General features: G+C 65.0%; 97 protein-coding genes, 1 tRNA gene and 1 riboswitch (2 of these 99 cut by a window edge). Of the genes, 41 read left to right on the top strand and 57 right to left on the bottom strand.

Annotation, left to right across the window (positions count from 1 at the left end):
• From SB764_RS11130 to SB764_RS11120, 3 genes are all read left to right on the top strand, one after another.
• On the top strand, nt 1-877 hold the 3' portion of the coding sequence (locus SB764_RS11130; RefSeq protein ID WP_410863564.1) for a sensor histidine kinase N-terminal domain-containing protein. It extends 776 nt beyond the left edge of the window; the window shows 877 of its 1,653 coding nt (coding positions 777-1,653); the start codon falls outside the window, past its left edge; its stop codon occupies nt 875-877.
• Between the two features lie 310 nt (nt 878-1,187).
• Entirely contained in the window at nt 1,188-2,846 is a 1,659-nt protein-coding gene (locus tag SB764_RS11125; RefSeq protein ID WP_065059320.1) for an MFS transporter, read from the top strand.
• 104 nt (nt 2,847-2,950) lie between these two features.
• Nucleotides 2,951-3,027, top strand: a tRNA-Met gene (locus SB764_RS11120).
• Nucleotides 3,028-3,145: 118 nt separating this feature from the next.
• Here SB764_RS11120 and SB764_RS11115 read toward each other — a convergent pair.
• Nucleotides 3,146-4,156, bottom strand: coding sequence for a sensor domain-containing diguanylate cyclase (locus tag SB764_RS11115; protein ID WP_074986757.1), 1,011 nt, complete (start codon nt 4,154-4,156; stop codon nt 3,146-3,148).
• A gap of 121 nt (nt 4,157-4,277) precedes the next feature.
• Nucleotides 4,278-4,985, bottom strand: coding sequence for a FadR/GntR family transcriptional regulator (locus SB764_RS11110; protein ID WP_410863702.1), 708 nt, complete (start codon nt 4,983-4,985; stop codon nt 4,278-4,280).
• Between the two features lie 138 nt (nt 4,986-5,123).
• On the opposite strand from SB764_RS11110, the gene dgoD reads away from it, so the two are divergent.
• Together dgoD and SB764_RS11100 are read left to right on the top strand one after the other, a co-directional pair.
• Entirely contained in the window at nt 5,124-6,272 is a 1,149-nt protein-coding gene (gene dgoD / locus SB764_RS11105) for a galactonate dehydratase (protein ID WP_065059323.1), read from the top strand.
• Between the two features lie 398 nt (nt 6,273-6,670).
• Nucleotides 6,671-6,970, top strand: a complete 300-nt coding sequence (locus SB764_RS11100) for a hypothetical protein (protein ID WP_065059324.1) — start codon at nt 6,671-6,673, stop codon at nt 6,968-6,970.
• Nucleotides 6,971-7,013: 43 nt separating this feature from the next.
• Here the strand turns inward: SB764_RS11100 and SB764_RS11095 are convergent, their stop codons facing one another.
• Complete coding sequence (locus SB764_RS11095; protein WP_410863562.1) at nt 7,014-7,940, bottom strand: CopD family protein; 927 nt, start codon at nt 7,938-7,940, stop codon at nt 7,014-7,016.
• Nucleotides 7,941-8,593: 653 nt separating this feature from the next.
• Between SB764_RS11095 and SB764_RS11090 the strand changes: the two genes are divergently transcribed.
• The 4 genes from SB764_RS11090 (at nt 8,594) to SB764_RS11075 (ending at nt 13,322) form a co-directional block, all read left to right on the top strand.
• Entirely contained in the window at nt 8,594-9,349 is a 756-nt protein-coding gene (locus SB764_RS11090) for a c-type cytochrome (RefSeq protein WP_065059326.1), read from the top strand.
• A 19-nt stretch (nt 9,350-9,368) separates the two neighbouring features.
• Nucleotides 9,369-10,664 carry a c-type cytochrome gene (locus tag SB764_RS11085; protein ID WP_074986759.1) on the top strand — a complete coding sequence of 432 codons (1,296 nt, stop codon included), beginning with the start codon at nt 9,369-9,371 and terminating at the stop codon, nt 10,662-10,664.
• Between the two features lie 215 nt (nt 10,665-10,879).
• Nucleotides 10,880-11,500: a PAQR family membrane homeostasis protein TrhA gene (trhA, locus tag SB764_RS11080; RefSeq protein ID WP_065059385.1), complete on the top strand. Its 621-nt coding sequence runs from the start codon at nt 10,880-10,882 to the stop codon at nt 11,498-11,500.
• Between the two features lie 226 nt (nt 11,501-11,726).
• Nucleotides 11,727-13,322 carry a DEAD/DEAH box helicase gene (locus tag SB764_RS11075; RefSeq protein ID WP_065059328.1) on the top strand — a complete coding sequence of 532 codons (1,596 nt, stop codon included), beginning with the start codon at nt 11,727-11,729 and terminating at the stop codon, nt 13,320-13,322.
• A 107-nt stretch (nt 13,323-13,429) separates the two neighbouring features.
• Here the strand turns inward: SB764_RS11075 and SB764_RS11070 are convergent, their stop codons facing one another.
• On the bottom strand, nt 13,430-14,263 hold the full coding sequence (locus SB764_RS11070) for a ferritin-like domain-containing protein (protein ID WP_065059329.1): 834 nt from the start codon (nt 14,261-14,263) through the stop codon (nt 13,430-13,432).
• 911 nt (nt 14,264-15,174) lie between these two features.
• Between SB764_RS11070 and SB764_RS11065 the strand changes: the two genes are divergently transcribed.
• Complete coding sequence (locus SB764_RS11065) at nt 15,175-15,372, top strand: hypothetical protein (RefSeq protein ID WP_065059386.1); 198 nt, start codon at nt 15,175-15,177, stop codon at nt 15,370-15,372.
• A gap of 375 nt (nt 15,373-15,747) precedes the next feature.
• On the opposite strand, the gene SB764_RS11060 is transcribed toward SB764_RS11065, so the two are convergent.
• On the bottom strand, nt 15,748-16,125 hold the full coding sequence (locus SB764_RS11060) for a hypothetical protein (RefSeq protein ID WP_065059330.1): 378 nt from the start codon (nt 16,123-16,125) through the stop codon (nt 15,748-15,750).
• 303 nt (nt 16,126-16,428) lie between these two features.
• On the opposite strand from SB764_RS11060, the gene SB764_RS11055 reads away from it, so the two are divergent.
• Nucleotides 16,429-17,115: an HAD family hydrolase gene (locus SB764_RS11055; RefSeq protein ID WP_065059331.1), complete on the top strand. Its 687-nt coding sequence runs from the start codon at nt 16,429-16,431 to the stop codon at nt 17,113-17,115.
• Nucleotides 17,116-17,247: 132 nt separating this feature from the next.
• Here SB764_RS11055 and ribB read toward each other — a convergent pair whose 3' ends face one another.
• From ribB to SB764_RS11035, 4 genes are all read right to left on the bottom strand, one after another.
• Nucleotides 17,248-17,964: a 3,4-dihydroxy-2-butanone-4-phosphate synthase gene (ribB, locus tag SB764_RS11050; protein WP_065059332.1), complete on the bottom strand. Its 717-nt coding sequence runs from the start codon at nt 17,962-17,964 to the stop codon at nt 17,248-17,250.
• A gap of 174 nt (nt 17,965-18,138) precedes the next feature.
• A riboswitch (FMN riboswitch) is annotated at nt 18,139-18,324 on the bottom strand.
• Nucleotides 18,325-18,428: 104 nt separating this feature from the next.
• Nucleotides 18,429-19,253, bottom strand: coding sequence for a helix-turn-helix domain-containing protein (locus tag SB764_RS11045; RefSeq protein WP_080180646.1), 825 nt, complete (start codon nt 19,251-19,253; stop codon nt 18,429-18,431).
• Between the two features lie 176 nt (nt 19,254-19,429).
• Entirely contained in the window at nt 19,430-20,620 is a 1,191-nt protein-coding gene (locus SB764_RS11040) for an MFS transporter (RefSeq protein WP_065059333.1), read from the bottom strand.
• Between the two features lie 89 nt (nt 20,621-20,709).
• Entirely contained in the window at nt 20,710-21,105 is a 396-nt protein-coding gene (locus tag SB764_RS11035) for an extradiol dioxygenase (protein ID WP_410863558.1), read from the bottom strand.
• Between the two features lie 136 nt (nt 21,106-21,241).
• Between SB764_RS11035 and SB764_RS11030 the strand changes: the two genes are divergently transcribed.
• The 12 genes from SB764_RS11030 (at nt 21,242) to SB764_RS10975 (ending at nt 35,384) form a co-directional block, all read left to right on the top strand.
• Nucleotides 21,242-22,294: a LysR family transcriptional regulator gene (locus SB764_RS11030; RefSeq protein WP_080180645.1), complete on the top strand. Its 1,053-nt coding sequence runs from the start codon at nt 21,242-21,244 to the stop codon at nt 22,292-22,294.
• Nucleotides 22,295-22,543: 249 nt separating this feature from the next.
• Nucleotides 22,544-23,917 carry a tRNA (N6-isopentenyl adenosine(37)-C2)-methylthiotransferase MiaB gene (gene miaB / locus SB764_RS11025; protein WP_074986763.1) on the top strand — a complete coding sequence of 458 codons (1,374 nt, stop codon included), beginning with the start codon at nt 22,544-22,546 and terminating at the stop codon, nt 23,915-23,917.
• 57 nt (nt 23,918-23,974) lie between these two features.
• The gene (locus tag SB764_RS11020) at nt 23,975-25,078 is read left to right on the top strand and encodes a PhoH family protein (RefSeq protein WP_065059336.1); all 1,104 of its coding nucleotides are present in this window, start codon (nt 23,975-23,977) and stop codon (nt 25,076-25,078) included.
• 29 nt (nt 25,079-25,107) lie between these two features.
• Entirely contained in the window at nt 25,108-25,569 is a 462-nt protein-coding gene (gene ybeY, locus SB764_RS11015; protein WP_065059337.1) for an rRNA maturation RNase YbeY, read from the top strand.
• Between the two features lie 43 nt (nt 25,570-25,612).
• Nucleotides 25,613-26,317, top strand: a complete 705-nt coding sequence (locus SB764_RS11010) for a gamma-glutamylcyclotransferase (protein ID WP_321858561.1) — start codon at nt 25,613-25,615, stop codon at nt 26,315-26,317.
• 165 nt (nt 26,318-26,482) lie between these two features.
• On the top strand, nt 26,483-27,373 hold the full coding sequence (locus SB764_RS11005; RefSeq protein WP_065059338.1) for an HlyC/CorC family transporter: 891 nt from the start codon (nt 26,483-26,485) through the stop codon (nt 27,371-27,373).
• A gap of 256 nt (nt 27,374-27,629) precedes the next feature.
• Nucleotides 27,630-29,369, top strand: a complete 1,740-nt coding sequence (lnt, locus tag SB764_RS11000) for an apolipoprotein N-acyltransferase (protein ID WP_410863555.1) — start codon at nt 27,630-27,632, stop codon at nt 29,367-29,369.
• 243 nt (nt 29,370-29,612) lie between these two features.
• Nucleotides 29,613-30,620: a glycine--tRNA ligase subunit alpha gene (glyQ, locus tag SB764_RS10995; protein WP_410863553.1), complete on the top strand. Its 1,008-nt coding sequence runs from the start codon at nt 29,613-29,615 to the stop codon at nt 30,618-30,620.
• A gap of 16 nt (nt 30,621-30,636) precedes the next feature.
• Nucleotides 30,637-32,736 carry a glycine--tRNA ligase subunit beta gene (glyS, locus tag SB764_RS10990; RefSeq protein WP_343666652.1) on the top strand — a complete coding sequence of 700 codons (2,100 nt, stop codon included), beginning with the start codon at nt 30,637-30,639 and terminating at the stop codon, nt 32,734-32,736.
• 43 nt (nt 32,737-32,779) lie between these two features.
• Nucleotides 32,780-33,343, top strand: a complete 564-nt coding sequence (gene gmhB, locus SB764_RS10985) for a D-glycero-beta-D-manno-heptose 1,7-bisphosphate 7-phosphatase (protein WP_065059341.1) — start codon at nt 32,780-32,782, stop codon at nt 33,341-33,343.
• Between the two features lie 147 nt (nt 33,344-33,490).
• Nucleotides 33,491-34,252, top strand: a complete 762-nt coding sequence (locus SB764_RS10980) for a lysophospholipid acyltransferase family protein (protein ID WP_065059342.1) — start codon at nt 33,491-33,493, stop codon at nt 34,250-34,252.
• Between the two features lie 235 nt (nt 34,253-34,487).
• Entirely contained in the window at nt 34,488-35,384 is an 897-nt protein-coding gene (locus SB764_RS10975; RefSeq protein WP_110328872.1) for a YgjP-like metallopeptidase domain-containing protein, read from the top strand.
• A 182-nt stretch (nt 35,385-35,566) separates the two neighbouring features.
• Here SB764_RS10975 and SB764_RS10970 read toward each other — a convergent pair whose 3' ends face one another.
• From SB764_RS10970 to gloA, 14 genes are all read right to left on the bottom strand, one after another.
• Nucleotides 35,567-36,259, bottom strand: a complete 693-nt coding sequence (locus tag SB764_RS10970) for a WecB/TagA/CpsF family glycosyltransferase (RefSeq protein ID WP_410863551.1) — start codon at nt 36,257-36,259, stop codon at nt 35,567-35,569.
• Between the two features lie 53 nt (nt 36,260-36,312).
• Nucleotides 36,313-37,518 (bottom strand): aspartate-semialdehyde dehydrogenase, encoded by a 1,206-nt coding sequence (locus tag SB764_RS10965; RefSeq protein WP_410863550.1) that lies wholly within the window; start codon nt 37,516-37,518, stop codon nt 36,313-36,315.
• A 4-nt stretch (nt 37,519-37,522) separates the two neighbouring features.
• Nucleotides 37,523-38,320 (bottom strand): heparin lyase I family protein, encoded by a 798-nt coding sequence (locus SB764_RS10960; RefSeq protein ID WP_321892703.1) that lies wholly within the window; start codon nt 38,318-38,320, stop codon nt 37,523-37,525.
• Nucleotides 38,321-38,349: 29 nt separating this feature from the next.
• Nucleotides 38,350-39,453, bottom strand: coding sequence for a glycosyltransferase family 4 protein (locus SB764_RS10955; RefSeq protein WP_321892704.1), 1,104 nt, complete (start codon nt 39,451-39,453; stop codon nt 38,350-38,352).
• 28 nt (nt 39,454-39,481) lie between these two features.
• A complete protein-coding gene (locus SB764_RS10950) occupies nt 39,482-40,780 on the bottom strand; it encodes an O-antigen ligase family protein (RefSeq protein ID WP_321870938.1) in 1,299 nt (432 codons plus the stop codon).
• Complete coding sequence (locus SB764_RS10945; RefSeq protein WP_321870939.1) at nt 40,777-41,589, bottom strand: glycosyltransferase family 25 protein; 813 nt, start codon at nt 41,587-41,589, stop codon at nt 40,777-40,779. The genes SB764_RS10950 and SB764_RS10945 overlap by 4 nt, the downstream gene beginning before the upstream one ends.
• A gap of 24 nt (nt 41,590-41,613) precedes the next feature.
• Complete coding sequence (locus SB764_RS10940; RefSeq protein ID WP_321892705.1) at nt 41,614-42,930, bottom strand: flippase; 1,317 nt, start codon at nt 42,928-42,930, stop codon at nt 41,614-41,616.
• 39 nt (nt 42,931-42,969) lie between these two features.
• The gene (gene wecC / locus SB764_RS10935) at nt 42,970-44,208 is read right to left on the bottom strand and encodes a UDP-N-acetyl-D-mannosamine dehydrogenase (protein WP_410863548.1); all 1,239 of its coding nucleotides are present in this window, start codon (nt 44,206-44,208) and stop codon (nt 42,970-42,972) included.
• A 29-nt stretch (nt 44,209-44,237) separates the two neighbouring features.
• Nucleotides 44,238-45,386 carry a non-hydrolyzing UDP-N-acetylglucosamine 2-epimerase gene (wecB, locus tag SB764_RS10930; protein ID WP_410863546.1) on the bottom strand — a complete coding sequence of 383 codons (1,149 nt, stop codon included), beginning with the start codon at nt 45,384-45,386 and terminating at the stop codon, nt 44,238-44,240.
• A gap of 34 nt (nt 45,387-45,420) precedes the next feature.
• Nucleotides 45,421-47,637, bottom strand: a complete 2,217-nt coding sequence (locus SB764_RS10925; protein WP_410863544.1) for a polysaccharide biosynthesis tyrosine autokinase — start codon at nt 47,635-47,637, stop codon at nt 45,421-45,423.
• A gap of 3 nt (nt 47,638-47,640) precedes the next feature.
• Nucleotides 47,641-48,081: a low molecular weight protein-tyrosine-phosphatase gene (locus tag SB764_RS10920; protein WP_065059347.1), complete on the bottom strand. Its 441-nt coding sequence runs from the start codon at nt 48,079-48,081 to the stop codon at nt 47,641-47,643.
• Nucleotides 48,078-49,370, bottom strand: a complete 1,293-nt coding sequence (locus tag SB764_RS10915; protein ID WP_336750849.1) for a polysaccharide biosynthesis/export family protein — start codon at nt 49,368-49,370, stop codon at nt 48,078-48,080. Before SB764_RS10915 ends, SB764_RS10920 begins: the two co-directional genes overlap by 4 nt.
• 17 nt (nt 49,371-49,387) lie before the next feature.
• A complete protein-coding gene (locus SB764_RS10910) occupies nt 49,388-50,797 on the bottom strand; it encodes an undecaprenyl-phosphate glucose phosphotransferase (RefSeq protein WP_410863541.1) in 1,410 nt (469 codons plus the stop codon).
• A 721-nt stretch (nt 50,798-51,518) separates the two neighbouring features.
• The gene (gloA, locus tag SB764_RS10905; protein ID WP_027817916.1) at nt 51,519-51,902 is read right to left on the bottom strand and encodes a lactoylglutathione lyase; all 384 of its coding nucleotides are present in this window, start codon (nt 51,900-51,902) and stop codon (nt 51,519-51,521) included.
• A gap of 218 nt (nt 51,903-52,120) precedes the next feature.
• Between gloA and panE the strand changes: the two genes are divergently transcribed.
• Nucleotides 52,121-53,071, top strand: coding sequence for a 2-dehydropantoate 2-reductase (gene panE, locus SB764_RS10900; RefSeq protein WP_074986776.1), 951 nt, complete (start codon nt 52,121-52,123; stop codon nt 53,069-53,071).
• A 118-nt stretch (nt 53,072-53,189) separates the two neighbouring features.
• Here panE and rsmA read toward each other — a convergent pair whose 3' ends face one another.
• The 4 genes from rsmA to SB764_RS10880 all read right to left on the bottom strand — a co-directional run bounded on the left by rsmA (nt 53,190) and on the right by SB764_RS10880 (nt 58,923).
• Nucleotides 53,190-54,014: a 16S rRNA (adenine(1518)-N(6)/adenine(1519)-N(6))-dimethyltransferase RsmA gene (gene rsmA, locus SB764_RS10895; RefSeq protein ID WP_065059350.1), complete on the bottom strand. Its 825-nt coding sequence runs from the start codon at nt 54,012-54,014 to the stop codon at nt 53,190-53,192.
• Between the two features lie 23 nt (nt 54,015-54,037).
• Nucleotides 54,038-55,060 carry a 4-hydroxythreonine-4-phosphate dehydrogenase PdxA gene (gene pdxA, locus SB764_RS10890; protein WP_110328830.1) on the bottom strand — a complete coding sequence of 341 codons (1,023 nt, stop codon included), beginning with the start codon at nt 55,058-55,060 and terminating at the stop codon, nt 54,038-54,040.
• 19 nt (nt 55,061-55,079) lie between these two features.
• Complete coding sequence (locus tag SB764_RS10885) at nt 55,080-56,450, bottom strand: peptidylprolyl isomerase (protein WP_065059352.1); 1,371 nt, start codon at nt 56,448-56,450, stop codon at nt 55,080-55,082.
• A gap of 85 nt (nt 56,451-56,535) precedes the next feature.
• Entirely contained in the window at nt 56,536-58,923 is a 2,388-nt protein-coding gene (locus SB764_RS10880; RefSeq protein ID WP_065059353.1) for an LPS-assembly protein LptD, read from the bottom strand.
• Nucleotides 58,924-59,196: 273 nt separating this feature from the next.
• Between SB764_RS10880 and SB764_RS10875 the strand changes: the two genes are divergently transcribed.
• On the top strand, nt 59,197-60,258 hold the full coding sequence (locus SB764_RS10875) for an aminoglycoside phosphotransferase family protein (protein WP_410863538.1): 1,062 nt from the start codon (nt 59,197-59,199) through the stop codon (nt 60,256-60,258).
• Nucleotides 60,259-60,330: 72 nt separating this feature from the next.
• Nucleotides 60,331-61,032, top strand: a complete 702-nt coding sequence (gene murU / locus SB764_RS10870; protein ID WP_410863700.1) for an N-acetylmuramate alpha-1-phosphate uridylyltransferase MurU — start codon at nt 60,331-60,333, stop codon at nt 61,030-61,032.
• A gap of 73 nt (nt 61,033-61,105) precedes the next feature.
• Here murU and SB764_RS10865 read toward each other — a convergent pair whose 3' ends face one another.
• Nucleotides 61,106-63,019, bottom strand: coding sequence for an ABCB family ABC transporter ATP-binding protein/permease (locus tag SB764_RS10865; RefSeq protein WP_065059356.1), 1,914 nt, complete (start codon nt 63,017-63,019; stop codon nt 61,106-61,108).
• A gap of 304 nt (nt 63,020-63,323) precedes the next feature.
• Here SB764_RS10865 and SB764_RS10860 point away from each other — a divergent pair, with 304 nt between their 5' ends.
• Complete coding sequence (locus tag SB764_RS10860) at nt 63,324-63,728, top strand: acyl-CoA thioesterase (protein ID WP_065059357.1); 405 nt, start codon at nt 63,324-63,326, stop codon at nt 63,726-63,728.
• A gap of 63 nt (nt 63,729-63,791) precedes the next feature.
• Here the strand turns inward: SB764_RS10860 and SB764_RS10855 are convergent, their stop codons facing one another.
• Together SB764_RS10855 and SB764_RS10850 are read right to left on the bottom strand one after the other, a co-directional pair.
• The gene (locus SB764_RS10855) at nt 63,792-66,881 is read right to left on the bottom strand and encodes an EAL domain-containing protein (protein WP_410863698.1); all 3,090 of its coding nucleotides are present in this window, start codon (nt 66,879-66,881) and stop codon (nt 63,792-63,794) included.
• Between the two features lie 1,006 nt (nt 66,882-67,887).
• Nucleotides 67,888-68,382, bottom strand: a complete 495-nt coding sequence (locus SB764_RS10850) for a nitrate reductase associated protein (RefSeq protein WP_065059358.1) — start codon at nt 68,380-68,382, stop codon at nt 67,888-67,890.
• A 388-nt stretch (nt 68,383-68,770) separates the two neighbouring features.
• Here SB764_RS10850 and fdhD point away from each other — a divergent pair, with 388 nt between their 5' ends.
• Nucleotides 68,771-69,577 carry a formate dehydrogenase accessory sulfurtransferase FdhD gene (gene fdhD / locus SB764_RS10845; protein WP_065059391.1) on the top strand — a complete coding sequence of 269 codons (807 nt, stop codon included), beginning with the start codon at nt 68,771-68,773 and terminating at the stop codon, nt 69,575-69,577.
• A 12-nt stretch (nt 69,578-69,589) separates the two neighbouring features.
• On the opposite strand, the gene SB764_RS10840 is transcribed toward fdhD, so the two are convergent.
• The 18 genes from SB764_RS10840 to SB764_RS10755 all read right to left on the bottom strand — a co-directional run bounded on the left by SB764_RS10840 (nt 69,590) and on the right by SB764_RS10755 (nt 92,403).
• Complete coding sequence (locus SB764_RS10840) at nt 69,590-70,360, bottom strand: enoyl-CoA hydratase (RefSeq protein WP_410863536.1); 771 nt, start codon at nt 70,358-70,360, stop codon at nt 69,590-69,592.
• Nucleotides 70,361-70,488: 128 nt separating this feature from the next.
• Nucleotides 70,489-71,688 (bottom strand): acetyl-CoA C-acyltransferase, encoded by a 1,200-nt coding sequence (locus tag SB764_RS10835; RefSeq protein WP_065059360.1) that lies wholly within the window; start codon nt 71,686-71,688, stop codon nt 70,489-70,491.
• A gap of 38 nt (nt 71,689-71,726) precedes the next feature.
• A complete protein-coding gene (locus tag SB764_RS10830) occupies nt 71,727-74,168 on the bottom strand; it encodes a 3-hydroxyacyl-CoA dehydrogenase/enoyl-CoA hydratase family protein (protein ID WP_321867629.1) in 2,442 nt (813 codons plus the stop codon).
• 165 nt (nt 74,169-74,333) lie between these two features.
• Nucleotides 74,334-76,121: an acyl-CoA dehydrogenase C-terminal domain-containing protein gene (locus SB764_RS10825; RefSeq protein ID WP_065059362.1), complete on the bottom strand. Its 1,788-nt coding sequence runs from the start codon at nt 76,119-76,121 to the stop codon at nt 74,334-74,336.
• A gap of 72 nt (nt 76,122-76,193) precedes the next feature.
• Nucleotides 76,194-76,793, bottom strand: a complete 600-nt coding sequence (locus SB764_RS10820; protein ID WP_065059363.1) for a TetR/AcrR family transcriptional regulator — start codon at nt 76,791-76,793, stop codon at nt 76,194-76,196.
• A 271-nt stretch (nt 76,794-77,064) separates the two neighbouring features.
• Nucleotides 77,065-78,432, bottom strand: coding sequence for a phospholipase D-like domain-containing protein (locus SB764_RS10815; protein WP_065059392.1), 1,368 nt, complete (start codon nt 78,430-78,432; stop codon nt 77,065-77,067).
• A 101-nt stretch (nt 78,433-78,533) separates the two neighbouring features.
• Nucleotides 78,534-79,010 carry a dihydroneopterin triphosphate diphosphatase gene (nudB, locus tag SB764_RS10810; RefSeq protein ID WP_410863534.1) on the bottom strand — a complete coding sequence of 159 codons (477 nt, stop codon included), beginning with the start codon at nt 79,008-79,010 and terminating at the stop codon, nt 78,534-78,536.
• A gap of 188 nt (nt 79,011-79,198) precedes the next feature.
• The gene (aspS, locus tag SB764_RS10805; protein ID WP_410863532.1) at nt 79,199-81,004 is read right to left on the bottom strand and encodes an aspartate--tRNA ligase; all 1,806 of its coding nucleotides are present in this window, start codon (nt 81,002-81,004) and stop codon (nt 79,199-79,201) included.
• A 74-nt stretch (nt 81,005-81,078) separates the two neighbouring features.
• Entirely contained in the window at nt 81,079-81,720 is a 642-nt protein-coding gene (locus SB764_RS10800) for a DUF502 domain-containing protein (RefSeq protein WP_065059393.1), read from the bottom strand.
• An 83-nt stretch (nt 81,721-81,803) separates the two neighbouring features.
• On the bottom strand, nt 81,804-82,172 hold the full coding sequence (locus SB764_RS10795; protein ID WP_410863530.1) for an FmdB family zinc ribbon protein: 369 nt from the start codon (nt 82,170-82,172) through the stop codon (nt 81,804-81,806).
• 230 nt (nt 82,173-82,402) lie between these two features.
• Complete coding sequence (locus SB764_RS10790; RefSeq protein WP_410863528.1) at nt 82,403-83,086, bottom strand: methyltransferase domain-containing protein; 684 nt, start codon at nt 83,084-83,086, stop codon at nt 82,403-82,405.
• A 26-nt stretch (nt 83,087-83,112) separates the two neighbouring features.
• Nucleotides 83,113-84,690 (bottom strand): ubiquinone biosynthesis regulatory protein kinase UbiB, encoded by a 1,578-nt coding sequence (ubiB, locus tag SB764_RS10785; protein WP_065059367.1) that lies wholly within the window; start codon nt 84,688-84,690, stop codon nt 83,113-83,115.
• Between the two features lie 3 nt (nt 84,691-84,693).
• The gene (locus SB764_RS10780) at nt 84,694-85,365 is read right to left on the bottom strand and encodes an SCP2 domain-containing protein (protein WP_065059368.1); all 672 of its coding nucleotides are present in this window, start codon (nt 85,363-85,365) and stop codon (nt 84,694-84,696) included.
• 172 nt (nt 85,366-85,537) lie between these two features.
• The gene (locus SB764_RS10775; RefSeq protein ID WP_065059369.1) at nt 85,538-86,551 is read right to left on the bottom strand and encodes a Tim44 domain-containing protein; all 1,014 of its coding nucleotides are present in this window, start codon (nt 86,549-86,551) and stop codon (nt 85,538-85,540) included.
• Nucleotides 86,552-86,587: 36 nt separating this feature from the next.
• The gene (ubiE, locus tag SB764_RS10770; RefSeq protein WP_065059370.1) at nt 86,588-87,319 is read right to left on the bottom strand and encodes a bifunctional demethylmenaquinone methyltransferase/2-methoxy-6-polyprenyl-1,4-benzoquinol methylase UbiE; all 732 of its coding nucleotides are present in this window, start codon (nt 87,317-87,319) and stop codon (nt 86,588-86,590) included.
• Between the two features lie 98 nt (nt 87,320-87,417).
• On the bottom strand, nt 87,418-87,831 hold the full coding sequence (locus tag SB764_RS10765) for a gamma-butyrobetaine hydroxylase-like domain-containing protein (RefSeq protein WP_065059371.1): 414 nt from the start codon (nt 87,829-87,831) through the stop codon (nt 87,418-87,420).
• Nucleotides 87,832-87,883: 52 nt separating this feature from the next.
• Complete coding sequence (locus SB764_RS10760) at nt 87,884-88,315, bottom strand: HIT family protein (RefSeq protein ID WP_065059372.1); 432 nt, start codon at nt 88,313-88,315, stop codon at nt 87,884-87,886.
• 41 nt (nt 88,316-88,356) lie between these two features.
• On the bottom strand, nt 88,357-92,403 hold the full coding sequence (locus SB764_RS10755; RefSeq protein ID WP_124262491.1) for a DUF3683 domain-containing protein: 4,047 nt from the start codon (nt 92,401-92,403) through the stop codon (nt 88,357-88,359).
• 639 nt (nt 92,404-93,042) lie between these two features.
• Here SB764_RS10755 and ilvA point away from each other — a divergent pair.
• Genes ilvA through queF form a run of 3 tightly spaced genes read left to right on the top strand, consistent with a single transcriptional unit; the run spans nt 93,043 to nt 96,371 of the window.
• Nucleotides 93,043-94,569, top strand: coding sequence for a threonine ammonia-lyase, biosynthetic (ilvA, locus tag SB764_RS10750; RefSeq protein WP_183038341.1), 1,527 nt, complete (start codon nt 93,043-93,045; stop codon nt 94,567-94,569).
• Between the two features lie 12 nt (nt 94,570-94,581).
• On the top strand, nt 94,582-95,550 hold the full coding sequence (locus SB764_RS10745) for a 5'-nucleotidase (protein WP_074987385.1): 969 nt from the start codon (nt 94,582-94,584) through the stop codon (nt 95,548-95,550).
• Nucleotides 95,547-96,371, top strand: a complete 825-nt coding sequence (gene queF / locus SB764_RS10740; RefSeq protein ID WP_065060382.1) for an NADPH-dependent 7-cyano-7-deazaguanine reductase QueF — start codon at nt 95,547-95,549, stop codon at nt 96,369-96,371. Before SB764_RS10745 ends, queF begins: the two co-directional genes overlap by 4 nt.
• A 110-nt stretch (nt 96,372-96,481) precedes the next feature.
• Here queF and mtgA read toward each other — a convergent pair whose 3' ends face one another.
• From mtgA to mpl, 5 genes are all read right to left on the bottom strand, one after another.
• Nucleotides 96,482-97,234 (bottom strand): monofunctional biosynthetic peptidoglycan transglycosylase, encoded by a 753-nt coding sequence (gene mtgA / locus SB764_RS10735; RefSeq protein ID WP_065060383.1) that lies wholly within the window; start codon nt 97,232-97,234, stop codon nt 96,482-96,484.
• A gap of 33 nt (nt 97,235-97,267) precedes the next feature.
• Nucleotides 97,268-98,164 (bottom strand): shikimate dehydrogenase, encoded by an 897-nt coding sequence (gene aroE, locus SB764_RS10730; protein WP_065060384.1) that lies wholly within the window; start codon nt 98,162-98,164, stop codon nt 97,268-97,270.
• Nucleotides 98,161-100,308, bottom strand: coding sequence for a ribonuclease catalytic domain-containing protein (locus SB764_RS10725; RefSeq protein WP_410863523.1), 2,148 nt, complete (start codon nt 100,306-100,308; stop codon nt 98,161-98,163). Before SB764_RS10725 ends, aroE begins: the two co-directional genes overlap by 4 nt.
• 103 nt (nt 100,309-100,411) lie before the next feature.
• Nucleotides 100,412-100,987, bottom strand: a complete 576-nt coding sequence (locus tag SB764_RS10720; protein ID WP_074987383.1) for a YqiA/YcfP family alpha/beta fold hydrolase — start codon at nt 100,985-100,987, stop codon at nt 100,412-100,414.
• Nucleotides 100,984-102,384: a UDP-N-acetylmuramate:L-alanyl-gamma-D-glutamyl-meso-diaminopimelate ligase gene (gene mpl, locus SB764_RS10715; protein ID WP_410863522.1), complete on the bottom strand. Its 1,401-nt coding sequence runs from the start codon at nt 102,382-102,384 to the stop codon at nt 100,984-100,986. The genes SB764_RS10720 and mpl overlap by 4 nt, the downstream gene beginning before the upstream one ends.
• Before the next feature lie 284 nt (nt 102,385-102,668).
• On the opposite strand from mpl, the gene SB764_RS10710 reads away from it, so the two are divergent.
• From SB764_RS10710 to SB764_RS10665, 10 genes are all read left to right on the top strand, one after another.
• Entirely contained in the window at nt 102,669-103,310 is a 642-nt protein-coding gene (locus SB764_RS10710; RefSeq protein WP_065060387.1) for a UDP-N-acetylmuramate--alanine ligase, read from the top strand.
• 24 nt (nt 103,311-103,334) lie between these two features.
• Nucleotides 103,335-103,886: a TlpA family protein disulfide reductase gene (locus SB764_RS10705; RefSeq protein ID WP_065060388.1), complete on the top strand. Its 552-nt coding sequence runs from the start codon at nt 103,335-103,337 to the stop codon at nt 103,884-103,886.
• Nucleotides 103,887-104,080: 194 nt separating this feature from the next.
• Nucleotides 104,081-104,533, top strand: a complete 453-nt coding sequence (gene aroQ, locus SB764_RS10700) for a type II 3-dehydroquinate dehydratase (RefSeq protein ID WP_065060389.1) — start codon at nt 104,081-104,083, stop codon at nt 104,531-104,533.
• A 103-nt stretch (nt 104,534-104,636) separates the two neighbouring features.
• Nucleotides 104,637-105,101: an acetyl-CoA carboxylase biotin carboxyl carrier protein gene (gene accB, locus SB764_RS10695; protein WP_065060390.1), complete on the top strand. Its 465-nt coding sequence runs from the start codon at nt 104,637-104,639 to the stop codon at nt 105,099-105,101.
• 215 nt (nt 105,102-105,316) lie between these two features.
• Complete coding sequence (accC, locus tag SB764_RS10690; RefSeq protein WP_065060391.1) at nt 105,317-106,684, top strand: acetyl-CoA carboxylase biotin carboxylase subunit; 1,368 nt, start codon at nt 105,317-105,319, stop codon at nt 106,682-106,684.
• A 3-nt stretch (nt 106,685-106,687) separates the two neighbouring features.
• Entirely contained in the window at nt 106,688-107,584 is an 897-nt protein-coding gene (gene prmA / locus SB764_RS10685) for a 50S ribosomal protein L11 methyltransferase (protein ID WP_065060392.1), read from the top strand.
• Nucleotides 107,585-107,714: 130 nt separating this feature from the next.
• Nucleotides 107,715-109,169: a DUF3426 domain-containing protein gene (locus tag SB764_RS10680; protein ID WP_074987380.1), complete on the top strand. Its 1,455-nt coding sequence runs from the start codon at nt 107,715-107,717 to the stop codon at nt 109,167-109,169.
• A gap of 102 nt (nt 109,170-109,271) precedes the next feature.
• Nucleotides 109,272-109,772, top strand: coding sequence for a thiol peroxidase (tpx, locus tag SB764_RS10675; protein WP_065060394.1), 501 nt, complete (start codon nt 109,272-109,274; stop codon nt 109,770-109,772).
• Nucleotides 109,773-109,997: 225 nt separating this feature from the next.
• Nucleotides 109,998-110,939 (top strand): carbohydrate kinase family protein, encoded by a 942-nt coding sequence (locus SB764_RS10670; protein ID WP_065060395.1) that lies wholly within the window; start codon nt 109,998-110,000, stop codon nt 110,937-110,939.
• Nucleotides 110,940-110,981: 42 nt separating this feature from the next.
• Nucleotides 110,982-111,458, top strand: coding sequence for a glycine zipper 2TM domain-containing protein (locus SB764_RS10665; RefSeq protein ID WP_065060396.1), 477 nt, complete (start codon nt 110,982-110,984; stop codon nt 111,456-111,458).
• Between the two features lie 343 nt (nt 111,459-111,801).
• Here the strand turns inward: SB764_RS10665 and SB764_RS10660 are convergent, their stop codons facing one another.
• From SB764_RS10660 to SB764_RS10645, 4 genes are all read right to left on the bottom strand, one after another.
• Complete coding sequence (locus SB764_RS10660; RefSeq protein ID WP_410863518.1) at nt 111,802-112,470, bottom strand: histone H1-like DNA-binding protein; 669 nt, start codon at nt 112,468-112,470, stop codon at nt 111,802-111,804.
• A gap of 28 nt (nt 112,471-112,498) precedes the next feature.
• A complete protein-coding gene (locus SB764_RS10655) occupies nt 112,499-112,816 on the bottom strand; it encodes a hypothetical protein (RefSeq protein WP_074987378.1) in 318 nt (105 codons plus the stop codon).
• Between the two features lie 92 nt (nt 112,817-112,908).
• Nucleotides 112,909-114,132, bottom strand: a complete 1,224-nt coding sequence (locus SB764_RS10650) for a ribonucleotide-diphosphate reductase subunit beta (protein WP_065060441.1) — start codon at nt 114,130-114,132, stop codon at nt 112,909-112,911.
• 656 nt (nt 114,133-114,788) lie between these two features.
• Nucleotides 114,789-115,343, bottom strand: the end of a protein-coding gene (locus SB764_RS10645) for a ribonucleoside-diphosphate reductase subunit alpha (RefSeq protein WP_110329529.1). 2,442 nt of this gene lie beyond the right edge of the window; 555 of the gene's 2,997 nt are visible here — the last part of the coding sequence; its start codon lies off the right edge, out of view — the gene reads right to left on this strand; the stop codon is at nt 114,789-114,791.

Genomic DNA, 115,343 nt, shown 5'->3' with positions numbered 1-115,343 from the left:
CCGTCCCGACGATCTTTCGCCGCTCGAAGCGCGCCGCGCGCCGCCCGAAATCGAGCCGCTCGTGACCTCGTTCAACGACCTGCTCACGCGCCTCGAACAGAACATGCAGCTGCAAAAGCGCTTTATCGCCGACGCCGCGCATCAGATGAAAACGCCGCTCGCGGGCCTGCGCACGCAAGCCGAACTCGCGCTGCGCCACGAGGCGCCCGCCGAGGTGCATCGCTCGCTCGAACAGATCGCGACGAGTTCGGAGCACGCCGCGCGGCTCGTCACGCAGTTGCTCGCGCTCGCGCGCGCCGAAAACCGCATGACGGGGCAGATTTTCCAGCCCGTCGATATCGCCGAGGCGGCGCGGCTCGCGGTGCGCGACTGGGTGCAGCCCGCGCTCGCCAAGCACATGGATCTGGGCTACGAAGGCCCCGACAATCCCGGCGCGGATGAGCGTGAAACGGACCCCGGCACACAGGACAGCGAAGCGGACATCGCCGCGGATCAAGCACCCGTGCTCGTCGACGGCAATCCGGTGATGCTGCGCGAAATGCTCTCGAACCTGATCGACAACGCGATCCGCTACACGCCCGCGGGCGGGCGCATCACCGTGCGCGTGCGGCCCGAACCGGCGGCGCGCGCCGTGCATCTGGAGGTGGAGGACACCGGCATCGGCATTCCGGCGGCCGAGCGCGAGCGCGTACTCGAGCGCTTCTATCGCATCCTCGGGCGCGACGGCGACGGCAGCGGCCTCGGCCTCGCGATCGTGCGTGAAATCGTGACGATGCACGGCGGCGCGCTCACTATCGGCGACAACGTCTATCAGGACTCGCCGCGCCTCGCGGGGACGCTCGTGCGTGTGACGCTCGCGATGCGCGGCGCGGCCTGAACGTCGATTACGACGCCGAAACTGACGGCATCAGGTGAAATCCTGGGCGTCAGGCTGGCTGGGACTTTCCCTTAGCGGCACGCGGCGAGAGCACGCATGGAAAATCGATTTGACGAATTTAGAGTTACGTTGAATAAAAATTGGACGATCTTGGGCGACGTTATCACACCACACCCACCAGATCAGCCCACTCGCGCAGCCCGCTCCCTCGTCAGAACCCCGTAAGTTTCCGTTCGAATAATGCATCGCAGGACCACCGCGCCCGCGTCTGCGGGGCGGCCCCACACGCATATCAATACTGGAGACATCTATGGCAACCGTTGGCGGACAAGTCTCGCACGCGCCGATGACCAAGGACGAAAAACGCGTGATCTTCGCGTCGTCCCTCGGCACCGTGTTCGAGTGGTACGACTTCTATCTGGCCGGCTCGCTCGCGGCCTTCATCAGCAAAAGCTTCTTCTCGGGCGTGAACCCCACGGCGGGCTTCATCTTCACGCTGCTCGGCTTCGCGGCGGGCTTCGCCGTGCGTCCGTTCGGCGCGATCGTGTTCGGGCGTCTGGGCGACCTCGTCGGCCGCAAGCACACGTTCCTCGTCACCATCGTCATCATGGGTCTGTCGACTTTCGTGGTCGGCTTCCTGCCAGGCTATGCGTCGATCGGCATTGCGGCGCCGGTGATCTTCATCCTCATGCGTCTGTTGCAGGGCCTCGCGCTCGGCGGCGAGTACGGCGGCGCGGCGACCTACGTCGCCGAACACGCGCCGCCCGGACGCCGCGGCTTCTACACTGCCTGGATCCAGACGACCGCCACGCTCGGCCTGTTCCTCTCGCTGCTCGTGATCCTCGGCGTGCGTACCGCCGTGGGCGAGGAAGCGTTCGGCGCCTGGGCCTGGCGCGTGCCGTTCGTCGCGTCGATCCTGCTGCTCGCGGTCTCGGTCTGGATCCGTCTGCAACTCGACGAATCGCCGGCGTTCAAGCGCATCAAGGCCGAAGGCAAGATCTCGAAGGCGCCGCTCTCGGAAGCGTTCGGCCAGTGGAAGAACCTCAAGGTCGTGATCCTCGCGCTGATCGGCGTGACGGCGGGCCAGGCCGTGGTCTGGTACACGGGCCAGTTCTACGCGCTGTTCTTCCTCACGCAGACGCTCAAGGTCGACGGCGCGAGCGCCAACATCCTGATCGCGCTGGCGCTGCTGATCGGCACGCCGTTCTTCCTGTTCTTCGGCTCGCTGTCGGACAAGATCGGCCGCAAGCCGATCATCATGGCCGGCTGCCTGATCGCCGCGCTGACCTACTTCCCGCTCTTCAAGGCGCTCACGCACTACGCGAATCCGGCGCTCGAAGCGGCCACGGCGCGCGCGCCGATCGTCGTGATCGCGAACCCCGACGAGTGCTCGTTCCAGTTCAACCCGGTCGGCACCTCGAAGTTCACGAGTTCGTGTGACATCGCCAAGAGCGCGCTCTCGAAGGCCGGCCTGAACTACTCGAACGTGGCCGCACCGGCGGGCACGCTCGCGCAGATCAAGGTGGGCGACACGACCATCGACACTTTCGACGGCAAGGCGCCTGGCGCGAAGGAGGCCGGCGCGGCGTTCGACAAGACGCTCTCGGGCGCATTGAAGAGTGCGGGCTATCCGCTCAAGGCCGACCCGGCGCAACTCAACTGGCCGATGAGCGTGGTGATCCTGACCATCCTCGTGATCTTCGTGACGATGGTGTACGGGCCGATTGCGGCGATGCTGGTGGAGATGTTCCCGACGCGCATCCGCTATACGTCGATGTCGCTGCCCTATCACATCGGCAATGGCTGGTTCGGCGGCTTCCTGCCCGCAACGGCGTTCGCGATCGTGGCGGCGCGAGGCGATATCTACTCGGGCCTCTGGTATCCGATCATCATCGCGCTGGCGACCTTCGTGATCGGCATGCTGTTCGTGAAGGAGACGAAGGACTCGGATATCTACTCGCAGGATTGATTCTGTGTCGATCCGGTCGATTTAGCCCCGGCCCGGCGGTCTCGAAAAAAGTTGAAGATAGCGCTTGACAGACCTCAGGGCCGCCCGCATAATCTTTCTTCTTAGGCGAATTAGCTCAGCCGGTTAGAGCGACGGAATCATAATCCGCAGGTCCGGGGTTCGAATCCCTGATTCGCCACCAAATGCGAAAGCCGCTGACCCACAAGGTCAGCGGCTTTTTCTATTTGCGCGCCGCGTTTATCTCGCCGCCGCTTTTACAGACTTCGCGCCGCAACTTCCTCAGCGCGAAGCCCAGTCCCTCACTCCGCGCCCTTCCCCCGCTTCGCCACGTACATCGCCTGATCCGCGCGATCGAGCAGCCGTGTCATTTCCACGCCGTCTTCCGGCAGCACCGCCACGCCCACGCTCACGCCCAGTTCGATCGTCTGCCCTTCGAATTCGAACGGCTCGCCGACCTTCTCGCGAATCCGCCGCGAATACACTTCCGCGTCGCTGCGGCCATCGATGCCCGGCAGAATCATCGCGAATTCGTCGCCACCCACGCGCGCGGCCGTATCCACGCGGCGGCTGTTGCTCGCGATGCGCGCCGCCGTTTCCCTGATCGCCGCGTCGCCCGCGCGATGGCCGTAGCGGTCGTTGATCGGCTTGAGGCCGTCCATGTCGAGATTGAGCACGCCCAGTCCGCCTTCCGAACGCACCGCGAGATCGACCGACTGACGCAGACGGTCGTAGAACAACGCGCGGTTCGGCAGGCCGGTGAGCGCGTCGTGCGTCGCACGCAGATAGAGTTCGCTCGTTTCGTGGCGCGCGGCGTGGAACATCGCGGCCGCGATCAGGCCGGACATCAGCGAGAGCGTTTCGATGTCGTCGTCGTCGAAGGCGCCGACTTCGGGCGCCACCACCTTCAGCACGCCCACGGTCGCATCGAGATGCTTGAGCGGCGTGACGATCATCGAGCGCAGGCCGACGCGGCGACACGCTTCGCGGTCCACGCGCGGATCGGCTTCGGAGTCGTCGCAGCGCAGGATTTCGCCGCTGCTCACGCACAGCCCGGAGAGGCTCGATTCGCGCGCGAGGCGCAAGCCGAGCATGCCGGCCACGCTGCCCGACGCCGCGCGATAGACCATCTCGCCGCCTTCGGCGAGTTCGACGGCCGCGCCCTGCGCGCCGGTCAGATGTTCGGTGCGTTCGGCGACGAAGGCCATCACGCCGCCGAGGTCGAGGCCGAGTCTCGCGATGTCGGATTGCGCGCGGATGATTTCGAGGAGCGTGGCGTTGTCGAGCCGAGGGCCGCCGAGGTCGTTTTTCATGGCGTCAAACGTTTGCGTAAGAGCCCTTTTCGCGCAGATCGGCGCGCCACGGGCAGGACGCGCAAGCATAGCAAACTCGCGTCCCTGCTTTCAGCGTTGTCTTTTTACACGCCGTTTCGGTTCAACCTTCGATCCGCTCGCGCGTCACACGCAGCAGGGCCGCCATCGCTTCGCGCGCCGTGCCTGCGTCGCGCCGCGCGATCGCGTCGAACACTTTCGTGTGATCCGGCAGCGCCGCGTTGAACACATCGGCGCGCTTGGCGTTCACGCGCAACTGTCCTTCGAGCGTGCGCTCGATCAGCGTGCCGAGCGGCACCAGCAGTTCGTTGCGGCAAGCGGCGAGCACGGCCAGGTGAAAGCGCAGATCGGCGCGCACCCATTCGTCGACGTTGCGCGCGTCGGTCATCGCGGCGTGGGCGTCGGCGAGATCGGCGAACGAGACGTCGTCGTGCGCGCCCGCCGCGAGCTGCGCGGCGTAAGGCTCGATCATCTCGCGCATTTCCTGCAGCTTGAGCGCGAACGCGAGCGGCGGCGCGACGCGTGCGTACCAGTCGAGCACGTCGGCGTCGAGCAGGTTCCACGCTTCGCGCGAGCGCACGCGCGTGCCGACCTTCGGCCGCGATTCCACGAGTCCTTTCGAGGTGAGCGTGCGCAGCGCTTCGCGCAGCACCGTGCGGCTCACGTCGAAGCGCTCCATCAGGTCCGCTTCGCGCGGCAGCGTCGTGCCGGGCGCGTAGTCGCCGCGCAGAATTGCGCTGCCAAGTTCGAAGGCGACGGTGCCGTGCAGATCGCGCTGAATGACGTTCTCCTTGTATTCGAGGGGGACGATCGCCCAGATACTGGGAACCGATGCAAAATAATACTATTAATAGCACTTAAAGGCGAATTTTGCAGTAGCATGTGCTCCGAGACGCGCCGGGCCCGCCGCTCGCGCCGTGCGCCCATCGAACCGTTCTGGAGACACCGCATGAAAATCACCAAGCTCGAAACCTTCGTCGTGCCGCCCCGCTGGCTCTTCCTCAAGATCGAAACGGACGAAGGCATCATCGGCTGGGGCGAGCCCGTCGTCGAAGGCCGCGCGCACACGGTTGCCGCCGCCGTCGAAGAACTGTCCGACTATCTGATCGGCAAGGATCCGCTGCTGATCGAAGACCACTGGCAGGTGATGTATCGCGCGGGCTTCTACCGCGGCGGTCCGATCACGATGAGCGCGATCGCGGGCGTCGACCAGGCGCTCTGGGACATCAAGGGCAAGCATCATGGCGTGCCGGTGCACGCGCTGCTCGGCGGCCAGGTGCGCGACAAGATCAAGGTCTATTCGTGGATCGGCGGCGACCGTCCGAGCGACGTCGCGAACAACGCGCGCGCCGTGGTCGATCGCGGCTTCAAGGCCGTGAAGATGAACGGCTCGGAAGAGCTGCAGATCATCGACACCTTCGACAAGGTGCAAGGCGTGATCAACAACGTCGCGGCCGTGCGCGAGGCCGTAGGCCCGAACGTCGGCATCGGCGTGGACTTCCACGGCCGCGTGCACAAGCCGATGGCGAAGGTGCTCGCGAAGGAACTCGATCCGTTCAAGCTGATGTTCATCGAAGAGCCCGTGCTCTCGGAGAACGTCGAGGCGCTGCGCGACATCGTCAACCAGACGAGCACGCCGATCGCGCTCGGCGAGCGTCTCTACTCGCGCTGGGACTTCAAGCACATTCTCGCGGGCGGTTACGTCGACATCATTCAGCCCGACGCTTCGCACGCGGGCGGGATCACCGAATGCCGCAAGATCGCGTCGATGGCGGAAGCCTATGACGTGGCGCTCGCGCTGCACTGCCCGCTCGGTCCGATCGCGCTCGCCACCTGTCTGCAGATCGACGCGGTGAGCTACAACGCGTTCATCCAGGAACAGAGCCTCGGCATTCACTACAACCAGGGCAACGACCTGCTCGACTACATCAAGAATCCGGAAGTCTTCAAGTACGAAGACGGCTTCGTGTCGATTCCGCAAGGTCCGGGTCTGGGCATCGAAGTGAACGAGGAGAAGGTGCGCGAGATGGCGAAGGTCGGTCATCGCTGGCGCAATCCGGTGTGGCGTCACGAGGATGGCAGCGTCGCCGAGTGGTGATGTGTGCTGGCGCACAGATCGCGGCGCGATCATGTCGGCAATCGAGGCTGATCGTCGATGAGCGTGCGTATCGCGGAGCTTGCATCCGCGATACGCACAGCGCGCGTCACCTGCGTTACGTGACGTGTTTCGCGCACCACGTTTCAGCGCCGTAACGTTTCAGCCCGGTTTGGGCCCGCAACGCCGCGTCTCGCCTTCGGGCGGTCGCGGCGTTCGTCGTTTTCGCACATAGCGCGCGTGTTCGCGTGTGTAGCTAAAGCCTTGGCGCGCAAGGCAAAAACATCGTATCGCCGGCATCGCGTTCGCGGCGCGCGGCGCACCAGGCGCAATACCGACTCGCATTGGCCTGCTCCTTGCTGAATCCCCTGTACGACAAATCGAACGATACGGGGATACACATGGACGCGATGCTGCCCGACTACCTGATCCGAGAGCAGGCCGCCGTAGGCGCGCTCGTCACTTTCGGCCTGACGCGCGTGATCGCCGCCGCCGTCGCCTGCACGCGCGGCTGGCGCATTCTCATGGTCGAGCAGAGCTTTATCGGGCTCGCGGTGCTCTGGTGCGCGCCGCAACTGTTCGATCTGATCGCGCATCCGTCATCGGTGCTCGCGCTCGCGGAACTCGAAGGCAAGGCAATCGGTTGCGCGATCGCCCTGTTCTTCTCGCCGATTCTCAGTCATCGGCTCGGTTACGAATAAGGGTTACGAATCAGCGCGATCACGCGCGCAAGCGCGGCGTGTTTCAGCCCTGCAACACGTAGCCCGGCACGCTATGACCGAGCACGGCCGCGATCACGAGGATGGCCATCATCACCAGCGCTTCGAGATGCAGCACATTGACGAAGCGGCGCGCCGCGCCCGTCGACGCCGCGCGGCGCAGTTCCGGCATCACCATCACGCGGTTGACGGCGCCGAGCGCGAGTGCGAGCGCGACCAGCGCGAGCTTGGCCAATAGCACGCGGCCCCACTCGCTGCCCGTGAGCGCATCGAGCGAGCCGCCGGTGCCGCGCAGCGTGTTGAACACGCCGGTCGCGAGCACGAGTCCCACCGCGAACAGCGCGACGTTCGAGAGCTGGCCCGCCGTGCGGATCAGCACGCCGCGCGCCGTCGACGCACCCAGCGCCGGCAACACCGCGAGACCGCCCGCCATCACGATGCCGCTCCATGCGCTCGCGCTCAGCACGTGCAGCGTGTTCAGGCCGAGCGCGGCCGAGGCGAAGCCCGCATCGGCCGCGTGACCGAGACCCGCGCGGCCCGCGGCGACGGCGATCAGCGCGAGCCACAGCACGCCGTCGCGCAGCGGGCTCGCGCCCGCGAACGCGGCGAGCAGCACGACGAGCGCGCCGCCGAACGCCACCGACCACGCATGGCCCACGTGCGTTTGCGAGAGCACGGTCGGCACCACGCCGAAGGACGCGGGCAAGGTCTCGCCGCTGATCGACGCACTCTCGTAGAGCAGCCACATGACGAGCGCGATTACGAGCACCAGCGAGCCCGCGCGCAACGAACGCTGCGCGCGCAGCCACGCGGGCCGCGCGGGCGCGATGGCGCTGCGGGCGTCCTTCCCCAGCCACGCGCCGTAGAGCGTCGAGCCGAGCGCGAAGGCGTAGGCGAGATTCACCAGGGCGGCCATCGCGACCTGCCCGATCCAGAGCCAGTCAGCTTTCATCGGCGCGCGCCCTCCAGACAGTCGGAAGTTCCGGCACGCGGGGACGGGGACGGCGGTTGCATCGGCGGGGTAAGTGCAATTGGAGTCATCGAGACGAGTGGCAAGGAAACAACAACAAAACGGCAACAAAACGGCAACAAAACAGCGACGAAACCACGAAGCCGCGGTGAGCGTTCGAAACAGGATTGAAACCGGCGGTGGCGACGTTTGCGCGCCCCGGACAAGCGCGCACGCGATGCGGCGCGACTTTCCGGAAAGGAGCCTGCTTCGATAGCCGCGACGCCGTTCAGTTCAATACCGGATCGTGCACGCGGCGCGCAGCCACTCCCTGCGCTTCGTCAAATCGCCATGCGGATGGCATGGAAGCGAGGTCAAGCAGGGTCAATCCCGAGTCACGAATCGGCTAACGGGTGCAGAATCATAACCGGCGACGCCGCGACCTTCGGCCGCAATCCTGGAGATCGGATCGGGCCGGGTCACTGTGCGTCTCCGGGCAAGCCCGCGTTGGCGGCCCGGAGCGCATGTGGCAAAAAGTCACTGTCGAGGCGATGCTAGAATCGGCTGCGTCGCCGCAGCGCGCACGGGTCGTCTGCTTTTATCGCGCGCAACCTGGAAGCCGGGTCGCTCGAAGCCTGGCAGGTCCACGATAAAGAATGGAGTCACGCGTGTCCCCAAGACGTCTCGTCCGACCGCTCATTCCGCTCGCCGCGCCGCTCCTGGCTGCATTGCTGTTCGGCACGTCCGGAATCTTCAGCGCCGCTTCCGCCCAGACCCCGCAACCCAAAGCCCCCGACACGATCGAATCGCGCGTGCAGGGCTGCACCGCGTGCCACGGCTCGCACGGTCAGGGCACCGACAACGACTACTTCCCGCGTCTCGCCGGCAAACCGGCCGAGTACCTCTACAACCAGTTGATGAATTTTCGCGAGGGTCGCCGCAAGTACCCTCCGATGAATTATCTGGTCACCTATCTCTCCGACGATTACCTGCACGAGATCGCCACGTACTTCTCGCAGCAGCGGCCGCCCTACCCGCCGCCCGCGAAAGCCACGGTCAGCGACAGCACGCTCGCGCGCGGCCAGGCGATCGTCCTGCGGGGCGACCCGGCGCGCCAGGTGCCCGCCTGCGCGGCCTGCCACGGTGCGAAGCTGACCGGCATGGAGCCGGCCATTCCCGGCCTCGTCGGGCTGCATGCGGACTACATCAGCGCGCAGATCGGCGCCTGGCGTTCGGGCTCGCGTCACGCCAAGGCGCCCGACTGCATGCACGAGATCGCCACGCGTCTCACCGACGACGACGTGAACGCCGTCGCGGCCTGGCTTGCCACGCAGAACGCGCCGCAAAATCCCGTGCCGGCCGCGGCTGGCTCGTTGAAGACGCCGCTCGCATGCGGCAGCGAACCGCAATAAGGCGCCGGGAGACAGCCCTATGAACCGCAAGTCCCTGTTCGCTCTGTCCGCAGTCATGCTCGCCGCCGTCGCGGCGCTGGTACCCGTGCTGTGGACCGGCAACACCTATCTGCACAGCGCTTCGGCGCAGGCGGCCACGCCCGCCGACCAGTCCGAGCTCATCAAGAAAGGCGAGTATCTGTCCCGCGCCGGCGACTGCGTCGCCTGTCACACGGTGCGCGGCGGCAAGACCTTCGCGGGCGGCCTGCCGATGGCCACGCCCTTCGGCACGCTCTACACGCCGAACATCACGCCCGACGACCAGTACGGCATCGGCAAGTGGAGCAGCGACGACTTCTACCGCGCCATGCACACGGGCCGCTCGAAAGACGGCAGCCTGCTCTACCCGGCCTTCCCGTTCACGAGCTACACCAAGGTCACGCGCGCGGATTCGGACGCGATCTACGCCTATCTGCGCTCGGTGCCGCCGGTACACGTGCCGAGCCGTCCGCATGAGCTGAAATTCCCGTTCAACAACCGCAACCTGCTGATCGGCTGGCGCACGCTGTTCTTCCGCGAGGGCGAATACAAGCCCGATCCGACCAAATCGGTCGAATGGAATCGCGGCGCGTATCTGGTCGAAGGACTCGGCCACTGCGGCATGTGCCACACGTCGATCAACATGATGGGCGCGCCGGTCAATTCGTCGGCGTTCGCGGGCGGGCTGATTCCGCTGCAGAACTGGTACGCGCCCTCGCTCACGTCGAGCGAAGGCGGTCTCGGCGACTGGGAGATCAAGGACATCGCCAGTCTGCTGAAAACCGGCGTCTCGGAGCGCGGCGCCGTGTTCGGGCCGATGGCGGACGTGATCCACAACAGCCTGCAATACGTCTCCGACGACGACATCAAGGCGATGGCGACCTATCTGAAGACCATCCCGCAGCGCAAGGAAGCGCCCGAGACCATGCAGATGGAAACCTCCGAAGCGTTCGGCGGCGAACTCTTGCAGCAAGGTCAGAAGATCTACCATGACCAGTGTGCGAAGTGCCATGCGGAGAACGGCCTCGGCATGCCGCCGAACTTCCCGCCGCTCGCGAACAACCAGTCGATCCAGATGAAATCGGCGGTGAATCCGATCCGGATGGTGCTCAACGGCGGCTATCCGCCCAGCACGCAGGGCAATCCGCGCCCGTACGGCATGCCGCCGTTCGCCCAGGCGCTGTCCAACCAGGAAGTGGCGGCGGTCGTGACCTTCATCCGCATGTCGTGGGGGAACAAGGGCACGCCGGTCTCGCCGCAACAGGTGTCGGATCTGCGCTCCGCACCGCTCGACTGAGCCACGTTTGTTATAGTGGCGTTTGCCTGACAAGGGCGCAGCCGGCAAAACGCCGCCGGCTGCGCCCTTCGCTATTTGGCCGCGCGCCGCGCGTTGATTGCGGCACGAGGCCGCGCGGCGCGAGCCGCACGCTGTCGAATTCGCTGTCGAACTGATGGTTTTGAAGCTGGTTTTGAAGCAAACACGCAGGGCAAGAAGAACAAGGAGTGGTCGTCATGCACGCTGGTGAGCGTTTGAACAGCATTACTCACCTGGTGGGCGCGATGTTGTCGATTGCGGGGCTGGTATCGCTCGTAACGCTCGGGGCGCTCGATCACGACGCATACAAGGTCGTGAGTTTCGCCGTATACGGCGCGATGTTGTGCGCGCTCTACACGATCTCCACGCTGTATCACGGCGTGCGCGGACCGCGCCTGAAAGCCGTGCTGCAAAAGTGCGACCACGCCGCGATCTATCTGCTGATCGCGGGCAGCTATACTCCGTTCACGCTTGTCACGCTGCGCGGGCCGTGGGGCTGGTCGCTCTTTGGCGTAAGCTGGGGGCTCGCCGCGTTCGGCATCGTGCAGGAGCTCACGCTCGGGCGCCGCACCCGCATGCTGTCGATGGTGCTGTACGTGGTGATGGGCTGGCTCGCGCTGGTCGCGGTCAAGCCGCTCCTCGGCGCGCTGCCCGCCGCGGGCACCGCCTGGCTGCTGGCCGGCGGCATCATCTACAGCGTCGGCATCTATTTTTTCATCAACGACGAGCGCATCCGGCACGGACATGGAATCTGGCATCTGTTCGTGCTCGCCGGGAGCGTCTGTCAATTCGTGAGCGTCGCGGGCTACGTCGCCTGACGCATCCCACCGGGAATCTCCACGAAATCGTCGCGCGGCGGCCGCAGTGTCCGCTGCCGTGCGATGCAACTTTATGCCAGCCGACGGGTCTGCAAGAACCGTCGACAAGCGGCGCGCGCACTGGCGTGCCGTCCGAATACACGCGAGCACCCGCGCTCAGCCTTGCGCGGCGCGCCGTCACCGGCAGCGCCCCTCCGCTCGCGATACTGCAATACAACAGGTATTTATGTCTTTCGATTCTCTCGGCTTGTCCGAACCGCTGGTCCGCGCTGTCAACGAACTGGGCTACACCACGCCCACGCCCATCCAGTCGCAAGCGATCCCCGCCGTGCTCGGCGGCGGCGACCTGCTCGCGGGTGCGCAGACCGGCACGGGCAAGACCGCCGGCTTCACGCTGCCGATCCTGCAACGCCTGACCGACATGCCGGCCGCCGCGGGCGGCAAGCGCGTCGTGCGCGCGCTGATCCTCACGCCCACGCGCGAACTCGCGGCGCAGGTGGAAGAAAGCGTGCGCGCCTACGGCAAGTATCTGAAGCTCAAGTCGACCGTGATGTTCGGCGGCGTGGGCATCAACCCGCAGATCGACGCGCTCAAGCGCGGCGTCGATATCGTGGTCGCGACGCCTGGCCGTCTGCTCGATCACATGCAGCAGAAGACCATCGACCTCTCGCAGCTCGAGATTCTCGTGCTCGACGAAGCCGACCGCATGCTCGACATGGGCTTCATCCACGACATCAAGCGCGTGCTCGCGAAGCTGCCGCCGAAGCGCCAGAACCTGCTCTTCTCGGCCACTTTCGCCGACGAAATCAAGGCGCTCGCCGACAGCCTGCTCGACTCGCCCGCGCTGATCGAAGTCGCGCGCCGCAACACCACGGCGGAAACGGTCGCGCAGAAGGTTTATCCGGTCGATCGCGACCGCAAGCGCGACCTGCTCACGCACCTGATCCGCCAGCACAACTGGTTCCAGGTGCTCGTGTTCACGCGCACCAAGCACGGCGCGAACCGCCTCGCGGAACAGCTCACGAAGGACGGCATCAGCGCGCTCGCGATCCACGGCAACAAGAGCCAGTCGGCACGCACGCGCGCGCTCTCCGAATTCAAGGACGGCACGCTGCAGGTGCTCGTGGCCACCGACATCGCGGCGCGCGGCATCGACATCGATCAGCTGCCGCACGTGGTCAACTACGATCTGCCGAACGTGCCCGAGGATTACGTGCACCGTATCGGCCGCACGGGCCGCGCGGGCGCGACGGGCGAAGCGGTGTCGCTCGTCTGCGTCGACGAACACCAGTTGCTCAAGGACATCGAGAAGCTCATCAAGCGCGCGGTGCCGCAGGAAGTCATTCCGGGCTTCGAGCCGGATCCGAATGCCAAGCCCGAGCCGATCCAGCGCCGTGGCCAGCAGCAAGGCCGTGGCCAGCGTCAGGGGCAAGGTCAGAGCCAGCAAGGTCAGGGACGCGGTGCGTCGAACGGCGGTGCGCCGCGCGGCGGCCAGCGTGACGGCGGTAATCGCGGTGAAGGCCGTGGTGAAGGCCGTGCGAACGCTGGTGGAAACAACGGCGGCAACCGCGGCGAACAACGCCCGGCCAAGCCCGCGCAGAACGGCATCCGCACGGCCAAGCCGGTGAAGCAGCAAGCGGCGACGAATCACGGCGCACAAGGCGCGCGCGGCGAACATACGCGTCGCGAAAGCCAGCGCGGCGTGTCGCATGAAAGCGCGCTCGGCCGTACGCAGCGCAAGCCGCAATCGAATCCAGGCGCCCTGCTCGGCGGCCGTCCGGGTGGCAGCTCGCGTCGCGACGGCCAGCGCGGCGACCGCTAAGCCGGTCCGCCAGCCCGCGGCGCCTCGCCGCGCGGCGCGGCGCTACGCCATGAAAAAGGCCCGCTTTGCAGCGGGCCTTTTCTTTTGTGCGGCTCGACCGCCGGCGCTTAGCGGAAGAACACGTGCTGGGTGATCTTCGCGAGCGGATACAGCACGCTTGGCTGGATCTTCGCGGGAATGTCGAGCGGCTTGAGCAGCATCTTCACGCACATGTCGGCGGACAGATTGTGGCGCACGAGCTTGTTCACGCGCGCCGTGAGTTCACGGTTGTACGCCGAATCCTTCACGCGATCAGGATAGCGAATCGCGAACACGTGACGCAGCGCGATCTCCGAGTCCTCGTTCTTGATCTCCATCACGCGACGCATGAGCGCGCCGAGCACCGCGAGGCGGCCATGCCCCTCGACCTGGTTGTACTTCTTGAAGTAGCGGAAAAAGTGCTTGTAGTGGCGCACTTCGTCCGAACGGATGTTGTCGGTGATTTCCTTGAGCACGGGCTCGGTCGAACATTCGCCGATCGCGCGATACAAGGTGGCCGTGCCCGTTTCGACGACACAGCGCGCAACCATTTCGAGCGCGCGCGTCTTTTCGAATTCCTCGAACGAGCAGGTCTTCGAGTATTCCTCGAAGAAGTTGTTGAACGCCGTGTCCCAGTCGAATTCGGGCCAGACGTAATTGATGTAGGTCTTCAGCGCGCGGCCGTGCTGAAGCTCCTCGTGTTCCCATTCGTTGTTGAGCCACGCGGACACTTCCGGGTCGCCATTGAAAAACACGCTCAGATTGCTCGTGTAGAGGTCCGAGCCGCTCTCGATGAACGATGCCGCACACAGCAGCAGCAGCAGATCTTCGTTGGCAGCCGCGAGCTTGCGGTCGATCCGCGTGAGATCGATGTCTTCGATGCGCCAGGGCATCACGTGGCCAGGCTCACTGTCGTTACGCATTGTGTCGTACTCCGAAAGCGGTATCTGCTCGCGCGGCGCTTCGCGCCCGGTCCCGGCGCGACTGCACGCCGGTGCCCTGGATTGGCGCTTTCGCCGCGTGGTGAAAGGTACCAGCCATATCTAATTCATATTAGCCGTTGTTTCTGGAAGCTGCAGTCTGAGAGCACAGACCGGTCCCGCAAGCGCCAGTTCCGGGAAGAGTCGACTTGTAAGCCTGTCGTAGCGCAGATTTTGTTACGCAGCAATACTCCGTGCCGCCAGCCAACCGCCGGGCGCACGCTACGCACTGCGCTGCCTCGATAGCCCCGAAGGTGCAAGCCACGGGCCTGACAGCGGTACGCGACAGGACCACAAATAATCGGAAGCTTCGCGAAGTGAAGGCTTACACGCGGCACCTGACGCAAACCGAAGAAATCCTCCAGGTCGTCACATTGACGGCGCGCAAGTCGTGCGTGAAGGAGAAAGATGCGCAAGCGATGCGCGGTGAATCGGTGAACGGGCTCGGAGGTAAATCGACCCCGACTTGCCCTGTGAGTCACCACGCATTGCGCGACGCGCCATGAACTTCAAGTGATTTCGCGGATTCCCGGGCGCGGCTCGACCGCCGCCGCAGACAGCGAATGTCAAAGGGAATATTTTCGGCATGTGGTTTGTACAACGCAAAGGCGTTGACTACACTCCAGTTCCCCGGCGCCGCGTCCGGGCTGGATGCTGTTTGAGTTGCCTGGGCGACGTCTCCCGACGTTCGCGAACACTGTTTCCAGGCAGACGCGAACGGACCGCCAACCGTCCAGCCGATCACCGACCGCACCGCCGCAGGCTTTCGCTCACGCCCACCGCATGACTGTCGCCGCGCTGCCCAACGAGGGGCCGCGAACGTCGACCTCTGATGCGGCAACATGGAGAGAACGATGCTGAGTCCGCATGAATTCGCCACTCTGCTGCTAGTGAAGGACGCCCCCAACCAGCTCGATATGGAACGCGAAGAACTGGACGCCCTGCTCGAACGACAGCTCGTCCAGCTGGAACGCCTGGCCTCCGGCCTCCAGCGGTGGCGACTCACCGAAATCGGCGACTCGGCGTTACGCGCCATCAAACGGTTTTCGTGAACCAGAAGTTTTCGTGAACCGGACGCCGCGCGGCTTGCGCGCGGCAACGGCCTGACACGCCGGCGCGCGCAACCACGCTCTCAGACACGCGCCACACGACCACGACCGACCTTTTCTCGACCTGCGCGGACGCCGGGATCGTCCGCCAGAACGTGGTGTCGAGCCCATCCCCGATGCAGGCGCACGGCTGTAGACGTTCGCGCCTGCAGTGCATGGTCACGCGGACCCGCGCGCTTCATGCCCGCGTGACCATTTTTTTCGCGCTTCGCCTGGGCGCTTCGCCTTGGCGCTTCGCCTCGTCATTAGGCCTCGTCCCTACGCCTGGCCACTACGCTGCACCAGGCCCCACCCCGCCTACGGACGAACCGCGCGCGCTCAACCGCCGCGCAAAGTCGGGTCGGCCGAGGCGCGCCAGTTCAGCGCCTGTGCGCGCTGGTCGTTGAGATACGCCACCCACTGATTGCGCGACTGCATGTCGCCGCTTGCGCCATGCGCCGTGTACTGCTGCGCGAGCCCCGCCTGGAAGCTGCAGAAGCGCTCCTGCGGCAGCTTGCCGTGACGGTTGGCGACATAGGCGTCGTAGACCGCCGAATAGACGGCCTGGGTGTCCGCGCCGTAGTCGGGCGCCTGGCCGCCGCACATCTGCTGAAGCGTGGCGAAGGGCGGCGGACTGCTCCACGCGCCGACGAGGCCCGACGAATTGGCACATCCCGCGACGAGCATCGCCGCACCGATCATCGCAAGTCCACGCATTGCGTTCTCCCCGTGTTCGACTGAGTGTTCCAGCGCGCATTGTCGCATCGCGCGGCGCGCCTCACACCCTGGCCGTACGGCCAACGTCGCATCGACGCGTGAAAGCCGGCGCAGTCGGGACGGCATCGCAGCGGCAAGCGGCACGCGAAACCCCGGCCGCGCACGCAAAAGCACGTATCATGAGGCTTTCAACGTCCTGCCTTGCCGGTTTGCGCGCGTGGCGTCCGTCTTCCGCGCGACCGTGCGCCGCCCTGTGTTTTCGTCCGCCCATACAGCCTTCATGGCTGCTTTTTCGTCTTACGCATGATCGACCATCTCATCTGCGACTGCGACGGCGTGCTCGTCGACAGCGAAGTCATCGCCGACCACGTGCTCTTCGATACGCTCAGCCGCACCTTCCCCGGCGTGGATTTCCGCGCCGCCGTGGCCTCCGCCTTCGGCCAGCAGACCTCGCGCTTTCTCGCCGACGTCGCCGAGCGCTTCAACCTCACGCTGCCCGAGCATTTTCTCGAGACGATCGACCACAACTGCGAAGTCGCGATCGCCGATTCGGTGAGCCCGATCAACGGCGTGCGCGACGCGCTGCGCCAGATCGCGCTGCCCGCCGCCGTGGTGTCGAACAGCCGCCTCACGCGCGTGCACGCCTCGGTGCGCCGCGCCGGGCTCGACACGATCTTCGGCGAGCGCATCTTCAGCGCCGAGATGGTCGCGCGGCCCAAGCCTTATCCGGATGTCTATCTGCATGCGGCCAAAACGCTCGGCGTGGAGCCGGCGCGCTGCCTCGTGGTCGAGGACAGCCTCTCGGGCCTGAACGCCGCGCGCGCGGCGGGCATGAAGACCATCGCGTTCGTGGGCGCGAGCCATATCCCGTCGGGCTATGCCGACGTGCTGCGCGAGTTGGGCATCACGCGCATCATGGAACACATGGACGAATTGCCCGCGCTCGTGGCAGCGGGCGTGCGCGGCGAGTTCGGCGACGTGCAGTCGTAAGCCAACCTGGCGCACTGCCGCTCGCTTCGTCGATAAAAAAACGGCGCGTGAACCACAAGGCTCACGCGCCGTTTTTCATTGCGGGCCGCGCGGGAAAGGCGGCCTGCGGCACCTTCACGTTTCGAACGCGCCTTACACCAGTTCGGCGCTGCGTTCGCGCACCTCGGCGAGCGAGGCGCGGAATGCCGCCAGCTCGGCGATCGTCAGCATCGGCAGATTGTGCAGCTTCGCGAAGTCGTCGACCTGCTGGCCGCGCGCCATCGTGCCGTCCGGATTCATCAGTTCGCACAGCACGCCCGCGGGCTCCAGGCCGGCGAGCGCCGCCAGGTCGACGGTGCCTTCGGTATGGCCGCGGCGCGCGAGCACGCCGCCCGGCTGCGCGCGCAGCGGGAACACGTGGCCGGGGCTCACGATGTCGGCGGGCTTCGCGCCGGCCGCGATGGCCGCGCGGATCGTCGTCACGCGGTCGGCGGCCGACACGCCCGTGCTCACGCCCTCGCGCGCCTCGATCGAGACGGTGAAGGCCGTGCGGTTGCGGCTCTCGTTGCGCGCGACCATCGGCGGCAGTTCGAGCGCGCGCACTTTCTCGTCGGAGAGGCACAGGCAGACGATGCCGCTGCATTCGCGGATGAACAGCGCCATCGTTTCGTTAGTCAGGTTCTCGGCGGCGCAGACGAGATCGGCTTCGTCCTCGCGGTCGTGATCGTCCTGAAGGACGACGGGACGGCCTTCGCGCATGGCCTGCAGCGCGGCGGCGATGCGCGGGGGCACCGGCTCGGTGTCGAGCAAGGGAAGATCGGCGATGGCGTCGAGCGGCTGCTCGACCGGGAGATTGCGGGTAAAGGACATGTGAAACGCTCCTCGCAAGAGTTGGGCGAAAAACGTTTCAGGGCATTGCAAACAGACAGGAATCCCCGGCACGCGGCCTCTCGCGAGCGCCGCGCGCGGCACCCGGCTCAAGGCCGGACGACGCCACGCGCACGCAGGCGCTACGCCGCGGCGGATGGGCAAACATGACCATCTGCACATCTTCTCTCATCCGGACTATGACCGTCGGCTCTGGCTTCGCACCAGATCTGCTGACCCTGCGCACGAGACGAAAACAGCTTGCAGCGACTCACGCACAGGCGCTCGCGGGCTCACCGGCTGGCCTTTCGGCCCGGCCGGCATACCGCCGGTGGGGAATTGCACCCCGCCCTGAAGACGCACTGATTACCGGTTGAACCGGCGGAAGAAGCATACCGCGTCGCGCCCGATCGTGCAGCGCGGCAAAGACCCACTGGACAAATGCGCGCACCGGGCGCGCACCGATCTCAGAGCGTCTGCGGCGCGGCTTGCGGCACGTCCCAGCGCGGCGGCGTCTCGGCGTTGCGCGTCACGCGGAACACGCGCGCCTCGGTGTCGCCCGGATTGCGCAGGCTGTGCGGCTGGTCGGCGTCGAACACGATGGCGTCGCCGGTCGCGAGCAACTGGCGGCGATCGTGCACGCTCACTTCGAGCGTGCCTTCGCTGACCACGAGGTTGACGGTCGTGCCCGGCGCGCGGCGCGTGCCCGGCTCGGTGTGCAGCGGCGCGATGCGCAGTTCGTGAAACTCGGCGGCGGCGGGCTCGTCCTCGGGATAGAGCGCGCGAGCCGAATAACGGCCGTCGGCGCTTACGCGGCGCGGCGCGCGTTCGGCGGGCAGATGCTCGAAGCCGTTCACCGCATGACGGCGCAGGAACGCCGACACCGATACCTTAAGCGCCGCCGCGACCTTGCAGAGCACCTTGATCGACGGCACGCTGCGCGCCGACTCCACCTGGGCGAGCATCGCGCGCGACACGCCCGAGGCACGCGCCAGCGCATCGAGCGAGAGTTGACGCTCGGCGCGCAGCCGCGCGAGGTTCACGCCGACGAGATGTTCGAGTGCATCGAACGCGTTGGCGGCGCTGTCGTGCGCCTCGGTTTGTGCTGTCGCTTGTGCAAGCGGCGCAACGGCGAATGCAGAGCGTTCGTCGACGCCGCGAACAATCGCTTCGTGATCCGAAACAGTGTCGATGTCGACGGCGAGATCGTCGTCGCGGCGATGCGTCGTACCGCGATGTGCGGCCGGACGATCGGCCTGCGCGTGGCTCACGAGCGCGAGCGGTGAATGCATGGCAGCCTCCCAGACGCGCCGCGAACCGGCGCAATTGCTTGAATGGAGGCAAGACTAGCATCGCGTCCCGCCGCGCCCAACGAAGTTATCTTCACACTGATATCAGCATTGCAGAGCGCGTTTTCGGGAATGCTTGTGCGCGTATGCGATATGCCCGGACTGTGCGCCACGCGGGTTCAGCAGGCGTCCTGACTCACCGCCACGCGCGCCGCCGCGCCGCCGGTTTCGCGCGCGTCGAGCCGCGCCGCCAGCCAGGTCAGCGCGAGCGCCGCGATCGAGACGGCGGCGGCCACCCACGGCAGCGCATCGAGCGCGAGGCCACGCGTGATGACGAGACCGCCGAGCCACGCGCCCATCGCGTTGCCCACGTTGAACGCGCCGATGTTCAGCGTCGAGGCCAGATTCGGCGCGGCGGCGGCCTTCGCCACCACGCGCATTTGCAGCGGCGGCACGGTCGCGAACGCCGCGATGCCCCAGACGAATACCGTGATCGCCGCCGGAATCGCCGCGTGGCTCGTCTTCGTGAAGATCGCCATGACCACTGCGAGGGCGATCAGGATGCCCATCAGCGACGGCATCAGCGCACGGTCCGCGAGCTTGCCGCCGAGCATGTTGCCGAGCGTGAGCCCCACGCCGAACAGCACGAGCATCAACGTCACGCCGCGCGGCGAGAAACCGCTCACCTGCTCCAGAATGGGCGCGATGTAGGTGAACACGACGAACACGCCGCCGAAGCCCAGCACCGTCATGCCGAGCGCGATCCACACCTGCGGATCGCGCAGCACGCGCACTTCGTGGCCGAGTCCGGCGGGCGCGTGATCGTGCAGATTCGGCACCAGCGCGGTCACGCCGAGCAGCGAAATCACGCCGAAGCCGCTGACGATCCAGAACGCCACGCGCCAGCCGAACTGCTGGCCGATCGCGGTGCCGAACGGCACGCCGAGCACGGTCGCGAGCGTGAGGCCCGTGAACATCATCGCGATGGCGCTGGCGCGCTTTTCCTGCGGCACGAGCGAGGCCGCGACCACGGCGCCGATGCCGAAGAACGAGCCGTGCGCGAACGAGGCCACGACGCGCGCGACCATCAGCAGCGAGTAGTTGCCGGCGACCGCGCACATCACGTTGCCGACGATGAACACGCCCATCAGCAATTGCAGCGCGAGCTTGCGCGGCATGCGGCTGGTGAGCACGGCGAGCAGCGGCGCGCCCACCGCGACGCCGAGCGCGTAGCCGGTGACGAGCAGGCCCGCGGCGGGAATCGTCACGCCGAGATCGCGCGCGACGTCGGGCAACAGGCCCATGATGAGGAACTCGGTGGTGCCGATGGCAAAAGCGCTGATCGCCAGCGCGAGCAAGGGAATAGGCATCGAAATCTCCAGAGGACAGCCAGGGTGTTGCGTTGTGTTGGTGCGCGTTTCAGGGCAGAGGTCGGAGGTCGGAGTGCGAAGGTCGGCGATCAGGCCGCGTCGTCCGCCGACGTCACGAACTCGACCGCCACGCCCGGCGCGAGCGCGACGAACGCCTGGCGCTCGCCGCTCAGCGGCACGTCGGCGAGCTGATACGGCACGCCATGCGAGCGCAGCCGCGCGAGCAATACGCGCCATTCGTCGCCGGGCGCGACGCGCAGCGCGAAATGATCGAGACGCGGCGCCGTGCGCGTAGCCGCCGACGCGCGCGTCGCGGGCACGGTCGCCTCGACGAGATGGATCACCGCGCGGCCTTGCGCATAGAGCCAGTGGCCGCCGACGGAAAACGGCGGACGCGGGCCGTCCACCAGCCCCGCGATCTCGCAGAAAAAACGGCGCGTGCCGTCCAGATCGGGCGTGACGAGCGTGACGTGATCGAGTTGCATGGCGGCGTCCTTGCGTGGTTCCCTGCGTGGCGAATCCTGAAAACACGCGCATTGTCCAGCTTCGGCGCAGACTTGATAATTGGCGTAGCATTTGAAGGATTTTCAAACGCTGTCTAATAATCTTCCCGGTATCGACATGGACAATCTCGGCGACGTGCGCCTTTTCGTGGAAGCCGCGCGGCTCGGCAGCCTGTCGGCGGCGGGCCGCAAGCTGGGCCTCACGCCGGCGGCGGCCAGCGCCCGGCTCGCGCGGCTCGAAGCGGAGCTGCGTGCGCGCCTGTTCGACCGCACCACGCGTCAGTTGCGCCTGACCGACGAAGGCCGCGCCTATCTCAATTGCAGCGAAAGCGCGCTGCGCTCGCTCGACGACGCCAAGGCGGCGTTGCAGGAGGGCCAGAACGCAGTGCGCGGCAAGGTGCGCATCTCGGCGACTTCCGACTTCGGCCGCAATCTGCTGATGTCGTGGCTCGACGAATTCCGCTCGCACTATCCCGAAGTGCGTTTCGCGCTCACGCTGACCGATTCGATCTCGAATCTCGTGCTCGAGGACATCGATCTGGCGATCCGCTTCGGCACGCCGCAGGACAGTTCGCTGATCGCGCGGCGGCTCGCACCGAACCCGCGCGTGCTGTGCGCCGCGCCCGATTACATCGCCCGCCACGGCGAGCCGCACGAGCCCGCCGATCTGGCGCGCTTCGATTGCATCGTCATCGGCTCGCCGGCGGGCCCCGTCAACGAGTGGCGCTTCACGCGCGGGAACGCGTCGCAGACCTACGTCGTGCCGCTGGAGAACGCGCTCGAAAGCTCGGACGGCGAGGCCGTGCGCCAGTGGACGCTGTGCGGCTACGGTTTATCGGTGAAATCGATCTGGGACGTGGCCGACGACCTGCGCGCCGGGCGGCTGCGGATCGTCATGCCGGACTGGCGTTACGCCGAGCAGCCCGTGCACGCGCTCTACCATCGCAACCGCTATCTCGCGCCGCGCGTGCGCGTGCTGCTGGATTTCCTGTCCGAGCGTTTCGCCCAGGCGGCGCACGAGTTGAGCGCGCTTGTGCCCTGGGCGGAAGACCCGAAACACGCGAAACAGGCGGAACACGCGCAAGGCGCGAACGGCGTGGAAGTCGTGTCGGGCACGGCGGCCGGCGCCGCGCCGGCCCGCTCGCGGGGCCGCAAGGCCGTCAGCGCATAAGGCTATAATGTTGGATTAAGCTGAACGATGGTTCGCGTAGTCATCCGGCGGCATCAGAAGCCAATGCGCACGCAAAAAACGCGCGCCAGGGCACCAGACAAACCCGCCAGCGAACCGCCCCACTGTGCGCCACAGCCTTCGCAGGCCGGCCACCCGCTTCAGCCCCAATTTTCACCGTAGTCCCGACGTGCATTTCGTGCATCAACCGGACGACGCCCCCAGGTGAACCACTGCGAACGGCGAACCCCGATGACCAAGAAAGTTTATGTAAAGACGTTTGGCTGCCAGATGAACGAGTACGACTCCGACAAGATGGTCGACGTACTCGGCGCCGCTGAAGGCCTCGTGAAAACCGACACGCCCGAAGACGCGGACGTGATCCTGTTCAACACCTGCTCGGTGCGCGAAAAGGCCCAGGAAAAAGTCTTTTCCGACCTCGGCCGCGTGCGCGAACTGAAGGAAGCGAACCCGAATCTGCTGATCGGCGTGGGCGGTTGCGTGGCGAGCCAGGAAGGCGCGGCCATCGTCCAGCGCGCGCCGTATGTCGATCTGGTGTTCGGTCCGCAAACGCTGCACCGCCTGCCGCAGATGATCGACGCGCGCCGCGCCTCGGGCCGCGCGCAGGTCGACATCACCTTCCCCGAAATCGAGAAGTTCGACCATCTGCCGCCCGCGCGCGTGGAAGGCCCGAGCGCATTCGTCTCGATCATGGAAGGCTGCTCGAAATATTGCAGCTACTGCGTCGTGCCCTACACGCGCGGCGACGAAGTCTCGCGTCCGCTCGACGACGTGCTCACCGAAGTCGCCGGTCTCGCCGACCAGGGCGTGCGCGAAGTCACGCTGCTCGGCCAGAACGTCAACGCCTATCGCGGCCAGCTCACGCAAGGCGCGAGCGAAATCGCCGACTTCGCCACGCTGATCGAATACGTCGCCGACATCCCTGGCATCGAGCGCATTCGCTACACGACCTCGCATCCGAAGGAATTCACGCAGCGCCTGATCGACACCTACGCGAAGGTGCCGAAGCTCGTGAACCACCTGCATCTGCCCGTGCAGCACGGCTCCGACCGCGTGCTGATGGCGATGAAGCGCGGCTACACCGTGCTCGAATACAAGTCGGTGATCCGCAAGCTGCGCGCGATCCGCCCCGACCTCTCGCTCTCGACCGACATCATCGTCGGCTTCCCGGGCGAGACCGAGGAAGATTTCGAAAAGACCATGAAGCTCGTCGAAGAGATGAGCTACGACACGAGCTTCTCGTTCATTTACAGTCCGCGTCCGGGCACGCCCGCCGCGAACCTGGAAGACGACACGCCGCGCGAAGTGAAGCTCAAGCGTCTGCAACATCTGCAGGCGACGATCGAAGAAAACGTGCAGCGCATCAGCCAGTCGATGGTCGGACGCGTCGAGCGCATTCTGGTCGAAGGTCCGTCACGCAAGGATCCGAGCGAACTGTCGGGCCGCACGGAAAACAACCGTGTGGTGAACTTCCCGGCGCCGCTCGCTTCGCACGCGCGCCTGATCGGCCAGATGATCGACGTGAAGATCAACCACGCGTACCCGCACTCGCTGCGCGGCGAGCTCGTGCTCGCGCACGAGGGCAATTCGGCGCTGTCGCACTAAATCGCCATCCGGCACCTGCAGCGCGCCACTCACGGAACACGGGAGTTCAGAGACACCTTGAAGCCGAATCAGCAGCATCTGGAATTCACCGCGCCGCACGACGACAACGCGCGGCTCGCCAACCTCTGCGGCCCGCTCGACGAAAATCTGCGGCAGATCGAGCAGGCGCTCGACGTGACGCTCGCACGGCGCGGCCATCGCATTTCGATTCGCGGCCGCGGCGCGAAGCTCGCGCTCACCGCGCTCGAAAACTTCTACAACAAGGCACGCGATCCGCTTTCCGTCGACGACATCCAGCTCGCGCTGGTCGAGGCGCGCCATCTGGCGAGCCGCGCGAATGCGCGCGCGAACGGTAACGGCGGGAATGGCGGCAACGGCAAGTCCGACGACGGCGCGGAACTCGATCCGCGTTTTCGCGGCGATCCCGACCATCCGTTCGACGAACCGGCGCGCGACGATATCGACGTCGAAGAGCAAGGTCCGAAGCTCTACACGCGTCGCGCCGACCTGCGCGGCCGCACGCCCGCGCAGCGCGAGTACCTGAAGCAGATCATCTCGCACGACGTGACCTTCGGCATCGGGCCGGCGGGCACGGGCAAGACCTATCTCGCGGTGGCCTGCGCGGTCGACGCGCTCGAACGCGATCAGGTCAAGCGCATCGTGCTGACGCGCCCGGCCGTCGAAGCGGGCGAGCGCCTGGGCTTTTTGCCCGGCGATCTCGCGCAGAAGGTCGATCCGTATCTGCGCCCGCTCTACGACGCGCTCTACGATCTGCTCGGCTTCGACAAGACGGCGAAGATGTTCGAGCGCCAGATGATCGAAATCGCGCCGCTCGCGTACATGCGCGGCCGCACGCTCAATCACGCGTTCATCATCCTCGACGAGGCGCAGAACACCACGCCCGAGCAGATGAAGATGTTCCTCACGCGTATCGGCTTCGGCTCGAAGGCGGTCGTGACCGGCGACACCACCCAGGTGGACTTGCCGCGCGGCCACAAGAGCGGGCTGATCGAGGCGCAGCATGTGCTCGCGAACGTGCGCGGCATCGCCGTCACGCACTTCACGAGCGCGGACGTGGTGCGTCATCCGCTCGTCGCGCGTATCGTCGAGGCTTACGACGCGCATTCGAAGAAGGACGACAGCGGCGCCGACGCACGCTGATCAGTGCTGAACCCGATCGACAGCTCAACATGTCCCGCGCACCGAAACTCAAACTGAACCTTCAGTTCCCCGCCGCGAAGGCGTTTCCCGAGCACAAGGCCGCGCTGCCGCGCGCGACCGTGGCGGCCTGGGTAAAGGCGGCGCTGTTCGCCGACGCGGAACTGACCGTGCGCTTCGTCGACGCCGAGGAAGGCCGCACGCTCAACCGCAGCTATCGCGGCAAGGACTACGCGACCAACGTCCTCACCTTCGCCTACGCGGAGAGCGAGGACGACCCGGTCACGGGCGACCTGATCCTCTGCTGCCCGGTGGTGGAAAAGGAAGCCGCCGAGCAGAACAAGCCGCTCGCCGCGCACTACGCGCATCTGCTGGTGCACGGCGCGCTGCATGCGCAAGGCTACGATCACGAGGACGACGCCGAAGCCGAAGAGATGGAAGGCATCGAGACCGAAGTCCTCAATTCGCTCGGTTTTCCCGATCCGTACAAATAAGGACCTCCACGCGCCGCGCACCGCGCACCGCGCGCCTTCCGCCATGAACGACAAGAGCACGCCCGCCTTCGACGACCCCTCCGCGCAACCTCAGTCGGAGGGCGTCCCCGGCGCGCGTGATGCCGGCGTTGCGGCCTGCCCCGGCTATCCGCCCGCGCTCGGCGATCCGCGCCTGCTCACCGAAGACGATCTGCGCGCCTCGCTCGACTGCACGCTGCGCGGCTGGGACCGCGCAAGCGACCTCTGGCTGTTCGGCTATGGCTCGCTGATCTGGAACCCCGGCCTGCCGACCGTCGAGAACGTGCGTTCGCGCGTGCATGGCTACCATCGCGGCCTGTATCTGTGGTCGCGCGTGAATCGCGGCACGCCCGAACAGCCGGGCCTCGTACTCGCGCTCGACCGCGGCGGCTCGTGTGCGGGTGTGGCGTTCCGCCTCGCGGCCGAAGGCGTGATGCCGCATCTGGAAGCGCTCTGGCGACGCGAAATGCCGATGGGCTCGTACCGGCCCGCGTGGCTGCCGTGCGCGCTCGAAGACGGACGGCGCGTTACCGCGCTCTCGTTCGTGATGCGCCGCGACGTACCCACCTACACCGGCAAACTCGACGAAAACACCGTGCGCACCGTGTTCGGCTGCGCCACGGGCCGCTACGGCACGACGCTCGACTACGTGCGCCGCACCGTCGACGCCCTGCGCGAGACGGGCATGCCCGACCGCGCGCTGGAGCGGCTGCTCGCGCGCTGCGCGTGAGCCCCGTCCCCGAATCCTGAATTTCGTCCGACGCGCGATGGCGCCGCATCTGCGTTAGGATGGATGCGAAGGCGCGCCGCTTACACGGTGACGCCACGCGCATGTTGTATCCTTTCCCTTCCGCAACAGCGCGCCCGCCCTCCGAGGGCAGACGGGCGCACCACCATGAACGACTCTTATCCCAGTCGAAGACAAGCCGACAAACCGCAGGAAAAGCGCTCGCTCCTCGAGCGTCTGACCGACTTCATCTCGCCCGAGCCCGACTCGCGCAGCGAGCTTCTCGAAATTCTCCAGGACGCGCACGCGCGTAATCTGATCGACGCCGATTCGCTTTCGATGATCGAAGGCGTGTTCCAGGTGTCCGAGCTGTGCGCGCGCGACATCATGGTGCCGCGCGCCCAGATGGACGCGATCAACATCGCCGAGAGCCCGGACGAATTCATCCCGTACGTGCTGGACAAGGCGCACTCGCGCTATCCGGTCTACGAAGGCAATCGCGACAACGTGATCGGCGTGCTGCTCGCGAAGGATCTGCTGCGCTATTACGCCGAGGAGGAATTCGACGTGCGCGGCATGCTGCGCCCGGCCGTGTTCATCCCCGAGTCGAAGCGCCTGAACGTGCTGCTGCACGACTTCCGGCAGAACCGCAATCACATCGCCATCGTCGTGGACGAATACGGCGGCGTGGCCGGCCTGATCACGATCGAGGACGTGCTGGAGCAGATCGTCGGCGACATCGAGGACGAATACGACTTCGACGAGGAAAGCGGCAACATCATCGCTTCGCCCGACGGCCGCTTCCGCGTGCGCGCGCTCACCGAACTCGTGCAGTTCAACGAGGCGTTCGGCACCCATTTCCCCGATGAAGAAGTGGACACAATCGGCGGTTACGTGACGAATCATTTCGGCCACGTGCCGCATCGCGGCGAGAAGGTGCGTCTCGGCGACCTGATTTTCGAGGTGCTGCGCGCCGACGCCCGCCAGGTGCACATGCTGCTGGTGCGCCGCGACCCGCTCGCGGGCCAGCGCGAAGCCGCGCTGCAACCGCCGGCCTGAGCCGGCGGCGTCACGCCACACGCGTGACGCGCCGCGCCTGACCAGAACGCCGGCCTTCGCGCCGGCGTTTTGCTTGATCGTCGCCGAATTCGATCGCGCCCGAAATCCGGCGAAAGCTGCCGAAACCCGCGCGCCCCAAAACCGACGCGCGAAAATGCTATCGTTGCGCACGCTGCACACACGCCGTGCCAGCGAACGTTTCCGGAACCCGCGCCTCGCGCGCCGCCCCAGCCGCACGGCTGACTCCCGCATATTCATGGCTGAACCGATCGACTCCCGCTCGCGCAACGGCGCACCCGCCGCCGCCGGCAAAGACAGCGCCGCACGCCGCGCGCTGCCCGCCTGGCACTACCTCGCCGCCGCCGCGCTGGGCGCGCTCAACACGCTGTCGTTCGCGCCGACGCCGCACGGCGGCTGGCTTGAAATCGCGATCTTCGCGGGCTTCTACTTCTGGCTCACGCGCACCACCGGCTGGAAAAGCGCGCTGTTCACGGGCTGGGCGTTCGGCTTCGGCAATTTCGTGACGGGCGTCTGGTGGCTCTACGTGAGCATGCATTTCTACGGCGGCATGCCCGCCGTGCTCGCGGGCGCGGCGCTCGTGCTGTTCTCGCTCTATCTGGGGCTGTATCCGGCGCTCGCGTCGCTCGTCTGGTCGTTCTGCGCCGGACATGCGCGCAATGGACGCAGCAGCGGACGCAGCGGCGATCTGCCGTTCTCGCCCACGTGGCACGGCGCCTTTGCGTTCGCCAGCGCGTGGGCGCTCGGCGAATGGGCGCGCGGCTACGTTTTCACGGGCTTCCCTTGGCTCTCCAGCGGCTACGCGCAGGTGGACGGCCCGCTCGCGGGCTTCGCGCCGATCGTCGGCGTGTACGGCGTGGGCTGGGTGCTGGCGCTCGTCGCGGCGCTGGTCGTGCAGACGCTCGTGCGCGCGGTCGGGCGTCGGCAGGCGCCGAAGCATGATGTCGCGGATGCAAGCGGCAACGCGCATGCGGCATCGAAGTCAGCATCGAAGTCAGCATCGACGTCGGCGTTCGCGGTGCCTGCGGTGGCCGCTGTCGCTGTCATCGTCGCGGGTCTGCTGCTGCCGCTCGTGCCATGGACGCATCCGGCCAACGCGCCGCTCAACGTGCGCCTGCTGCAAGGCAACGTGAAGCAGGAAATGAAGTTTTCCGAGTCCGGCATGATGGACGCGCTCAACGAGTTCCAGAAGCTCATCACCGAAAAGCCCGCCGATCTCGTCGTCACGCCCGAAACGGCGGTGCCGCTGCTGGTGCAGCAGGTACCGGAGAAGTTCGGCCGCGACATCCGCGCGTTCGCGGACACGACCGGCACGGCGATCCTGTTCGGCGCCGTGGGCGCGACCATCACGCCCGACGGCCGCGTAACCGACTACACCAACAGCCTGTTCGGCATCACGCCGGGCCAGAACGGTCTGTACCGCTACGACAAGCATCACCTCGTGCCGTTCGGCGAGTTCGTGCCGTGGGGCTTCCGCTGGTTCGTCAACCTGATGAACATCCCGCTCGGCGACTTCGCGCGCGGCGCGCCCGTGCAGCCGCCGTTCCTCGTGCACAACCAGCCGGTCGCCGTCGATATCTGCTACGAGGATATTTTCGGCGAGGAAATCGCGCGCACCGTGCGCGAGAACCCGGTTTCGCCGGGCATTCTCATCAACTCGACGAATCTCGCGTGGTTCGGCGACACCATCGCGCTCGACCAGCATCTGCAGATCGCGCGCATGCGCTCGCTCGAAACCGGCCGCCCGATGCTGCGCGCGACCAATACCGGCGCGACCGCCGCGATCGACGCGCACGGCAAGGTGATCGCGCGCCTGCCCACCTTCACGGCGGGTTCGCTCGACGTGCGCGTGGAAGGCACGAGCGGTTTCACGCCCTACGTGACGAGCGGCAACAACACGGTGATCGCGCTTTCGCTGCTGTTGCTGGCGTTCGGATTCGCGTTCGGACCGGGACGGCCGGGGCGCAAGAAGGCGTGACGGCGCATCGCTGAACAGGCCCGATCGCCATGCCGAAGCCGGTCCAGGTCTCAACGCCCCGGCAATCCGGTAAAATTCAGCGTTTTAGCACCAGGTTTTAGCACCAGGCGCCTCCAGGCCGGGGCCGCAACCCGCGAAGGGCGAGCGGCGGCGCATGTCGCCGCGCACCGCCCGCCGCGGGCTCGCCAGGCCGCCAACCGCCGGAGCCCGCGCCTCCCGCCCTAAAAGACACTGCAGGCACACATGCTCACGTTTCAGCAAATCATCCTGACGCTCCAGTCTTACTGGGACAAGCAGGGCTGCGCGCTGCTCCAGCCGATCGACATGGAAGTCGGCGCCGGCACCTCGCACGTCCACACCTTCCTGCGCGCGATCGGCCCCGAGCCGTGGCGCGCGGCCTACGTGCAGCCGTCGCGCCGCCCGAAGGACGGCCGCTACGGCGAGAACCCGAACCGCCTGCAGCACTACTATCAGTATCAAGTGGTGCTCAAGCCCGCGCCGGAAAACATCCTCGACCTGTACCTCGGCTCGCTCGAAGCGCTCGGCTTCGACCTGAAGCAGAACGACGTGCGCTTCGTGGAAGACGACTGGGAGAACCCCACGCTCGGCGCCTGGGGACTCGGCTGGGAAGTCTGGCTCAACGGCATGGAAGTCACGCAGTTCACCTACTTCCAGCAGGTGGGCGGCATCGACTGCAAGCCGGTGCTCGGCGAAATCACCTACGGTCTCGAACGCCTCGCGATGTATCTGCAGAAGGTCGAGAACGTCTACGACCTCGTCTGGACCGAGTGGGAAGAACAAGGCCCGAACGGCCCCGAGATCCGCCGCCTCATGTATGGCGACGTCTATCACCAGAACGAGGTCGAGCAATCGACCTATAACTTCGAGCACGCGAACGTCGACCTGCTGTTCACGTTCTTCAACGCGTACGAAAGCGAAGCGAAGCGCATGATGGAACATCAGCTCGCGCTGCCCGCCTACGAACTCGTGCTCAAGGCCGGCCACACCTTCAACCTGCTCGACGCGCGCGGCGCGATCTCCGTGACGGAGCGCGCGGCGTACATCGGCCGCATTCGCGCGCTGTCGCGCAACGTGGCGCAGTCGTACTACGAATCGCGCGAAAAGCTCGGCTTCCCGATGCTCGGCAATCCGGTGCACGGCGTGCCCGGCCTGACCACCGACGAACAGGACGCCGCGATGCCCGCCTGGGCGCCGCCGCTGAAGGTCGAACGCAAGTTCGCCGAGGAATGACCGGATCTCCAGAACAATGACCCAAGCTCATCACGCCACTCTCCTCGTCGAACTGCTGACCGAGGAACTGCCGCCGAAGGCCCTCGCGCGTCTCGGCGACGCTTTCGCCGAAGGCATCGCGCAACGCCTCGCCGCGCGCGACCTGATCGAAGGCGATCTGTCGTTCGAACGCTTCGCCACGCCGCGCCGTCTCGCCGTGACGATCAAGAACGTGCGCAGCGTCGCGCCCGAAAAACAGGTGCGCGAGAAAGTGCTGCCGGTGTCGGTCGCACTCGACGCCAACGGCCAGCCCACCGCGCCGCTCGCGAAGAAACTCGCGGCGCTCGGCTTCCCCGACTTCCCGGTCAGCGACCTCGAACGCGCGAGCGACGGCAAGAACGAAGCGTTCTTCCTGCGCTACGCCGCGCCGGGCGTCACGCTTGCCGACGGCCTGCAGGCCGTGCTCGACGAAGCGCTCGCCAAGCTGCCGATTCCGAAGGTCATGAAGTACCAGCGTCCGGACGGCAGCGACGTGCAGTTCGTGCGCCCGGTGCATCGCCTCACGGTGCTGCACGCCGACCAGATCGTGCCGGTGAGCGCATTCGGCATCGACGCCGGCGACACCACGCGCGGCCATCGCTTCCTCTCGGAAGGCCCGATCGCCATCACCCAGGCCGATGACTACGCGCACACGCTCCAGCACAAAGGCCGCGTGATCGCGAGCTACAGCGAGCGCCGCGAATCGATCCGCGCGCAGCTGGTCGAAACCGCCGGCGACGACAAGGTGGTGATGCCCGACTCGCTGCTCGACGAAGTGAATTCGCTCGTCGAATGGCCGGTCGTGTACGCGTGCCAGTTCGAGGAAGAATTCCTGCAGGTGCCGCAGGAATGCCTGATCCTCACGATGCAGACGAACCAGAAGTACTTCGCGCTGACCGACGACGAAGGCCGCCTGCGCTCGCGCTTCCTGATCGTCTCGAACATCGAGACGGCCACGCCAGTCGAGATCGTCGAAGGCAACGAGCGCGTCGTGCGCCCGCGTCTGGCCGACGCCAAGTTCTTCTTCGAGCAGGACAAGAAGAAGCCGCTGGCCGACCGCGTGCCGCTGCTCGCCAACGTGGTCTATCACAACAAGCTCGGCTCGACGCTGCAACGCGTGGAGCGCCTCGAAGCACTCGCGGGCGCCATCGCGCTGATGTGCGGCGCGAACATCGCGCTCGCCGAACGCGGCGCGCGCCTCGCCAAGGCCGACCTGCTGACCGACATGGTCGGCGAATTCCCCGAGCTGCAAGGCACGATGGGCACCTACTACGCGCGCCACGACGGCGAAGCGGAAGAAGTGGCGATCGCCTGCTCCGAGCACTATCAGCCGCGCTTCTCCGGCGACGAGCTGCCGACCACCGCCACGGGCACGATCGTCGCGCTCGCGGACAAGCTCGAAACGCTGGTCGGCATCTGGGGCATCGGCCTCGCGCCCACCGGCGAAAAGGATCCGTTCGCACTGCGCCGCCACGCGCTGGGCGTGCTGCGCATCCTGGTCGAGAAGCAACTGCCGCTCGACCTCGTCGAACTGCTGCGCACGACGTACTCGCAGTTCGCGGGCGTCGAAGCCGTCGCGGAATCGACCCAGGCGATCTACGAGTTCTGCATGGACCGTCTGCGCGGCCAGCTGCGCGAACGCGGCTACGCGGCGCAGGAAGTGGATGCGGTGCTCGCGCTGAACCCCACGCGCTTCGACGACGTGATCGCGCGTCTGGACGCCGTGCGCGAATTCGCGGCGCTCAACGAAGCGGCCTCGCTTGCGGCGGCCAACAAGCGCATCTCGAACATCCTCAAGAAGTCCGAGGGCACCGAAGATGCGGGCGTGCAGATCGCGCTGTTCACGGAGAGCGCCGAAAAGGCGCTCTACGCGCAGCTCGAACAGGTCGCGCCGCGCGTGGAATCGCAACTGGCCGCGCGCGAGTACACGGGTGCGCTCACGGCGCTCGCGGCGCTGCGCGAAACCGTCGACACGTTCTTCAACGACGTGATGGTCAATGCCGAAGATCCGGCGCTGCGGGCCAACCGCCTCGCGCTGCTCAAGGCGCTGCATCGCCAGATGAACAGCGTGGCCGACATTTCGCGCCTCGCGGCGTGATCGCCGGCACGGACATCCGCCAGACCCAACCAGACGCGACGCCATGCCGACCAGCACCAGCCGCAAGATCGTGATCCTCGACCGCGACGGCGTGATCAATGTCGATTCCGACGCCTTCATCAAGTCGCCGGACGAATGGGTCGCGCTGCCCGGCAGCCTCGAAGCGATCGCTCGCCTGAATCAGGCGGGCTATCGCGTCGCCGTCGCGACGAACCAGTCCGGCATCGGACGCGGTTTGTTCGACACGACGGCGCTCAACGCCATGCACGCGAAGATGCACCGCCAGGCCACGGCCGTGGGCGCGCGCATCGACGCCGTGTTCTTCTGCCCGCACACCTCGCAGGACCACTGCGACTGCCGCAAGCCCAAGCCCGGCATGCTGAAGATGATCGCCGACCGCTTCGAGATCGATCCCGCCGATACGCCCGTGGTGGGCGATTCGCTGCGCGACCTCGAAGCCGGCGCGGCGCTCGGCTTCGCGACGCATCTCGTGCTCACGGGCAAAGGCAAGAAGACGCTGGCCGCGGGCGGTCTGCCCGAAGGCACGAAGGTGCACGACGACCTGCGTGCCTTCGCGCTCGACTTCCTCGCGAACGACAACGCCTGACCCCGGCGAGCGCACGCATGAACGGCGTACGCTCGACCGAATCCGCATCGCCCGGCGCAAGCCGGTGCCGATGCCTGCTCCCCACCGCGCGGCGGCGCGTCTGACGACGCCCGCCCTGCCGCGCACGCTTCACGAACGGTCCAACCGATGCGCTTCATCCGCTCCCTGCTGTTGTTCGTCTACCTGATCGTCTACACGATGCCGTACGCGACCGCGTGCTTCATCGCGTTTCCGTTCCTGAACGCCACGCGGCGTTACTGGATGGCGGTCGGCTGGTGTCGCTCGACGCTGTTCGTCGCGCGCTACCTCAACGGTATTCGCTACCGCATCGAGGGCATGGAGAACCTGCCCAACGGCCCCGCCGTGCTGCTCTCGAAGCATCAATCCGCGTGGGAGACGTTCGCGTTTCCCGCGCTGATGCCGCGTCCGCTGTGCTACGTCTTCAAGCGCGAACTGCTGTACGTGCCGTTCTTCGGCTGGGCGCTCGGCATGCTGAAGATGGTTCACATCAACCGCAAGGAAGGCAAGAACGCGTTCACCTCGGTGATCCGCCAGGGCAAGCAGCGCATGGCCGAAGGCGCATGGGTGATCATGTTCCCCGAAGGCACGCGCATTCCCGTGGGCAAGACCGGCAAGTACAAGACCGGCGGCCCGCGCTTCGCCATCGAAACGGGCGCGCCCGTGGTGCCCATCGCGCACAATGCGGGACACGTCTGGCCCCGAAACTCGTTTATTAAATATCCGGGTATAGTCACGGTGTCGATCGGCAAGCCGATCGAGACGACCGGGCTCTCGCCCGACGAAGTGAATACCCGCGTGGAAAACTGGATCGAAGCCGAAATGCGCCGGATCGATCCGGATGCGTATCGCGAAACGGATGGCGCCAAGGCAAACGCAGCGAAAGCCTGACGCGCGGCGCGAGCGCCGCAAGCGTCACGTTGCGCAGACAGCCATCGCGGCGGTGCTGCGTGCGCTGTCTGTCCTGTTCGCGGTGCTGCGGGCCGTATTGCGTGCGGTGTTTGTTCCGCACGATTCGCACGATTCGCACGATTCGCATGTTCCGCCGCAGCGCGATTCGGCACGCGGTTCGCCGGCACGCACACGCGCTCCTCGCCGCACACGCAATCCCGCTCCAGGCCTGACGATGCAGAAGCCCCCAACGCAGCGCCCTTCCGCGGCGCTCGACAACCGGCAACTCGATCTGCCGCTCTTTGCCGAGCCGGCGCCTGCTGCCACACCGACGGCCGATTCACCTTCGCCGTCGGCCCAGTTTGCACCGCCCACTTCCAGCGCGCCCCCCAAGGCGCCGCTCGCGCCCGACGGCACGAAACTGCGCACACTCGTGCTCGGCTCGCGGACCCTGTATTACCGGCTCAAACGATCGTCGCGCAAGTCGATCGGCTTTGCCATCGACGGATCGGGGCTCACGATCACTGCGCCGCGCTGGGTCACGATCGCCGATATCGAAACCGCGATCGCCGAAAAGCAGCGCTGGATTTTTGCGAAGCTCACGGAGTGGCAGACGCGTGTGGAACAGCGCGCGCTGCCGCACGTGGAATGGCGCGATGGCGCGGAGCTGCCATATCTCGGGAAGCCGATGCGTGTGGCGCTCGGTGCGTCGATGCTGGCTTTCGATGAGGAAACGCGCGTGCTCGCGTTGCCGCTGCCGATGAACGCCGACGCGCAGCAGATCAAGGATCGCGTGACGGGCTGGTTGCAAAGCGAGGCTACGCGGATTTTTGGCGAGCGGCTGGCTGTGTATGCGGAGAAGTTGGGTGTGGGCTTTCGCTCGTATGCGCTTTCGTCGGCGATGACGCGTTGGGGCAGTTGTTCAAGCGAAGGACGGATTCGCCTCAACTGGCGGTTGATTCATTTTCCGCTTTCCATCGTGGATTATGTGGTGGCGCATGAGCTCGCGCACTTGCGCGAGATGAATCATAGTCCGCGGTTCTGGCAGACAGTGGAGTCGATCTTTCCGGAGTTTCGCGAGGCAAGGAAGCAGTTGAAGCAGCATCCGCCGGAGATGGTGCCGGGGATTTGAGGGGGGGCATCAGTCTTGGCGATTGCCGACTGTTGCTCCCGCCGCGACTGATCCATCCGACTGTACGCTGTCCAGCATAACGACGTTCGCCGTATTTTTGCAGCGCACCCAATCAATACATCGATACAGGTCCAGTCGACATTTGCGACAGACACAGGACGTCGCTCAATCCAGATAACCGACTAATCTCCCTGTCCGCGCGACGTGCGCAGCATAGCTTTGAGCAGGATGCCAGCGAATTGCATATTCGTAGTCAGGTATCTGCGCCACATACGTCGCGGCTCCTGAATGACACGATAGAGCCATTCAAGGCCATACCGCTGCATCCACACCGGCGCCCTGCGCACTTTCCCGGCGACGACATCGAACGTACCGCCTACGCCCATCACAAAATCCACGCCAAGCTGAGCACGCCATCGATTGATGAAGTTCTCCTTCTTCGGCGAAGTAATCGCGACAAACAAAAGACGCGCTCCCGACGCACGGATCTTTTCGACGACAGACTGTTCATCGTCCCAGAAGTAGCCGTGGTGATAGCCCGCCACAATCAGCCCAGGATGACGCTCGCCAATGGTCACTGCAGTCGCTTGCACGACTTCCGACGTGGCGCCAAGCAGAAAGACCGGAAAGCCGCGCTCGGCTGCCATAGCGAGCAGGTCATCGAAAAGATCAACACCGGCCACCCGCTCCAGGACGTCAACGCCGAGCATGCGCGCCGCCCAGACAACGCCCATGCCATCGATATTGATGATGTCGCACGCACGAATCGAGTCGGCAAGGACCATATCGCGCTGCATATGGACGATCTTCGCGACGTTGACAACGACATGCTGGGTAAATTGCCTGCTATCGATTCGACTGCCGATCAGTTCCACAGTCTCGCGCGTCGTAGCGACGTCCATGGGACAGGAAAACAGCTCAACTCTTTTCATTGTGCGTCTCGCGCGCGCCGATCGCCTTCGGCGCTATACAGACTCAGGGCGTAGAACGCCCACGCCTGCGTCCACCTCATATAGTTCACCCTGTTGGACCAATACTTCCCACGTCGATAGACGAAACGATTCTCGTTCGGCAGATAGAGATGCTTGATCGCGCGATCGATGACTCGTCCGGCAAGCGCGTAGTCCTCATCAGCCCTGCCAACACGCAGCAACGTGATCACTGCTTGTGCAACTGAATGCGTGTCGAGCGGATAGGTTCGATTGGCGTAGTACTTCACATCGCCGTTTTCCGCAAAAAACGCTCTACGGTAGAACGCCATACCCTGGTCCACGGCTTGCCCGAATTCGCGTGTCGCCAATGCATGCTGGAGCGTGGAGAGAGCCTCCAGGTTATAGCCTGTGTGAAATCCGTCGACAAACCCGTGATGACTGCGCTCACCGTATCGCCACGCCCCGTCGGCTCCCTGCGCACGTACCGAATGACGCGCCGCGAGCAGCGCCTCCTCGCACGCGACGCGATCTCCCGCTTGACTCGCCGTCAATGCGACGATCGCCGCCGACCAAAGGTTGGCGTTGTGAACCATCGCGCTCTCACCCGGGACATAACGATAGAAAGCGGTATCGTCTTGAACAGTAAATAAGCTTTGCAGGAATCTCCCGGCCTCCAGCGCGCACTCGATAAATCGGTATTCGTTTGTCACGCGCCATAGCGCGAGAAGCGCTCTCACGACATAGCACGTCGTGATCGCATTGGGCTTCCCAAGCGGAACATCGAACGCGCGCGCAGCCCAATGGAAGTTGTATCCCCAAGCACTGTGGGGCCACGTCTGCCGATTGGCTCGCTGTGACAACAGCCAGTCAGCCAACCTGACTGCCTCATCGAGGTCGGTATTGCTTCCACGCTGCTCAAATCGCTCAATCAACCCGAGCACCATCAGCGCAATCCCTTTCGGATTTCTGGACCGATCAACTCCACAGAGTTTTCTCAGATTGACTGGACTACGTCGGTGCAATTGCTGCCAGACAATTCGTGCAACTCGAACGCGCATTCCACCGAGCCCCGAGAACAAACGACTATTCAGCGCATCATAGGGATCGTAGCCGCAGTATTCGTCGTTCCTGATCGCATGGAAGAGCTGGTCACAGATCGCCCCAACCTGCCCCGGATCACCTTTATCTAGTAGTTTCGCCATTCATTCACCGCTTAAAGATCGAGACAGGTCCATAAAAAAGAGTTTGCAACTCCGAGTCCGATTGCTCCTTTTTCCACCCAGCCTTATATAGGCCTATTTTTAAATAGGCACGTTGATCGCCTGAATAGGCATTGGCGATATGTTCGGATCGGAATACCGATTCGCCATTCTTCCAAAGTTGAGTGAGCGACTTCCGACCGGAGTCGTCCGGGATATAGCGAAGCGTCCAATTGACCCATTTCCCTCTGTCATCATCAGCGCAGCATAATTTTGCTCCTGCAGTCGTTCTCTGCACCTGCAGACCACCGCGTGTCGAGATGTAATAGTTCGTTCCAAGTAACGTCAGCGCCACTGTCGGCCCACCTTCTCTCGCCGACTGATGGATCTGGGAAATAATCACCATCTGCTTGCTGTCAAATTCAAAATCGCGAGGGATGTATGTGCTCCATCTGACCAGATAATCCGTACCTTGGATGAAAATCGCCGGCTCATGGAACAACAATTCCGCGCGTGGCGTTCCATTCGCGACATGGGTATAGTTTTCGTATCTAGCGATCTTCGCCCGCAAGACTTTGCGCAGCCCATTTTCTGGATCAGACACAATCGCTAAGTCACCAGGATTCGCTTGCGTCGAAACCACGCTATCCCATTTGGAATGCCAATCCACGTGGGCCAGTCGAATCCATGCTGGATCAACCAGAGTCAAATCTTTATTTGCCGTCGCCGCCACCACGAGCGTATGTGCAATCAGCGCCGCGCAGCCCAGACCAAAACGCAAAAATTTCAGAGATCGAATTCTCACCTGCAGATCCAGGTAGCTTGAATTAGCGGTCAATTCGGTTGCAATCTCAGTTCACGGTAACAACGAACGTACTCCGCGCATACGCTCTTCACCGAATATCGCTCAAGAGCGTACAGACGCCCTGCTTCGCCCATCCGCCATGCCATGCCGGGATCGCTCCAGACCGCTTCAAGCGCTCCAGCAAGTTGCTCGATATTGCCCGCGTCCACGAGAAATCCCGTCTCACTTTCCTTAACCAGATCGAAAAATCCCCCCGTCTTTGTACCAATGACCGCAAGACCACACAGCATTGCCTCAAGGGTCACAATACCGAACGATTCCCCGTGACTGGGCAAACACAACGCCGACGCATCACGATAGAAATTCATCAATTCGTTACCGGATAGCCAGCCAACAAACGAAATCCGATCCTCGATATCCAGCTTCCGGACGAGTTCAACCCATTGATCCGTTTCGCCCGTCCCTGCGAGCTTTACGTTAATCTGTTGCCGCTTTTGCTTCAGAATTGCAATGGCGGCGAACAGCTCAGGCAGTCCTTTCTCTTCTGTAAAACTGCCCGAGAACGCGACGTATGACGGAAGATTGCGTGCGCTCATCGCCTTTGCCACGCCAAGCGAGGCAATGCGCTCTGCAGTACGCGCACTGTTGCCGATAACCCGAACGCTTGCTCCGCTCCTGAACCTGCGGATGTCTGCAGCCATTGCCGTCGACACACCGATAGCGTCGTTAGACGCCTTGATAAAATCCCGCAAACCGGACTTGACGAATCCGCTGGCCTGCTCGATGCAATCCGGCAGATTGTTCGAATGCCAGTGAAAAATCACCTTGCGGCCTAGCATGCGAGTCAGTCGATAGAGCAGCAGATTCCTGAGCGCCGATCCGCGCGCCGAAACGTGAAAGTGGATGACGTCGACCCCATTCAACACGCGCATGAAGAATCGTGGCATATCCAGAGCGAGGAAGAGCAGTCTGTCCTTCGTCGACTTGAAGCCCCGCGTCTCGAAGAACTCAATGCGAATCGCGTTTTCCTCAAAAACGACTCTTTCCGCTCGCAACTCGTTGAGAACCGAGGCGACGCCTCCTCGCTGACCGAATCCCGGCCCGACGTGGAGCACACACATTACTTTGCTCATAAGGCTGATACCCGCTCTTGAATATTCATCAACGCACCACGTTCGTCGCGCGCTCTTCATCGGACCATCGACGCAGAAGTTCGGCGATAACGGCGAGATAAGGCGCAACGATTGCAGAAGTCAGCACGTGACCGGCCGTGCAGGCAATAATCATCAGCAAAAAGAAAAAGTATTTCCCGTAGTGGGAGACAGGTGTATCACCAGTTCGTGCATACAACCCGAAGATGTCCCTCATATAGAGGCCGAACACCGGGATCCCCATAATCAACGCGAGATCCGGGCCATCCATTTCAATCAGGTATCGAACGATTGGATAGCCGCCTGTAAGTAGGGGCAGGAACGCCCGACTTTCAAGTTCGTCCCATACATTCGAGAACTTCAGGTTGCGGCCCGACATGAGCACCGTCACGACCTTCTCGCCGGCCGCATGATCACTCTGATAACTGAAGTACTGGACGCTGAGATCGACCGCCTGGCGGACGGAAGGCATGAGGTAGTAGACAGCAACCGCAATCGCAGGCATCAGTGCAATTACGACCGCGAGTCGGGCCGTCGCCTTGACGACGCCATATCGCGCAAAGACATACACCGCGATGACACCAAGGCCGCCAATCAACGCCCCCTTCGTACCTAACAGGAACACCGCAACGAACAGCGCTGCGATCAACCTGATGCAACCTGCGGTCCAGCCATTCCTGATGACGTGGAGATAAGCCAGCGCCAATCCCGAAAGCAACAAAGCGGACGCCTCGTTCTGTGCGTAGATGATGCCCTTGTAGCCCGCGCGGATCTGGGTGTCGCCGCGATAGCTCCGAAAAATGTCGATCGAGAAAACCGCGCCAGCAATGATTGCCAGTGCATAGATGAGCAATGTCGCGCGCATCATGGCCTCGACTTTGTCCAGTTGATCGTCCTTGAGTTCGGAGAATGCGGCGACATAGACAAAGAGCGAAAAGACCTTTGCGATTACGATGACTTCTTCAACGAACTCCCCGTTCGACATTTCACCGAACGCCACCGAACAGCACGACATGAGAAGCACAAAAAGAGCTAGCGAACAAATACGCAAGTTCGAGAGCCGTACGCGCCCGCTGAACAGCATCACAGCGACGAGTCCGGAAATCGTCGCGCCTCGCACAAAGAGTGAATAGCGCGCGCCCATGTCGCCACCCACCTGCCCCTTTAGCGCGTATACAGACAAGAAATCGGCGAGCGGCGACAGCGCGATACCCACGAAGAGGACAAACCAGATCATCGCTCGCGACGAACTGCTCCATGCGCTCGCAGTAACGCGTAATTCGCGGGGCCGAATTGCCGGATCAATCATCGCGCTCCGTCCTGCCGTTTAGCGCTGCCGACGGCGAGTTCTCCAATTTCGATCGTGGCAGCGATAGTCCAGCGCACGACAAGCCTCCCTACGCGCACGAACTTGAGCAGGAGATCCAGCCCTAGGGCCGTCCTCTTTGTGACACGACTACGTTCGCCCTCCAGTTCGCTCGCCAACGACTCGAACGCCTCCCAAACAACGTAAGGACGCAGTTCCTTGATGACCATTCCGCCGTCGTCACGATGCCACGGCCAATCGTCGAGCAACGCATGCACCGGCCCTTCTGTATGCGCGAGCGCGAGCATCGCTCCGCGCGCCGACATCCAGTAGCCAACAGCGCCTGACGTCCATTGCTTGAAGGGCGTACCAATCCGCATTCCATCAATAGGGCTCGCACGTTTGAGCGGCTCATAGAGGTACTCGCGTAACTCTCGCGATCTGCTCAGTTTCGACTGACCCAGTAGTACGACATCAGCCATACGAGCGAGCGTGTCGTCTCTCCAGGTCAGCACTTTCTCAAAGAAAGCGGGATCTAGCAGAGCATCGTCTTCGAGCACTATTACGCCTTTCCCGTCATGCACAACGCGCTGCCAAATCAACCGATGACTAAGAAAGCATGCCACCTCGCCCTTAGTCAGCGAGCGCCCGTAGCGCGAGCGCGCCGCCGCGTCGTCATACAGTCGCGCAAGCTCACCGCTCTCGAAACGCTGTGCATCAATCGCGTCAATGAAGGAAAAATCTACGCCATGCCTCGACATCACATCCGCGATGCGCTCTCGTCGCCCCGAGCGCTCAAGCGAAACGATCATGACCGGAAATCTCGCTCCCATTACTTATATCCTCAGCAATTGCGTGAAGTGCGTTCGCATCCCGCGCGATCCCAGGATGACCGCAACGAACACAGCCAAAATCACCACTTCGGCGATCAGGAACGACCACGCGGCACCGCGTGCGCCAAAGCGCGGAATCAGCGCGAACGACAATCCAATGTTGAGGATGCCTGCCAGCAGCATGACCATTGACCTCAACTTTCCGTTCGCAAACGGCACCAGCACCTGGAGTCCGAGCAAATAGGCAAGATTGCCAAACACCGTGGCGAGACACAGCAACGTCAATACCGGCGCCGCTGCGCCAAAACCACTCCCAAGGATTACGCCGGTTATGTATCCAGATAGCGCGCTGACAACAAGCACGCCCAAACCCGTGATGGCCAGCGTTGTAGCAAATCCAAGCGCCGTCAGTTTCGCCGCGGATTTCGGCTTGTCTAGCATTAGCGCTGACACTCTTGGATACAACACCGTGTTGATCTGCGCTGGCACCATGTTTCCGACAGTCTTGATTCGATCTGCCGCCGCATAGATGCCCACCTGGTAAGGACCGCTCAACGCGGCAAGCAGCACGGTATTGGTAACCCCGAACAGGCTGACCGAAATTGTCGACACGAACATATCGGCGCCCTGTGCGAGACGTCGCAATGCCGAGCGCCATGTGCATCCCGGCTGCCCCAACAGTCCAAGTCTGTGCACCATCAGTAAGGAAAAGATCGCCGTCAAGCAAGGAGCTAGCGCTTGGATAGTTGCCGCGGCCGCAATGTCATCGGCTGACTTTACGAAAACAAAAATCAGAGGCAGTGTCACAAAACGACCGACTAACGACACCGTCGCAAAGAGTGAGAATCGCTCCAACCCTTGCAGCACCCAGTTGAGCGTGAACACGTTGCTCATGACTGCGATCCACGACATCAGTACGACAGGTAGCGCGGCTGCAGCGTGTCTGTCGAAGTGCATCGCAATCGCCAGCGCAATCAGCGAGACGAAGCATAGAAGCACCTTCGCGAATATCACCGACCAGATCAACTCGTTGATTGCGGCTTTATTGCCACGGCATTCGATGATGGCGCGCGGCCCACTGAGGTTGAAGCCCCACTCCGTCCACAACACACCATAGACAGCAATGGCGGACGCATAGCCAAGGACGCCGAAACCTGTCGGCCCGAGCACGCGCGTGAGATACGGAAACGTCGCTAGCGGCACGAGGTAATTGCCGATCTGCCACGCGATCATTGCGAACAAATTGCGGCGCAGACGCGGTACATGCGCCGCTCGCGACTCCGCTTTCAGAATCCCCGGCGAAGATGCAGCCTTATCCATGTGCAGCCCATTCGACCATCGAAAGCGCAATCTTTTCGATCACGCCAAAACCCCCCGCGTATCAATCACCACCTTCGCCTGCAAGCGAATCGGATCGACATCTTTAAACTGCGCGTGATCGACGAGAATCACAATCACGTCTGCTTCAGCCAGCACCGCGCGCATATCGCAAAGCCGCACAACGCCGTCAAGCTCGCGCGGCAGCTCGCGCACATTCGGCTCAACCGCCACGACTTGCCCCGGGAATCGCAGCCCCAGCTCTTTCGCGATTTCCACCGCCGGGCTTTCGCGCAGATCGTCGATATTCGCCTTGAACGCAAGCCCGAGACATGCGATCACCGGTTCGCGGAATCGCTTCGCCGCGCTCTCGGCGCGCTCGACGACCCAATGAGGCTTGTCATCATTCACCGTGCGCGCAGCGCGAATGAGACGCGCCTGCTCAGGAGCGGAATCCACAATGAACCAGGGATCGACCGCGATGCAGTGACCACCCACGCCCGGCCCCGGTTTCAGGATATCCACGCGCGGATGCCGGTTCGCGAGCTTGATCAGCTCCCACACGTTGATATCCAGGCGATCGCAGATCAGCGAGAGTTCGTTCGCAAATGCGATATTCACGTCGCGGAACGAGTTCTCGGTGAGCTTGCACATCTCAGCCGTGCGCGCGTCGGTCAGAATGCATTCCCCGCGCACGAAGATCTGATAAAGCTCGCGCGACGCTTCACTGCAACGGCGCGTCATCCCGCCTATCACACGATCGTTCTCGACGAGTTCGCGAATCACGTGACCCGGCAGCACGCGTTCCGGGCAGTGCGCAATGCGCACGTCGGACGCCTCACCCGCCTGCTGCGGAAATGTCAGGTCCGGGCGCATCTCGGCCATCCATTCGGCCATCTTCTGCGTCGCGCCCACTGGCGACGTAGACTCCAATACCACCAGGTCGCCCTTTTTCAACACGGGCGCAACCGCACGGCTCGCCGCTTCGATATAGCTGAGATTGGGCTTGTGTCCGTCCGAGAAAGGCGTGGGAACTGCGATCAGGAACGCATCTGCAGGTTCTGGCGTCGTCGTCGCGCGCAAATGGCCTTGTGTCACCGCAGCGTGCACAAGCATGTCGAGTTCCGGTTCGACGATGTGAATCTCGCCGCGATTAATCGTATCGACGGCGTGCTGATTCACGTCGACACCAATGACCGTTTTGCGTCGCGCGGCAAAGGCCGCCGCCGTCGGCAAGCCAATGTAGCCGAGTCCAACAACCGAAATCGTTTCGAAGTTCATGTTAGTTATGCCTTGATTGGTGAGCGTCGTTACGTCGCGCGCGCGCCGCCGAGCCAGCGATCCTTCAACGCTTGCGCGATGCGGTCGCATGCCAGCCCGTCCCCGTACGGGTTATCGCCGCGACTCATGGCCGCGTAGCTCGCGTGGTCGTCGAGCAGATGCGCGACGCCGCCGACAATCGCCCGAACGTCCGTTCCCACGAGTTGAACCACGCCGGCGTCGATGGCCTCCTGACGCTCCGTGGTGTCGCGCATGACGAGCACCGGCTTGCACAGCGAAGGCGCTTCCTCCTGGATCCCGCCCGAATCGGTCAAGATCAGATGCGAGCGATCCATCAGGCTCACGAACGGCAAGTAGTCGAGCGGTTCTATCAAGTGAACGTTGGCAATGCCTGTCAGCAAGCGATTGACCGGCTCGCGCACGCTCGGATTCAGATGCACGGGATAAACGATGTCGACGTCGGGATACGCATCCGCGAGTTGCGCGAGCGCCGTGCAAATTCGCTCGAAGCCGTCGCCGAAGCTCTCTCGACGATGACCGGTAACCAGGATCAAACGTCGATCTGCCTGCAACTTCGGCAGCGCGCTTTGCGCTTCTGCACGCAAGCGCGCATCGGACGCCAGGCGCTCGCGCACGTGCAAGAGCGCGTCGATCACCGTGTTGCCGGTGACGACGATCGATTCGTCACGCGTACCTTCATCCAGCAAGTTCTGCCGCGCGCGCGAAGTCGGCGCGAAATGCACGCTTGCGAGCGCGCCGGTGAGCGTGCGATTGGCCTCCTCAGGCCATGGCGAGAGCAGGTTGCCGGTGCGCAAGCCCGCCTCCACGTGGCCAACTGGAATGCGCTTGTAGAACGCCGCCAGGGTGGCCGCCATGGTCGTGGTGGTATCGCCATGGACGAGAACCATGTCGGGTTGCGCACGCTCCAGCACGCCACGCATCCCGGAAAGAATGGAGGTCGTGACGTCGTACAGATCCTGGCCGGGCTTCATCACGTTCAGATCGAAGTCCGGCGTGATCGCAAACAGATCCAGCACCTGATCGAGCATTTCACGATGCTGCCCGGTCACGCAAACCTGGCATTCGAAGTCAGCGTCGCGCTGAAGACGCCGAACGAGCGGCGCCATCTTGATCGCTTCAGGACGCGTTCCAAATGTGAGGAGTACTTTTTGTTTCATTGATATGATCCCGCCCGGTACTGGGCTACGCGCGCTAGTCGACCTTCTTCCGATAATCCGAATACGCGCCGTACGCCTGTCCGCGCTGCGGTACGTCGGTCAGCAACAACCCGTCGACAGTGACGCCCGAACTCGCCAACTGGCGCGTCGTTTCCCGCAACTCGGCGGCCGAATGTTTGCCATGGCGGACTACCATCAGCGTCGCGCCCGCCTCCTTGCCGATCAGCATCGGATCGGTCACGGCCAGCACCGGCGGCGAATCCACAATGACCATGTCGTATGTCGCGGCGAGCGACCTGAGCATCGAGCCAAAGCGGTCGCGCAGCAGCAGCTCCGACGGACGGTCGGGCGCCGAGCCCGCCATCATGACGTCGAGGTTCGGCAATGCCTGGCGATGAATGACGTCTGCCGGATCGCGTCCCATCAGCACTTCAGAGAGGCCGGGCTTTTTGCTGATCGAGAAATACGAGTGCACGTCACCACGCCGCATGTCGGCGTCGATCAGCAGAATTCGTTTGCCGGTTGCGGCCAGAACCGTCGCGAGATTCACCGACACGAACGACTTGCCGACACCCGGACGCGGCCCGGTAATCATCACGATGTTGTTCTCGGGCTTGAGCACGCCGAACTGAAGCGCTGTGCGCAAACTACGCAAGCCTTCGACCGCGACATCGTCCGGGAATAGAGCCGCCAGCACGCGTGGCCGCTTAGGTCCACGCCGCGCCGACTGCGCGAGCGCAAGCTGTTTGTCGCTGTGCGAAATGATCGCGTAGACCGGCACTTCCACGGCCTGCTCGATTTCCGCCGGGCTTTCGAGTCCGCGATTGATCATGCGGCGGCCGAGCGCAATGGCGCAGCCAAGCAACAGACCCAGTGCGGCCGCAAGCGGAATGACGAGGAGTTTCTTCGGTCGCACGGGCTTCTCCGGCACCACGGCGAAGTCGACCGTGCGCACATTGCCCTGTTGCCCGGCTTTCAACACGCGCAGTTGCTGCGTGCTGTCGAGCAGCTTCATGTAGAGGTCGGTGTTGACCTTCACATCGCGCATCAGGCGCAGCGCATCTTGCTGCGTCTGCGGCAGCCCGGTCACCTGACGCTCGAATTGATCCTGCTGCTGCTCCATCTCGGCAATGCGCGCATCGATAGCGGCAACGGACGGATGCGAAGCCGTAAAGCGCTGGACGAGATCGGCGCGCTGTTGTTGCAACTCGAGCAGGCGCGATTTCGCGTCGACGACGGATTGCAACAACAGCTTGCCCTGCGCATCGAGGTCGATCGCGCCATGCTTCGCGCGAAACTCGTTGAAGCGCGCCTCCGATTGATCGAGATGCGCGCGCAGCTGAGGCAGCTGGTCGCCGAGAAAATCGAGCATCTGCTGCGCCTGCGCCGATTTGCGGTCGATGTTGCGCTGGACGTAGAGACTCGCGATCGTATTGAGCGTCGCGGCAATGCGCTGCGCGTTATCGCCGTCGAGCTTGACGCCGATGATGCCCGACTGCTTCGTTTTTTCCGCGATATCCAGCTTCTTCTGGAGGTCCTCGACGGTTTGCTGCGTCGAAAAGCGCTTGAGATCGAAACGCGTACCGGGTCTGGCCAGCAGCGAAGTCACCGTCAATTTCACGGGACCTTCGGCGGTTTTGCCAGTCGCGGCTTCGCCTACTTTCGCGCGCAGTACGACATCGCCGTCCGGGTCGATCAGTTCATAGTTCGTGGCGCTCGACGCTCGCAGCGTGAACGGTTTGTCATAAAGCGCTGCGGGCACGTCGAACTGCGCAACGCCGATACGCTCGCCACCCCAAGCAAAACTGCCCAGGCCGAGCACCGGGGTTTCCAGTTCGCCGTTGTCCGCAGCTTCTTTGCCGCGCGCCATCGCCGCTCCAACTAGCGGGAAATAGTGCGGCATCGCGCTTACGTCCAGATGCAGGCGGTCCACCGTTTCGCCAACCACCATGCGCGAGCGGATCAGCTCGATCTCGGCGTCGGCGGTAGCCTTGCTCTGGAAGAGCGAAGCAAGATCGCCGAGCTTGTCGTTGATCGAGCCCATGCCCGAGTCGTCGTCGACCTGGATGACGGCGTCCGCGCGATACACCGGCGTGCCGAGAAACGCGTAGAGCGCCCCCAGACACAACACGGCGGCCACCACGGCGACGATCACGCGCCAGCTCTCACGCAGCGCATTGAAGAGCCCGGAGAGATCGATTTCGTCGTCGTCCGGCTGGTTGGTCGAACGGTTTTGCTTGAGAAGAGTCATGATTCAGTGAGCCAGTCCTGCCAACACATCGCGCCAATGGGCGACGCCGTGCTCGATCTGCGCAAACGCCAGTTCGAACGTCGCGCGATGGCGCCGATAGGGATCGACCACATCGACGCCGTCGTCCTCGTTGAGCCGATACACCTTTCCGCGCGCGTACGGCCAGGCAAGCTCGATCTGCTCGCGCTGCACTTTCGTCATCGTGAGAATGAGATCGGCGGTGCGCACGCGTTCGTCCGTTAGCGGCGCAGCCACGTGGTCATCGAGCGAGACGCCGCGCTCACGCGCCATTTCCAGAACGAGCGGGTCCGCACCTTCCCCAACCAGCGCATGCGTTCCGGCGGAACTGAAGCCGATTCCGGGCAAAGCCTGGGCGAGCATTGCGCAGGCCAGCGGGCTGCGGCAGATATTGCCTTCGCAAACCACCAGAACTCGATCGATCATTTCGCCACGATCCCCGCAGTAAGGCCGGCGTTGATAGCCGGGATCAGCAGCGTCAGTACGCGATTGAAGCGGACCAGCGCATTGCCGTCGACGTACACGACGTCCTTGGGTTGAAGGTCGAACTCCTTCGCAACGAGCATCGCCACGGGCGAGCGTCCGTCGAGATGGAAGACTTGCGGCGTGCCGTTGAGCGCGCCGCGAATCACGAACATCTGCGCGGCGTCGGCGGTCGACGCATTGACGCTGCCGGCCTGCGCGAGCGCGTCGGCCAGCGTGATACGGCCCGTGCGGCGCGGAATCGCCGAGATGGGCTTGTTCACCTCGCCCATCACGTACACGTCGTTCTCGTCGCGAGCGACCACGCGCAGCAGGTCGCCGGGTTGCAGATACAGGCGCGACGGGCTGATACCGCTCGCCAGCATCTGCGTAAGGTTGATGCGATGCGTGGCGCCCCCGCGCACCAGAGCGAGGTCGCTCTGGTCGGCGGAATCGGCAAAGCCGCCCGCTCGCGAAATCGCCTCGTACAACGACATCGGCACGTCGTTCACGGCCACCACGCCGGGACTGCGCACTTCGCCGTCGACATAGACTTCGTGCGCGCGGTAGGACGCCATGCGCACCGTCACCTGTGGCTTGACGAAATACTTCGCCAGCGAAGCGCTCAGACGGCGCTGCACTTCTTCCGTGCGCAAGCCCTCGACGCGCAGCGTCCCCGCGTAGGGGAACGTCAGATCGCCGGACTGATCGACGACAAAGCCGGATGACGGATCACCTGGACGCGTTGACGCCTGCGATTGCGTCGAGCCCACAGCAGCCGCGATTTCCGGATGGTCCCAGACCACGATTTGCAGCACATCGCCCGCACCGATCGTGTAGGCCTGCGGCGCCGTGGAGAGCAGGCTGACCTGCTTCCGCTGCTGCTCCAGACGCGCGTCCTGAAACTGCTTGACCAGTGCAACGTCGAGTTCGGTGACGGCGATCTCCGGTACCGCTGCGCTAGCCTCGGTCGTGCGCGTCGGGCGCGCGACGGGTTCCTCATCCGCCGCGCCAGCGACTTGCGGTGCATCGACGTTCGTGGTGGACGCATCCGCCTGGGTGTTGCTGTTTTGGTCGGTGTTCCACGGCGTCTGTATCGACGACGTCATCATGCGCATGCCCGGCGCGATCGCGCAGGCCCCGAGCATCGAGCACAGCACGACGACGGCGCCCGCGCCGGAAATCCGGAGAGCGCCATGAAGGCTTGTCTGGCGCGCCGCAAAGGCCGACGGCGTTTTCATTCGTTTGAGCACTTCTACGTTCCAGCTAGTCAATAAGCGTTGCGATGAACGAGCCCCTTGAAGGCCGTCATGAGCACGATGCGCATGTCGAGCCCGAAGGACCAGTTGCTGAGGTAATAGAGATCGTGTTCGACACGCCCCTGCATCTTCTCGATGCGGTCGGTTTCCCCGCGAAATCCGTTCACCTGCGCCCAACCGGTGATGCCGGGCTTGATGCGATAGCGGTGGATATAGCCGTCGACGATGTCCTGGTAGAGCGTGTCGTGTTCGATGGCATGGGGACGCGGCCCCACCACCGACATCTCGCCGCGCAACACGTTGAAGAACTGCGGCAGTTCGTCGAGGCTCGTGCGGCGCAAAAACGCACCGACGCGCGTGATGCGCGGATCGTTGCGCGTCGCCTGCTTCACGACGCCCGCGGTCTGCGCGTGCACGCGCATGCTGCGGAACTTGTAGATGTTGAAGACCTTCCCGTTCGCACCCTTGCGCCGCTGCGTAAAGAGCACGGGCCCGCGCGACGTCAGCTTGATGGCGAGCGCGACCGCGAGCAAAAGCGGCGAGAGGCCGACCAGCGCGCAGAACGAGAAAATGCGATCGAAGACGTCTTTTTTCGCAAGCGCGTCCGACGAAAGCGGCGAACCCACGAGATTGATGGCCGACGTGCCGTCGAGATTCACCATCTCTCCGTCGAAGAGAGCGAGGCCGCTCACGTCCGGAATAAAGCGAATGTTGATCAGGTCGTTGCGAAAGAGTCCCGTGAAACTCAGAATCGTTTCGACTTCGGCAAGCGGCAACGCAAGCCACAACTCCTCGACGCCGTAACGCCGCACGAACGCGGCGAAGCCTTCGCGATCACGAAATGCCGGCACGTTGCCCGGCGCTGCGCCCACGTCCGGGCCAGTATCGAAGATGGTGGCGACGTGGTAGAGCGAGTCCGGCGTCGAGTCGACCTTGCGCAGCAACTGCCGGCAGTGCGCGCCGCTTCCCACAATGGCGACCGCGCGCGAGCGCGCATCATGTTCCACGCGGCGCAAACCCAGCGCGGATTCGGCAGCCCGGAACGCGATGAGCCCCGCGCCGGAAATCAGTGCCCATTCGGCGATCCACACGACATCGGGCCGATACGCACGATGAACAATGGACATGAGCAAGACCGCGCCCGTGAGCGCGAACGACCAGCCCAGAGCAGGCGCGCAAACGCATCGCCAGAACAAATGCCGTCTTGCGCCACGGTGTGTGTCGAACGCGGGAAAGAGCATGACGGCGAATAACAAGGTGAACGCCACCAGCGCGCTGTCGTAGCCCGCGTGTTCGGGTTCACCGTGCGTACGTGCGGCGATAACAGCTCCCCCAACGATCAACAGCACGTCGAGCAGGCGTGCAAGCGCGCTCGCTGGACGGCGCGTTTTGCCAACCTCGGTTTGTGTAGACAGGTCCATACCGTACTCGTCGAATGTTCGATTGGCCGCGCGAGATGCTGCGCGGATCTGCGCGAGGAAGCCTGCCAACAGGCACGCCCATGCAGACGACTCATTCGATACATTTCCAGCCACGACCACTGCCTACAGAGCTAATAGAAGGACTACTTACTAGAAGAACAACCTGCATATCCGCCCCCTCTCTCTGCAAGCTCGAAAGCGCACGCGTGCGCGAACGACGTAACGGCTTCCGCGACCCGGCCGGCGCATTCACCAGTCCAGATCGACTTTCGCGCGGAGCGTTCGTCAGATGTTTTTAGTTAATGCGCGAGAGCGAAAGTCTCTGCCGGACGGCATGAGAGGTATATAGGAACAATCCGAATTGAATAAGGAAGGCAGTACAGCCGAGCATCGCAGCGATGTCTCGAAATGGATGGCTTCGCACAGTCGCTGGATACAGACAACGTTCGCAATTTTCACAAACGAAGCCGACCGAATGATTTTTAACAGATTCTCGATCTGATCATCCGGCATCAGGGTAAGAAATATCCCCGGCGCGCGCGCGTCGCTATCGAATAAATGAGAATTGGCGTGCCGACACGCTTATATCCGATGGGATATTTAAATTCATATAAATCGCGCTCTATTTTTATTTCACACCAGCGATTTACATATATCAACGATTGCGAGCTGCAATCGTCGTGCAGGATCGGATGAAGTCCGACCCCGCCTCGGCTCATCCTTATTTCTTCTGAATAAACTCGATCTTGTACCCATCCGGGTCGGTAACGAACGCGATGACCGTCGTGCCGTGCTTCATCGGGCCGGCTTCGCGCACCACGGTGCCGCCCTGCTCCTTGATCTTCGCGCACGCGGCATAGGCATCTTCGACTTCAACGGCCAGATGGCCGAAACCCGTGCCGAGGTCGTACGACGGCGTGTCCCAGTTGTGCGTCAGTTCGATGACGGTGCCGTCGCGCTCATCGGTGTAACCGACGAACGCCAGCGTGAACTTGCCATCGGGATAGTCTTCGCGGCGCAGCAGTTTCATGCCGAGCAATTCGGTGTAGAACTTGATCGAGCGGTCGAGGTCGCCGACCCGGATCATCGTGTGCAGCAGGCGCATTGTGGTGGACTCCGTTTTTTGCCAACGTCAGAACCCGGACTGTACCAAAATCCCGCCGCCCCTGCCGACGCCGCCCCACCCGCTCCCCCCGCTCCACCGCGCCAGGCAAGCCTGTCCGATTTGCTCTAGCATGTTCGCCATCCCGATTTCACCGGACGCCGCAGGAGTGCGGCGTCCGGTCTGGCTTGCGTTCAACGAGAGAATAGAAAGGAGTCGATATGCGGATTCTGGTGGTAGGTGCGGGGGCGACTGGGGGCTATTTCGGCGGGCGGCTCGCCGCGGCCGGGCGCGACGTGACGTTTCTCGTGCGCGACGCGCGCGCGGCGCAGATGCGCGAGCACGGTCTCGTGATCCGCAGCCCGCACGCGGGCGATCTCACGCTGCGCGACCCGAAGACGGTCACGCGCGAGGCGCTCGAAGCGCCCGGCACGCAGCCGTTCGACCTCGTGCTGCTCAGTTGCAAGGCCTATGATCTCGACAGTGCGATCGACTCGTTCGCCGCCGCCGTCGGTCCCGAGACCGCCATCCTGCCGCTGCTCAACGGCATGCGTCATCTCGACGTGCTGCAGGCGCGCTTCGGCACCCAGGCCGTGCTCGGCGGCGTCTGCCTGATCGCGTCCACGCTCAACGAGCAGCGCGAAATCGTGCATCTGAACGACTCGCAGGCGATCACGTTCGGCGAGCTGGGCGGCGGCATCTCGGCGCGTGCGCAGGCCATCGCCGATACCTTCGGCAACGCCGGCTTCATCATCAAGGCGAGCGAGCGCATCCTTCAGGAAATGTGGGAAAAGTGGGTATTTCTCGCGTCGCTCGCGGGCAGCACTTGCCTCTTTCGCGCGCCCATCGGCGCAATCGTCGCGACGCCCGACGGCGCGGCGACCATCGAGCGCATCTTCGCCGAGTGCCGCGCGATCGCGGCCGAGCACGGTCACGCGGTGCGCGACAGCTTCCTCGAACGCTCGCGCGGCATGCTGTTCGCCACCGGCTCGTCGCTCACGGCGTCGATGCTGCGCGACGTGCAGAACGGCTCACGCATCGAAGCCGATCACATCCTCGGCGACCTGATCCGCCGCGGCGGCGCGGCGCAGCGCGCGTCGAGCGAGCTGTCGGTGCTGCGCATCGTCTATAGCCAGCTCAAGGCCTACGAGGCGCTGCGCGGCGAAGGCTGAGCCTCGGCCCGCACTGCGCGCAAAAACGTCACACCAGGACTGCGTGGCAAAACGCGTGGCAAAACAAAAGGCGCGGTGGCCAAAGCCATCGCGCCTTTTTTATCGGTACCGCGCTTTGTCAGGCTTGCGCGTTGCCGAGCGCCTGCGCCACGCGCACGTATTCGTCCACCGGCACGTCTTCGGCGCGGCGTTGCAGGTCGAAACCGAGCGCGTCGAAATCCACGCGATCGCGATAGTCCGACAGCGTGTTGCGCAGCATCTTGCGACGCTGTGAGAAGGCGGCCGTCACCATTTCGCCGAGCAGCGCGGCGTCGACCTTCGGCAGTTCGTGCGGCGCGAACGGAATCATGCGCACGATCGCCGAGTCCACCTTCGGCGGCGGCTGGAACGACTCGGGCGGCACGTCGAGCATTTTGTCCATCACGTAGCGGTACTGCAGCATCACCGTGAGGCGGCTGAACGCCTTGGTGCCCGGCTCCGCGACCATGCGCTCGACCACTTCGTTCTGCAGCATGAAATGCTGGTCGATCACACGCTCGGCGAACGTGGCGAGGTGAAACAGCAGCGGGCTCGAAATGTTGTACGGCAGATTGCCGACGATGCGCAGCGTCGGCTTCTCGCCCGGCGCGGCAAGCGAGCCGAAGTCGAAGGCGAGCGCGTCGCCTGCGTGCAGTTCGAGCAGCGGCCCGAACTTCTTCGTGAGCCGTCCGATCAGGTCGCGGTCGAGTTCGACCGCGTGCAGCGGCGCTTCGGGCGTGGCGAGGCGTTCGATGAGCGGCGCGGTGAGCGCGCCGAGGCCTGGCCCGATCTCGACCATGCGTTCGCCACGCTGCGGGCGAATGACGTCGACGATCGAGTCGATCACGCCCGTGTCGACGAGGAAGTTCTGGCCGAAGCGCTTGCGCGCGAAGTGGCCCTGGTGCTTGCTGCTGCTATTGGACATCTTCGTGAAATCAGTGACGACGGTCAGACGGTGCGCCGGTGGCGCGCCATCGAAACCGCCGTGTCGATGGCGGCGATCAGGCTGCCCGCGTCCGCGCGGCCCGTGCCGGCGAGGTCGAGCGCGGTGCCATGATCGACCGAAGTGCGCACGATCGGCAGGCCCAGCGTCACGTTGATGCCCTCCCCGAACGTCGCGTATTTCAGGACCGGCAGGCCCTGATCGTGGAACATCGCCAGCACGCAGTCGGCGTCTTTCAGATAGCGCGGCTGGAACAGCGTGTCGGCGGGATACGGACCGCGCGCGTCGATGCCCTCGGCCGCGGCATTGGCCAGCGCGGGCGAAATGGTGTCGATTTCCTCGCGGCCCAGATAACCGTTCTCGCCCGCGTGCGGATTCAGCCCAGTGACGAGAATGCGCGGCGCGGGCACGCCGAAATGGTGGCGCAGGTCGTGGTCGATGATGCGCAGCGTTTCGACGAGACCGTCGATCGTCAGCGCCGCCGAGACGTCCTTGAGCGGCAGATGCGTGGTCGCGAGCGCCACGCGCAGCGGCCGCGCGCCGGTGCCCGCGAGCATCATCACCACGCGCGGCGTGTGCGTGCGTTCGGCGAGATATTCGGTGTGGCCGGTGAACGGCACGCCCGCGTCGTTGATCGTGCTCTTTTGCAGCGGCGCGGTGACGATGGCGTCGTAATTCTGTGCCACGGCGCCGTCGATGGCGCGGTCGAGCAAGGCGAGCACATAGGGACCGTTGGCGGCGTCGAGCTTGCCGGCCGGCGCGGGCGCGGCGAGCGCCACGTGTTCCACGCTGACCTTGCCGCCCGCCAGCACGGCTGCCCAGTCGACGCCCACCGCGGCGGCGCGCGCCGCCATGAGGGTTTGATCGCCCAGCACCACGAATTCGGCGCCGGGCCAGTGCGCCGAGGCGCCCGCGAGGGCGGCGGCGGTGAGTTCGGGACCGACGCCGGCGGGCTCGCCGGTCGTAATGGCGATGCGGAGCGGCCGCGGCCCCCGCGGAGCTGAAGTCGAAGAAGCGGGGGCGTTCACGGCGTGCGTCCTTGATCGATCAGTGTTGCTGCGGCGGCGTCATGCCGCTGATCTTGTAGTCGACGTAGGCGCTGTCGCGCAGCTGGCGCAGCCAGTCGGCGTAGGCCTGTTCCGCCTTGCGCTGGCCAATGGCCTGACGCGCGAGGTCCATCTGCTGCGCAACCGAGCCTTCGGCTTCGCGGCGGCCCAGCACCTGGATCAGGTGATAACCGTATTCGGTGCGCACCGGCTCGCTGATCTGGCCGTCCTGCAGCGTGTTCATGGCACGCTCGAATTCCGGCACGGTCTCGCCCGGGCTGATCCAGCCGAGGTCGCCGCCCTGCGAAGCCGAGCCGTCCTGCGAGTAGGTCCGCGCGAACTTGGCGAAGTCGCCGCCCGCCGCCACTTCACGGCGGATTTCCAGCAGCTTCTGGCGCGCTTCCGGTTCCGACATGCCGTCGCCCACGCGCAGCAGGATGTGGCGCACGTGCGTCTGCACCAGTTGCGGCGCGGACGCGCTCGTGCCCTGGCCCTGACGGCGCTCGACGAGGCGAACGATTTCAAAGCCGTCGTTGGTGCGGATCACCGAAGGGTTGATCTCGCCCGGACGCAGCGTGGACGCCGCGGTCACGAATTCCTGCGGCAGCTTCGACGGCGCGAGGAAGCCCATGTCGCCGCCCTTGCTGGCGTCCGGCGCCTGCGAGTTCGACTTCGCGAGGCTCGAGAACTTGCTGCCCGACTGCGCTTCCTTCAGGAGCGCGTCTGCCTTCTTCTGCGCGGCTTCGATGTCGGTTTCCGACGCGTTCAGCGGCGCCTTGATGAAGATGTGCTCGAAGTGCAGGTCGCTTTGCTGGCCCGCGTTCGGTCCGCGCTGGCTGGCGATGTAGTTCGCGACTTCGGCGTCCGACACCGAGATCTTGCTGTCCACTTCCTTCTCGCGCAGCTTCGAGAGCGTGAGTTCGGTGCGCGCGTCGCGCGTGAACGTCGACCAGGGCACGCCGGCGGCTTCGATGCGCGCGCGATAGGTTGCGAGATCCATGCCGTTGGCCTGGGCGAGGCGCTCGAGCGTGCGGTTCACGGAGGCGTCGTCGATGGAAATGCCGTCTTCCTTCGCCTTTTGCAGCTGGATGCGTTCGAGCACCATCTGGTTCAGGACCTGCGCGCGCAGCTGGTCGGTGGGCGGCACCGGCGCGTTCTGCTGGGTCAGGCGGCGCGTGATGAGCGCGGCGCGCTCGTCGAGTTCGCGTTGCGTGATCACGCCATCGTTGACGATCGCGGCAATCGTGTCGACAGTCTGGCCGCCCGGGGCCGACAGTTGCTGTGCTTGCGCCGGCGCGGCCGGCAACAGTCCTGCGACGGCGAAGAGGCTCGCAGCGTACGCTGCCAGTCGAAGCTTTTTCATGATTCCCACAGATACTCCAAAGTTGGCGGGCAGCTTCGCCCGTCTCTAAGCAACCCACTGCGCGCCGTGCCGGTCCATCGGACCGGATGGCGCGTCATTGATAGTCCGTGAAGCGCGACGGCAACGGCGGCTGGCCAGGCAGCGCCGTGTAACCCGGCACGCTGGCCTTGAACGCCGCCACCAGCCCGTTGTCGACGTTCGACAGCCCCTTGAGCGTGAGCTGTGCGAGAAAACGCGTGGCCGAATTGTTGCCGCCCGTCGTGTTGACCCCGTTCGCGTAGCGCTGGATACCCACGCCCAGCGCCCAGCAATCTGCGTCGTACTGCAAACCCAGCAGACCGTCGACGATCTTGTGACCGTTCAGATCGTAGTTGAAGCGGCCCACCGCGTACACCCGGTGCGAAAACGGCCATTGGGCCGAGATCAGGATCTGGTTGATCGGCTGGTTGTCGAGCGTGGTGTTGTTCTCGCGCGTGTACCGATATGCAACGTTGAGCACGCGGCTCGGACCCGGGCTGTAGCCGAAACCGACGCTCGCCTTCTCCAGACGATTATCGTCGGCATTATATTGGAACGCAGTTTCCGACGCGAAACCGCCCCCGACCTTCAGCGACATACCTGCGATCAGGTCGGAATGCGCCGCGCCCGTGGTCGTCTGATCCTGCGTGAGCGTGACGCGCTGGTCGCTGAAATAGTACTGCTGCGCGAGCACGAAACGCGCGCGCTCGTCGCCCGTGGCCGGGTCGAGGAAACGCGTGGTGATCGCGGCCGTCAGGCGGTTCGCGTCGGCGATGCGGTCGTTGCCGACGAAGGTGTTCGGCGTGAAGATCTCCGCGAGCCCGAAGTCGGCCTCGGCGGTATCGAAAAGGGGCGCGAACTCCTGGTTGCGGTAAGGCGTGTACACATAGTACAGGCGCGGCTCGAGGGTCTGGATGTAGTCCTGGCCGAACAGATGCACCGAGCGGTCGAACACGAGGCCCGTGTCGAAGCTGAAGGTGGGAACCGATTCGGTGAAGCTCTTGGGCGTGCCGACCGGCGAGCCGAACGTCGTGCCCGGCGTGCCGATGTTGCTCAGGTTGTACGACGCGAAGTGCCACTGCACCTTCGGCGTGACGAAGTAACCCGGCCCCATCAGCGAATACGACAGGTACGGATTGAAGACGACGCGGTCGCCTTCGGTCGCGTCGTCCTCGGTGATGCGGAAGCGCGAGTAGTCGGCTTCCATGCCGTAGTCGAAGCCGCCGACGTTGTACTTCGCGTACTTCACGTTCAGCTCGGGCTCGCGGCCATACGGCGCGACCGACGGATACAGCGTCTGCCAGTGCTGATAGCGGCCGAGCACGGACCACGGCCCGTTGTTGTAGGTGACGCCGGCTTCCTGCTGGTACAGCAGCTGGGTGCCGTTCAGGAACTGGTTGGCCGGCGACGCCAGGTCTTCCGGATAGGTGTTGTCCGAGACCTTGTTGTAGTAGATGTAACCGCCGAACCCGTTGCCGAAGTTCTGGTTGTGCTGGATGAACAGCGCGTAGCGGTTGGTCTTCGTGATCGCGTCGTCGGGCAGGAACGTGCCGGTGATCGAGCCCGAGTAATTGGCCGACAGATACCGGTAGTTGCCCTGCAGGAACACGCCGCGCTTCGTGATGAGCTCGGGCGTGAACGTGAAGTCGCGGTTCGGCGCGATGTTGAAGTAGTACGGCAGCGCGATTTCATAGCCGTTCGTCGAACTGAGCGAGAACGTCGGCGGCAAGAGGCCGCTGCGGCGGTCGCCCGAGAGCGGGAACGAAATCCACGGGCTCGCGAAGATCGGCACGTTCTGGAAGAACAGCACGCTGTTATGCGCGACGCCTTCGTCGGCGCCCGTGTCGAAGTCGAACTCCGTGCCCTTGATGTACCAGGCGGGATTCGTCGAACACTGGCAGGCCGTGTAGGTGCCGTTCGTGAGCACCGAGCGCTCGTTGTCGAGCAGGTCGGCGCGCTCCGCGCTGCCGGAGCCGCCCGTCATCGAAAAATGGTACTTCGGCGTCGGCATGAAGCCTTCGCTCGCGCCGATCTGCAGATGCGCTTCAGGGCCGGTGAAGCTGGTGCCGTTCTCCACGACGGTGACATTGCCATATGCGTTGGCCATGTCGGTGTCGACGTCGTAATGCAGCGCGTCGCCCTTGACGATGTTGCCGCCCTGGCGCAGCTCGGCCGCGCCCTTGACGGCCGCGTCGGTGCCCGAGGTGCCGGTGGTCGAGTCGCCGAGGATGAACGTGGCGGGACGATGGCCGGGAACGGCCGGAACGTCCTCGAGCTGCGGCGCGAGGCGCAGACTCCACGCGCCGTCCAGCGGCACGGCCTGCGCGGCGTCGCCCGCGAGCTGGGCGTGCGCGAGCACAGGCACGAGACCCGGCATGGCCACGAGCGCCGCGATGAGCCGCCGCTTGCCCGGCACGCCGTCGTCACTATTGGAGATCGTCTGGAAAAACTGTCTGGGCGGCATGTATGGTTTTGGCGTATCGGCCCGGCCGCCTGCCCGCTGTCCCGGCCGCCGCCTCTCGCGCCCCGGCGCCGCTCCGGGCGAGAAACCGGACCGGCGGCAAACGAGGCGTACAAGGCAACTGCACGCACCAATATTCACAATTCATCGGACGATGGACTGGGCATCAGTGCGGCGGGGGCGAACCGTCATGCGGGCTTTGGCGCGAGTCGCGTCAAAAAAGTCGTGGGGTATTATATGGCAAGACGTTGTTCCACTGATTTTGCTTCCGGTTACATGACCTTCCCTGCTCCGCCAAACGCCGCGCCGTTGTCCCCCGACGGCCGCCGCGACCTGCTCGCCGCCTGGCTGTCCGGCCATGCGCAACAGTACGCCCTCGACCTGTCCACGCTCGCGCCCGCCTCCGCCGACGCGAGCTTTCGCCGCTACTTCCGCCTCGCCAGCGCGGGTGCGCACGGCGCGACGCTGATCGCCGTCGACGCCCCGCCGCCCGAAAAATGCCGCGAATTCGTCCAGGTCGCGCAACTGCTCGAACAGGCCGGCGTCCACGTGCCGCGCGTGCTGGAGGTCGATTACGACGCCGGGCTGATGCTGGTGACCGATCTCGGCACCGCGTCCTATCTCGCCGCGCTGATCGAAGCCGGTCCCGGCCCGCGCTCGCGCGCGCTGATGCACGACGCGCTCGACGCGCTGATCCGCTTCCAGCTCGAAACCAAACCGGGCGTGCTGCCCGTCTTCGACGAAGCCTTCCTGCGCCGCGAGATGGAGCTGCTGCCGGAGTGGTTCCTGGAGCGCCATCTGGGCCGCAAGGTCGACGACGCCACGCGCGCCATGCTCGACCGCACCTTCGCGCTGCTGATCGCGAGCGCGCGCGCCCAGCCGCAGGTGTTCATGCTGCGCGATTTCATGCCGCGCAACCTGATGATCGCCACGCCGAACCCCGGCGTGCTCGACTTCCAGGACGCCGTGGAAGGGCCGATCACCTACGACGTCGCCTCGCTGCTGCGCGACGCGTTCCTGGGCTGGGACGAGGAGTTCGAACTCGACTGCTTCGCGCACTACTGGGAGCGCGCAAAAAAGGCCGGCCTGCCCGTCGATCCCGACTTCGGCGAGTTCTACCGCCAGCTCGAATGGATGGGCCTGCAACGCCACATCAAGGTGCTGGGCCTGTTCTGCCGCATCAACTATCGCGACGGCAAGCCGCATTACATGGCCGACCTGCCGCGCTTTCTCGATTACGCGAGCAAGGTCGCGCACCGCTACCGTCCGCTCGTGCCGTTCGCGCGCTTCATCGACGAGCTGCGCGGCACGGCGGTCGAAACCGGCTATACGTTCTGAGCCTGCCCCTCTTCATTGCAACTTCATGACAAGGCCGATTCCATGACGCGCGCCCGTTTCGAGCGTACGGCGATGATCTTCGCCGCCGGACGCGGCGAGCGCATGCGCCCGCTCACCGACACCTGTCCGAAACCGCTGCTCGCAGCCGGCGGCAAGCCGCTCATCGTGTGGCAGATCGAGCGCCTCGCGGCGGCGGGCTACACGCGCATCGTCATCAATCATGCGTGGCTCGGCGAGCGGCTCGAAGCGGCGCTCGGCGACGGCGCGCGCTTCGGCGTGCGTCTGCTCTACTCGCCCGAGCACGAGGCGCTGGAAACCGCGGGCGGCATCGCGCAGGCGCTGCCGCTGCTCGAAAACGGCGCCGAGCCGTGCGTGTTTCTGGGCGTGGCCGGCGATATCTACAGCGATTTCGATGTCGCGCGACTCGATGCGCCCGCCCAAACGCTCGCGGCGGCCGCGCAGCCCGGCATGCATCTGGTGATGGTGCCGAACCCGCCGTTCCACGCGAACGGCGATTTCGCACTGGACGCCGACGGCGTGCTCGCGCTCGACGGCGCGCCGCGCTACACGTTCGGTAGCATCGGGCTTTACGACACGCGCATGTTCCGCGACCTGCCGCGCGGTGCGAAGCGCGCGCTCACGCCGTACTACCGCGAAACCATCGCGGCGCGGCGCGCGAGCGGCGAGCTGTTCGAAGGCCGCTGGGAAAACGTCGGCACGCCCGCGCAACTCGCGGCGCTCGACGAGGAATTGCGCGCAAGAACGCCGCGCTGATTCTTCATTGGCATCAACACGCGCGCGGGACGTGCCGAGGCACGAACGGCGCGCGCTGCCCCTTCATCCCGCTTCAATGCGCCCCGTTCGCGGGCGCCGCCACGCGTGGATCGACCTGATCATCCTGATCGCCTTGCACAGGCTCGCTGGCCTTCTGCTGCTGCAACGCCCACATCTGTGCGTAATGCCCTTGCGTGCGCAACAGTTCGTCGTGCGTGCCGCGTTCGACGATACGTCCGTGATCCATCACGATAATCTGCTCGGCGTGCACGACGGTCGACAGCCGGTGCGCGATCACGAGCGTCGTGCGGTCGCGCGCGATCGAATCGAGTTCATGCTGAATCGCGCGCTCCGAACGCGAATCGAGCGCCGACGTCGCCTCGTCGAACAACAGGATCGGCGGATTCTTGAGCAGCGTGCGCGCGATCGCCACGCGCTGCTTCTCGCCGCCCGAAAGCTTCAGGCCGCGCTCGCCCACGGGCGTGTCATAGCCCTTCGGCAAGCTCTCGATGAACGCGTGAATATGCGCCGCGCGCGCCGCCGCGATCACCTCCTCGCGGCTCGCCGACGGCCGCCCGTAGGCGATGTTGTAGTAGATCGAATCGTTGAACAGCACGGTGTCCTGCGGCACGATGCCGATCGACGCGCGCAGCGAATCCTGCGTCACGTCGCGGATATCCTGGCCGTCGATCGTGATCGTGCCGCCCGCGGCGCGATCGAGATCGTAGAAGCGGAACAGCAGGCGCGCGAGCGTCGACTTGCCCGAGCCGCTGTGGCCCACCACCGCCGTCGTCGTGCCCGCGGCAATCGTGAAGCTTACGTCGTGCAGGATCTGGCGCGACGGCTCATAGGCGAAGTCCACGTGCGTGAAGCGCACCTCGCCGCCGCGCACCGCGAGCGCGGGCGCGTTGGGCACGTCGGGCACTTCGCGCGCGACCGTGAGCAGCGTGAACATGCGGTCCATGTCGGTGAGGCTCTGCTTCAGTTCGCGATACACCACGCCGAGAAAATTCAGCGGAATGTAGAGCTGCAGCATGAAGGTGTTGATGAGCACGAGGTCGCCGAGCGTGAGCTTGCCCGCCATCACGCCCTGGGTCGCGCGCCAGAGAATGAACACGAGCCCCGTGCCGATGATCGCCTGCTGCCCGAAGTTCAGCGCCGACAGCGAATGCTGCGACTTGATCGCCGCCGCGCGATAGCGGTGCAGGTTCTCGTCGTAACGCTTCGTCTCCCACTCTTCGTTGCCGAAGTATTTCACCGTCTCGTAGTTGATCAGCGAATCGATCGCACGCGAGTTCGCGCGCGAATCGAGTTCGTTCATCGTGCGTCGAAAATGCGTGCGCCACTCGGTTACCTTCACGGTGAAGACGATGTACGCGGCCAGCGCGCACAGCGTGACGATCGCGTAATACGCCTCGTATTTCACGGTGAAAAAGATCAGCACGAGGCCCACTTCCACGAGCGTCGGCAAGATGCTGTAGAGCGAATACGAAATGAGCTGCGTGATGCCGCGCGTGCCGCGTTCGATGTCGCGCGACATGCCGCCCGTCTGCCGCTCCAGATGAAAGCGCAACGAGAGCGCGTGCAGATGGCGGAACACCTTGAGCGCGAGCTGGCGCACGGCGCTCTCGGTGACCTTCGAGAAAAGGATTTCGCGCAGCTCGGTGAACAGCGAAGTCGACAGACGCACCGCCGCATACGCCACCACCAGCAGCCCGATGCCGCCCATCAGCACGATGCCCGGCGCGTGCTCGGCGCGGCCGAGCGCGGTCAGATGCTGCACGGGCGCGAGACCGTCGACGATATGCTTCATCACGACGGGCACGCCCAGATTGGCCACCTTCGCGCCGATCAGGCAGGTGAGCGCGAACGCCACACGCCACTTGTAAGCGGTGAGATAGGGCAGCAGCGAGACGATGGTCTGCCAGTCGTTGCGCGGCCCGGTGGCGAGCGGCGCGGGTTCGTTGGAAGCGGAAAAACGGCGCATGGGCGAACGGCGATGAGCGTGCGGCGCGACGCAGGACAGCAGGTCGAGGCGCGGCGCACGGCGAGATTGGGGGACGCGTTTGATCGCGTGAACGACGGGTTCGGCATTGGCCTCCAGCGGGGCCGATTCGGGGCCGACGCGCCTTTCTGGCCGCCCGCCCCACCTGCTGCTTTCCCGTACAATTCCTGATCACCGTATTGTCGCAGAAGGCGGCACGCGCCGCTGAGGGCACCCGGTCTGCACGGGCCGTCGATCCATCGGCCACGCCGTTCCTTCCCCGCTTTTATTCTTTGACGGACACCCGATGACCGATTCCTTCCCGCTCCCCCAGAAGTCGCCCGCGCTGCGCGTCGTGCCGCAACCTTCGGACGCCAACGTGCATGGCGACGTGTTCGGCGGCTGGATCATGTCGCAGGTCGACATCGCCGGCTCGATCCCGGCAAGCCGCCGCGCCAACGGCCGCGTGGCAACCGTCGCCGTGAACTCGTTCGTGTTCAAGCAGCCGGTGTTCGTCGGCGATCTGCTGAGTTTTTACGCGGATATCGTCAAGACCGGCAACACCTCGGTGACCGTCGAGGTCGAGGTGTACGCCCAGCGCATGCGGCTCGCGGAAGAAGTCGTCAAGGTGACCGAAGCGACGCTCACCTACGTGGCGACCGGGACCGACCGCCGTCCGCGCGCGCTGCCGCCCGTCGAACCCGCGGCCTGACGTCGCGCGCGCAAGCCTCGCACGACGCCGGGCTTGCGCCGAAACCGCTTCGCAGGAACCGCGTTACTGCGTCCACGCGAGCGCCGCACCTTCCTCGTACGACGCGCTCGCACCCAGCAGCGCGGCCACTTCGGGTCCCGGCAACGGCGGCGCGAAGAAGAATCCCTGCAACTCGTCGCACGCGCGCTCGCGCAGGAACGCGAACTGTTGCGACGTCTCCACGCCTTCCGCGATCACCTGCAGCCGCAACTCGTGCGCGAGCGCGATGATGGCCGCCGTGATGGTCTCGTCGTCGCCGCTCGTGCCGATATCGGACACGAACGAGCGGTCGATCTTGAGCCGGTCCACCGGCAGGCGCTTCAGATAGCTCAGGCTCGAATAGCCGGTGCCGAAGTCGTCGATCGCAATCCCCACGCCCTGCTCGTGCAGCGCGTTGAGCATCGACACCGCCTCTTCCGCATTGCGCATCAGCGTGCTTTCCGTGAGTTCGAGTTCGAGCCAGCGCGGTTCGAGCCCCGTCTCGTCGAGCACGCTCTTCACGAGTTCGGCGATGTCGCGCTGATGGAAGGTCTTCGCCGACAGATTCACCGACACTCGCACGTTCGGCAGCCCGGCGTCCTGCCACGCGCGATTCTGGCGGCACGCCTCGCGCAGCACCCAGTCGGACAGCGGACCGATCAGCCCGCTTTCCTCGGCGATCGGAATGAACTTCGCCGGCGAAATCAGCCCGGCTTCCGGATCGAGCCAGCGCACCAGCGCCTCCATGCCGACGATGCGCCCGCTGCCGATATCCACCTGCGGCTGATAGTGCAGCAGGAACTCGCCGTCACGCAGCGCGCGGCGCAGACGCCGTTCGAGATCCATCCGCGCGCCCGCGGCCGCGTTCATCTCCGGCTGATAGAACTGGAACGTGTTGCGGCCCAGTTCCTTGGCGCGGTACATGGCGACGTCGGCCTTCTTGAGCAGCGCCTCGGCGTCGTTGCCGTCCTGCGGGAACACGCTCGCGCCCAGGCTGCACCCGACGTAAAGCTCGGTGCCGTCGATCAGCACCGGCTCCGAGATCATCGAGCGCGCGCGCTCCATCCAGTTGATCAGCGATTTTTCGTCGATGGTGTCGGTCAGCACGATCACGAATTCGTCGCCGCCGTGGCGCGCGACCGTGTCGCTCGTACGCGTGCAGCGCGTGAGCCGTTCGGCGACCACGCCGAGCAGCCGGTCGCCGACGCTGTGGCCGAGACTGTCGTTGACGTTCTTGAAGCCGTCGAGGTCGATGAACACCACCGCCACGCCGCGCTCGTGCCGTTGCGCCGACACCAGCGCCTGCTGCAGGCGGTCGCGCAGCAGATTGCGGTTGGGCAGCAGCGTGAGGCTGTCGTAATTCGCCTGATATTCGAGCTGCTCCTGATAGCGGATCAGCTCGGTCACATCGTTGATGATGCCGATGTGATGCGTGATGCGCCCGTCGAGATCGGGCACCGGCGCGATCAGCAGCTGATTCCAGAACAGCGCGCCGTCCTTGCGGTAATTGCGCAGCACGGCGCTCACCTCGCGGTTCGACATCAGCGCCTGGCGGATCGCCACGAGGCCGTCCTGATCGCGGTCGTCGCGTTGCAGCAGACGGCTGTCCTGACCGACCACTTCGGCGGGATCGTAGCCCGTGATGCGGCGAAACGCCGGATTCGCGTACTCGATCAGATTGCTGCCGCCCGGCCCCGGCCCGGTGATCAGAATCGCGTTCACGCAGGCGTCGAGCGCGCGGCTTTGCAGACGCAGCGCAAGATCGGCGCGCTTGCTTTCGGTCGTATCGGAATAGGTGCCGAGCACGCCCATCACGCGGCCGTCGCCGTCGAGCAGCGGCAGCTTGCTCGTGATCGTCGTGCGATGCAGACCGTCGATCGTGAGGTCCTCTTCGAAGTTCAGGCGCGGCAGGCCCGCGACGATCACCTCGCGGTCCTGCGCGCGCATCGACTCGGCGTAGGCTCGCCACGGCAGTTCGTCATCGGTCTTGCCGACGATCTGCTCGGGATACGCGAGGCCCGCGTCGCGCGCGAACGTCATGTTGCAACCCAGATAGCGCGACTCGGCGTCCTTCCAGAAGATGCGCTGCGGAATGTTGTCGATCACCGTCTCGAGCATCTGGTTCGAGCGCTGCGCCTCGACTTCGGCCTTGATCTGCTCGGTCACGTCGTCGGCGAGCACGAACACGGCCGCGCGGCCCTGAAACGTCAGCGAGTGATGCGAGATGTCGGCGCTGATGAGCGTGCCGTCGCGACGCACGTGATGCCAGATGCCGGCCATCGTGCGGATGTGCTGCGTGAGCGTGTCCGAGCGCGCGAGATGCTGTTCGAGCCGCGTGACGTCGTCTTGCGGACGGATGTCGCGAATCGTCATCGCGAGGAATTCCTCCTCGCTGAAACCGTACTGCTGGATCGCCGCCGTGTTGACGGCGAGAAAACGCAGCGTCTCGCGATCGAACACGTACATCGGCACCGGATGCGCGTCGAACAGGCCCTGAAAGCGCTCGTTGCGCTGACGCAGCCCGGCAAGCGCGCGCAGCTTTTCGCGCGCCGCGTTCTCGCGCACGCCGAACGTGTAGATGAGCAGCGTCGCGCCCGCGAGCATTGTCACGATCAGCAGGATCGAGGCGCGGCTGCCCGCGCGCGCGGATTCCGCCAGCGTGCCCGCCAGCGCGAGATCCTGCTCGCCCTGCAGCGCGGACAGCTTCGCGTCGATGCGGTCGGCGCGGCCGTCGAGGCGGATGTACTCGCTCGCGATCCACGCAGCCGTGGACGCGAAAGCCGGCGTGGCGGCGAGCGGCTGCGCGACGACCTGCGCTGAATTGGGCGCGGCGGCGAGTTGTGTGGCGGAGGCGCTGGTTTGTGTGCTTGTTGACGCGTTCGTTGCCGCGTTCGTTGCCGCGGCATAAGGCTCGGCAAGATTCGACGGACGGGGCGACGACGCAGCCGCATACGGTTCGGCCAGGCTCGCGGCGCGCGCGGAAGACGCGCCCGCTGCGGCATACGGCGACGTCAGCGTGCGCGCCGGCGTAATCGTGCCCGACGTCGCATACGGCGCGGCGAGGTTCGCGGCGCCCGCCACCTCGCCGGACGCGTAAGGCGAAGCAAGACTCTGCGCAGACGCGGCGACGCGCATCGCGACGACGCCTGGCGTCGGCACGAACGCCGAGGCCGGATCGTCCTCGCTCAACGTCGCGGCAATCGGGCGGATGTGGCCCGAACCCGGCGCGCGGGCGTGCGGCTTGTTCGCATTCGTAGCACGTCGATGAACGTTGGCCGCAGCCGCAGCCGGAGCACGCGGCGTGTGCGCCACGACCGGTGCCGGAGTCGACGCGGCGGCAAGCAGCGCCGCGCTGGCCGCAGCCGCAGAAGCCGCGACGGCCACCGCAGAACCGGCAATCGCCGCCGCCGCCCCACCGCCGTCTTGCGGCTCCAGCGCCGCCGCGCTCACCTGCACGCGCGCATCGGCGAGACGCTGTTCGGCGCGCGCGAGGGTTTCGTCGATTTCGCGGGCGAGCGCTGCCGCGTCGGTCGAGAGCGCGTCGAAACGGCTCGCGAGCGGCGCATTGTCGGCCAGTTCGGCGCGCAGCGAGCGGGCGGTATCGTCGAGTTCGTCGGCGCGGGCGTCGCGTGCGGCGGGCGATTCGACCACACCATCGGTCTGCAGACGGCCGAGCGCCACGAGACCGCCGCCGAGCGCGCTCCGATAGCGATCCAGATCGTGGCGCACGCGCGCGGCCTGCGCGGCCCGCTGGTCGATTTCACGCTGCGCGCCGATCTGCGTCCAGGCCACGAAAGCGTTTGCGCCCACGGCTGCCGCGACGACCGCCAGATTGATGAGGTGCCGCTTCGAAAAATGAAGATTCATTGAAAGCCGAACGTCGTTCGTCCCCGCGCGGAGGCACGGGCTGTCCGATTACGACCTGCGCGCGACAGGCTGGCGCGCGAAGCGCCATTCCGGATAACGGCAGACGTCGGCAAGGCTTGAGGGGCAATCGCGCGTGAATTCGCTCGAATCGGCGCAAACCGAGGAAACGCTCAAAAGCCGCGTCCCGCCTGGGGTTGCGCGCAAACGTTTCACTCGCCAAAGGGCGGAAAAATCGCCCGGAAAACCCAAAAACGCGGCGCGGAGAACCGTGCGCTCAGCGCGCCGCGTTGCGCGGCACCGCGAGACCGAATTCGCGCATCGCCGGAACGAAATCGTGATTCGCCTCGGGCTTGCGCGCGAGCTTGGCGAGCACGTAGCGCTGGAACGGCGCGAGTTGCGCCCAGTCTTCGATATCGGGCGTGCGCAGATCGGCGAGCCCCGCCTGGTTGGCGACGCCGCCCGGCACCGCGCTGACGTTGCGCCACGCGGGCGCTTCTTCGGGCGCGAACCATTCGGGTTCGACGTTCGCGTGCGTGCGCAGCATTTCGAAGAGCGCGTGATCGAAGTTCGGCTCGATCTCGGTGTCGTCGTCCACGGGAAAGCGCGCGAGCAGGCGGCGATCCTCGTAAGGCAGCAGTTGCCACTGCGCGAGCGAAATACGCAGCCCGAAACGATCCAGATTGAAACGCACGCACATGGGGATGAAGGTGAGGTCCTCCGACGATACGACCTCGAATTCAAACAGCAGCGGAGTTTCAGTCAATGCCATGGCGTTATCCTCGCGAAACGGACGGCGGCAAACGGCGCCCGCTTGAGGTATTTTAGAACCTTATGTGCGCCGCGCAGCGCGTCCGCGTGTCTGCCGCGCGTGCGCCGATACTGAATATCGGCGCGCGGCGCGGACCGCCGCCGACGCACCGGCGCGGATAATGGCCGTTGCGGCGTGTGTCGATTGTGTCGATTGCGTCGATTGCGTCGTTCCGCCCCCGATACCGCGCGCCTCTGCCTCGTTGATGGAGTCCCTTCGTTTGAATCCCGCGTCCCCTTTGCATCCCGTCGCTGTCGCCGATACCGCCCAGCCCGCCCATCCCGCCCATCCCGCCCATCCCGCCGAGCCCCACGCGCCCGACACCGGCGAGCAGCCCGGCGCCGTCGAATTGCGCGTGCACCGCCATCGCGGCGAGAGCGTGGAAACGCGCACCGATCACGTCGGTCAGGAATGGCCCGTCGCGCTGGTCTTCAACGGCATCTCCCACGCGGTCATGATGTGCACGCCGCGCGACCTCGAAGCATTCGCGGTGGGCTTCGCGATTTCGGAAGGCATCGTCGGGCGCAACGCCGACATTCAGGACATCGAGGTCTACTGGCACGCCGAGGCCGAGATGCCGCACGCCGAAGTGCATCTCACGGTCGTGCAGCAGGCGTTCGTCGAGCTGAAGGAAAAGCGCCGCGCGCTCGCGGGTCGCAGCGGCTGCGGCGTGTGCGGCATCGAGAGCATCGACCTGCTCGATCTCGAACCGGAAATCGTGCCCGATACCGGCTTTCTCGCGCGCCTCGCGCCCGACGCGATCGCGCGCGCCGCCCGCGAATTGCCGCAGCACCAGGCGCTCACGAAACTCACGGGCGGTCTGCATGCAGCCGCGTGGTGCGATGCCGACGGCCAGATCCTGCGCGCCTTCGAGGACGTGGGCCGTCACAACGCGCTCGACAAACTGATCGGCCAACTGGTGCTCGATCGCGCCGACACGCAGCAAGGCTTCGTGTTCCTCTCCAGCCGCGCGAGCTACGAGCTGGTGCGCAAGGCCGCGCGCGTCGGCATGCCGATGGTCGCGACGATCTCGGCGCCCTCCTCGCTCGCGATCACCATCGCGAAGCGCGCCGGACTGCGGCTCGTGAGCTTCTGCCGCGAGACCGGCTACGTCGATTACGACACGGCGGCGAGTACGACGACAAACGCAGCCTGAACGCGCTAGCGCTCAGTCGAACTGCCGGAAGTCCGGCTTGCGCTTTTGCAGGAAGGCCGTGAACGCCTCGCGCGCTTCAGGCGCGAGCAGCATCTTGCCGAAATGCACCGACTCCTCGCTCATCTGCGTCTTGATCTCGTGTTCGCTCGCGCGCTTCATGAGCATCTTGGTCGCGCGCAGCGACGACGCGGGCAGCGCGACCAGCTTCGCAAGTTGCGCGCTCACGAAGGCATCGAGTTCGGCGGCGGGCAGCACGCGGTTCACGAAGCCGATGCGATGCGCCTCGGCGGCGTCGAAGGTCTCGCCGAGCAGCAGCTTTTCGGCCGCGCCCTGATAACCGGCCACGCGCGGCAGCAGCAGCGACGAAGCCGCTTCCGGGCACAGACCGAGCTGCGCGAACGGCATCGCGAACCGCGCCGTATCGGCGGCATACACCATGTCGCAATGCAGCAGCATGGTCGTGCCGACGCCGATTGCCGCGCCCTGCACCGCCGCAACGAGCGGCTTCTCGAAGGTCGCGATCGTGGCGAGAAAGCGCATCACGGGCGAATCGCCGCCGGTAGGCGGATTCTTCAGGAAGTCCTCGATGTCGTTGCCCGCCGTGAAAATCTCGGCATGGCCGCGCAGCAGCACGGCGCGCACCGCCTTGTCGTCCTGCGCCGCCATCAGCGCGTCGCTCATCGCCTGATACATCGCGGGCGTCAGCGCGTTCTTGCGCTCGAGCCGGTTGATGGTGATCGTCAGCACGCCGTTCTCGCGTGCGGTCAGAATGTCGTTGCTCACTGTACTGTCTCCTCAGTGCGAGGCCGGCGCGCCTCGTTCACCTGCCGAATAGTAAAAACGGTTCGCAGACCGCGAAGTCTGCGAACCGTGTCGATCACGCATGGCATCTGCGTGCGCCAAAGAAGCGCTTACAGGCGCTCGATGATGCCCGCCGCGCCCATGCCGGTGCCGACGCACATCGTCACCATGCCGTACTTCAGGTTGCGGCGGCGCAGACCGTGCACGACCGTCGAGGCGCGGATCGCGCCCGTTGCGCCGAGCGGATGGCCCAGCGCGATCGCGCCGCCGAGCGGGTTGATCTTCGACGGATCGAGACCGAGATCCTGAATCACCGCCAGCGACTGCGCGGCGAACGCCTCGTTCAGCTCGATCCAGTCGAGGTCGTCCTGCTTGAGACCGGCGGCCTTGAGCGCGGCCGGAATCGCTTCCTTCGGACCGATGCCCATGATTTCCGGCGGCACGCCACGCACCGCGAAGCTCACGAAACGCGCGAGCGGCGTGAGGTTGAACTGCTTGAGCATCTTCTCGGAGACGACGATCAGCGCGCCCGCGCCGTCCGACGTCTGCGAGCTGTTGCCCGCCGTCACCGAACCCTTGTTCGCGAACACCGCGCGCAGTTTCGCGAGGCCTTCGAGCGTGGTGTCGGCGCGCGGGCCTTCGTCCAGCTCGATCAGACGTTCCTTCACCTTCACTTCGCCGCTGGCGAGATCGGGGAAACGCTCGACAATCGTGTACGGCGCGATTTCGTCCTTGAACTCGCCCGACTGCTGCGCGGCCAGCGCGCGGCGATGCGACTCGACCGAGAACGCGTCCTGCGCCTCGCGGCTCACCTTCCAGCGTTCCGCGACCTTCTCCGCCGTCAGGCCCATGCCGTACGCGATGCCCACGTCTTCATTGCGATCGAAGATGTGCGGCGAGAGCGACGGCTTGTTGCCCATCATCGGCACCATGCTCATCGATTCGCAGCCGCCCGCGATCATCGCGTCGGCTTCGCCGACACGGATGCGGTCCGCCGCCATCGCCAGCGCCGTGAGGCCCGAGGCGCAGAAGCGGTTGACGGTCACGCCGCCGACGCTTTGCGGCAGACCCGCGAGCAGCGCGCCGATACGCGCCACGTTCAGGCCCTGCTCGGCCTCGGGAATCGCGCAGCCGATGATGGCGTCTTCGATCACGCTCGGGTCGAGGCCAGGCACCTGCGCCACGGCCGACTTGATCGCGTGAACGAGCAGCTCGTCGGGGCGGGTGTTCTTGAACACGCCGCGCGGCGCCTTGCCGATGGGCGTGCGGCTCGCGGCGACGATGTATGCGTCCTGCAACTGTTTGCTCATCTGTAACTCCAGTCCGTTATGTGCGTACGCCGTGCCGCTTAGTTGCGCACCGGCTTGCCGGTTTGCAGCATGCCCATGATGCGTTCCTGCGTCTTCTGCGTGCCGAGCAGATCGACGAACGCGCGGCGTTCGAGCGTGAGCAGCCATTCTTCGTCGACGAGGCTGCCCGCTTCGACGTCGCCGCCGCAGACGGCTTCCGCGATACGTCCCGCGATCAGGTAATCGTGATCGCTGATGAAGCGGCCGTCGCGCATGTTGACGAGCGACGCCTTGATGGTCGAGATCGCCGAGCGGCCCGCGACCGGAATCTGCTTCGCGCGCAGCGGCGGACGGTAGCCCGACGCGCTCAGCGCGCGCGCTTCCTTCTTCGCCGTGTCGAGCAGCTCGAACACGTTGAAGACGATCGTGTCCGTCGGCTTCAGATAACCCATCGTGCGCGCTTCGAGCGCCGAGCCGGAGACCTTCGCCATCGCCGCGTTCTCGAACGACTTCTGCAGGAAGCGCAGCAGATCGCTCGGCACGGCGCCGATCGCCGCCGCGCCTTCGGCCGCGCGAATCGCCGCTTCCTTCAGGCCGCCGCCCGCGGGCACGAGACCCACGCCCACCTCAACGAGACCGACATAGCTCTCGATATGCGCGACGCGCTTCGCGCTGTGCAGCATGATTTCGCAGCCGCCGCCGAGCGCGATGCCCGACACCGCCGCCACGACCGGCACGTTCGCGTACTTCACGCGCAGCATCGTGTCCTGGAACTTCTTCACGAACGGCTCGATGCCCTTCGCACCGCCCATCATGAAGGCGGGCATGGCTTCTTCGAGGTTCGCGCCCGCCGAGAACGGGCCGCCCGGCGCGCCGAGTTTCAGCGACGTCGGTTGCCAGATCACGACGCCCTTGTAGCCGTCTTCGGCGATCTCGATGGCCTTCACGAGCGAGTCGAGCACGCCCGGGCCCATCGTGTTCATCTTGCTCTTGTACGAGACGATCACGACATCGTCTTCGCCCGCGCGATCGTCGACCCACGCACGCAGATGCTCGTTCTCGAACAGCGTCTTGCCGAAGCTCTTCGGATCTCGTGCGTTCGACTCGCCGAACAGCGCCGCGCGGAACACCTGGCGCTCGTAGACCGGCAGATCCGGACGCGGCACGAAGCGCGACTCAGCCGGCGACCACGAACCGTCCGCGCCATGCACGCCGCCGTTGTTCGCGACCGCGCCCTCGAACACCCATGCGGGCAGCGGCGCGTTCGACAGCGTCTTGCCCGCGTCGATGTCTTCCTTCACCCATTCGGCGACCTGCTTCCAGCCTGCGGCCTGCCAGCCTTCGAACGGACCTTCGTTCCAGCCGAAGCCCCAGCGGATCGCGAGGTCGACATCGCGCGCGTTGTCGGCGATCGATTGCAGATGCACGCCGATGTAATGGAACACGTCGCGGAAGATCGACCACAGGAACTGCGCCTGCGGATGCTCCGATTCGCGCAGCAGCTTCAGACGCTCGGCGGGCGGGCGCTTGAGGATGCGGCCCACCAGTTCGTCGGCCTTCGCGCCGCCGTCCACGTACTCGCCGGTGTTGCCGTCGAGCACCTTGATCGCCTTGCCTTCCTTGCGATAGAAACCGCCGCCGGTCTTCTGGCCGAGCGCGCCCTTCGCGACCAGACCCGCCAGCACGGCCGGCGTCTCGTAGACCGGGAAGAACGGATCGTCCTTGAGGTTGTCCTGCATCGTCTTGATGACGTGCGCCATCGTGTCGAGGCCCACCACGTCGGCGGTGCGGAACGTGGCCGACTTCGCGCGGCCCAGACGGCTGCCCGTGAGATCGTCGACTTCGTCGAAACGCAGGCCGAACTTCTTCGCTTCGGCGATCACCGCGAGAATCGAGAAGATGCCGACGCGGTTCGCGATGAAGTTCGGCGTATCCTTCGCGCGCACCACGCCCTTGCCCACGACGCTCGTGAGGAACGATTCGAGCTGGTCGAGAATTTCCGGCTGCGTGTGCACGGTCGGGATCAGCTCGACCAGGTGCATGTAGCGCGGCGGATTGAAGAAGTGCACGCCGCAGAAGCGCGCCTTGAGGTTGTCGTCGAAACCTTGCGACAGTTCCGTGATCGACAGACCCGAGGTGTTCGTCGCGAAGATGGCCTTCGGGCCGATGTGCGGCGCGACCTGCTTGTAGAGGTCGTGCTTCCAGTCCATGCGCTCGGCGATCGCTTCGATCACCACGTCGCATTCCGCGAGCTTCGCGATGTCGTCTTCGTAGTTCGCGGGCGTGATGTACTGCGCGTCGTCCTTCACGCCGAACGGCGCGGGCGAGAGCTTCTTCAGCGTCTCGATGGCTTTCAGCGCGATGGCGTTCTTCGGGCCTTCTTTCGCGGGCAGATCGAACAGCAGCACGGGCACGCGGGCGTTGATCAGGTGCGCGGCGATCTGCGCGCCCATCACGCCGGCGCCGAGCACGGCCACCTTGCGAATATTAAGATTGCTCACGTTGTTCCTCCAGCGGATATGCAATGTCGAGCGGATAGGAGATGTCTCGCGGCGCGCACCGGTGTGTCGTCGGGGTGGCGTTATTCTGGCCGGTGCGCCGCTTGAAGATTGTGTTGATGCAGTGGCGATGCGCTCGCGTCAGCACGCGGCGCATCGCGCAAGCGCTTAGAACAGCGCTTCGTCGACTTCCATCAGCGTCTTCGAACCCGCGCGCGCCTGGCGGATCGAGGTCGCCGTTTCGGGCAGCAGCTTGGCGAAGTAGAAACGCGCCGTGGCCAGCTTCGACTTGTAGAACGGATCGCCCGAGCTTTCCTTGTCGAGCGCGATGCGCGCCATGCGCGCCCAGAAGTACGCGAACACCAGATGGCCCGCCGTGCGCAGATACGGCACCGCGGCCGCGCCCACTTCGTCCGGGTTCTGCATGGCCTTCATGCCGATTTCCATCGTGAGCTTCTGCATCTTGTCGCCGATGTCGGCGAGCGGATTCACGAACTCCTGCATCTCCGTCTTGATGCCTTCGGCTTCGACGAATTCCGTCACGAGTTTGCCGAACTTCTTGAGCTTCGCGCCCATGTCGCCGAGCACCTTGCGGCCCAGCAGATCGAGCGATTGAATGGTGTTCGTGCCTTCGTAGATCTGGTTGATCCGCGCGTCGCGCACGTACTGCTCCATGCCCCACTCGGAGATGAAGCCGTGGCCGCCGTACACCTGCATGCCGAGGTTGGTGCTCTCGAATGCGTTGTCGGTCAGGAAGGCCTTGATGATCGGCGTGAGGAGCGCGACGAGGTCGGCGGCTTCCTTGCGCTCGGTTTCGTCGCCGTGCGAAAGCTCCTTGTCGATCTGCAGCGCCGACCAGTACGTGAAGGCACGCGCGCCTTCGGCCCAGGCCTTCTGCGTGAGCAGCATGCGGCGCACGTCCGGATGCACGATGATCGGATCGGCGGCCTTTTCCGGCGCCTTCGGGCCCGTGAGCGAGCGCATCTGGAGGCGCTCCTTCGCGTACACGAGCGAGTTCTGGTACGCGACTTCCGTGAGACCCAGACCTTGCATGCCGACGCCGAGGCGCGCCGCGTTCATCATCACGAACATGGCGTTCAAGCCCTTGTTCGGTTCGCCGACGAGCCAGCCCGTCGCGCCGTCGAGATTCATGACGCAGGTGGCGTTGCCGTGGATGCCCATCTTGTGTTCGATCGAGCCGCACTTGATGCCGTTGCGCTCGCCCACGTCGCCCGAGGCCGTGGGGATGAACTTCGGCACGACGAAGAGCGAGATGCCCTTGGTGCCTTGCGGTGCGTCCGGCAGGCGCGCGAGCACGAGGTGGATGATGTTCTCCGCCATGTCGTGCTCACCGCTCGAGATGAAGATCTTCGTGCCGGTGATCGCGTAGGAGCCGTCGCTGTTCGGTTCGGCCTTGGTGCGCAGGATGCCGAGGTCGGTGCCGCAGTGCGGCTCGGTCAGACACATCGTGCCGGTCCACACGCCTTCGACGAGCTTCGGCAGATAGGCCTGCTGGAGTTCGGGCGTGCCGTGCGCGTGCAGACATTCGTAGGCGCCGTGCGACAGACCCGGATACATGGTCCACGCCTGGTTCGCCGAGTTGAGCATTTCGTAGAGCGCGTTGTTCACGAACGCGGGCAGGCCCTGGCCGCCGTATTCGGGATCGCAGCCCAGCGCGGGCCAGCCGGCCTCCACGTATTGCCTGTACGCTTCCTTGAAGCCAGTGGGCGTGGTGACGACGCCGTCGCCGGCATACGTGCAGCCTTCGCGGTCGCCGACCTGGTTCAGCGGAAACAGCACCTCCGAGCAGAACTTGCCCGCTTCTTCGAGCACCTGGTTGATGGTGTCGGCATCGAGGTCGGCGTGCTTCGGCATCTGCTTGACTTCGCCTTCCACGTTCAGCAGCTCGTGCAGTACGAATTGCATGTCACGCAGCGGCGCGGTGTACTGTCCCATGTTTTTCTCCCTTGATAGAGCCTTAGAGTGTCGGGCCTTCGCGTACCGCCGCGGCGCTGTGCGCGGCGTGGGCTACTGGCTCACGCTCTGATACGAAACAATCAGTTTTTCGAACGCGGCCCACGTATGGTCGACTGCGTCCGGCAAGTGCAGGAAACGGCCGTCATGATGCAGACCCAACGTTACGCTATACAGTTCGAACAACATCAGCGCGGGATCGGTGTCCCCTCGCAGATGCCCTTCCTCGATCGCCTGCGAAATGGCGCGCAGCAAGGCCGCCCGCCACATCGTCACGCTCGCCACCAGCTGCTCGCGCACCTGGCTGTCCGCGCGGTCGTCGTACTCCACCGCGCCGCTGATGTAGATGCAGCCGGTCGTGACCTCGTGGATGCGCTTCTCGAACCATCGTGACAGCATCGCACGCAGACGGGGCAAACCACGCGGTTCGCGCAAGCTCGGAAAGAAGACTTCTTCCTCGAATCTGCGGTGGTACTCGCGCACGACTTCGACCTGGAGATCTTCGCGCGAACCGAAGTGCGCGAAAACACCGCTCTTGCTCATCTGCATGCGCTCGGCCAGCAAGCCGATCGTCAGCCCTTCCAGGCCGTCGCGGCTCGCGAGGTCGAGTGCTGCATCCAGAATGGCGGCGCGGGTCTGTTCGCCTTTTCGCATAGCTTTATTTACCGTAACGATGTGGCCGCGATGTTGGCTTTAACTGCTGGCATCTGGGCCTGAATGAAATCGAACGGCCGTACTATTGTTGAGGACAGCCGTTCGCGAAACAAGGACTTTATTAGAAACCGATTTCTAACCGGTACTCTAATTTTCAGCCTTGGCGCGTCGCGCACAAGGGAACATTTCTCGATTGCACGCGAGGCGATTCGTGTGGCAGGCAAGCGCCGTGCGCAGCGGCGTTGCGCGCGCCCGGAAGCGGCTGCGGCGCCTAGTCATAGCCGCCCACGGTGAGCATCTTCATGACCACGCGATACGAGTTCCACGCGAGCCAGTTCACCGCGCGCACGTGCCACGGACGCGCCTCGTAGCGCGCGCGGTCGATCATCGGCGACTCGTCGAAGGCGCTCAGGATCGCGCCGCGCAGCTCGCCGATCTGCGGATGCAGCACCAGCAGCACGTTCGCCTCGTTGTTGAGCACGAGGCTCAGCGCGTCGAGATTCGACGACCCCACCGTGCCCCAGCTCGAATCGACCACGGCCACCTTGCCGTGCAGCATGGTCTTTTCGTATTCGGCGATCTGCACGCCCGCGCTCAGCAACTGGTGATAGAGAAACGGCGTGCCGTAATCGAGCACCTTGAACTCTTTTCGTCCGATCAACAGCTTGACCGTCACGCCGCGCGTGGCGGCTTCCAGGAGCGCACGGCGCAGCCGCCGCCCCGGCATGAAATACGGATTGGCGAGCAGCACTTCCTTGCGCGCCTCGCCGATGGCGTCGAGATAGGCCTTTTCGATCGCGCGCCGGTTCACGACGTTGTCGCGCGCGACGAAGGCCACGCACGGCACGCGCGCCGTGCGCGGATCGGGCACGCCCGCGCGCAGACGCTCGCGCAGCCGCGCGATGATGCGCTGCGCGCGGCTCGTGCGCACCACGGGCGCGAGTTCGCGCAGCACCTCGTTGACCGCCTTGGCGGGCTGCATGACCGTGTGGCCGGTGGGATGCGGCGCCATGAAACCGGCGCTCGCGGGCACGCCCGGCGACAGCGGCAGCGGTCCGCCCGGCAGCGCCGGCGCGCCGAGCGGCGGACGATGGCCGAGCCGGATGCGCCGCCATTGCATCTCGATGGCCTCGCGCACGTCCACGACCACGGGACCGGCCAGCTCGACCGCGAAATCCCAACGCGCGAACGGCAGCGGCTTGCCGTCGTTTTCCATGTCGTCGACGATATTGATGCCGCCGCAAAACGCGTAACGGTCGTCGATCACCGCGAGCTTGCGGTGCGTGCGCGAAAAGCCGAAGCGTCCGAAGATATGCGGGTTGTAGACGCGATGCTCGATGCCCGCCGCGGGCCACGCGTCGAACAGCGCCAGATGCGGCGAGCCGATGCCGTCGGTGATCACGCGCACGCGCACGCCGCGGCGCGCCGCGCGCATCAGCGCCTCTGACACCGCCTGACCGGTGCCGTCGCTGCAAAAAATATAGGTTTCGAGCGCGACGTCGCGCTGAGCCGCGTCGATGCGCTCGATCATCGCGCCGAACAGGCCTTCGCCCGAATGGAACAGGCGCACGTCGTTGCCGCTCGTGAAGCGGTACCGCGAGCGATAACGCTTGCCGAGCAGCGCCTCGCGCAGCCGCATGACGCGGCGCGGTTCGATCCCCGAATCCAGCTCGGCCGGATCAGTGCCGGGATGTTCGCCGGGATGATCGCGGTGGCCGGGGTCGGCGCGTCGGGTGTCGCTCACGGTTGCGCTCCGGCCAGACGCGCGGGCAATTGCAGAATGGCCTCGCGATTCGACGACGAAAAGCACTTCGCCGCCGCCTCTTCATACGGCAGCCACAGATACGCCGTGTGCTCGCGCGGCGACAGCGTGACCGGCGTGCCGTCGGGCACCTGAAGGCTGAACCAGTGCTCGGTGTTGCGCGTCACGCCCTCGGCGTAGCGGTGGCGCCAGACCGGATAGATTTCGTACTCGATCCGATGCCGCCAGTCGAGCAGCGCCGCCGCCGACACGCCGTCCGCGCCCACGATGATGCCGGTTTCCTCGCCCACCTCGCGCACGGCGGTTTCGGCGAGCGGCTCGTCGAGACGGTCCTTCGAGCCGGTCACCGACTGCCAGAAGCCGGCCCGGTCGGCGCGCTCGATGATCAGCACGTCGAGCCGGGGCGTATGGATGACGACCAGGACGGATTCGGGAATCTTCGGCGGCTTCTGCATGATGGGGAAAGCAAGTCGTGGTGCGCGGCCTGCGGCACTGTCGTTACCGCTGAGCAGTGTGCGGCGCTCTTGTGAAGGAATTTAACGCAAAAAGCAAAAAAGGCGCACGATGCGCCTTTTTTGTTGCGTTGCAGGACGACGCGCCGGGGCGCGCCGTCTGCACGATGCTGCTCGATACCGATTGCCGCTTACTGCGCCGGCTTCTGCTCGGGCTGACGCAGACGGATGTGCAGTTCCTTGAGCTGACGCTCGTCCACCGGGCTCGGCGCCTGCGTGAGCAGACACTGCGCGCGTTGCGTCTTCGGGAACGCGATCACGTCGCGGATCGAGTCGGCGCCGGCCATCATCGTGACGATGCGGTCCAGACCGAACGCGATACCGCCGTGCGGCGGCGCGCCGTACTGCAGCGCGTCCAGCAGGAAGCCGAACTTCGCGCGCGCTTCTTCCGCACCGATCTTCAGCGCGCGGAACACCTTGCTCTGCACGTCTTCCTGATAGATACGGACCGAACCGCCGCCGATTTCCCAACCGTTCAGCACCATGTCGTAAGCCTTCGCGAGGCAGCGGCCCGGGTCCGTTTCCAGATATTCCAGGTGCTCGTCCTTCGGGCTCGTGAACGGGTGGTGCGCGGCCACGTAGCGGTTTTCTTCCTCGTCGTACTCGAACATCGGGAAGTCGATCACCCACAGCGGCTTCCAGCCCTTCTCGACCAGACCGTTGGCCTTGCCGAATTCCGAATGGCCGACCTTCAGACGCAGCGCGCCCAGGCTGTCGTTCACGACCTTCGCGCGGTCTGCTGCGAAGAAGATGATGTCGCCGTCTTGTGCGCCGGTGCGCTCCAGGATGGCGGCGATCGACGCGTCGTGCAGGTTCTTGACGATCGGGCTTTGCAGACCGTCACGGCCCTTCGCGACTTCGTTGACCTTGATCCAGGCCAGACCCTTCGCGCCGTAGATGCGCACGAATTCCGTGTAGCCGTCGATGTCGCCACGCGAAAGTTCGGCGCCCTTCGGCACGCGCAGTGCGGCCACGCGGCCGTCCTTGCTGTTGGCCGGCGTGCTGAACACCTTGAAGTCCACGTCCTTCATGGCGTCCGTCAGTTCCGTGAATTCGAGCGTCACGCGCAGGTCGGGCTTGTCCGAACCGAAGCGGCTCATGGCTTCCGAGTACGGCATGATCGGGAACTTCGCGTCGAGTTCGACGCCGATCGTTTCCTTGAACACGTGACGCGCCATATCTTCGAACAGGTCACGGATTTCCTGCTCGCCGAGGAACGACGTTTCGCAGTCGATCTGCGTGAATTCCGGCTGACGGTCTGCGCGCAGATCTTCGTCGCGGAAGCACTTGACGATCTGGTAGTAGCGATCGAAGTTCGCGACCATCAGCATCTGCTTGAAGAGCTGCGGCGACTGCGGCAGCGCGAAGAACTGACCCGCGTTCACGCGCGACGGCACGAGGTAGTCGCGCGCGCCTTCCGGCGTGCTCTTCGTGAGCATCGGCGTTTCGATGTCGATGAAGCCGAGCGCGTCGAGATACTTGCGCACGGCCATCGTCACGCGGTAACGCAGACGCAGGTTGTGCTGCATCTGCGGACGGCGCAGGTCGAGCACGCGATGCGTGAGGCGCGTGGTTTCCGAGAGGTTGTCGTCGTCGAGCTGGAACGGCGGCGTGACCGACGGGTTCAGCACCACGATTTCGTGGCACAGCACTTCGATCTTGCCGCTCGTGAGGTTGGCGTTGACCGTGCCTTCCGGACGATTGCGAACCAGACCCTTGACCTGCACGCAGAACTCGTTGCGCACGCCTTCGGCGATCTTGAACATCTCGGCGCGATCCGGGTCGCAGACGACCTGAACGAGGCCTTCGCGGTCGCGCAGGTCGATGAAGATAACGCCGCCGTGGTCGCGGCGGCGCTGCACCCATCCGCACAGCGAAACAGTTTGGCCCAGCAGCTGTTCGGTCACCAGACCGCAGTATTCAGATCTCATCGACATGATGTTCGTCTTTCGTTATGCGTGAATTAAACGGGAAGCGCGCGCACGGTTGCGGCCGAAGCGGCGTCCGGTATTTAAAGCGGGGGATCGATGGGGCGGCGTGCATTCGCGGCCGGCGCGACGACGCCCATCGAAACAATATACTTGAGCGCGGCATCGACCGTCATGTCGAGTTCGATGACTTCGCTCTTCGGCACCATCAGGAAAAAGCCCGACGTGGGATTGGGCGTGGTCGGCACATACACGCTCACGTGATCTTCCTGAAGATGGTTGACCACGTCGCCGCCGGGAATGCCGGTCAGGAACGCGATCGTCCACGAGCCCTTGCGCGGATATTCGATCAGGAGTGCCTTGCGAAAGGCATTGCCGTTGCTCGAAAGCAGTGTATCGGAAACCTGCTGGATGCTGCTGTACAGCGGCCCCACGATCGGGATGCGGCGCACCAGCGCGTTCCACCACTCCACCAGTTTCTGGCCGATGAAGTTGTGCGTGAGCACGCCCACGACAAAAATGAACGCCAGCGTGAGCACCGCGCCGAGACCCGGCAGGCGCATGTGGAACAGGCGCTCGGGCCGCCACGATTCGGGCAGCAGCAACAGCGTCTGATCCATCGTGCCGATGACGAGATTCAGCACCCACAGCGTGATGGCCAGCGGCACCAGCACGAGAAGGCCGGTCAGGAACACCGATTTGAAGGTCGCTTTCTTGATCTTCATGTACACGCCATCCAGGCCGCGCGCGGGCGCGGCGCTTGCGCGGCCCGGCTTCACTCAGGAGGTCTGCCGGACCACAGGGTTTGTCAGGTCGAGCCCGAAGTGCCCGACGCCGCAGGCGCCGCGCTGGTCGTTGCCGCGGCGGCCGGTGCGGCCTGGCTTGAGCCCTCGGACTTGCCGCCTTCCGGCGACGACGCGGCGTCGCCGCTCTTCGCGCCCGTGGCGGCGGCGCTCGTGCCGCTGCTGTTGCCGCCGTTATTGGCATTGCTGTTGCCGCCACGGAAGTCCGTGACGTACCAGCCCGAGCCTTTCAGCTGGAAGCCGGCTGCGGTGACCTGTTTGCGATACGCGTCCGCGCCGCAGCTCGGGCACTGCGTCAGGGGCGCATCGCTGATCTTTTGCAGCACGTCTTTGGCGAAGCCGCACGATTCGCAGCGATAAGCGTAGATCGGCATGATCTCTTTCCTGATGAAACGGATGAAATTCCGGTAAATGCTTGCAAAGCCTTGAATTATAGCCGCAAACGCTCCCCTGGCCTGGTAATTGCCAGGCCGGGTCGTGTGACCGGGGCTACGCAGCAGTTTGGGGCGGATTGCGCGCGATCAAGGGCGTGATCGGCGAGACCGTGCGCGCGCGCGGGTTGAGCGCGTATCCGGCGGCTGTCAAACGCCTGTCGCGCGCGGATTCAGGCCGGCGCCGACGCGTTGCGACGCCACGTGAGCCAGCGCTCGCGGCCCGCGAAAACCGGCAGCGATGCGCTCACCTCGTGCTCGTCGAGCAGCGTGAAATACGGCGTGAGCAGCACGTCCAACTCGGCGCGTTCGATGCCGAACGGCGGCCCCTTGGGCGTGTCGGCGAAGAAGAAAAAGCCCGCCAGCAGCGCGCCCGGCGCGAGCAATTCGGCCATGCGGCGCGCGTAGGCGGGCCGCTGCGCCTTGGGCAGCGCGCAAAGGAATGCACGCTCGAAGATCCAGTCCGGCGCGAACGGCGGACGGTAGGCGTAAAAATCGGCTTCCTCGACGACATCGGCGTAATGGCCCAGCGCGGTGCGCGCGTGGGCGACGGCAGCAGGCGAAAAGTCGATCGCCCGCACGGTGCGGCCGTGCTCGGCGAGCCAGCGCGCTTCCCATGCGTTGCCGCAGCCCGGAATCAGCACGCTGGCTGCGGCGTGCGCCGTGGCGAAGGCTTCGAAGTCCGGCTGCACGCCCGCCTGATCCCACGGGGTGAAGCCGCGCTCGAAGCGCTCGTCCCAGAACGCGGGCGCAGCGGGGTCGCGCGTGGCGAAGTCCGCGGCCGCGCCAGTTTCCGGCGATGGCGTGGATGGTGCGGCTTGATCCGCTTGATCCGCTTGATCCGGTTTTGTCGTCATGTCTCGCTCCTTGTCTGCCGCCCCGCTCAGCCGCCGTAGGCGAACGCCAGCCACATGCGCGCGGCGAGCATGCCGACGCCCACCGCCACGCCGAACACCACGAGCCCCTGCAACAGGCGGTTGGTGCGGCGCTGCTCGGCGAGAATCTGACGCAGCGCGTCGTCGCTGCCGAGGTGAGTGGGATCCTGGCGATGCAGCAGCGCCTGATGCACGAGGCGCGGCAATTGCGGCAGCGTCTTGCTCCATTGCGGCGCCTCGATCTTGAGGCGCTCGAACCAGCCGCGCAAGCCGATCTGCTCGGTCATCCAGCGTTCGAGATACGGCTTCGCGGTCTTCCAGAGATCGAGTTCCGGGTCGAGCGAGCGCCCGAGCCCTTCCACGTTCAGCATGGTCTTTTGCAGCAGCACGAGTTGCGGCTGGATTTCCACGTTGAAGCGGCGCGAGGTCTGGAACAGGCGCAGCAGCACCTGACCGAGCGAAATATCCTTGAGCGCGCGGTCGAAATACGGCTCGCACACCGCGCGGATCGCGCTTTCGAGTTCCTCGACGCGCGTCGTGGGCGGCACCCAGCCCGACTCGATGTGCAGCGTCGCCACGCGATGATAGTCGCGCTTGAAGAACGCGAGAAAGTTCTGCGCGAGGTAGTTTTTGTCGAAGTCCGACAGCGCGCCGACAATGCCGAAATCGAGCGCGATATAACGTCCGAAATGCGCCGGATCGAGGCTCACCTGAATGTTGCCGGGGTGCATGTCGGCGTGGAAAAAACCGTCGCGGAACACCTGCGTGAAGAAGATCTCCACGCCTTCGCGCGCGAGCTTCGGAATGTCCACGCCCGCCGCGCGCAGCTTGTCGACCTGGCTGATCGGCACGCCGACCATGCGCTCCATCACCAGCACGTTGGGCGTGCTGAATTCCCAGTACATCTCGGGCACGAGCAGCAGGTCGAGGCCCGCGAAATTGCGGCGCAGCTGGCTGCCGTTGGCGGCCTCGCGCATCAGATCGAGTTCGTCGTGCAGGTATTTGTCGAATTCGGCCACGACCTCGCGCGGTTTCAGACGCTTGCCGTCGGCCCACAGCCGCTCGGCCCACACGGCGATGTCGCGCAGCAGCAGCAGGTCGGAGTCGATCACGGGCCGCATGTTCGGGCGCAGCACCTTCACCGCCACCGCCTTGCCCGCGTGCTGCCCAGACCTCACCTTCGCGAAGTGCACCTGCGCGATCGAGGCGCTCGCCACCGGCACGCGCTCGAAGTCGTCGAACAGTTCGTCGACGGGCGCGCCCAGCGACTTCTCGATGATGTCGATGGCCACCTTCGAATCGAACGGCGGCACCTGATCCTGTAGCTTGGCGAGTTCGTTGGCGATGTCGAGCGGCAGCAGATCGCGGCGCGTGGAGAGCACCTGGCCGAACTTCACGAAGATCGGGCCGAGGCTTTCGAGCGCGAGACGCAGCCGCACGCCGGGCGGTTGATCGAACTTGCGTCCGATCGTGGTGATGCGCAGCAACAGCCTGACGCGCCGGTCATTGATCCGGCTCAACATCATTTCGTCGAGACCGAAGCGGATGACCGTAAAGAAAATCTTCAGGAAACGCAGAAAACGCATGTCTTAGTTGCCTTGTAGCGGGCCGGTTGTCTGGCTCGGCGCGCGCGGCGCCGCGCTCGAAGGCGTCGATCCCGCGCTGCGCGCTTGTGATTTTTGTTCAAGGCGCTCGATGCGCTTTTCCACGCGCGCAAGTGCATCGCGCGCGCGTGACAGCTCCGTGTTGAAGCCGTCCAGCTCGGCGTGCCGCACGAGTTGCGGATTTTCGTCGAGCAGATATTCGGTGACGGAGCCGAGCACATTGCGCCCGGTGCGAAGGGCCTGCTGGTGCGCGGCGCGCGCGAATGCGGCGACGCGAAACGCACTGGCGTCACCGATCAGCTTCGCGAGATCCTCTTCGGGCTCCCAGCGCAGATGTTCGGCGAGCTTGCCGATGATCTGCGCAAACTCGGCGTCGCCCTCGATCTTCACGTGCTTCATGACGGCCGACTGACCGCCCTGCACGTACGAGGAGAGCGCGCCCGCAGGCACGGAAAGCGCGACGTCGGCATGTTGCGCCTCGTGCTCTTCGACGGCGGCGATATAGCCGTCGGGCTGCACGAGCAGCGTGAGCACGACAGGCGGACACGACAGACGGGCCGTCTTGCCGGCGTAAGGAGCGAGGCGGTCGCGGGCCCACGATTCGCGGGCGAGCAGGTGATTGACAGCGGCGGCGAAGGGCTTGGCGGCGAGAGTCATCGGCGTGGAATCAAAAAAACCCGCGCGGGCATCGAGCTCGCGCGGGTTCCTATTGTAGCGTTCGCGCCGCCGGATCGCCCCGCGCCGCGGCTGGCCGGCAGGCCAGATTCGCCTGCACGCGCGCAGCATCAACCACGCGCGCGTTTTGCTCAGCGCGGCGCGATGCCGCGCATCAGTGCGATTCGACCTGCTGGATACCGGCCAGCAGCCAGCCCTCGCCCGAGCTGCGCGACTTCGAGAGATTCCAGATCTCGACGAACGGCGCGGCCGCCGCGCCCGCTTCCTCGCGGATCAGGCCGGAGAAACGCACGCTCGCGAGGTACTCGTTGCCGCGCTCTTCTACGGCGAGCAGGTCGGCGTTGAGCTGCACGACGTCGGTCTGGTTCGGCTGCGCGCCGCGGCCCGCGAGGTCCACGCGGATCTCGGCGAACATCTCGGGCGTGGTGAATTCGCGGATGTCGTCGATATTGCCCGCATCCCAGGCCGCTTGCAGGCGCACGAAGTAGACCTTGGCGTTGCGCAGAAACGCTTCGCTGTCGAAACCGGCCGGAATGGCGGGCGGCGTGTCGATCTGCGGCGTGCTCAGCGCATTCGCTTCGGGCGCGAGGTACTGGCCCGTGGGCGGCGCCGTGTAGCGCGGCTCCTGCGGGTTGTAGCCGCCCATCTGGCTCAGGTTAGTGTTCAGGTTCGCACCGCCCGTTTGATACGCGGGCTCAGCCGGACGGCGGCGGTTCATGAACTTGCGGATCAGCCAGATGGCCACGAACGCGATCAGCGCGATCACGATCATGTTGGCCATGGCGCCCGCGAACGCTTCACCGAGGCCGAAGTGCGACAGCAGCGCCGCGATGCCCAGACCGGCCGCGAGACCGGCGATAGGACCGAGCCAGCGATTGCGCGCCGGAGCGGCGGCGGGCGTGGGCGCCGGCGAGCCAGGTGCGCGCTGCGCGCCGGCTTGCTGGGCGGGATTCGTGGGGCTGGGCTGCGCGGGCGGCGGCGTGGTGCTGCGCTGCGACGCGACCGAGGATTGCTTGCCGAAGCTGCGGCCGCCACCCATGCGACGGGCTTCAGCGTCGAACGATGCGAAGCTGCCCGCCACCAGCGCGCCGATCACTGCCAGGGTGCCAATCCGCCTCGCCCAAGACATTGAAAGCTTACTGGAAGCATTGTTACGGGTCTCAGGCATGGCGGCATTTCCTTTAAAGACAGATAGTTAGGAACACTAGTACTTTGTCCCGACGTGTAAGGCTACCACGCCAGCTGACAAATTGTAATATTTGACGGCATCGAGGCCGATTTGTTCCATCATCGTCTTCAGGGTTTCCTGGTCCGGATGCATGCGGATCGACTCCGCCAGGTACTGGTAACTGTCCGCATCCTGGGCGAAACGCTTGCCGAGCCACGGCAGCACCTTGAAGGAGTACACGTCGTACGCCTTCTTGAGCGGCTCCCAGACCTTCGAGAATTCGAGCACCATCACGCGGCCGCCCGGCTTGATCACCCGGCGCATTTCCGCGAGCGCGGCGTCCTTGTGCGTCATGTTGCGCAGCCCGAAAGCCACGGTCACGAGGTCGAAGTAGTTGTCCGGAAAGGGAATTTTCTCGGCGTCGCAGAGCAGCGCGGGCGTGATCACGCCTTTGTCGATCAGACGGTCGCGGCCCACGCGCAGCATCGACTCGTTGATGTCGGTGTGCCAGACCTCGCCCGTCGGACCGGCCTTCTTCGCGAACGCCATCGACAGATCGCCGGTGCCGCCCGCGATGTCGAGCACCTTCGCGCCCGGACGGATATTGGCCTGGGCGATCGTGAACGCCTTCCACGCGCGGTGCAGCCCGCCCGACATCAGGTCGTTCATCAGGTCGTAGTTCGAGGCGACCGAGTGGAACACGCCGGCCACCTTCTTCGCCTTGTCCTGTTCGTCGACTGTCTGATAGCCGAAGTGGGTTTTGCTCATCGCGCTCGTCCTTTCGCGGTCTTGTCCGGCTCGCAGCCGGACTTTTTGAATGAAATTCGCCGCGTCGTGGCGCGGCGGCAGGATCGTAACAGGAAGCGTCAGTGGCAGTGGCCGTGCGCGGCAGCGGGCGGCGCCATCGGCGCGTCGCGCTCGACGCCCGCGGCCTTGAGCTTCGCGAAATAGTCGGCCCAGAGCGTGTCCTGCTGCGTGGCCAGTTCGTAGAGCTGGTCCCACGAATAGATGCCGGTATTGTGGCCGTCGGAGAAGGTGGGCTGCAGCGCGTAGTTGCCGACGCCTTCGAGCGCCGTGATGGTCACTTCGCGCTTGCCGGTCTGCAGCGTTTCCTGGCCGGGCCCGTGGCCGCGCACTTCCGCCGAGGGCGAATAAACGCGCATCAGCTCGAACGGGATGCGATAGCTCTGTCCGTTCGCATACTGCAGTTCAAGCACGCGCGACAGCGCATGCACCACGACGCCGGTCGGCACCGGCGTATCGGATTTGAGTCCGCTCATGTTCTTTCCTGTTCGCCCGTCAAGTCCGGCAAGGCTGCCCCGCCGGTCCGGCTCACGCCAGCGCCTGTTCCATTTCCTGCCGCACCGCCTCGCGCAGCAGCGTGGCCTGGGCGCGGCGTTGACCGAGCATCGCTTCCGACACCGTGCGCTGCCGCGGCGCCCACACGGGCAGCGGGAAATGCGCGTCGTTGCTGAAGCGCGGGATCACGTGCCAGTGCACGTGCGGCACCTGGTTGCCGAGACTCGCGAGATTCACCTTCGACGGCTGCATGACGCGGCGCTGCGCCCGCTCGACCGCATACACCGCGCGCATCAGATGTTCCCGGTCGGCGTGCTCGAGATCCGAGAACTCGGCGACGTGCGTATTCCAGATCACCCGGCAAAAGCCCGGATAGTCGATTTCAGCGCTCGCGAGCACGACGCGCAGACGCTCGTCCTCCCACAGCACCTCGCCGCCTTCCTCATTGCAGAATACGCATGCCATCGTCGTCCTCGAACCGTATTACGGAAAAATTAGCCGTGCCATTAAACCAGCACGCGCTCGATTCCGCCATTGTTCGCCTTCTGCACGTAGTCCGCCATCCAGTTCTCGCCGAGCACGTGACGGGCGATCTCCACCACGATGTAGTCGGCTTCGATGTTGGCGTCCTCGTTGTAGCGCGACAGGCCCTGCAGGCACGACGGGCAGCTCGTCAGAATCTTGACGTCCTGCGTCGTGCCCTGGCCGCCCGCTTCCTGCTGCGTGGCCGGCTGCACGCCGTTCGCACCGTTGCCGACGACCGGAATGTCGCGCAGCTTCGCCGCGCCCTTGCGGATTTCCTCTTCCTTGCGGAAGCGCACCTGCGTCGAAACGTCCGGACGCGTGACCGCGAGCGTGCCCGATTCGCCGCAGCAACGATCGTTCTTCTCGATCTTGTAGCCGTCCTTTTCCGAACCCATGAGTTCGTTGACGAGCTTGACCGGGTCGATCGTCTTGATCGGCGTGTGGCACGGGTCGTGATACATGTAGCGCGTGCCGCTCACGCCATCGAGCTTGATGCCCTTCTCGAGCAGGAACTCGTGAATGTCGATGATGCGGCAGCCCGGGAAGATCTTGTCGAATTCATAACCGGCGAGCTGGTCGTAACACGTGCCGCACGACACCACGACGGTCTTGATGTCGAGGTAGTTGAGCGTGTTCGCGACGCGGTGGAACAGCACGCGGTTGTCGGTGACGATCTGCTCGGCCTTGTCGAACTGGCCCGAGCCGCGCTGCGGATAGCCGCAGCACAGATAGCCCGGCGGCAGCACGGTCTGCACGCCGGCTTCCCACAACATCGCCTGGGTGGCAAGCCCGACCTGCGAGAACAGACGCTCCGAGCCGCAGCCCGGGAAGTAGAACACCGCTTCCGAATCGACGCTCGTCGCCTTCGGATTGCGGATGATCGGCACGATCTTGTTGTCTTCGATGTCGAGCAGCGCGCGCGCCGTCTTCTTCGGCAGGTTGCCCGGCATCTTCTTGTTGACGAAGTGGATCACCTGCTCGACCACCGGCGATTTGCCCGTGGATGCGGGCGGATGCGCCGTCTGCTTCTTGACGAACTTCTTCAGCACGTCGTTGCCGAGGCGCTGCGCCTTGTAGCCCACGCCCATCATCGCGGTACGCGCGAGGTTGATGGTCTGCGGATTGGTGGCGTTGAGGAAGAACATGCCCGCCGCGTTGCCCGCGTTGAACTTCTTCTTGCCCATCTTGCGCAGCAGGTTGCGCATGTTCATCGTCACGTCGCCGAAGTCGATCTTGACCGGGCACGGCGTCACGCACTTGTGGCAGACCGTGCAATGGTCGGCCACGTCGTTGAACTCGTCCCAGTGCTTGATCGACACGCCGCGGCGCGTCTGCTCTTCGTACAGGAACGCCTCGACCAGCAGCGAGGTCGCGAGAATCTTGTTGCGCGGGCTGTACAGCAGGTTCGCGCGCGGCACGTGCGTGGCGCACACCGGCTTGCACTTGCCGCAGCGCAGGCAGTCCTTGACCGACTCGGCGATCGCGCCGATGTCGGATTGCTGCATGATCAGCGACTCGTAGCCCATCAGGCCGAATGACGGCGTGTAGGCGTTGCGCAGGTCGGCGCCTTCGAGCAGCTTGCCCGCGTTGAAGCGGCCATGCGGATCGACGCGCTGCTTGTAGGCGCGGAAGTCGGCGATCTCGTCCTCGGTGAGGAATTCGAGCTTGGTGATGCCGATGCCGTGCTCGCCCGAGATCACGCCGTCGAGCGAACGCGCGAGCTTCATGATGCGCGCGACCGCGACGTGCGCGTCCTGCAGCATCTCGTAGTTGTCCGAGTTCACCGGCAGGTTGGTGTGCACGTTGCCGTCGCCGGCGTGCATGTGCAGCGCCACGAACACGCGGCCGCGCAGCACCTTCTTGTGGATCGCCTGGGCTTCGTCGAGGATCGGCTTGAATTCGCCGCCGTTGAAGATCTTGCGCAGTTCGGCGCGGATCTCCTGCTTCCACGAGATGCGCACCGTGCGGTCCTGCGTCACATGGAAAACGTTGACGTCGGGCTGCGCGTCGCAGCGGTCGGCGAACTTCTCCGCCAGCGCTTCGTAGCCCAGTTGCACGAGATAGTGCTGCGCCTCGCGCAGCGGCATGTCGAGCTTGTCGCCGACGAAGGTCCAGCGCTCGCGCACGCGCTTGAGCAGATCGAGCGCCTGCTGCACGCGGTCTTCGAGCAGTTCCGCGCTGGGGATTTCGTTGGCGTCGTCGCTCTTGCCGAGCGGCAGCTTGCCGCCCTTGAAGAACGCTTCGAGCGCGTCGACCAGTTGCAGCTTGTTCTTGATCGACAGTTCGATGTTGATGCGCTCGATGCCGTCCGTGTACTCGCCCATGCGGTTGAGCGGAATCACGACGTCTTCGTTGATCTTGAACGCGTTGGTGTGCTTGGCGATCGCGGCCGTGCGGCTGCGGTCGAGCCAGAAGCGCTTGCGCGCCTCGGCGGAGACGGCCACGAAGCCTTCGCCGCTCTTGCCGTTGGCCATGCGGATCACTTCCGAGGTGGCGGCGGCCACGGCATCGGCGTCGTCGCCGACGATGTCGCCGATCAGCACCATCTTCGGAAACGCGTTGCGCTTGCTCTTGGTCGCGTAGCCCACGGCGCGCAGATAGCGCTCGTCCAGATGCTCCAGACCCGCGAGAATCGCGCCGCCCTGCTTCGACGTTTCGAACAGGTAATCCTTGATTTCGACGATGCTCGGGATCGCCTCGCGCGCCTGGCCGAAGAACTCCAGACAGACCGTGCGCGTGTGCGCGGGCATCTTGTGCAGCACCCAGCGCGCCGACGTGATGAGACCGTCGCAACCTTCCTTCTGGATGCCCGGCAGGCCCGCGAGGAATTTATCGGTCACGTCCTTGCCGAGACCTTCCTTGCGGAACACGCGGCCCGCGATGTCGAGCGACTCCGTGCGCAGCAGCTTTTCGCCCGGCGCGTACTCGCCGTCGAACCACTTCAATTCGAAGCGCGCGACTTCGATGTCGTGGATCTTGCCCATGTTGTGGTCGAGGCGCGTGACTTCGAGCCAGTTGCCCTCGGGGTCGACCATGCGCCACCAGGCGAGGTTGTCGAGCGCCGTGCCCCACAGCACGGCCTTCTTGCCGCCCGCGTTCATGGCGACGTTGCCGCCGATGCACGACGCGTCGAGCGAGGTCGGATCGACCGCGAACACGAAGCCCGCCGCGTCCGCCGCTTCGGTCACGCGGCGCGTGACCACGCCCGCGCCCGAGAAAATCGTCGCGACCTTGCGGTTCACGCCCGGCAGATCGGTCATTTCGACCGGCCCGAGTTGTTCGAGCTTTTCGGTGTTGATGACGGCCGAGAACGGCGTGAGCGGCACCGCGCCGCCCGTGTAGCCCGTGCCGCCTCCGCGCGGGATCACCGTGAGGCCCAGTTCGAAGCAGGCCTTGATGAGGCCCGCGATCTCGGCTTCGGTGTCCGGCGTGAGGACCACGAACGGATATTCCACGCGCCAGTCGGTTGCGTCGGTCACGTGCGAGACGCGCGCAATGCCGTCGAAGCGGATGTTGTCCTTCTGCGTGCGCTTGCCGAGCACCTTGGTGGCGCGGCGGCGCAGATCGGCCATCTTGTCGAATTCGGCGGCGAAGTCCTCGATCGCGCGGCGAGCCGCGCCGATCAGCGTTTCCACGCGCGCGGCGCGCACGACGCCGTCCTGGTCGCTGTGCTCGACGAGGTCGGCGCGACGGCGCTTCTCGATTTCGGCGATACGGTGATTCAGCGCATCGATCAGCATCGCGCGACGCTTCGGGTTGTCGAGCAGATCGTCCTGCAGATACGGATTGCGGCGCACGACCCAGATGTCGCCGAGCACTTCGTACAGCATGCGCGCCGAGCGGCCCGTGCGGCGTTCGCCGCGCAGTTCGGCGAGCGCGTTCCACGCCTCTTCGCCGAGCAGGCGAATGACGATTTCGCGGTCCGAAAAGGACGTGTAGTTGTACGGAATCTCGCGCAGGCGCGGTTCGATGTCGGCGGCCACGGCTGCGGCGGCGCCGTGAGGATCGAAAACTTGAGGTGCGTTCATGGTTGGACGACTCTTTGAGCCAGATCCGCGCGCGGCTTACGGAGCCGATCGGACGGATGCTGACGGGGCGCGTGGGGCGCTATTCTGAAATCGTGTCCGCCGGGGGCACGCTCGTGGCGCGGATGGCTGGGCGGACGAAGGGGTGGGGAAGCATGGCGGCAGCGCTCACGCCGATGGTTCCCCGGCGCTCGGACTTAGCGACACGATCGTGCGTGGCGGGCGTGCCGCTGCGCCGCGGGGCGGGTTTCGCGCCGTGCGGGCATCAAATGGGCTGTCCGAGGTTGCCAGTGCATCTTCCGATCCTTGTTTCAAAAAGCGATTTTAACGCATGATCCGCGCGTGCGCTGACCCTCGGTGGGAAGCCCGCTGACACGTAAGGTTGAATTTCACCCGCCGGCGGGCACGCCTGCGCTCTGCCCTGTGACAGGGCGTCGCGGCGCGGATTAACCGTCCGGGTAGTCGGGAAATGGCGCCGATCAACCTTACCGCTCCTTCGTCGCTTCTGCGTCACTTCTGCGTCGCCGCTTCGCCACGCCTTCGTCACCCGTTCGCCGCCCTGCCCGGCCCGCCAGCGCTGGAGCGGTTGGCGCTATCATCTACGTTTTCCCGTCCCGACCCGCGCCCCCGCGCGCTCCCCGCATGGCTTCCCACGACGATTACCTGAAGAAAGTCCTCACCGCGCGCGTGTACGACGTCGCCCGCGAAACCGAGCTCGAACCCGCGCCGAACCTCTCCGCGCGCATCGGCAACACGGTGCTGCTCAAGCGCGAGGACAACCAGCCGGTCTTCTCGTTCAAGCTGCGCGGCGCGTACAACAAGATGGCGCATCTTTCGCCCGAGCAGCGCGAGCGCGGTGTGATTACCGCGTCGGCGGGCAATCACGCGCAGGGCGTGGCGCTGTCGGCGGCGCGGCTCGGCGTGAAGGCGGTGATCTGCGTGCCGGAAACCACGCCGCAGGTGAAGGTCGATGCCGTGCGCGCGCACGGCGGGCAGACCGTCGAAGTCGTGCAGGCGGGCGAATCCTACAGCGACGCCTACGCCCACGCCGTGCGTCTGCAGGAAGAACGCGGCCTGACCTTCGTGCATCCGTTCGACGATCCGCACGTGATCGCCGGCCAGGGCACCGTCGCGATGGAAGTGCTCAGCAAGCATCAGGCCCCGATTCACGCGATCTTCGTGCCGATCGGCGGCGGCGGTCTGGCGGCGGGCGTGGCCGCGTACGTGAAGGCCGTGCGCCCGGAGATCCGCGTGATCGGCGTGCAGACCGACGACTCGTGCGCGATGGCGCAGTCGCTGAAGGCAGGCAAACGCGTCGAGTTGAGCGAAGTCGGCCTGTTCGCGGACGGCACGGCCGTGAAACTCGTCGGCGAGGAAACCTTCCGGCTGTGCCAGCAGTATCTCGATGAAGTCGTGACCGTCGATACGGACGCGCTCTGCGCCGCGATCAAGGACGTATTCCAGGACACGCGCAGCGTGCTCGAACCGGCGGGCGCGCTGGCCGTGGCGGGCGCGAAGAAGTACGCCGAGCGCGAAGGCATCGCGGGCCAGACGCTGATCGCGATCACGTCGGGCGCGAACATCAACTTCGACCGCATGCGTTTCGTGGCCGAGCGCGCCGAAGTGGGCGAGGCGCGCGAAGCCGTGTTTGCCGTGACGATCCCCGAAGAACGCGGCAGTTTCAAGCGTTTTTGCGAACTCGTCGGCACGCGCAGCGTGACCGAATTCAACTACCGTATCGACGACGCCGAGCGCGCGCATATCTTCGTTGGCGTGCAGATCCGCAATCGCGGCGAATCGCGGCAGATCGCGCAGACCTTCGTCGAGCACGGTTTTCCGTGCGTCGATCTCACCGGCGACGAACTCTCGAAGCAGCACATCCGCTACATGGTCGGCGGCCGTTCGCCGCTCGCGCACGACGAGCGGCTGTTCCGCTTCGAGTTTCCGGAGCGTCCGGGCGCGCTGATGCGCTTCCTCTCGTCGATGGCGCCGAACTGGAACATCAGCCTGTTCCACTACCGCAATCAGGGCGCGGATTACAGCTCGATCCTGGTCGGGATTCAGGTGCCGGCGGCGGAAGACGCGGAGTTCCGCCGCTTCCTCGCCACGCTCGGCTATCCGCATTACGAAGAGACGCAGAATCCGGCGTATCGGTTGTTTCTCTCGTAAAGGCCGACGATCATGGCCGTTTCGCTCACTGACAAGCTGGTCGTCGCGATCTCATCACGTGCGCTGTTCGACTTCGAGGAAGAGAACGGCGTGTACGAAGCCGGCGACCTGCATGCCTACGAGACGCTGCAGCGCGAGCGCCTGCACGTGCCCGCGCGGCCCGGCGTGGCGTTCGCGCTGATCCGCAAGCTGCTCGCGCTGAACAACGGCGCGCATCACGTGGAAGTCGTGATCCTCTCGCGCAGCGATCCGATCAGCGGCTTGCGCACCTTTAACTCGTGCCGCGAGCACGGCCTCGACATTCAGCGCGGCGTGTTCACGCGCGGCCGCGAGCCCTGGCATTACCTCAAGCCGCTGAACGCGTCGCTGTTTCTCTCCGCGAATCCCGACGACGTGCGCGGCGCGCTCGACGCGGGCTTTCCGGCCGCGCGCGTGTTCCCACCGACCGGCGCAAATTCGGCGACAATGGCGGAACGCAACGCGCAGGAAATACGCGTCGCGTTCGACGGCGATGCGGTGCTGTTTTCCGACGAAGCCGAGCAGATCTTCCAGCGCGACGGCCTGGGCGCGTTCGTGAGCCACGAACGGGACAATCGCGAGCTGCCGCTTGCGCAAGGTCCGCTCAAGCCGCTGCTCGAAGCGCTGCACCGGCTGCAGAATCTCGCCGACGCGAACGCGAAGATGCGCATCCGCACCGCGCTCGTCACGGCGCGATCGGCGCCCGCGCACGAACGCGCGATCCGCACACTGATGGCCTGGAACATCGAAATCGACGAAGCGATGTTCCTCGGCGGACTCGACAAAGGCCCGTTCCTGCGCGAGTTCGAACCTGATTTTTTCTTCGACGACCAGATCCGCCATTGCGAATCGGCCCGTTCGGTCACGGCGACCGGACATGTGGCGAGCGGCGTGGCGAATCCCGCCGGCGCGGCGTCCCTCAAGGGCGCGCCCGGCGTCATTACCGAAACCAGCGCATCATGACTCCCGAACAATCGCCGCTCGGCAAGGCTTCCAGCTACACCGAGCAATACGACGCCAAGCTGCTGTTCCCGATCCCGCGTGTGGGCGCGCGTGAACAGATCGGCATCGGCGCGCAACTGCCCTTCTTCGGCACCGATATCTGGAACGCGTACGAACTGTCGTGGCTCAATGCGCGCGGCAAGCCGCAGATCGCCATCGCCACCTTCTTCATTCCCGCCGATTCGCCGAACATCGTCGAATCGAAGTCGTTCAAGCTCTATCTGGGCTCATTCGCGCAGACCAAATTCGAGTCCGCGGACGACGTGCGCGACGTGCTCAAGCGCGACGTATCGGCGGCGTGCGGCGCATCGGTGTCGGTGAAGCTCGATCAGCCGGGCGCGTTCGGCAAAATTCCGTTCGAGGAATTCGACGGTCTCTCAATCGACCGACTCGACCTGGACGCCGAGATCTATCACCCGGACGCCACCCTGCTGAAGGCCGCGCTCGACGAGTCGCCGGTTGAGGAAACGCTGGTCTCCAATCTGCTGAAGTCGAACTGCCCGGTGACCGGCCAGCCCGACTGGGGCAGCGTGCAGATTCACTACGTCGGGCCGCAGATCGATCAGGCCGGCCTGCTGCGCTACATCATCTCGTTCCGCAATCACACGGGCTTCCACGAGCAATGCGCCGAGCGCATCTTCATGGACATCCTGCGCGAGTGCAAACCGGATCGTCTCGCGGTCTACGCGCGCTACACGCGACGCGGCGGACTCGACATCAATCCGTTCCGCACCAACTTCAACATGCCGATGCCGGACAACGCGCGACTGGCGCGTCAATAAGCGCGGTTTGCGCGCAGTTCGCACGCAGTTAGCACGTCATGGAAAGCACAAAGCGCCGGCAAGACCGGCGCTTTGTTTTTATCCGCGAGGATCGGTGAACGAAGCGATCGCTATTGCTGCGACGGCGGCAACTCCGCCGCGCCCATGCGCCGCGCGATCACGCCAGCGCGCTGCGAAAGATAAGCCGAATTGCGATGTTCGTCGAAATACTTGGGACGCGGCAGCATGACCGCGAGCCGCGCCGACTGCCACGGCGTGAGCTTCGCCGCCGTCGTGCGGTAGTAGTAGCGCGCCGCCGCCTGCGCGCCGTAGACGCCGTTGCCCCACTCCACCGAATTCAAATAGATCTCGAAGATGCGCTCCTTGTCGAGGAGCGTCTCCAGCATCCACGTGATGATGAGTTCCTGGCCTTTGCGGATATAGCTTTTCTCGCGCGACAGAAAGAGGTTGCGCGCGAGTTGCTGCGTGATCGTCGATCCGCCGCGCACGATGTGGCCGCGCTTCTTGTTGCGCTCCCACGCCTGCAGGATGGCGTCGGTTTCGTAGCCGTTGTTATTGACGAAGTTGGCGTCCTCGGACGCGATGATCGCGCGCTTGAGGTTGCGCGAGATCTGATCGTACGGCACCCACTGATGCTGGATGTCGAGGTTCGGACGATCGGCGGCGAGGCCGGCCGCATCGGTGCGCATGAACGCCGTCGACTGCGGATCGACGACATTCCACGCGGCGATCTGCGCGAAATAGTAGAACTGCAGCGCGATCCACGCGACGCCGAACACCAGCGCCGCATAGACGATCCAGCGCAGCGCGCCGACTCGGTCTGGCGCGCGCTGCACCCGCCGGTTTGCCGCCGCTGTGCGCATGGATCGCGTCTCCCGTGACCGCTGCTGCTGTTGTCAGGCCTGCGCCGCTTGCGCCGCGATCTGCGCACGCAGTGCGGCGAGCACCGGCGCGCCCGTGGGACGCACACCGCGCCACACGAAGAACGATTCGGCGGCCTGCTCGACCAGCATGCCCAGACCGTCCGAGGCACGCGCGCCGAGCGATTCGGCGTGACGCATGAAGACCGTCGGCTGGGCGCCGTACATCATGTCGTACGCGAGCGTTGCCGTGCCGAACGCACGATCGTCGCATTCGGGCAGCGCGGCGTCGAGACTGCCCGCCGTCGCGTTCACGATTACGTCGTAGGGTTTCGGATCGACCGCGTGCGGACCGCCGCCGTTGATCAGGCAGCCGAACGTCTGCGCCGAGCCCGCGAACTGCTCGATCAGCGCATGCGCCTTGTGCGCCGTGCGATTGACGATGGTGATCTCGCGCGGCAGGCATTCGAGCATCGGCAGCACGACGCCGCGCGCCGCGCCGCCCGCGCCGAGCAGCAGCACGCGCGCGCCCTTGAGCGACACGCCCAGATTCACCTCGATGTCGCGAACGAGACCGAAACCATCGGTGTTGTCGCCGAAAATGCCGTCTTCGTCGAAGCGCAGCGTATTCACCGCGCCCGCCGCCGCCGCACGCGGCGACAGACGATGCGCGAGCGCGTGCGCTTCGAGCTTGAACGGCACGGTCACATTCAGACCGCGCCCGCCCGCTGCGCGAAACGCCTGCACATGCTCGACGAAACCGTCGAGCGGCGCGAGCAGCCGGTCGTAGTCGACGGCTTCACCGGTCTCCTGCGCGAATTGCGCGTGGATCGCGGGCGATTTGCTGTGCGCCACCGGATTGCCGACGACCGCATAGCGGTCGCGATGCTGCGTCGGCGTTTGCGATTGCGATTGCGTCTGATCGGCGCTCATGCGCGCGGCTCCGTCTCGTGCTGTTCTGCCTGCTGTTCTGCTTGCTGCTCGCCCGCGTCTTCCTGCGCATCGGTTGCGGCGTCGCTCGCGCCGTCCGCTGCATCGGATTCGGCGAGCGCTTCCGCTTCGCTCTGCGCGGAGTCGTCGGCGGCTTCGATCAGCTCTTCGTCGTCGCCCGACTCTTCCTCGGGCTGCTCGCCGCTCGTCACGACCGGCGCGTCGAGCACGCGCAGCATGCGCACGGACGCCTCGATGGTCAGCTCGTCGATCGACATCACTTCCATCATCAGACGCGTGCCGCGCGCGTGCACGCCGAGCGCGGGCACATGCATCAGCAGCGGCACTTCCTCGAAGCGCACGAGGTCGTCCTTGACGACCGTCGCCGGGAATTCGCGACGCGGCTCGACGCCGCCGTCACCGCGCATTTCCTGCTGGAGCCAGCGCAGGCACCAGAAGTACTCCATGCGGCGCTGGTGATCGGCATAGGCCGTGTAGGTTTCGTCGAAGCCCTGCACGACGGCGAACAGGTCGGCGTCCTTGGGCTTGAACGGCGCGACCAGCTTGGCGGCCACGCCATGCTCCACGCACGCGAGCAACTGCCACTGGTTCACGAGGTCGACGTAACGGCGCAGCGGCGACGTGCTCCACGCGTACTGTGCGACGCCGAGGCCTTCGTGCGGCGCGGCGTTGGTCTGCATGCGCGTGCGCTTCGGCCCCGTGGGCGCGCCGAACGCGCGCTGCGTGCGGTAGATGCCCGGCACGCCGTGATCGTTGAGGAACGCGCCCCACGTGGAGTTGGCGAGAATCGCCAGTTCCGCGACGATCATGTCGAGCGGCGAGCCGCGGCGGCGCGGCGTAATGTTGACGTGCTCGCCTTCCACGTAGAAGTTGTAGTCGGTGTTGCGCTGCACTTCGCGGCGCAGGCCGTAACCGGCGCGCGCGGCCTGGCGCTTCTCGAACAACGCCTGCGCGAACGGCCACAGCACGGCGATGTCGTCCTTGTGCGGATATTCGCCCGTGCCCGCCGCGAGCGTTTCTTCCGTCACCACTTCGTCGAGCGTGTTGTGACGCAGGTTGCTCTTCACGAACACGCGCTCGGCGCGCGTTTCGGTCGCCACGATTTCCTGCGTCTCGCGGTTCACGAGGCAGTAGAGCGACAGCGCCGGGCGCATGCCGCCTTCCTTGAGCGTGAAGGCGTCGACGAAATCGTCGGGCAGCATGGTGATCTTGTCGCCGGGCATGTAGACCGTCGACAGACGCGTGCGCGCGATGGCGTCCGCCGTGTCGCCACGCGCGATGCCGAGCGCCGGCGCCGCGATGTGGATACCGATGCGCACGCGGCCGTCGGCCAGATGCTCGATGGAGAACGCGTCGTCGATTTCGGTCGTGGTGACGTCGTCGATCGAGAAGGCCTGCACCTGCTCGACCGCGTCCGGCAGCCAGTCGGGCAGCGCGCCGACCGCGACCGGCGGGAAACCGGTGCCGTGCGGGAAGAATTCAGCGAGGAAACGCGCTTCGTGCAGCGCACGCGGCGAGGCGATGCCGCCGCATTCGAGCATCAGGCGCGGCATGGAAATGCCACGCGCGGCGGCCGCCGCTTCGAGCGCCTTGTACTCGATGGTGTTCTTGTCGGGCTTCGTGAGCAGGCCGAGCGCCTTGTCCTTGAGCGCCTCGGGCAGACGGCCCGCCTTCAGTTCGTCTTCGTAGCCGGCCTGCACGAGCGCCTGCTGACGCTTGCGTTCGAGCGACGCGAGCGCCATCTTGAGCTGCTCCTCGGGCGCGCGCTGATACTGGCCGCGGCCCTTGCGGCGGAAGTACACGGGCGAGCCGTGCAGACGCAGCACGAGCGCAGCGCGCTCGACCGGGCCGTAGGTTTCGCCGAAGTACTCGCTCGCGAGCGTGGTGTAGGTGAATTCCTCGGCCGGCGCGCATTCCCACAGGAAATCGAGGTCGATTTCCTGCGCGGCGGCGTCCGCCTGCTCCAACAGATCCGCGGCTGCGGGCTTCTCGAACTCGATCAGCACGTCCTTGGCGCGCACCTTCGCGCGGCGTCCGCCCGGCAACTCGACCTGAAACGCATCGCCCTGCTTCGACAGCACGCTGCCGGCCTTGAAACTGCCCGATTCCTCAAAGAAAACGTTCACTCAACACTCTCGTCTGACTTGCTTCGACCGCGGGCGCGGCGCGCCCAGACGGTGCTGTATACATATAGGCGTTCGCGCGCGCGGCGCGAACGAAAGACGACGCTCAAGGCGCGTCGCAGAAACGGATCACTTCGTCGACGTAATCGGCGAATTCGCTGATCCCGTGATCGCTGCCCTCGATCAGATGCGTCTGCACACCCGGATAGTGCGCGAGCATCTCGCGGTAATCGAGCACTTCGTCGCCGGTCGCGGCGATCAGATAGTAACGCTCGGGCCGGGTGATGTGCGCAACCGCCAGGGCGCGCAGTTCCTGCAGATGGCGCGGCTCGACGACGATGCTGCCGCCGCCGTGCCACAACGGCTGTTCGCCGAGATACTTCGACAGATCGCGATCCGGCACCACGGCCGGATTCAGCAGCACGGCGCGCCAGCCGTGCTTTTCGGCAAGCTGCGTGGCGAAAAAACCGCCCAGCGAGCTGCCGAGCAGCGTGATGCGCTCGCCCGGCCGGGCGTTCTGCGCGATCTCGCGTTCAACCAGTTCGATCGTTTCGTCCGGCGAGACCGGCAGCGTCGGGCACAGCCATTCGTCCGCGCGGCCCAGTTCGGCGAGACGCGCCGCCAGCAGGCGCGCCTTGAACGATTGCGGCGACGAGCGAAAGCCGTGCAGATAGACGATCACGCCGCGCTCCGGCCGGCTTTCGCCGAAAGCGCGTCGAGCAGCTTTTGATGCACGCCGCCGAAGCCGCCGTTGCTCATCACCAATATCTGGTCGCCGGGGCGCGCGGCCGCCACGACCGCCTTCACCAGCGCGTCGAGGTCGTGGAACGCTTGCGCCTTCTCGCCGAGCGGCGCGAGCGCGCCCGCGAGATCCCAGCCGAGCGCGTCCTTGCCGGCGGGCGCGCCGTAGCCGAACACGAGGTCGGCGTCGGCGAGACTGCCGGGCAATTGCGCCTTCATCACGCCGAGCTTCATGGTGTTCGAGCGCGGCTCGAGCACCGCGAGGATGCGCGTGTTGTCGCGGCCCACGCGCGTGCGCAGCCCGGCGACGGTCGTTTCGATCGCCGTGGGATGGTGCGCGAAGTCGTCGTAGACGGTCACGCCGTCGACGCTGCCGCGCACTTCCATGCGGCGCTTCACGTTGCGGAACGACGACAGCGACTGCGCGGCCTGCGCGGGCGGCACGCCGACGCTGCGCGCGGCGGCGATCGCCGCAAGTGCGTTCTGGCGATTGTGCTCGCCCTGGATCTGCCAGTCGACCACGCCCACGCGTTCGCTGTGGTGATAGACGGCGAAGCGCTCGTCGACCGTCACGCCTTCTTCGGCCGGCAGCGCCTGCCAGCCGCCGTCGACGCCGAAACGCTCCACGTCGCTCCAGACGCCGCGCGCGAGCACGCGGTCGAGCGCCTCGCTGCGGCCGTTCGAGACCACGCGGCCCACGCCCGGAATCGTGCGCACGAGATGGTGGAACTGCGTCTCGATGGCGGCGAGATCGGGGAAGATATCGGCGTGATCGAATTCGAGATTGTTCAGCACCGCGGTGCGCGGACGGTAATGGACGAACTTCGAGCGCTTGTCGAAGAAGGCCGTGTCGTATTCGTCGGCTTCGATCACGAAGAAGCTCGAATCGGTCAGACGCGCCGAGATGCCGAAATTCAGCGGCACGCCGCCGATCAGGAAGCCGGGATTCAGGCCCGAGTCTTCGAGCAGCCACGCGAGCATCGAACTCGTAGTGGTCTTGCCGTGCGTGCCCGCCACCGCGAGCACCCACTTGTCGCGCAGCACGTGCTCGCCGAGCCACTGCGGGCCGGACGTGTACGGCAGGCCGCGATTGAGGATCTCCTCCATCAGCGGATTGCCGCGCGAGACCACGTTGCCGATCACGTACAGGTCGGGATTGAGCTCGGTCTGGCTCGCGTCATAACCCTCGATCAGGCGGATACCCTGCGCTTCGAGCTGCGTGCTCATCGGCGGGTACACACCCGCGTCGCAGCCGGTGACCGTATGACCCGCGCTGCGCGCGAGCACGGCGAGACCGCCCATGAACGTGCCGCAGATGCCGAGGATATGGATGTGCATAAGCCTGTCGCGCCGCGTGGGCGTCGTGAAAGGGTACAGGGATGGGGAAAGCAGGACGGCGGCGCCTGGCCGCCGGAGCAAAGAACGCTATTGTACCCGAGCGCCTGCGGCTTTTTCGCCGGGGCGGGCGTACCGGCGCGGGCGTACCGGCGCGGGCGTACCGGCGCGGGCGTACCGGCGCGGCTGTACCGGGATGTGCATAGCGGCGCCGGGTCCTGCTGCACCGCCGCATCGCCGCGCGGCCGCCGCCGGGAGCGCGCGACGTTCTCTAGTATGATGGGCGCATGGTTCGCAGATCACATTTCGATCCCCAGCGCGTGCGCGAGGAAATCGCCATCGCGGCAGCACGGATGATCGCCGAAGATGGCCTCGATTACGCCACCGCCAAGCGCAAGGCCGCTCGGCAGGTGGCGGGGGACGCGCGCATCGAAGGCGCCTGGCTCCCCGACAACGATCAGATCGAGGAAGAAATCCGCGAATATCAGGCCCTTTTCATGGGAGAAAGCCAGCCGGCGGTGCTGCGGCGGCTGCGCGAGATCGCGCTCGACTGGATGCTGCGGCTCGCGCGCTTCAATCCGTTCCTGACCGGCGCGGTGCTGAACGGCACGGCGGGCGAGCACTCCGACATCCATTTGCAGATCTTTTGCGATAACGCGAAAGATGTCGCGATCTGGCTCCTGAACGCGAACGTGCAATACGACGTTTCGGAAACGCGCCACTTCGCCGCACGCGGCTATGTGGAGACGCTGAGCTTCCTCTGGAAGCCATCGCGCGATGAGGAACCGGTCGGCATTCATCTCGCGCTCTACAATACCGACGACCTGCGTGGCGCCGTGCGCGCCGATCCGCGCGGGCGTCTGCCGCGCGCGGACGCGCGGGCACTCCAGGCGCTGATCGACGAGAGCGGCGCGACCTCCACCACCTGATTCATAGTGAGCTTGAGCGCAGCAATGAACACGAAACGGATTCTGGCCGGCGTCGCAGTCGCGGCGGTGGCAGCCGGGGGCGGCATTCTGGCGGGGCATTATGCGAGCGGCGGCAACGCCGGAGTCGCCGACGCGGCGTCGATCACGGGCAAGCAGAACGCGGTCGACCAGCTCTGGTCGGCGGCCGTGACCACGCCCGACGGCAAGCCGCAGTCGCTCTCCATCTATAAGGGCCACCCGATCGTGGTCAACTTCTGGGCGTCGTGGTGCGGTCCGTGCGTCGAGGAGATGCCGGAGCTGTCGGCGCTGCACCGCGAGTACGCGAAGAAGGGCATTCAGTTCGTCGGCCTCGGCGTCGATTCGGCGGCGAACATCAAGACTTTCCTCAAGAAAGTGCCGGTGGCCTACCCGATTTACATCGCCGGATTCGGCGGCGCGGACGTGGCGCGCGCGTTCGGCAACAACGCCGGCGGCCTTCCTTACACGGTGGTAATCGACGCCAACGGCGCCGTTCGTGCGACAAAATTAGGCCAAATCAAACCGGACGAACTTCGGCGCACGCTCGACGCACTTTGACGCGCGCGAAGAATTGACCTGAGCTTAACGGCCGTACGGCACAATTTGCCGGGAAAATTGGCGTATTTAGCCGAAGTTCAACCCTCACGCCGGCAATTCAGCGAACAGAGGGGCATATCAGCCGTTTGGAAAACTAGACAAATTTCTCTAATCGGCGCTAAAGTTCGCGCAATTCCACGGAAAAAGAAGCGACCATGACGCGACTGCTGGTTCTGCACGGCCCCAACCTCAATCTTCTCGGCACCCGGGAACCGGAGGTCTATGGGCGCGTGACGCTGCCGCAGATCGATCAGGCGCTCGCCGACCGTGCCGCCGACGCCGGCGTGGAGCTGGCCACGTTCCAGAGCAACCACGAAGGCGCGCTGGTGGACCGCATTCAGGCCGCCCGCACGGAACAAACGGATTTCATCCTGATCAACCCGGCTGCGTACACGCACACCAGCGTGGCCATCCGGGATGCGCTGGCAGGCGTCGCCATCCCGTTCGTCGAGATTCATCTGTCGAACGTGCATCGCCGCGAAGCCTTCCGGCATCACTCGTATTTTTCCGACCAGGCCGAAGGCGTGATCTGCGGCCTCGGCTGGAAGGGTTATCTCTACGCGCTCGAGTACGCGCTGGACCGGCTCGCTGCCAGGCCCGCGGCCTGATTCCTGCGCCGGATGACCGACGCACTCTGAAAGACAACACCAATCCCGTGCCGGGACGCTTGCGCCCCGGCACCTCACGTATTCAAAGCAAAGGGGCTGCACCATGGATCTACGTAAGCTGAAGACTCTGATCGACCTCGTCTCCGAATCGGGCATCTCGGAGCTCGAAGTGACCGAGGGCGAAGGCAAGGTGCGCATCGTCAAGAACGCGCCGCCGGTTTACGTGCAGCCGACCGCGCAATTCGCAGCGCCGGCCATGGGCGCGCCCGCCGCGCCGGCCCACGTCGGTGAAGCCGCTGCGCCCGCCGCCGCTGCCGCGCCGGTCGTGCCGCAAGGCCACGTGGTGACGTCGCCGATGGTCGGCACGTTCTACCGCGCGCCGTCGCCGGGCGCCGATCCGTTCGTGCAGGTTGGCGACACGGTCAAGGAAGGCCAGACGCTGTGCATCATCGAAGCGATGAAGCTGCTCAACGAGATCGAGTCGGACGTCGCCGGCGTGGTCAAGGAAATCCTCGTCGAGAACGGCCAGGCAGTCGAATACGGCCAGCCGCTCTTCGTGGTCGCATAAGCGCGTCCAACGCAAGAACGGCCGGCGCGCCGCGCGGCATCGGGTCGACAAAGACCACATCCGCCGCGCGAGCGCCCTTCCGCCAGCGCCGCCGCCGCGCGTTCGCTGCCAGGCAGGCAGACAGAACGCCGCCACGCGGCGCCAGCGCGACCGATACTCGAAGGCAGCCCGCTCGCTTCGTCCTGCGGCGCCCATTGATGAGTCGAATACCCACCATGTTTGAAAAAATCCTCATTGCCAATCGTGGCGAAATCGCGCTCCGCATCCAGCGCGCGTGCCGCGAACTCGGCGTCAAGACGGTCGTCGTCTATTCGGAAGCCGACAAGGAAGCCAAGTACGTGAAGCTCGCCGACGAGGCGGTCTGCATCGGCCCGGCGCCTTCGAACCTGAGCTATCTGAACATGCCGGCGCTCATCAGCGCGGCCGAAGTCACCGACGCCGAAGCGATCCACCCCGGCTACGGCTTCCTCTCGGAAAACGCCGACTTCGCCGAGCGCGTCGAGCAATCGGGCTTCACCTTCATCGGTCCGCGTCCGGAAACCATCCGCATGATGGGCGACAAGGTCACGGCGAAGCAGACCATGATCAAGACCGGCGTGCCGTGCGTGCCGGGCTCGGAAGGCGCGCTGCCGGACGATCCGAAAGAAATCGTGAAGATCGCGCGCACGATCGGCTACCCGGTCATCATCAAGGCTTCGGGCGGCGGCGGCGGTCGCGGCATGCGCGTCGTGCACACGGAAGCGGCGCTCGTGAACGCGGTCAACATGACGCGCGAAGAAGCGGGCCGCGCCTTCGGCAACCCGCAGGTCTACATGGAGAAGTACCTCGAGAATCCGCGTCACATCGAGATTCAGGTGCTCTCCGATTCGTTCAAGAACGCCGTGTGGCTCGGTGAGCGCGACTGCTCGATGCAGCGCCGCCACCAGAAGGTGATCGAGGAAGCGCCGGCGCCGGGCATCGCGCGCCGCCTGCTCGACCGCATCGGCGACCGTTGCGCCGACGCCTGCAAGAAGATGGGCTACCTCGGCGCGGGCACGTTCGAATTCCTGTACGAAAACGGCGAGTTCTACTTCATCGAAATGAACACGCGCGTGCAGGTCGAGCACCCGGTCACCGAGCAGATCACCGGCATCGACATCGTGCAGGAACAGATCCGCATCGCCGCCGGCGAGAAGCTCGCGTTCCGCCAGCGCGACATCCAGTTGAAGGGCCACTCGATCGAGTGCCGTATCAACGCGGAAGATCCGTTCAAGTTCACGCCGTCGCCGGGCCGTCTGACCTCGTGGCACATGCCGGGCGGACCTGGCGTGCGCGTCGATTCGCATGCCTACAATGGCTATTTCGTGCCGCCGAACTATGATTCGATGATCGGCAAGCTGATCACCTACGGCGCGACGCGCGAGCAGGCGATCCAGCGTATGCGCATCGCGCTGTCGGAAATGGTCGTGGAAGGCATCTCGACCAACATTCCGCTGCACCGCGAGCTGATGCTCGACGCCAAGTTCGTCGAAGGCGGCACGAGCATTCACTACCTCGAAAGCCGTCTGGCCGAGCGTCAGTCGGTGAAAAAGGACGAAGCGTAATTCATGAGCTACCGGGAACTGATCGTCGAGCTTGAGCGCGACCGCGCGGAGGAACTCTCCGACGCGCTGCTCGAGCTTGGCGCCCTCTCGGTGTCGGTGGAAGACGCCGACGCCGACACGCCCGACGAGCAGCCGCTCTTCGGCGAGCCGGGTCTCACGCCCGAGCGCACCGCGTGGCAGCATTCGCGCGTGATCGCGCTGATCGGCGACGATCAGGATCCCGCGGTGCTGCTCGCGGCCGCGTCGAACGAGCTCGGTCTGGCCGCGCTGCCGAAGTTCGCGCTGCGCGAAGTCGAGGAACAGGATTGGGTGCGGCTCACGCAGTCGCAGTTCGATCCGATCCAGATCGGCCAGCGCATCTGGGTCGTGCCGTCGTGGCACGACGCGCCCGATCCGGACGCGCTCGTGCTCGAACTCGATCCGGGCCTCGCGTTCGGCACCGGCAGCCACCCCACCACGCGTCTGTGCATGGAGTGGCTGGAGCAGCACGTGCAGCCGGGCAACTCGCTGCTCGACTACGGCTGCGGCTCGGGCATTCTCGCGATCCTCGCGCAGAAGTGCGGCGCGAATCCGGTGATCGGCATCGACATCGATCCGCAAGCGGTCGAGTCGGCGCGCCATAACAGCGAACGCAATCGCGCGGACGTGACCTATGGCCTGCCCGACGACCTGAAGGCGGGCGAGTTCGACATCGTCGTGGCCAACATCCTTTCGAATCCGCTCAAGCTGATGGCGTCGATGCTCTCGTCGCGCGTGAAGCCGGGCGGCCGTCTCGCGCTCTCGGGCATCCTCGCGCGTCAAGCCGAGGAAGTCGCGCAGGTGTACGAGCGCTGGATCGACATCTCGGTCTGGCGCGAGCACGAAGGCTGGGTGTGTCTCGCCGGCACGCGCCGCGCATGACGCACCGATCGGGGCGGGTCCGGGCGCATCGCGCCTGATCGTGCCCCAGGCGCATAGCCAGGAGTCGTAGGGCTCCGTGGATTGCCAGTAGAATGGCGGGTATCGCCAACCTTCCGGTTCCACGGCACTCATGCTCCTGGCAACGCGCTGTCCCTTCTGCGAAACCGTCTTCCGAATCCAGCCCGCACACCTCGCCGCGCGTCGCGGCCTTGTGCGCTGCGGCCATTGCCAGGAAGCGTTCGACGCATCGGGCAGCCTTTACGAGGTGCCTGAAAACGGCGATTTCTCACAGGCCGTTCCCGTTGCCGCCGATATCGCCGCGAGTCTGGCTTCGCCGGGTTCGGCGCAGGCTGCGGCTGCGGTTGCTGCGGCGGGTTCGCAAACCGCTTCACAGCCGACCTCACCGGCCGCCTCGCAATCCGCTCATCAAGCCCCAGCGCCCGTGAGCGAACCGGCGCCGCACGTTCAGCACGATCAACCGCATCCGCAGGAATGGACGCAAACAGACGCGTCTGCCGCGAACTTCGCCGCGCAAGACGCCGCTGCGCAGCCCGCGCCCGACTTCGCCAATCCGGGCTGGAATCCGTGGGCGCCGCGCCCCGATAGCCGCATCGATCCGAATCTTCAGTACACCGCGCAGAATCTGCCGCGTCCCGGCATTGCGCCCGGCGCGACGCTCGGCGTCACGCCCGGTGTCGAACTGAAGCACGCGAGCGAAAGCAGCGAGCCGTCTCTGGCGCGCGAGTTCGCGCCCGAGCAACCGGCTCAGCCTGCTTCAACTTCTGCTCCTACGCCCGCTCCCACGCCGGACACTGCCGAACCGTTCCCGCCAGCCACGCGCTGGACGCGCGTCGAACCCGGACTGGCCGCGTCCGCTCCGGCCGCAGCGGCGGCGACAGGCGAGCCTGTCGAGCCTTCGCTTGCATCCCGCACCCCGGCAGCCGCCGCGCCGTTCGCCGCCGATCCCGAACCGTCGCTGTCCGCGCGCGCCGAACCGGCGGGTGCCGCCGGCGCCGCTGCCGCGCCTGCCTTCTCCGCACTCGAACCGCGCGACGGCAGCGAGCCGTTCGCCGTCACGCGTGAAGCGCCCGCGCATCCGCCGCGCCGCATCGGCTGGCGCATCGTCGGCGCACTGGTCGCGCTCCTGCTGCTCGTCGGGCTCGCCGCGCAATTGCTCTGGTGGCAGCGCGAAAGCGTGATGGTGTACTTCCCCGCTTCGCAGCCGCTCTATCAGCAGGCCTGTGCGCAGCTCGGCTGCCGCATCAGCCCGCCGCGCGACATCGACGGCCTCGAAGTGCAGCAGTCCGATCTGCGTCAGGTGGACGACCCGCATCATCTCGAACTGAAGGTTCCGCTGCGCAACCGCTTCGGGATTGCGCTCGCCTACCCCGCGCTCGAACTCACGCTGCTCGATCGCCAGAACAACGTCGTCTTGCGGCGCGTGCTGTGGCCGCAGGATTATGCCGCGCCGGGTACGCGCATCGAAGCCGGTCTGCCCGCGCACAGCACGCAGACCATGATCGTGCGGCTCGATACCGGCAATGTCGTCGCATCGAATTTCCGCATCGAAATTTTCTACCCGTAATTCACGCGTCAGCGCCTGCCCTTCGCGCGGGCGCGCGCACCTTGCGTCCGGTCCAGCCGGACGCGCCACTCACCACTACAGTCAAAATCCGGAGAGCACATCATGAGTCAAGTCACGCTAGGCGGTAACCCGATCGACGTCGCCGGCACGTTCCCGGCGCCCGGCCAGAAGGCCCCGGCGTTCTCGCTCGTCGGCAAGGATCTGAAGCCCGTCTCGCTCGCCGACTTCGCCGGCAAGCGCAAGGTGCTGAACATCGTCCCGAGCCTCGACACGCCGACCTGCGCCACCTCCACGCGCAAGTTCAACGAAGCCGCCGCGAAGCTCGACAACACCGCAGTGCTCGTGATCTCGGGCGACCTGCCGTTCGCCGCCACGCGCTTCTGCACGACCGAAGGCATCGAAAACGTCGTCACGGCGTCGACGTTCCGCGGCCACGAATTCGCGCAAGCCTACGGCGTGGACGTCACGAGCGGCCCGCTGACCGGCCTCACCGCGCGCGCCGTGGTCGTGCTCGACGCGAACGACAATGTCGTCTACGCCGAGCGCGTCAGCGAAATCAAGAACGAGCCGAACTACGACGCCGCGCTCGCCGCACTGAAGTAACCCCCGGCGGCGGCGCGCCCGTGACGGGCCTGCCGCGAGCCTGAGCGCGCCGTGCGCGCAGCGCGATCCCGATGTGTCGGGACGCTGCGCGCACCGGCCGCGAAGTCCGGGCCGCGGCGCGACGTCAGGCAAGCACGCGCCTTAACGTGCGATGACGTCCGATGACGTGCAATCACCTGCAAGCGCGCCGCCCCTTCCACACCACGCACTACAGGAATTCCCGCCTTGGCTACGCTGATCTGCGGCTCGCTCGCCTACGACAACATCATGACCTTCGAAGGTCGCTTCCGGGAGCACATCCTGCCCGAGCAGGTGCATATCCTGAACGTGAGCTTCCTCGTGCCGACGATGCGGCGCGAATTCGGCGGCTGCGCGGGCAACATCGCCTACTCGCTGCACCTGCTGGGCGGCGACGCGCGCATCATGGCGACGCTCGGCGGCGCCGACGCGCAACCGTATATCGACCGCCTCGACACGCTCGGCCTGAACAAGGCGCACGTGCGCGTGCTGCCCGACACGTGGTCGGCGCAGGCGATGATCACCACCGACCTCGAGAACAACCAGATCACCGCGTTCCACCCGGGCGCGATGATGCAATCGCATTTGAACCGCGCCGACGAGGCGCCGGGCGTCAAGCTCGGCATCGTCGCGCCGGACGGCTTCGACGGCATGGTCCAGCACGTCGAGCAATTCGCCAAGGCAGGCATCCCGTTTGTCTTTGATCCGGGCCAGGGCCTGCCGCTGTTCGATGGTGCGTCGCTGCGTCGCGCGATTGAACTTGCGACCTATGTTGCGGTCAACGACTACGAAGCCAACCTTGTGAGTCATCGCACCGGCTGGTCGTTCGAAGAGATCGCCAGCAAGGTCGACGCGCTGATCGTCACGCGCGGTGAACACGGCTCGCAGATCTACCACGGCGGCAGCATCGAAGAAATTCCTCCGGTGCAGGCGCAGCAGGTACTCGATCCGACCGGTTGCGGCGACGCGTTCCGCGGCGGCCTCCTCTACGGCATCGAGAACAAGCTCGGCTGGGCGACCACCGGACGTCTCGCGAGCCTGATGGGCGCGCTCAAGATCGAACACCAGGGGCCGCAGAACTACGCGCCCACGCGGGCGCAGATCAACGAACGTTTCAAGGCAGCATTCGGCTACGAACTGCCGCAATGAAGTCGGGCGCCGCGAGGGCGGCGCTCATTGGAGCTACGGGAAATGAGAACAACAAGTCGTCTGATTGTGGCCGCCATGGTCGCGGGTTCGCTCGCCATGACGGGTTGTGCGTATAACAGCAGTTCTGCCGACGTCTACACTGCCTCGCAGGCGCAGCGCGAATCCACGGTGCGCATGGCTACGGTGGAAAGCGTACGCGCCGTGAAGATCAGCTCGAACAATGGCCAGCCCAGCGGTCTGGGCGCAGTCGGCGGCGGCGCGCTTGGCGCCGTGGCCGGCAGCGCGATCGGCGGCGGTCGTGGCTCGATCGTCACGGGCATCATTGGCGGCATCGCGGGCGCGGTGGCCGGCAATGCGGTCGAAAACGGCGTGGCCATGCACAATGGCCTCGAGATCACCGTCCGTCTGGATAACGGCGACTATCGCGCCATCACGCAGTCGGCCACGGGCGAGATCTTCCAGGCCGGCGACCGTGTGCGCCTGCTCTCGAGCGGCGGCGTGACGCGCGTGACGCACTAAGGCTTCAGTTGTTCGGCGCGCACCGCGCGCCAGTCCGAACACGGACTGATTGACCGGTTTCCCCTGTACCGCACGATGCCTTGTGCTCGTTGCGGAACCTCAGGCGCATGTGCTCCCCTGTGCATGCGCCTTTTTTCATGCGCGTGCGAAACGCAGCACCGCGACGCCATCCGCAAAAAACGCGGACGAAAAAAATCCCGTCGCGAATGTTCCGTCGACGGGATCGGGATCGAGTCTTGCTCGCCGCCGGCGATCGTGCAAAACGCACGAACTACACGGCGGCGCTCGATCAACGAAGCGCGCGTTCTTGCTGACCCGCGCGCGCTTCGACTCGTACTACTGCTTACGGACGGCTGCCCGTCGGGAACGGCCAGGCCGCTGCCGGGTTCAGTGCCGTCTTCACGGTTGCAGCGGGCGCAGCCGGTTGCGCAGCAGGCGCAGCAGCGGCAGCCTTCGCAGGCGCCTTCTTGGCAGCCTTCTTCGCGGCAGCCTTCTTCGCAGGCGCAGCCTTCTTGGCAGGCGCAGCCTTCTTGGCAGCAGCCTTCTTCGCAGGCGCAGCCTTCTTGGCAGCGGCCTTCTTCGCCGGCGCCTTCTTGGCAACAGCCTTCTTCGCTGCGACCTTCTTCACCGCGACTTTCTTGGCTGCAACCTTCTTCGCTGCGGCCTTCTTCGCCGGTGCTGCCTTCTTCGCAGCAACCTTCTTCACGGCGGCTTTCTTGGCTGCAACCTTCTTCGTTGCGACCTTCTTCGCTGCGGCCTTCTTCGCTGGCGCTGCCTTCTTCGCAGCAACCTTCTTCACAGCGACCTTCTTGGCTGCAACCTTCTTCGCTGCGGCCTTCTTCGCCGGTGCTGCCTTCTTCGCAGCAACCTTCTTCACGGCGACTTTCTTGGCTGCAACCTTCTTGACCGCAACCTTCTTCACTGCGGCCTTCTTCGCCGGTGCTGCCTTCTTGGCTGCAACCTTCTTCACTGCGGCTTTCTTGGCCGCCGGCTTCTTCTTGGCAGTTGCCATTTTTTTCTCCTTCAGGTTCAGATGAGAGTCAGTTCAAACTACACCCTTCGTCAAAACCCGCTTCCCGCGAACGCTTCTCAGGGCGCACGCTTCGAAGCGGGCTATTCATCGGCGTACGCTGGTCCCGCGCGCTTACGCTAATGAATGCGGTAAGGCGCACCGTGCTGAAAAACACAGTGCGCCAAGTCTTTCCGGCGTCGGCTACCGACACCGGGCAACGTTCGTTGAAGGCGCCGGCCACATGGCCCACGCCGTTTTCCGGGGGGAAGTTTGCCCATCCCTCTGAAGGGTTCGCAAAGTGCCTTGCACGTAGTTGAGCCGCCAGGGCTCCGGGCACGCTTTGCATCAGGCGTTCCTGCTCCTAATCATCATGCCGGTCGAGGCCTCGCACGAGGCCTCCGGCCACCCCAATAGACTGACTGCCGCAGTGCGCCCGGATTACTCCCAGGACAACGCACCGCCCGTCTGATATTCGATCACGCGCGTCTCGAAGAAGTTGCGTTCCTTCTTCAAATCGATCATTTCGCTCATCCACGGGAACGGGTTCTCTTCGTTCGGGAAAAGCGCGTCCAGACCGATCTGCTGGCAACGGCGATTGCAGATGAAGCGCAGATAGCTCTTGAACATGGATGCGTTCAGGCCCAGCACGCCGCGCGGCATGGTGTCTTCTGCGTAGCGGTATTCGAGTTCGACTGCCTGCTTGAACAGTTCAGTGATCTCCGCGCGGAACGCCGGCGTCCACAGCTGCGGGTTCTCGAGCTTGATCTGGTTGATCAGGTCGATGCCGAAGTTGCAGTGCATCGACTCGTCGCGCAGGATGTACTGATATTGCTCGGCGGCGCCGGTCATCTTGTTCTGACGGCCGAGCGCGAGAATCTGCGTGAAGCCCACATAGAAGAACAGACCTTCCATGATGCAGGCAAACACGATCAGCGACTTGAGCAGCGTCTGGTCGGATTCGAGCGTACCGGTCGTGAACGCGGGATCCGTCAGCGTGGTGATGAACGGGATCAGGAACTCGTCCTTGTCGCGGATCGACTTGACCTCGTGGTACGCATTGAAGATCTCGCCTTCGTCCAGACCGAGCGATTCGACGATGTACTGGTACGCGTGCGTGTGGATTGCCTCTTCGAACGCCTGGCGCAGCAGGAACTGGCGGCATTCGGGCGCCGTGATGTGCCGGTAGGTACCGAGCACGATGTTGTTGGCGGCGAGGGAGTCGGCAGTCACGAAGAAGCCGAGGTTGCGCTTCACGATGCGGCGCTCGTCCTCGGTCAGACCATTCGGGTCTTTCCACAGGGCGATGTCGCGCGACATGTTCACTTCCTGCGGCATCCAGTGATTCGCACAACCGGCCAGGTACTTTTCCCAGGCCCACTTGTACTTGAACGGGACCAACTGATTCACGTCGGTCTGACCGTTGATGATGCGCTTGTCGGCGACATTCACGCGGGCTTCGGTCGAGACCGGCGCCTGCGGCGGCGGTGCGACTGCGAAGTCGGCGGAGAAGATGTTGGTCGCCGAAGAAGACTGAGGAGTGAAGTGCAGTGCGGACTGCGCTTCAGGAACAGAGACAGCCAGGCCAGCGGGGTTGCGCATTGCGTTCTGCTGCGCACCGCTCGACGGAGTTACGGCCGTGTTCTCGTCATCCCAGTTGAGCATAAATGTCACCATCAATTTAGAACGGTTTGTACCATCTTTTCATGCGCGATAAAAGGGTTCGCACACGAAAAATCCTGTTTTCGATTCGCGTTGCGACCTCGATACAACACTTTGTCATCGCATCGTGTCGATCGCGGCGTGTGAGCGGTGCGGATGCATCGCGTATTCGTCGCTCGAACATCGCACGCGCGATTGGCTTCGAGGGTCTTCGCGACATCGAGAGCGTGTGTGAAAACGTGGTTCGCCGCGCGCGCTTCGCATCGTGTTCACGATGCTTTCGACTGCGTGCTGCGAACGTGCTTCACGACTCGCTCGCTGCTGCTTCGACAGACCTGCAACTGCGTTGCGGGCATCGCTGCCTGCGTGGATCTGTCGTTCGCTGCGCCGCGCGCTGCGTTCTGGCTCGCGCGACCTGTTTCGCGTTCAGGCGAAACCCCAGGGAATCCTGAAGCCTTTTTTCCACCGCCTGAACCTGGCGACGCGCATTGCGCGCGCCGCGTCTGCATCTTCTATCTGTATCGACTTGCATCGACGACGGCATCGACTACTGTTTACTGTCTGTACTCGCTGCACGCCGCCGACTCATTCCGTCGATGCACTGCGTGTGACGCGTGACGCGTGGCAGCACCGTTGCGCTGCCGCCACGCACATCGCGATTACTGGCAAGCCTCGCACTCTTCGAAGCCCGCATCGCCCGGACGCATCATGCACACCGGACCTTCTGCTTCGGGCGCCGCTTCGACAGCGGCTTCAGGCGCTGCCGCCTGCATCACCGTCGAACCGCCGTTGCCGCCGGCCGCGCCGAAACCCGCACCGCCGTTCGCGCCGCCTGCTGCACCGCCGCCGTTCGAACCGCCCGTCGGCACTGCGTTCAGCGCGCCGTGCGCAACCGTCGACTTCTCGACGTGCGTCGCCGCCATCGTGCGCAGGTAGTACGTCGTCTTCAGGCCGCGCACCCATGCGAGCTTGTAGATCTCGTCGAGCTTCTTGCCCGATGCGCCCGCCATGAAGATGTTCAGCGACTGCGCCTGGTCGATCCACTTCTGACGACGCGACGCCGCTTCGACGAGCCACGTCGGATCGACTTCGAACGCCGTCGCGTAGACCGCGCGCAGGTCGGCCGGCACACGGTCGATGCGCGAGAGCATGCCGTCGAAGTACTTCAGGTCGGCGACCATGACTTCGTCCCACAGGCCGCGCGACTTCAGGTC

Origin of the sequence: Paraburkholderia sp. SIMBA_027 (assembly GCF_046535315.1) — a bacterium.
GTDB classification, from domain to species: domain Bacteria; phylum Pseudomonadota; class Gammaproteobacteria; order Burkholderiales; family Burkholderiaceae; genus Paraburkholderia; species Paraburkholderia tropica.
Note: the sequence above shows the minus strand (reverse complement) of the source record. Positions and strands in the feature narration are given on the sequence as shown.

Bases quoted from the DNA above. Each gene is read 5' to 3' on its own strand.
- SB764_RS11095 (WP_410863562.1), bottom strand. From the start codon at position 7,940: ATGAAAGCTGACTGGCTCTGGATCGGGCAGGTCGCGATGGCCGCCCTG.
- ubiB (WP_065059367.1), bottom strand. From the start codon at position 84,690: ATGCGTTTTCTGCGTTTCCTGAAGATTTTCTTTACGGTCATCCGCTTC.
- SB764_RS10655 (WP_074987378.1), bottom strand. From the start codon at position 112,816: ATGCAAAGCGTGCCCGGAGCCCTGGCGGCTCAACTACGTGCAAGGCAC.
- SB764_RS10665 (WP_065060396.1), top strand. From the start codon at position 110,982: ATGAGAACAACAAGTCGTCTGATTGTGGCCGCCATGGTCGCGGGTTCG.
- SB764_RS10745 (WP_074987385.1), top strand. From the start codon at position 94,582: ATGGCCGTTTCGCTCACTGACAAGCTGGTCGTCGCGATCTCATCACGT.
- SB764_RS10975 (WP_110328872.1), top strand. From the start codon at position 34,488: ATGCAGAAGCCCCCAACGCAGCGCCCTTCCGCGGCGCTCGACAACCGG.
- SB764_RS11115 (WP_074986757.1), bottom strand. From the start codon at position 4,156: ATGAAAAACGACCTCGGCGGCCCTCGGCTCGACAACGCCACGCTCCTC.
- glyQ (WP_410863553.1), top strand. From the start codon at position 29,613: ATGCTCACGTTTCAGCAAATCATCCTGACGCTCCAGTCTTACTGGGAC.
- aroE (WP_065060384.1), bottom strand. From the start codon at position 98,164: ATGAGCGCCGATCAGACGCAATCGCAATCGCAAACGCCGACGCAGCAT.
- accB (WP_065060390.1), top strand. From the start codon at position 104,637: ATGGATCTACGTAAGCTGAAGACTCTGATCGACCTCGTCTCCGAATCG.
- SB764_RS11075 (WP_065059328.1), top strand. From the start codon at position 11,727: ATGTCTTTCGATTCTCTCGGCTTGTCCGAACCGCTGGTCCGCGCTGTC.
- panE (WP_074986776.1), top strand. From the start codon at position 52,121: ATGCGGATTCTGGTGGTAGGTGCGGGGGCGACTGGGGGCTATTTCGGC.
- SB764_RS11030 (WP_080180645.1), top strand. From the start codon at position 21,242: ATGGACAATCTCGGCGACGTGCGCCTTTTCGTGGAAGCCGCGCGGCTC.
- SB764_RS10910 (WP_410863541.1), bottom strand. From the start codon at position 50,797: ATGGACCTGTCTACACAAACCGAGGTTGGCAAAACGCGCCGTCCAGCG.
- SB764_RS10705 (WP_065060388.1), top strand. From the start codon at position 103,335: ATGAACACGAAACGGATTCTGGCCGGCGTCGCAGTCGCGGCGGTGGCA.
- rsmA (WP_065059350.1), bottom strand. From the start codon at position 54,014: ATGTCCAATAGCAGCAGCAAGCACCAGGGCCACTTCGCGCGCAAGCGC.
- SB764_RS10860 (WP_065059357.1), top strand. From the start codon at position 63,324: ATGACCGATTCCTTCCCGCTCCCCCAGAAGTCGCCCGCGCTGCGCGTC.
- SB764_RS10650 (WP_065060441.1), bottom strand. From the start codon at position 114,132: ATGCTCAACTGGGATGACGAGAACACGGCCGTAACTCCGTCGAGCGGT.
- SB764_RS11060 (WP_065059330.1), bottom strand. From the start codon at position 16,125: ATGCGTGGACTTGCGATGATCGGTGCGGCGATGCTCGTCGCGGGATGT.
- SB764_RS10950 (WP_321870938.1), bottom strand. From the start codon at position 40,780: ATGATTGATCCGGCAATTCGGCCCCGCGAATTACGCGTTACTGCGAGC.
- SB764_RS11035 (WP_410863558.1), bottom strand. From the start codon at position 21,105: ATGCAACTCGATCACGTCACGCTCGTCACGCCCGATCTGGACGGCACG.
- gmhB (WP_065059341.1), top strand. From the start codon at position 32,780: ATGCCGACCAGCACCAGCCGCAAGATCGTGATCCTCGACCGCGACGGC.
- SB764_RS11070 (WP_065059329.1), bottom strand. From the start codon at position 14,263: ATGCGTAACGACAGTGAGCCTGGCCACGTGATGCCCTGGCGCATCGAA.
- SB764_RS10980 (WP_065059342.1), top strand. From the start codon at position 33,491: ATGCGCTTCATCCGCTCCCTGCTGTTGTTCGTCTACCTGATCGTCTAC.
- SB764_RS11010 (WP_321858561.1), top strand. From the start codon at position 25,613: ATGAACGACAAGAGCACGCCCGCCTTCGACGACCCCTCCGCGCAACCT.
- SB764_RS10920 (WP_065059347.1), bottom strand. From the start codon at position 48,081: ATGATCGATCGAGTTCTGGTGGTTTGCGAAGGCAATATCTGCCGCAGC.
- gloA (WP_027817916.1), bottom strand. From the start codon at position 51,902: ATGCGCCTGCTGCACACGATGATCCGGGTCGGCGACCTCGACCGCTCG.
- aspS (WP_410863532.1), bottom strand. From the start codon at position 81,004: ATGTCGATGAGATCTGAATACTGCGGTCTGGTGACCGAACAGCTGCTG.
- trhA (WP_065059385.1), top strand. From the start codon at position 10,880: ATGCACGCTGGTGAGCGTTTGAACAGCATTACTCACCTGGTGGGCGCG.
- prmA (WP_065060392.1), top strand. From the start codon at position 106,688: ATGAGCTACCGGGAACTGATCGTCGAGCTTGAGCGCGACCGCGCGGAG.
- tpx (WP_065060394.1), top strand. From the start codon at position 109,272: ATGAGTCAAGTCACGCTAGGCGGTAACCCGATCGACGTCGCCGGCACG.
- SB764_RS10800 (WP_065059393.1), bottom strand. From the start codon at position 81,720: ATGAAGATCAAGAAAGCGACCTTCAAATCGGTGTTCCTGACCGGCCTT.
- SB764_RS10790 (WP_410863528.1), bottom strand. From the start codon at position 83,086: ATGACGACAAAACCGGATCAAGCGGATCAAGCGGATCAAGCCGCACCA.
- SB764_RS10925 (WP_410863544.1), bottom strand. From the start codon at position 47,637: ATGACTCTTCTCAAGCAAAACCGTTCGACCAACCAGCCGGACGACGAC.
- SB764_RS10940 (WP_321892705.1), bottom strand. From the start codon at position 42,930: ATGGATAAGGCTGCATCTTCGCCGGGGATTCTGAAAGCGGAGTCGCGA.
- SB764_RS11045 (WP_080180646.1), bottom strand. From the start codon at position 19,253: ATGCATTCACCGCTCGCGCTCGTGAGCCACGCGCAGGCCGATCGTCCG.
- dgoD (WP_065059323.1), top strand. From the start codon at position 5,124: ATGAAAATCACCAAGCTCGAAACCTTCGTCGTGCCGCCCCGCTGGCTC.
- SB764_RS11085 (WP_074986759.1), top strand. From the start codon at position 9,369: ATGAACCGCAAGTCCCTGTTCGCTCTGTCCGCAGTCATGCTCGCCGCC.
- SB764_RS10945 (WP_321870939.1), bottom strand. From the start codon at position 41,589: ATGATCGTTTCGCTTGAGCGCTCGGGGCGACGAGAGCGCATCGCGGAT.
- lnt (WP_410863555.1), top strand. From the start codon at position 27,630: ATGGCTGAACCGATCGACTCCCGCTCGCGCAACGGCGCACCCGCCGCC.
- accC (WP_065060391.1), top strand. From the start codon at position 105,317: ATGTTTGAAAAAATCCTCATTGCCAATCGTGGCGAAATCGCGCTCCGC.
- SB764_RS10875 (WP_410863538.1), top strand. From the start codon at position 59,197: ATGACCTTCCCTGCTCCGCCAAACGCCGCGCCGTTGTCCCCCGACGGC.
- ilvA (WP_183038341.1), top strand. From the start codon at position 93,043: ATGGCTTCCCACGACGATTACCTGAAGAAAGTCCTCACCGCGCGCGTG.
- mpl (WP_410863522.1), bottom strand. From the start codon at position 102,384: ATGCACATCCATATCCTCGGCATCTGCGGCACGTTCATGGGCGGTCTC.
- SB764_RS10865 (WP_065059356.1), bottom strand. From the start codon at position 63,019: ATGCGCCGTTTTTCCGCTTCCAACGAACCCGCGCCGCTCGCCACCGGG.
- SB764_RS10775 (WP_065059369.1), bottom strand. From the start codon at position 86,551: ATGCCTGAGACCCGTAACAATGCTTCCAGTAAGCTTTCAATGTCTTGG.
- SB764_RS11005 (WP_065059338.1), top strand. From the start codon at position 26,483: ATGAACGACTCTTATCCCAGTCGAAGACAAGCCGACAAACCGCAGGAA.
- aroQ (WP_065060389.1), top strand. From the start codon at position 104,081: ATGACGCGACTGCTGGTTCTGCACGGCCCCAACCTCAATCTTCTCGGC.
- wecC (WP_410863548.1), bottom strand. From the start codon at position 44,208: ATGAACTTCGAAACGATTTCGGTTGTTGGACTCGGCTACATTGGCTTG.
- mtgA (WP_065060383.1), bottom strand. From the start codon at position 97,234: ATGCGCACAGCGGCGGCAAACCGGCGGGTGCAGCGCGCGCCAGACCGA.
- SB764_RS11055 (WP_065059331.1), top strand. From the start codon at position 16,429: ATGATCGACCATCTCATCTGCGACTGCGACGGCGTGCTCGTCGACAGC.
- SB764_RS10795 (WP_410863530.1), bottom strand. From the start codon at position 82,172: ATGCCGATCTACGCTTATCGCTGCGAATCGTGCGGCTTCGCCAAAGAC.
- SB764_RS10825 (WP_065059362.1), bottom strand. From the start codon at position 76,121: ATGGGACAGTACACCGCGCCGCTGCGTGACATGCAATTCGTACTGCAC.
- SB764_RS10850 (WP_065059358.1), bottom strand. From the start codon at position 68,382: ATGGCATTGACTGAAACTCCGCTGCTGTTTGAATTCGAGGTCGTATCG.
- SB764_RS10815 (WP_065059392.1), bottom strand. From the start codon at position 78,432: ATGCGGCTGCGCGAGGCGCTGCTCGGCAAGCGTTATCGCTCGCGGTAC.
- ybeY (WP_065059337.1), top strand. From the start codon at position 25,108: ATGTCCCGCGCACCGAAACTCAAACTGAACCTTCAGTTCCCCGCCGCG.
- SB764_RS11065 (WP_065059386.1), top strand. From the start codon at position 15,175: ATGCTGAGTCCGCATGAATTCGCCACTCTGCTGCTAGTGAAGGACGCC.
- SB764_RS10855 (WP_410863698.1), bottom strand. From the start codon at position 66,881: ATGCGCGTCGCCGCGTCTGCGCAGAGTCTTGCTTCGCCTTACGCGTCC.
- ribB (WP_065059332.1), bottom strand. From the start codon at position 17,964: ATGTCCTTTACCCGCAATCTCCCGGTCGAGCAGCCGCTCGACGCCATC.
- SB764_RS10780 (WP_065059368.1), bottom strand. From the start codon at position 85,365: ATGACTCTCGCCGCCAAGCCCTTCGCCGCCGCTGTCAATCACCTGCTC.
- SB764_RS10835 (WP_065059360.1), bottom strand. From the start codon at position 71,688: ATGAGCAAACAGTTGCAGGACGCATACATCGTCGCCGCGAGCCGCACG.
- SB764_RS11125 (WP_065059320.1), top strand. From the start codon at position 1,188: ATGGCAACCGTTGGCGGACAAGTCTCGCACGCGCCGATGACCAAGGAC.
- SB764_RS10760 (WP_065059372.1), bottom strand. From the start codon at position 88,315: ATGGCATGCGTATTCTGCAATGAGGAAGGCGGCGAGGTGCTGTGGGAG.
- SB764_RS10955 (WP_321892704.1), bottom strand. From the start codon at position 39,453: ATGAGCAAAGTAATGTGTGTGCTCCACGTCGGGCCGGGATTCGGTCAG.
- SB764_RS11100 (WP_065059324.1), top strand. From the start codon at position 6,671: ATGGACGCGATGCTGCCCGACTACCTGATCCGAGAGCAGGCCGCCGTA.
- SB764_RS10880 (WP_065059353.1), bottom strand. From the start codon at position 58,923: ATGCCGCCCAGACAGTTTTTCCAGACGATCTCCAATAGTGACGACGGC.
- SB764_RS10680 (WP_074987380.1), top strand. From the start codon at position 107,715: ATGCTCCTGGCAACGCGCTGTCCCTTCTGCGAAACCGTCTTCCGAATC.
- wecB (WP_410863546.1), bottom strand. From the start codon at position 45,386: ATGAAACAAAAAGTACTCCTCACATTTGGAACGCGTCCTGAAGCGATC.
- queF (WP_065060382.1), top strand. From the start codon at position 95,547: ATGACTCCCGAACAATCGCCGCTCGGCAAGGCTTCCAGCTACACCGAG.
- SB764_RS10755 (WP_124262491.1), bottom strand. From the start codon at position 92,403: ATGAACGCACCTCAAGTTTTCGATCCTCACGGCGCCGCCGCAGCCGTG.
- SB764_RS10820 (WP_065059363.1), bottom strand. From the start codon at position 76,793: ATGCGAAAAGGCGAACAGACCCGCGCCGCCATTCTGGATGCAGCACTC.
- glyS (WP_343666652.1), top strand. From the start codon at position 30,637: ATGACCCAAGCTCATCACGCCACTCTCCTCGTCGAACTGCTGACCGAG.
- ubiE (WP_065059370.1), bottom strand. From the start codon at position 87,319: ATGAGCAAAACCCACTTCGGCTATCAGACAGTCGACGAACAGGACAAG.
- SB764_RS10965 (WP_410863550.1), bottom strand. From the start codon at position 37,518: ATGGCGAAACTACTAGATAAAGGTGATCCGGGGCAGGTTGGGGCGATC.
- SB764_RS11040 (WP_065059333.1), bottom strand. From the start codon at position 20,620: ATGCCTATTCCCTTGCTCGCGCTGGCGATCAGCGCTTTTGCCATCGGC.
- SB764_RS11090 (WP_065059326.1), top strand. From the start codon at position 8,594: ATGGAGTCACGCGTGTCCCCAAGACGTCTCGTCCGACCGCTCATTCCG.
- miaB (WP_074986763.1), top strand. From the start codon at position 22,544: ATGACCAAGAAAGTTTATGTAAAGACGTTTGGCTGCCAGATGAACGAG.
- SB764_RS10765 (WP_065059371.1), bottom strand. From the start codon at position 87,831: ATGAGCGGACTCAAATCCGATACGCCGGTGCCGACCGGCGTCGTGGTG.
- SB764_RS10710 (WP_065060387.1), top strand. From the start codon at position 102,669: ATGGTTCGCAGATCACATTTCGATCCCCAGCGCGTGCGCGAGGAAATC.
- nudB (WP_410863534.1), bottom strand. From the start codon at position 79,010: ATGCAGAAGCCGCCGAAGATTCCCGAATCCGTCCTGGTCGTCATCCAT.
- murU (WP_410863700.1), top strand. From the start codon at position 60,331: ATGATCTTCGCCGCCGGACGCGGCGAGCGCATGCGCCCGCTCACCGAC.
- SB764_RS10660 (WP_410863518.1), bottom strand. From the start codon at position 112,470: ATGGCAACTGCCAAGAAGAAGCCGGCGGCCAAGAAAGCCGCAGTGAAG.